The organism is Neisseria canis (assembly GCF_900636765.1).
Lineage (GTDB): Bacteria > Pseudomonadota > Gammaproteobacteria > Burkholderiales > Neisseriaceae > Neisseria > Neisseria canis.
Map to the genome: position 1 here is coordinate 2,009,396 of NZ_LR134313.1, position 115,343 is coordinate 2,124,738.

Annotated in this window: 106 protein-coding genes, 4 tRNA genes, 1 other RNA gene and 3 pseudogenes (1 of these 114 cut by a window edge); 64 read left to right on the forward strand and 50 right to left on the reverse strand. The window is 49.8% G+C overall.

The window, feature by feature from the left end:
* Positions 1-3 precede the first annotated feature (3 nt).
* Positions 4-693 (forward strand): energy-coupling factor ABC transporter permease, encoded by a 690-nt coding sequence (locus EL143_RS09570; protein ID WP_085416151.1) that lies wholly within the window; start codon positions 4-6, stop codon positions 691-693.
* A gap of 62 nt (positions 694-755) precedes the next feature.
* Here the strand turns inward: EL143_RS09570 and plsY are convergent, their stop codons facing one another.
* Entirely contained in the window at positions 756-1,364 is a 609-nt protein-coding gene (gene plsY / locus EL143_RS09575) for a glycerol-3-phosphate 1-O-acyltransferase PlsY (RefSeq protein WP_372338574.1), read from the reverse strand.
* 60 nt (positions 1,365-1,424) lie between these two features.
* Here plsY and EL143_RS09580 point away from each other — a divergent pair, with 60 nt between their 5' ends.
* The 4 genes from EL143_RS09580 (at position 1,425) to EL143_RS09595 (ending at position 5,328) form a co-directional block, all read left to right on the forward strand.
* Positions 1,425-1,775, forward strand: coding sequence for a dihydroneopterin aldolase (locus EL143_RS09580; RefSeq protein ID WP_085416150.1), 351 nt, complete (start codon positions 1,425-1,427; stop codon positions 1,773-1,775).
* A 509-nt stretch (positions 1,776-2,284) separates the two neighbouring features.
* On the forward strand, positions 2,285-4,456 hold the full coding sequence (locus EL143_RS09585) for an ATP-binding protein (protein ID WP_085416149.1): 2,172 nt from the start codon (positions 2,285-2,287) through the stop codon (positions 4,454-4,456).
* A 32-nt stretch (positions 4,457-4,488) separates the two neighbouring features.
* Positions 4,489-4,854: a response regulator gene (locus tag EL143_RS09590; RefSeq protein WP_085416148.1), complete on the forward strand. Its 366-nt coding sequence runs from the start codon at positions 4,489-4,491 to the stop codon at positions 4,852-4,854.
* Positions 4,855-4,869: 15 nt separating this feature from the next.
* Complete coding sequence (locus EL143_RS09595; RefSeq protein ID WP_085416147.1) at positions 4,870-5,328, forward strand: chemotaxis protein CheX; 459 nt, start codon at positions 4,870-4,872, stop codon at positions 5,326-5,328.
* Positions 5,329-5,570: 242 nt separating this feature from the next.
* On the opposite strand, the gene EL143_RS09600 is transcribed toward EL143_RS09595, so the two are convergent.
* Entirely contained in the window at positions 5,571-6,548 is a 978-nt protein-coding gene (locus tag EL143_RS09600) for an IS30 family transposase (RefSeq protein WP_085416146.1), read from the reverse strand.
* A 93-nt stretch (positions 6,549-6,641) separates the two neighbouring features.
* The gene (locus EL143_RS09605; RefSeq protein ID WP_085416145.1) at positions 6,642-7,553 is read right to left on the reverse strand and encodes a Dyp-type peroxidase; all 912 of its coding nucleotides are present in this window, start codon (positions 7,551-7,553) and stop codon (positions 6,642-6,644) included.
* Between the two features lie 164 nt (positions 7,554-7,717).
* Here EL143_RS09605 and EL143_RS09610 point away from each other — a divergent pair, with 164 nt between their 5' ends.
* Positions 7,718-8,809, forward strand: a complete 1,092-nt coding sequence (locus EL143_RS09610) for a metallophosphoesterase (RefSeq protein ID WP_232001279.1) — start codon at positions 7,718-7,720, stop codon at positions 8,807-8,809.
* Positions 8,810-8,870: 61 nt separating this feature from the next.
* Here the strand turns inward: EL143_RS09610 and EL143_RS09615 are convergent, their stop codons facing one another.
* On the reverse strand, positions 8,871-9,092 hold the full coding sequence (locus EL143_RS09615) for a YdcH family protein (RefSeq protein WP_085416204.1): 222 nt from the start codon (positions 9,090-9,092) through the stop codon (positions 8,871-8,873).
* A gap of 193 nt (positions 9,093-9,285) precedes the next feature.
* On the opposite strand from EL143_RS09615, the gene EL143_RS09620 reads away from it, so the two are divergent.
* From EL143_RS09620 to iscX, 8 genes are all read left to right on the forward strand, one after another.
* Positions 9,286-10,032: a nitroreductase family protein gene (locus EL143_RS09620; RefSeq protein WP_085416203.1), complete on the forward strand. Its 747-nt coding sequence runs from the start codon at positions 9,286-9,288 to the stop codon at positions 10,030-10,032.
* A gap of 73 nt (positions 10,033-10,105) precedes the next feature.
* Complete coding sequence (locus tag EL143_RS09625) at positions 10,106-10,459, forward strand: hypothetical protein (RefSeq protein ID WP_085416143.1); 354 nt, start codon at positions 10,106-10,108, stop codon at positions 10,457-10,459.
* A gap of 30 nt (positions 10,460-10,489) precedes the next feature.
* Positions 10,490-11,716 carry a multifunctional CCA addition/repair protein gene (locus EL143_RS09630; protein ID WP_085416142.1) on the forward strand — a complete coding sequence of 409 codons (1,227 nt, stop codon included), beginning with the start codon at positions 10,490-10,492 and terminating at the stop codon, positions 11,714-11,716.
* A 79-nt stretch (positions 11,717-11,795) separates the two neighbouring features.
* The gene (gene hscB, locus EL143_RS09635; protein WP_085416141.1) at positions 11,796-12,296 is read left to right on the forward strand and encodes a Fe-S protein assembly co-chaperone HscB; all 501 of its coding nucleotides are present in this window, start codon (positions 11,796-11,798) and stop codon (positions 12,294-12,296) included.
* Between the two features lie 125 nt (positions 12,297-12,421).
* Complete coding sequence (locus tag EL143_RS09640) at positions 12,422-13,054, forward strand: DUF6973 domain-containing protein (RefSeq protein WP_085416140.1); 633 nt, start codon at positions 12,422-12,424, stop codon at positions 13,052-13,054.
* A gap of 140 nt (positions 13,055-13,194) precedes the next feature.
* Entirely contained in the window at positions 13,195-15,060 is a 1,866-nt protein-coding gene (hscA, locus tag EL143_RS09645; protein WP_085416139.1) for a Fe-S protein assembly chaperone HscA, read from the forward strand.
* 80 nt (positions 15,061-15,140) lie between these two features.
* Positions 15,141-15,482, forward strand: coding sequence for an ISC system 2Fe-2S type ferredoxin (fdx, locus tag EL143_RS09650; RefSeq protein WP_009116708.1), 342 nt, complete (start codon positions 15,141-15,143; stop codon positions 15,480-15,482).
* Between the two features lie 38 nt (positions 15,483-15,520).
* Positions 15,521-15,715, forward strand: coding sequence for a Fe-S cluster assembly protein IscX (iscX, locus tag EL143_RS09655; RefSeq protein WP_085416138.1), 195 nt, complete (start codon positions 15,521-15,523; stop codon positions 15,713-15,715).
* A 77-nt stretch (positions 15,716-15,792) separates the two neighbouring features.
* Here iscX and EL143_RS09660 read toward each other — a convergent pair whose 3' ends face one another.
* Positions 15,793-16,293 (reverse strand): DUF1841 family protein, encoded by a 501-nt coding sequence (locus tag EL143_RS09660; RefSeq protein WP_085416137.1) that lies wholly within the window; start codon positions 16,291-16,293, stop codon positions 15,793-15,795.
* A 98-nt stretch (positions 16,294-16,391) separates the two neighbouring features.
* Between EL143_RS09660 and ssrA the strand changes: the two genes are divergently transcribed.
* Positions 16,392-16,753, forward strand: a transfer-messenger RNA (tmRNA) gene (ssrA, locus tag EL143_RS09665).
* A gap of 294 nt (positions 16,754-17,047) precedes the next feature.
* Here ssrA and EL143_RS09670 read toward each other — a convergent pair.
* The 3 genes from EL143_RS09670 to EL143_RS09680 all read right to left on the reverse strand — a co-directional run bounded on the left by EL143_RS09670 (position 17,048) and on the right by EL143_RS09680 (position 17,443).
* Positions 17,048-17,138: transfer RNA gene (locus EL143_RS09670), tRNA-Ser, on the reverse strand.
* 97 nt (positions 17,139-17,235) lie between these two features.
* Positions 17,236-17,322: transfer RNA gene (locus tag EL143_RS09675), tRNA-Leu, on the reverse strand.
* Between the two features lie 34 nt (positions 17,323-17,356).
* Positions 17,357-17,443, reverse strand: a tRNA-Leu gene (locus tag EL143_RS09680).
* A gap of 101 nt (positions 17,444-17,544) precedes the next feature.
* Here EL143_RS09680 and rnr point away from each other — a divergent pair.
* Positions 17,545-19,980 (forward strand): ribonuclease R, encoded by a 2,436-nt coding sequence (gene rnr / locus EL143_RS09685; RefSeq protein ID WP_085416136.1) that lies wholly within the window; start codon positions 17,545-17,547, stop codon positions 19,978-19,980.
* Between the two features lie 64 nt (positions 19,981-20,044).
* Here rnr and EL143_RS09690 read toward each other — a convergent pair whose 3' ends face one another.
* Positions 20,045-20,917 (reverse strand): DMT family transporter, encoded by an 873-nt coding sequence (locus EL143_RS09690; RefSeq protein ID WP_232001281.1) that lies wholly within the window; start codon positions 20,915-20,917, stop codon positions 20,045-20,047.
* A 90-nt stretch (positions 20,918-21,007) separates the two neighbouring features.
* Here EL143_RS09690 and EL143_RS09695 point away from each other — a divergent pair, with 90 nt between their 5' ends.
* Positions 21,008-21,754 carry an ArsR/SmtB family transcription factor gene (locus EL143_RS09695; protein ID WP_232001282.1) on the forward strand — a complete coding sequence of 249 codons (747 nt, stop codon included), beginning with the start codon at positions 21,008-21,010 and terminating at the stop codon, positions 21,752-21,754.
* Positions 21,755-21,916: 162 nt separating this feature from the next.
* Here the strand turns inward: EL143_RS09695 and EL143_RS09700 are convergent, their stop codons facing one another.
* Positions 21,917-22,246, reverse strand: coding sequence for a DMT family transporter (locus tag EL143_RS09700; protein ID WP_085416135.1), 330 nt, complete (start codon positions 22,244-22,246; stop codon positions 21,917-21,919).
* Positions 22,247-22,502: 256 nt separating this feature from the next.
* Between EL143_RS09700 and EL143_RS09705 the strand changes: the two genes are divergently transcribed.
* From EL143_RS09705 to ribBA, 5 genes are all read left to right on the forward strand, one after another.
* Complete coding sequence (locus EL143_RS09705; protein WP_085416134.1) at positions 22,503-22,937, forward strand: META domain-containing protein; 435 nt, start codon at positions 22,503-22,505, stop codon at positions 22,935-22,937.
* A gap of 46 nt (positions 22,938-22,983) precedes the next feature.
* On the forward strand, positions 22,984-24,480 hold the full coding sequence (locus EL143_RS09710; protein ID WP_085416133.1) for a TolC family protein: 1,497 nt from the start codon (positions 22,984-22,986) through the stop codon (positions 24,478-24,480).
* 64 nt (positions 24,481-24,544) lie between these two features.
* Positions 24,545-25,540, forward strand: coding sequence for an HlyD family secretion protein (locus EL143_RS09715; protein ID WP_085416132.1), 996 nt, complete (start codon positions 24,545-24,547; stop codon positions 25,538-25,540).
* Between the two features lie 88 nt (positions 25,541-25,628).
* The gene (locus tag EL143_RS09720) at positions 25,629-26,168 is read left to right on the forward strand and encodes a lipocalin family protein (protein WP_085416131.1); all 540 of its coding nucleotides are present in this window, start codon (positions 25,629-25,631) and stop codon (positions 26,166-26,168) included.
* 210 nt (positions 26,169-26,378) lie between these two features.
* A complete protein-coding gene (gene ribBA / locus EL143_RS09725; RefSeq protein WP_085416130.1) occupies positions 26,379-27,734 on the forward strand; it encodes a bifunctional 3,4-dihydroxy-2-butanone-4-phosphate synthase/GTP cyclohydrolase II in 1,356 nt (451 codons plus the stop codon).
* An 82-nt stretch (positions 27,735-27,816) separates the two neighbouring features.
* Here ribBA and EL143_RS09730 read toward each other — a convergent pair whose 3' ends face one another.
* The 3 genes from EL143_RS09730 to EL143_RS09740 are packed head-to-tail and all read right to left on the reverse strand — an operon-like array spanning position 27,817 to position 29,638.
* Complete coding sequence (locus tag EL143_RS09730) at positions 27,817-29,124, reverse strand: MFS transporter (RefSeq protein ID WP_085416129.1); 1,308 nt, start codon at positions 29,122-29,124, stop codon at positions 27,817-27,819.
* Positions 29,105-29,320, reverse strand: coding sequence for a cbb3-type cytochrome oxidase assembly protein CcoS (gene ccoS, locus EL143_RS09735; RefSeq protein ID WP_085416128.1), 216 nt, complete (start codon positions 29,318-29,320; stop codon positions 29,105-29,107). Before ccoS ends, EL143_RS09730 begins: the two co-directional genes overlap by 20 nt.
* Before the next feature lie 3 nt (positions 29,321-29,323).
* On the reverse strand, positions 29,324-29,638 hold the full coding sequence (locus EL143_RS09740) for an HLGFF motif protein (protein ID WP_085416127.1): 315 nt from the start codon (positions 29,636-29,638) through the stop codon (positions 29,324-29,326).
* Between the two features lie 152 nt (positions 29,639-29,790).
* Here EL143_RS09740 and EL143_RS09745 point away from each other — a divergent pair, with 152 nt between their 5' ends.
* The 6 genes from EL143_RS09745 (at position 29,791) to mpl (ending at position 37,107) form a co-directional block, all read left to right on the forward strand.
* Positions 29,791-30,657, forward strand: coding sequence for a hypothetical protein (locus EL143_RS09745; protein WP_085416126.1), 867 nt, complete (start codon positions 29,791-29,793; stop codon positions 30,655-30,657).
* A 67-nt stretch (positions 30,658-30,724) separates the two neighbouring features.
* On the forward strand, positions 30,725-32,566 hold the full coding sequence (locus EL143_RS09750; protein ID WP_085416125.1) for a WG repeat-containing protein: 1,842 nt from the start codon (positions 30,725-30,727) through the stop codon (positions 32,564-32,566).
* Between the two features lie 409 nt (positions 32,567-32,975).
* Positions 32,976-33,374 (forward strand): DUF2846 domain-containing protein, encoded by a 399-nt coding sequence (locus EL143_RS09755; RefSeq protein ID WP_085416124.1) that lies wholly within the window; start codon positions 32,976-32,978, stop codon positions 33,372-33,374.
* Positions 33,375-33,513: 139 nt separating this feature from the next.
* Positions 33,514-34,485, forward strand: a complete 972-nt coding sequence (gene pip, locus EL143_RS09760) for a prolyl aminopeptidase (protein WP_085416123.1) — start codon at positions 33,514-33,516, stop codon at positions 34,483-34,485.
* Between the two features lie 113 nt (positions 34,486-34,598).
* On the forward strand, positions 34,599-35,609 hold the full coding sequence (trpS, locus tag EL143_RS09765; RefSeq protein ID WP_085416122.1) for a tryptophan--tRNA ligase: 1,011 nt from the start codon (positions 34,599-34,601) through the stop codon (positions 35,607-35,609).
* 121 nt (positions 35,610-35,730) lie between these two features.
* Positions 35,731-37,107 (forward strand): UDP-N-acetylmuramate:L-alanyl-gamma-D-glutamyl-meso-diaminopimelate ligase, encoded by a 1,377-nt coding sequence (gene mpl / locus EL143_RS09770; RefSeq protein ID WP_085416121.1) that lies wholly within the window; start codon positions 35,731-35,733, stop codon positions 37,105-37,107.
* Between the two features lie 452 nt (positions 37,108-37,559).
* Here mpl and EL143_RS12505 read toward each other — a convergent pair whose 3' ends face one another.
* On the reverse strand, positions 37,560-38,174 hold the full coding sequence (locus tag EL143_RS12505) for a DUF4124 domain-containing protein (RefSeq protein WP_197719591.1): 615 nt from the start codon (positions 38,172-38,174) through the stop codon (positions 37,560-37,562).
* Between the two features lie 63 nt (positions 38,175-38,237).
* Between EL143_RS12505 and EL143_RS09780 the strand changes: the two genes are divergently transcribed.
* The 6 genes and pseudogenes from EL143_RS09780 to EL143_RS09805 all read left to right on the forward strand — a co-directional run.
* Positions 38,238-39,866 (forward strand): ABC-F family ATPase, encoded by a 1,629-nt coding sequence (locus tag EL143_RS09780; protein WP_085416120.1) that lies wholly within the window; start codon positions 38,238-38,240, stop codon positions 39,864-39,866.
* A 160-nt stretch (positions 39,867-40,026) separates the two neighbouring features.
* Complete coding sequence (locus EL143_RS09785; protein WP_085416119.1) at positions 40,027-40,503, forward strand: LPS-assembly lipoprotein LptE; 477 nt, start codon at positions 40,027-40,029, stop codon at positions 40,501-40,503.
* A complete protein-coding gene (gene holA, locus EL143_RS09790; RefSeq protein WP_085416118.1) occupies positions 40,503-41,510 on the forward strand; it encodes a DNA polymerase III subunit delta in 1,008 nt (335 codons plus the stop codon). Before EL143_RS09785 ends, holA begins: the two co-directional genes overlap by 1 nt.
* Before the next feature lie 98 nt (positions 41,511-41,608).
* Positions 41,609-42,061: a hypothetical protein gene (locus EL143_RS09795; protein ID WP_085416117.1), complete on the forward strand. Its 453-nt coding sequence runs from the start codon at positions 41,609-41,611 to the stop codon at positions 42,059-42,061.
* 99 nt (positions 42,062-42,160) lie between these two features.
* Entirely contained in the window at positions 42,161-43,138 is a 978-nt protein-coding gene (locus tag EL143_RS09800; protein ID WP_126326550.1) for an IS30 family transposase, read from the forward strand.
* Between the two features lie 191 nt (positions 43,139-43,329).
* Positions 43,330-43,629 (forward strand): annotated as a pseudogene (locus EL143_RS09805) (IS5/IS1182 family transposase); the annotation flags it as partial.
* 16 nt (positions 43,630-43,645) lie between these two features.
* Here the strand turns inward: EL143_RS09805 and EL143_RS13015 are convergent.
* Positions 43,646-44,439 (reverse strand): annotated as a pseudogene (locus tag EL143_RS13015) (integrase core domain-containing protein).
* A gap of 54 nt (positions 44,440-44,493) precedes the next feature.
* The gene (locus EL143_RS09815) at positions 44,494-47,586 is read right to left on the reverse strand and encodes a TonB-dependent receptor domain-containing protein (RefSeq protein WP_085416286.1); all 3,093 of its coding nucleotides are present in this window, start codon (positions 47,584-47,586) and stop codon (positions 44,494-44,496) included.
* A 336-nt stretch (positions 47,587-47,922) separates the two neighbouring features.
* On the opposite strand from EL143_RS09815, the gene EL143_RS09820 reads away from it, so the two are divergent.
* From EL143_RS09820 to rbsK, 5 genes are all read left to right on the forward strand, one after another.
* Complete coding sequence (locus EL143_RS09820; RefSeq protein ID WP_085416287.1) at positions 47,923-48,669, forward strand: Slam-dependent surface lipoprotein; 747 nt, start codon at positions 47,923-47,925, stop codon at positions 48,667-48,669.
* 83 nt (positions 48,670-48,752) lie between these two features.
* The gene (locus EL143_RS09825) at positions 48,753-50,183 is read left to right on the forward strand and encodes a porin family protein (protein WP_085416351.1); all 1,431 of its coding nucleotides are present in this window, start codon (positions 48,753-48,755) and stop codon (positions 50,181-50,183) included.
* Positions 50,184-50,298: 115 nt separating this feature from the next.
* On the forward strand, positions 50,299-52,287 hold the full coding sequence (locus EL143_RS09830; RefSeq protein ID WP_085416288.1) for a DNA topoisomerase IV subunit B: 1,989 nt from the start codon (positions 50,299-50,301) through the stop codon (positions 52,285-52,287).
* Between the two features lie 145 nt (positions 52,288-52,432).
* The gene (locus EL143_RS09835) at positions 52,433-52,690 is read left to right on the forward strand and encodes a GNAT family N-acetyltransferase (protein WP_085416289.1); all 258 of its coding nucleotides are present in this window, start codon (positions 52,433-52,435) and stop codon (positions 52,688-52,690) included.
* Between the two features lie 44 nt (positions 52,691-52,734).
* Positions 52,735-53,637: a ribokinase gene (gene rbsK, locus EL143_RS09840; protein WP_085416290.1), complete on the forward strand. Its 903-nt coding sequence runs from the start codon at positions 52,735-52,737 to the stop codon at positions 53,635-53,637.
* Positions 53,638-53,720: 83 nt separating this feature from the next.
* Here rbsK and serS read toward each other — a convergent pair whose 3' ends face one another.
* From serS to EL143_RS09855, 3 genes are all read right to left on the reverse strand, one after another.
* Positions 53,721-55,028 carry a serine--tRNA ligase gene (gene serS, locus EL143_RS09845; protein ID WP_085416291.1) on the reverse strand — a complete coding sequence of 436 codons (1,308 nt, stop codon included), beginning with the start codon at positions 55,026-55,028 and terminating at the stop codon, positions 53,721-53,723.
* Positions 55,029-55,166: 138 nt separating this feature from the next.
* The gene (locus EL143_RS09850; protein WP_232001284.1) at positions 55,167-56,126 is read right to left on the reverse strand and encodes an FKBP-type peptidyl-prolyl cis-trans isomerase; all 960 of its coding nucleotides are present in this window, start codon (positions 56,124-56,126) and stop codon (positions 55,167-55,169) included.
* Between the two features lie 144 nt (positions 56,127-56,270).
* Positions 56,271-56,477: a (2Fe-2S)-binding protein gene (locus tag EL143_RS09855; RefSeq protein WP_085416292.1), complete on the reverse strand. Its 207-nt coding sequence runs from the start codon at positions 56,475-56,477 to the stop codon at positions 56,271-56,273.
* A 248-nt stretch (positions 56,478-56,725) separates the two neighbouring features.
* On the opposite strand from EL143_RS09855, the gene EL143_RS09860 reads away from it, so the two are divergent.
* Together EL143_RS09860 and EL143_RS09865 are read left to right on the forward strand one after the other, a co-directional pair.
* Positions 56,726-58,069: an aldehyde dehydrogenase family protein gene (locus EL143_RS09860; protein ID WP_085416293.1), complete on the forward strand. Its 1,344-nt coding sequence runs from the start codon at positions 56,726-56,728 to the stop codon at positions 58,067-58,069.
* A 5-nt stretch (positions 58,070-58,074) separates the two neighbouring features.
* Complete coding sequence (locus tag EL143_RS09865) at positions 58,075-58,812, forward strand: toxin-antitoxin system YwqK family antitoxin (RefSeq protein ID WP_085416294.1); 738 nt, start codon at positions 58,075-58,077, stop codon at positions 58,810-58,812.
* Positions 58,813-58,921: 109 nt separating this feature from the next.
* Here EL143_RS09865 and EL143_RS09870 read toward each other — a convergent pair whose 3' ends face one another.
* The 8 genes from EL143_RS09870 to iscR all read right to left on the reverse strand — a co-directional run bounded on the left by EL143_RS09870 (position 58,922) and on the right by iscR (position 65,400).
* The gene (locus EL143_RS09870; protein ID WP_232001285.1) at positions 58,922-60,724 is read right to left on the reverse strand and encodes a peptidyl-prolyl cis-trans isomerase; all 1,803 of its coding nucleotides are present in this window, start codon (positions 60,722-60,724) and stop codon (positions 58,922-58,924) included.
* 247 nt (positions 60,725-60,971) lie between these two features.
* On the reverse strand, positions 60,972-61,436 hold the full coding sequence (locus tag EL143_RS09875; RefSeq protein WP_085416296.1) for a ProQ/FINO family protein: 465 nt from the start codon (positions 61,434-61,436) through the stop codon (positions 60,972-60,974).
* A 308-nt stretch (positions 61,437-61,744) separates the two neighbouring features.
* Positions 61,745-62,065, reverse strand: a complete 321-nt coding sequence (gene iscA, locus EL143_RS09880) for an iron-sulfur cluster assembly protein IscA (protein WP_085416297.1) — start codon at positions 62,063-62,065, stop codon at positions 61,745-61,747.
* A gap of 54 nt (positions 62,066-62,119) precedes the next feature.
* Positions 62,120-62,374, reverse strand: coding sequence for a recombinase RecA (locus EL143_RS09885; protein ID WP_085416298.1), 255 nt, complete (start codon positions 62,372-62,374; stop codon positions 62,120-62,122).
* Between the two features lie 45 nt (positions 62,375-62,419).
* A complete protein-coding gene (iscU, locus tag EL143_RS09890) occupies positions 62,420-62,803 on the reverse strand; it encodes a Fe-S cluster assembly scaffold IscU (RefSeq protein ID WP_085416299.1) in 384 nt (127 codons plus the stop codon).
* A 47-nt stretch (positions 62,804-62,850) separates the two neighbouring features.
* The gene (locus EL143_RS09895; RefSeq protein ID WP_085416300.1) at positions 62,851-63,612 is read right to left on the reverse strand and encodes a DUF695 domain-containing protein; all 762 of its coding nucleotides are present in this window, start codon (positions 63,610-63,612) and stop codon (positions 62,851-62,853) included.
* Positions 63,613-63,670: 58 nt separating this feature from the next.
* The gene (locus EL143_RS09900) at positions 63,671-64,885 is read right to left on the reverse strand and encodes an IscS subfamily cysteine desulfurase (protein ID WP_085416301.1); all 1,215 of its coding nucleotides are present in this window, start codon (positions 64,883-64,885) and stop codon (positions 63,671-63,673) included.
* Between the two features lie 62 nt (positions 64,886-64,947).
* Entirely contained in the window at positions 64,948-65,400 is a 453-nt protein-coding gene (gene iscR, locus EL143_RS09905; protein ID WP_085416302.1) for a Fe-S cluster assembly transcriptional regulator IscR, read from the reverse strand.
* Positions 65,401-65,721: 321 nt separating this feature from the next.
* Here iscR and EL143_RS09910 point away from each other — a divergent pair, with 321 nt between their 5' ends.
* The 11 genes from EL143_RS09910 to trpD all read left to right on the forward strand — a co-directional run bounded on the left by EL143_RS09910 (position 65,722) and on the right by trpD (position 76,196).
* Entirely contained in the window at positions 65,722-66,894 is a 1,173-nt protein-coding gene (locus tag EL143_RS09910; protein WP_085416303.1) for an alpha-hydroxy acid oxidase, read from the forward strand.
* 213 nt (positions 66,895-67,107) lie between these two features.
* Positions 67,108-68,244 carry an ATP phosphoribosyltransferase regulatory subunit gene (locus EL143_RS09915; protein WP_085416304.1) on the forward strand — a complete coding sequence of 379 codons (1,137 nt, stop codon included), beginning with the start codon at positions 67,108-67,110 and terminating at the stop codon, positions 68,242-68,244.
* A 33-nt stretch (positions 68,245-68,277) separates the two neighbouring features.
* Positions 68,278-69,579 (forward strand): adenylosuccinate synthase, encoded by a 1,302-nt coding sequence (locus EL143_RS09920; RefSeq protein ID WP_085416305.1) that lies wholly within the window; start codon positions 68,278-68,280, stop codon positions 69,577-69,579.
* 131 nt (positions 69,580-69,710) lie between these two features.
* Entirely contained in the window at positions 69,711-70,475 is a 765-nt protein-coding gene (locus EL143_RS09925) for a TatD family hydrolase (protein WP_085416306.1), read from the forward strand.
* Positions 70,476-70,538: 63 nt separating this feature from the next.
* Positions 70,539-71,225, forward strand: coding sequence for an MFS transporter (locus EL143_RS09930; RefSeq protein ID WP_308021724.1), 687 nt, complete (start codon positions 70,539-70,541; stop codon positions 71,223-71,225).
* A gap of 95 nt (positions 71,226-71,320) precedes the next feature.
* Positions 71,321-72,784: a mechanosensitive ion channel family protein gene (locus EL143_RS09935; RefSeq protein ID WP_232001286.1), complete on the forward strand. Its 1,464-nt coding sequence runs from the start codon at positions 71,321-71,323 to the stop codon at positions 72,782-72,784.
* Positions 72,781-73,221 carry a dihydroneopterin triphosphate diphosphatase gene (gene nudB, locus EL143_RS09940; protein WP_085416308.1) on the forward strand — a complete coding sequence of 147 codons (441 nt, stop codon included), beginning with the start codon at positions 72,781-72,783 and terminating at the stop codon, positions 73,219-73,221. Before EL143_RS09935 ends, nudB begins: the two co-directional genes overlap by 4 nt.
* 92 nt (positions 73,222-73,313) lie before the next feature.
* Positions 73,314-74,075 carry an endonuclease/exonuclease/phosphatase family protein gene (locus tag EL143_RS09945; protein WP_085416309.1) on the forward strand — a complete coding sequence of 254 codons (762 nt, stop codon included), beginning with the start codon at positions 73,314-73,316 and terminating at the stop codon, positions 74,073-74,075.
* Positions 74,076-74,110: 35 nt separating this feature from the next.
* Positions 74,111-74,485, forward strand: coding sequence for a hypothetical protein (locus tag EL143_RS09950; protein WP_232001288.1), 375 nt, complete (start codon positions 74,111-74,113; stop codon positions 74,483-74,485).
* 53 nt (positions 74,486-74,538) lie between these two features.
* Positions 74,539-75,123, forward strand: a complete 585-nt coding sequence (locus EL143_RS09955) for an aminodeoxychorismate/anthranilate synthase component II (protein ID WP_085416311.1) — start codon at positions 74,539-74,541, stop codon at positions 75,121-75,123.
* 29 nt (positions 75,124-75,152) lie between these two features.
* On the forward strand, positions 75,153-76,196 hold the full coding sequence (gene trpD / locus EL143_RS09960; protein WP_085416312.1) for an anthranilate phosphoribosyltransferase: 1,044 nt from the start codon (positions 75,153-75,155) through the stop codon (positions 76,194-76,196).
* Positions 76,197-76,386: 190 nt separating this feature from the next.
* On the opposite strand, the gene purF is transcribed toward trpD, so the two are convergent.
* The 8 genes from purF to EL143_RS10000 all read right to left on the reverse strand — a co-directional run bounded on the left by purF (position 76,387) and on the right by EL143_RS10000 (position 84,288).
* Positions 76,387-77,943, reverse strand: a complete 1,557-nt coding sequence (gene purF / locus EL143_RS09965) for an amidophosphoribosyltransferase (RefSeq protein WP_085416313.1) — start codon at positions 77,941-77,943, stop codon at positions 76,387-76,389.
* A 21-nt stretch (positions 77,944-77,964) separates the two neighbouring features.
* Positions 77,965-78,462 (reverse strand): CvpA family protein, encoded by a 498-nt coding sequence (locus EL143_RS09970; RefSeq protein WP_085416314.1) that lies wholly within the window; start codon positions 78,460-78,462, stop codon positions 77,965-77,967.
* A 3-nt stretch (positions 78,463-78,465) separates the two neighbouring features.
* The gene (locus EL143_RS09975) at positions 78,466-79,959 is read right to left on the reverse strand and encodes an SPOR domain-containing protein (protein ID WP_085416315.1); all 1,494 of its coding nucleotides are present in this window, start codon (positions 79,957-79,959) and stop codon (positions 78,466-78,468) included.
* A 20-nt stretch (positions 79,960-79,979) separates the two neighbouring features.
* Entirely contained in the window at positions 79,980-81,263 is a 1,284-nt protein-coding gene (folC, locus tag EL143_RS09980) for a bifunctional tetrahydrofolate synthase/dihydrofolate synthase (RefSeq protein WP_085416316.1), read from the reverse strand.
* 65 nt (positions 81,264-81,328) lie between these two features.
* Positions 81,329-81,760 carry a protein YgfX gene (locus EL143_RS09985; protein ID WP_126326731.1) on the reverse strand — a complete coding sequence of 144 codons (432 nt, stop codon included), beginning with the start codon at positions 81,758-81,760 and terminating at the stop codon, positions 81,329-81,331.
* A gap of 5 nt (positions 81,761-81,765) precedes the next feature.
* Positions 81,766-82,125 (reverse strand): hypothetical protein, encoded by a 360-nt coding sequence (locus EL143_RS09990; protein ID WP_085416318.1) that lies wholly within the window; start codon positions 82,123-82,125, stop codon positions 81,766-81,768.
* A 157-nt stretch (positions 82,126-82,282) separates the two neighbouring features.
* Positions 82,283-83,971, reverse strand: coding sequence for a cation acetate symporter (locus tag EL143_RS09995; RefSeq protein ID WP_085416319.1), 1,689 nt, complete (start codon positions 83,969-83,971; stop codon positions 82,283-82,285).
* On the reverse strand, positions 83,968-84,288 hold the full coding sequence (locus EL143_RS10000; RefSeq protein WP_085416320.1) for a DUF485 domain-containing protein: 321 nt from the start codon (positions 84,286-84,288) through the stop codon (positions 83,968-83,970). The genes EL143_RS09995 and EL143_RS10000 overlap by 4 nt, the downstream gene beginning before the upstream one ends.
* 376 nt (positions 84,289-84,664) lie before the next feature.
* On the opposite strand from EL143_RS10000, the gene EL143_RS10005 reads away from it, so the two are divergent.
* From EL143_RS10005 to EL143_RS10015, 3 genes are all read left to right on the forward strand, one after another.
* Positions 84,665-85,561 carry a LysR family transcriptional regulator gene (locus EL143_RS10005; RefSeq protein ID WP_085416321.1) on the forward strand — a complete coding sequence of 299 codons (897 nt, stop codon included), beginning with the start codon at positions 84,665-84,667 and terminating at the stop codon, positions 85,559-85,561.
* Between the two features lie 137 nt (positions 85,562-85,698).
* Positions 85,699-87,744, forward strand: a complete 2,046-nt coding sequence (gene dnaX, locus EL143_RS10010; RefSeq protein ID WP_085416322.1) for a DNA polymerase III subunit gamma/tau — start codon at positions 85,699-85,701, stop codon at positions 87,742-87,744.
* A gap of 149 nt (positions 87,745-87,893) precedes the next feature.
* On the forward strand, positions 87,894-88,229 hold the full coding sequence (locus tag EL143_RS10015; protein WP_085416323.1) for a YbaB/EbfC family nucleoid-associated protein: 336 nt from the start codon (positions 87,894-87,896) through the stop codon (positions 88,227-88,229).
* A gap of 277 nt (positions 88,230-88,506) precedes the next feature.
* Here EL143_RS10015 and EL143_RS10020 read toward each other — a convergent pair whose 3' ends face one another.
* The 3 genes from EL143_RS10020 to EL143_RS10030 form a co-directional block, all read right to left on the reverse strand.
* A complete protein-coding gene (locus tag EL143_RS10020) occupies positions 88,507-90,366 on the reverse strand; it encodes a lytic transglycosylase domain-containing protein (protein ID WP_085416324.1) in 1,860 nt (619 codons plus the stop codon).
* Positions 90,367-90,690: 324 nt separating this feature from the next.
* Positions 90,691-91,719, reverse strand: coding sequence for an ABC transporter ATP-binding protein (locus EL143_RS10025; protein ID WP_085416325.1), 1,029 nt, complete (start codon positions 91,717-91,719; stop codon positions 90,691-90,693).
* Positions 91,716-93,335, reverse strand: a complete 1,620-nt coding sequence (locus EL143_RS10030) for an ABC transporter permease (RefSeq protein WP_197719592.1) — start codon at positions 93,333-93,335, stop codon at positions 91,716-91,718. The genes EL143_RS10025 and EL143_RS10030 overlap by 4 nt, the downstream gene beginning before the upstream one ends.
* Positions 93,336-93,742: 407 nt before the next feature.
* Between EL143_RS10030 and EL143_RS10035 the strand changes: the two genes are divergently transcribed.
* A complete protein-coding gene (locus EL143_RS10035; protein ID WP_085416327.1) occupies positions 93,743-94,735 on the forward strand; it encodes an extracellular solute-binding protein in 993 nt (330 codons plus the stop codon).
* A gap of 157 nt (positions 94,736-94,892) precedes the next feature.
* Here EL143_RS10035 and ppsR read toward each other — a convergent pair whose 3' ends face one another.
* A complete protein-coding gene (ppsR, locus tag EL143_RS10040; protein WP_085416328.1) occupies positions 94,893-95,711 on the reverse strand; it encodes a posphoenolpyruvate synthetase regulatory kinase/phosphorylase PpsR in 819 nt (272 codons plus the stop codon).
* A gap of 433 nt (positions 95,712-96,144) precedes the next feature.
* Between ppsR and ppsA the strand changes: the two genes are divergently transcribed.
* The 4 genes from ppsA to EL143_RS10060 all read left to right on the forward strand — a co-directional run bounded on the left by ppsA (position 96,145) and on the right by EL143_RS10060 (position 101,023).
* Positions 96,145-98,532 carry a phosphoenolpyruvate synthase gene (gene ppsA / locus EL143_RS10045; RefSeq protein WP_085416329.1) on the forward strand — a complete coding sequence of 796 codons (2,388 nt, stop codon included), beginning with the start codon at positions 96,145-96,147 and terminating at the stop codon, positions 98,530-98,532.
* Positions 98,533-98,923: 391 nt separating this feature from the next.
* Positions 98,924-99,514, forward strand: a complete 591-nt coding sequence (locus tag EL143_RS10050; RefSeq protein WP_085416330.1) for a LemA family protein — start codon at positions 98,924-98,926, stop codon at positions 99,512-99,514.
* A 91-nt stretch (positions 99,515-99,605) separates the two neighbouring features.
* On the forward strand, positions 99,606-100,514 hold the full coding sequence (locus tag EL143_RS10055) for a TPM domain-containing protein (protein WP_085416331.1): 909 nt from the start codon (positions 99,606-99,608) through the stop codon (positions 100,512-100,514).
* Positions 100,514-101,023, forward strand: coding sequence for a TPM domain-containing protein (locus tag EL143_RS10060; RefSeq protein WP_085416332.1), 510 nt, complete (start codon positions 100,514-100,516; stop codon positions 101,021-101,023). Before EL143_RS10055 ends, EL143_RS10060 begins: the two co-directional genes overlap by 1 nt.
* Before the next feature lie 85 nt (positions 101,024-101,108).
* On the opposite strand, the gene EL143_RS10065 is transcribed toward EL143_RS10060, so the two are convergent.
* Genes EL143_RS10065 through EL143_RS10080 form a run of 4 tightly spaced genes read right to left on the reverse strand, consistent with a single transcriptional unit; the run spans position 101,109 to position 104,746 of the window.
* Entirely contained in the window at positions 101,109-102,305 is a 1,197-nt protein-coding gene (locus tag EL143_RS10065; RefSeq protein ID WP_085416333.1) for an acetylornithine transaminase, read from the reverse strand.
* A gap of 54 nt (positions 102,306-102,359) precedes the next feature.
* On the reverse strand, positions 102,360-103,517 hold the full coding sequence (locus EL143_RS10070) for a glycerate kinase (RefSeq protein ID WP_085416334.1): 1,158 nt from the start codon (positions 103,515-103,517) through the stop codon (positions 102,360-102,362).
* A gap of 36 nt (positions 103,518-103,553) precedes the next feature.
* The gene (locus tag EL143_RS10075) at positions 103,554-103,775 is read right to left on the reverse strand and encodes a hypothetical protein (RefSeq protein WP_085416335.1); all 222 of its coding nucleotides are present in this window, start codon (positions 103,773-103,775) and stop codon (positions 103,554-103,556) included.
* 26 nt (positions 103,776-103,801) lie between these two features.
* Positions 103,802-104,746, reverse strand: coding sequence for a class I SAM-dependent methyltransferase (locus tag EL143_RS10080; protein WP_085416336.1), 945 nt, complete (start codon positions 104,744-104,746; stop codon positions 103,802-103,804).
* Positions 104,747-104,909: 163 nt separating this feature from the next.
* On the opposite strand from EL143_RS10080, the gene EL143_RS10085 reads away from it, so the two are divergent.
* Positions 104,910-106,040: a M14 family metallopeptidase gene (locus EL143_RS10085; protein ID WP_085416337.1), complete on the forward strand. Its 1,131-nt coding sequence runs from the start codon at positions 104,910-104,912 to the stop codon at positions 106,038-106,040.
* Between the two features lie 60 nt (positions 106,041-106,100).
* Here EL143_RS10085 and EL143_RS10090 read toward each other — a convergent pair whose 3' ends face one another.
* A complete protein-coding gene (locus EL143_RS10090) occupies positions 106,101-106,508 on the reverse strand; it encodes a hypothetical protein (RefSeq protein ID WP_085416338.1) in 408 nt (135 codons plus the stop codon).
* 156 nt (positions 106,509-106,664) lie between these two features.
* Positions 106,665-110,270 (reverse strand): exodeoxyribonuclease V subunit beta, encoded by a 3,606-nt coding sequence (gene recB, locus EL143_RS10095; protein ID WP_085416339.1) that lies wholly within the window; start codon positions 110,268-110,270, stop codon positions 106,665-106,667.
* A gap of 144 nt (positions 110,271-110,414) precedes the next feature.
* On the opposite strand from recB, the pseudogene EL143_RS10100 reads away from it, so the two are divergent.
* Positions 110,415-110,897 (forward strand): annotated as a pseudogene (locus EL143_RS10100) (IS1595 family transposase); the annotation flags it as partial.
* Positions 110,898-111,063: 166 nt separating this feature from the next.
* Here EL143_RS10100 and copM read toward each other — a convergent pair.
* Positions 111,064-111,825: a CopM family metallochaperone gene (gene copM, locus EL143_RS12850; RefSeq protein ID WP_085416340.1), complete on the reverse strand. Its 762-nt coding sequence runs from the start codon at positions 111,823-111,825 to the stop codon at positions 111,064-111,066.
* A gap of 407 nt (positions 111,826-112,232) precedes the next feature.
* Between copM and cueR the strand changes: the two genes are divergently transcribed.
* Positions 112,233-112,622 (forward strand): Cu(I)-responsive transcriptional regulator, encoded by a 390-nt coding sequence (gene cueR, locus EL143_RS10110; RefSeq protein WP_009116472.1) that lies wholly within the window; start codon positions 112,233-112,235, stop codon positions 112,620-112,622.
* 48 nt (positions 112,623-112,670) lie between these two features.
* Complete coding sequence (locus tag EL143_RS10115; protein WP_009116471.1) at positions 112,671-113,027, forward strand: arsenic resistance protein; 357 nt, start codon at positions 112,671-112,673, stop codon at positions 113,025-113,027.
* A 70-nt stretch (positions 113,028-113,097) separates the two neighbouring features.
* Here the strand turns inward: EL143_RS10115 and EL143_RS10120 are convergent.
* The 4 genes from EL143_RS10120 to pheT form a co-directional block, all read right to left on the reverse strand.
* A tRNA-Pro gene (locus EL143_RS10120) sits at positions 113,098-113,174 on the reverse strand.
* 32 nt (positions 113,175-113,206) lie between these two features.
* The gene (locus tag EL143_RS10125; protein WP_009116470.1) at positions 113,207-113,536 is read right to left on the reverse strand and encodes a hypothetical protein; all 330 of its coding nucleotides are present in this window, start codon (positions 113,534-113,536) and stop codon (positions 113,207-113,209) included.
* On the reverse strand, positions 113,520-113,822 hold the full coding sequence (locus tag EL143_RS10130; protein WP_040666975.1) for an integration host factor subunit alpha: 303 nt from the start codon (positions 113,820-113,822) through the stop codon (positions 113,520-113,522). Before EL143_RS10130 ends, EL143_RS10125 begins: the two co-directional genes overlap by 17 nt.
* A 74-nt stretch (positions 113,823-113,896) precedes the next feature.
* Positions 113,897-115,343 carry the 3' portion of a phenylalanine--tRNA ligase subunit beta gene (gene pheT / locus EL143_RS10135; protein ID WP_085416341.1) on the reverse strand. Its footprint extends 914 nt past the window's final position, so 1,447 of the gene's 2,361 nt are visible here — the last part of the coding sequence; its start codon lies beyond the right edge, outside the window; the stop codon is at positions 113,897-113,899.

The following is a 115,343-nucleotide window of genomic DNA, read 5'->3' on the forward strand; positions in this document are numbered from 1 at the left end:
ATTATGAATTTTTCTGCCGAGTGGTTTGAACCTGCGTGGCTTTATGCCGCCGGATGCACGCTTTTTTTGGTGTTGGCGGCAACGGCGAAAAAAGCATGGGCCGTGCTGCAATACCGTCCGCGTGTGGCTGCCGTGGCGCTGATATGGCTGGCTTTGCTGTGGATTCTGCGCGCCGGTATAGACAGCGGACAATTGAGCGGTATGAATTATCATTTGCTCGGCATGAGCTTAGTTACATTGATGCTCGGCGCTCCTGCTGCGCTTTGGCTGGGGGCGCTGCTTTTTCTGCCCTATTTGATTATTACCGGCGGTTTTTCAACTTCGGGCGTGTTTGCACTTAACGCCTTGCTGCTTCTGCTGCCTCCTGTGTTGATATGCAGGCTGCTGCTCAGCTTGGTGCAGCGTTATCTGCCGCCGAATCTGTTTATTTATATCTTTGTGAACGGATTTATTGCCGCTGCCGTCGGTATGCTGTTTACCGGCGCACTGGTCGTAGCTGCATTGGAACATTCACTCGCTTTTCCGGGCGTGTCGCTTTGGGATGCTTCATTCAAAGTGTTTTTTCTGATTGCTTGGGGAGAAGCTTTTCTGAGCGGTATTCTGGCCGCCATTTTCGTTGCACTCGCCCCATCTATGCTGGCGACATTCGACGATACCCGCTATTTGCGTAGAAAAGCAGACATTTGGAAATAAAACAATGCCTGTCTGAACGGTTTTCAGACAGGCATTGCTTTGTCACGATACTCAATCTAACTTTAATCGGTTTTATCACCGATTTTGCTTTCTTCGCCTTTAAGCAGTTTCTCGATATTGCTTTTGTGTCTGAACAAAACCAGCAAAGCGATAATCAGCGTTGCCCGTTTCCATGAGCCGTAAGGCATCAAAAAATACGCGGCAATCGGGCTGAGCAGCGTTGCGGCCAGTGCCGCTAACGAAGATACTTTAAAACCAAAAGCCATCACGAGCCACACGGCAGCGCATACCAAAGCAGTAGGCCAAGACAACGCCAATAACACGCCTAACGCAGTGGCCACGCCTTTTCCGCCCTTAAAACCGAAAAACACCGGCCACATATGCCCCACCAACGCCGCCACAGCCACCGCAGCAATGGTTGCATCGCTCAAACCCAAGCTGTCTTGCAGCGCCAAAGCCAACCACACGGCAACCAGCCCCTTCAAGGCATCGCCCAAAAGCGTGAGAGCCGCCGCTTTTTTCTTACCGCTGCGCAATACGTTGGTTGCGCCCGGATTACCCGAACCGTAAGTTCTCGGATCGTCCATGCCGTATATTTTCGACACAATCACCGCAAAAGAAAGCGACCCGATCAGATAAGCCGCGACCACGGCCAGTAAATTTGCCAACATAATGGTGGTTTGCTTTAGAATAAGACCGCATCATTCTAACTGAAACGGTTGAAAAACAAAATGGATAAAATCTTTTTGCACGGTATGAAAGCTGAAACGCTCATCGGCGTGTACGCTTGGGAGCGCGAGCAAAAACAAACTCTGCTGCTGGACATAGACATCGGCGTGCCGCCGCAATCCGCAGCTTCCGACGATATAGCCGACACCATACATTATGCCGACGTATGCCAAGCCATCCGCCAAAGTTTGGGCCATCAGAATTTCATGCTGCTCGAAGCTTTAGCTGAACATGTGGCGGAGCTGGTTTTGCAAGATTTCGGCGCATTATGGGTGCGCGTCCGTGTCGTTAAGCCCGGCATATTGGAAGGAGTAAGGGAAACCGGTGTAGAAATAGAACGCTCGGCCTTATAACCGGAAAACTGTACTTTCAAGCCTGTCAAACCCGCATCCGTTCCGCACAGAATCAATCACGGCAATGCCTGTCTGAAATACCGTTCAAGCAGTTTTCAGACAGGCATATCAAAACAATCGGCAATAATTTTTAACAAACGGTATGTTTTAATACAACAATGTCGTAAACGGGTCTGTTTTTTTATATCTTTGATTTTGTTAAAAATGATGTTTCTGCTTTTTATTCACATCAGAATTATTTCAATCCAAATATTGTAACAATCAAAATTATTTTGGTATATTCCATTCCAAACAGAAGCCGAAGCGCACGGGGAAAATATGCGGTTCAAAACGCTTTACTTCTGAAACCACCAATTGATTAAAGTGCTTCTCTGAATGAAAGTACTGCCTGTCATTAAGTATGAATTATCTATAAACGATTCCTGACAGGTTTGGGTTGGCATCAGCCGTAAGTTTGGCCAGCCTTCGATTTCAGCTATTTGGCTTTATTTATAAGGGATATCAAAAATATGGTTAAAGCACGCAATGTGTCCGGTCTTGAAAAGCTCAATCAATCACCTTTCAAACGCTACCGCAAAGTAACCATATCCGTTGCACTGTTGCTGGCGCTGGTATCAGGCGTGATGTTTACGGGCAACAGGATTTCAGAACAAATCAAAATTAACCAAGCCCAGATTGATGCAGCAGGTACGCTAAGCGACAGCGCCTACAACATTCTCTCATCCACCCAAGTATTGCAAATCTTATCTCTTGAAAAACATGATGCGCAAAAACACCGTCATGAAAAATCTGATGATAAGCACCATGCCGATCTTAAAACAAATCAAGAAGAAAGCATAAAAGAACGGGAAAGTCTGAAAGAGTCTTCCCAAACTTTCCAAAATATCGTCAAAGTACTTGATAAAGGCGGCAACTATGATTTTGTTGCCAACCAAGATTCTCTCAAACCGTTAACAACAAATGAAACCCGCAAAGAACTGCAAAAAATCCAAGCCCTTTGGGATGAATACTTCCCGCTGATTAATGCGGCTCTACGATACGATGTAAACCATCAAAACAACCCCGATTTTGCACACGAAGTTTCTGAGTTTGCCCGTGAGCATCATGAAGAACTCTACGAAAATATTGATAACATCATCGTTGCCCTCAACAATGACATGAACAAAAAAGCGGAATTACTGCAAAATATCCAAATTGCAGGCATTACCGCTTCATTAATCTACTTCTTTGTTTTTGTAGGATTCTTTATGCGCCGTTTGGGCAAATCCGACCAAGCGGCAGCGGCGGCACGAAACGAAACCAAAGAAATTCTCCAAACAGTCGGCAGCGGCCTATTTCTGCTTGACAGAGAAATGAACATTGGCTCCCAATATTCAACAGAGTTGGAACGCCTCTTAGGCAAAACAGACTTAGGTGGTAAAAACTTATTAGAAATTTTAGCCGATATAGCAGAGAATCCCAGAGATTTGGATACTGCCGCCAGCTTTGTGCAACAACTCTATAATCCGCGCACCAAAGAGCGTTTGATTGCAGGGCTCAACCCCCTGATCCGCTGCCCGATGAACATTGTGAACCAATCCGGCAAAAAAGAAACGCGCTACTTCGACTTTAAATTCAACCGTGTATATCATGCGGGAGAAATCGTCAGAGTGTTGGTTAACGTAAACGATGTTACCGATGCCGTATTGCTTGAAAATAAAATCGAAACAGAACGCGAACAAAATGATTTGCGCATGGAGATGCTCAATACCATTTTGAAAACAGATCCGCAGCTTCTTTCCGATTTTATCCAGCAAACCAAAAAGCGTAACGAGAGCATTAATGAAATCCTTAAAAAGCCGGGTCAACGCCAAACGGACTTCGAGGAAAAAATCCGCTCCATTTTCCGTCAAGTGCACAGTTTGAAAGGAGATGCCAGCTCCCTCGGCCTTCATGGTTTTATTTCTCTTGCCGAAGTATTGGAAACTTCATTAAAAGAGCTGCAACGTAAAATCGCTTTAGTAGGTGAAGATTTCCTGCCTCTTACCGTATCTTTGGAAGAATTATTCAGCCTTACTGATATTATCGAAGACTTGAGCAACAGGATTGCCGGTAACAACTCGGCTGCTCAAGCGGTATTCCACGCCGAGCCTGTTAAAGAACAGCTGTCCAAATTTGTAGCAGAACTGGCGGAACGCAACCATAAAGAAGTCGATTTCAGCTGCATAGGTATGGATAACATTCCTTTAAACGTGCATCTGAAAAGCCACTTAAACGAATTAGCCGTTCAAATGCTCAGAAATGCGGTTGTACACGGCATTGAAACACCTGAAAACCGATTGAATATGCATAAATTGGCGGCCGGCCATATGCGTTTGGTTTTGGAGGAAGCCGGAGATACCATCAAATTAAGCATTCAAGACGATGGAGCCGGTATCGACCATGAAAAAATCCGCAATAAACTGATTCAGAATGGCACCTATTCTCATGAGGAAGCATCAAAACTAAGTGTGAACGAATTGATTCAGCAAATCTTCATACACGGCTTTTCAACTGCCGAATATAGTAGTGAAGACGCAGGGTGCGGCGTAGGCATGGATATTATTAAAGAGAAAGTCCGACAATTAGGCGGCAAAATATCGCTCGCTACCAAAGCAGGTGCCTATACCCGGATAGTGTTAACTATTCCAAAAAAACTCTAACAACAGATTCAAACATATGAAAGGGAGCTGGTATGCCGACAATCATGATTGTTGACGACTCCAATGTCATCCGTAACCGTATTACCCGAAATTCGGAAAACACCGGCTTTGAAGTAGTCGCTACCGCCTCAAACGGAGAAGATGCCGTCGGGCTCTATGAAATATTAAGTCCGGATTTAGTTACGATGGATTTAACCATGCCCAAAGCAGACGGCCTGACCTGTATCCAGCGCATGATCGAGCTGGATAATGATGCAAATATCTTGGTTATTTCCGCGCTTGCCGATAAAGCCACCGGTATTAAAGCATTGGAATATGGCGCGAAAGGCTTTCTTTATAAACCGTTTTCAGACGAAGAGCTTTTCGATGCATTAAAAGAAATGACTGAAGATTTGTGAGCCTAGAGATTTAAAATGAAAGAGTCGCAATTACAAGTATTTTTGGAAGGTGTTCAACAATACTTCCAACATGTAGCAAATGAAGAAATTTTAATCGGAACACCTTATCTGGTTGAAAACAGTATGCCGGCAGCTCAACAATATTCTGGCGTTATCGCCATTTCCGGTTACGCCAACGGAATTGTTTATTTTACTTCCCCTGAAGAGCTGGCCCAGCGCTTGTTGGTACTGATGGACGAATATGATACTTCAGAAGAAAATGTTATGGACATTATCGGCGAAGTAGCCAACACCATTGCAGGCAATGCCCGCAGAATATTCGGAGAAACGCTGCAAATTTCAGTCCCTATTGTGATTCGCGGCGCACCCGATGAAATTATGCTACCGAGAAAAGACCGCTCATTTGTTATTCCTATTAAATGGAAACTCCATGAAGCAGCCATCGTAGTGGCTCTGCAAAAGCCGCTAAAATAAAAGGAGGCTGTCGCTGATAACTAGGTTATTCAAAAAAACATTTTAAAACTAGGGACTGACGTAGATTAGTCCCAAACTATATTCATGGTAAGAGACAATTTGGTAGTTATCTAAGGCAGCCTCTATATCAGATATCTAAAGTGCAAGCAGACTGAATTATGCTGCATGGCAGATAAAATGCCTGTCTGAAAACTTTTTCAGATAGGCATTTTTAAGCTTTCACAGGTCCTTAGATTCGAATTTCAAGTGCAACACTCAGGCAGTAGAGGTTGGAACAGATTCAAGAATAAAACACTTGGCGTTTCATAGCCAAGTGTTTTTCTTGGCCTATGGTTCAGTTCATCCTGAACCCTGCGTATTTCCCGCTCACTAATGTTGCGGAAATCGGTTTGTTTGGGGAAATATTGGCGGATGAGTCCGTTGGTATTTTCATTCAGCCCTTTTTCCCAAGAATGGTAGGGGCGGCAAAAATAGGTTTCCGCCTCCAATGCTTGGGCTATTCGGATGTGTCGGTAGAATTCTTTGCCGTTATCCATGGTAATGGTATGGACTCTGGCTTTATGCGCCTTCAATACCTTGATGACGGCGTTGGCAGTGTCTTTGGCTTTGAAGTTCTTCAACTTGCAGATGATGGTGTAGCGGGTAACCCGCTCGACCAAGGTCAGTAATGCGCTTTTCTGATCTTTGCCTACGACGGTGTCGGCTTCCCAGTCGCCGATGCGGGATTTTTGGTCGACGATGGCGGGTCGGTTTTCAATGCCGACGCGGTCGGGTACTTTGCCTCTGCTCCATGTACTGCCGTAGCGTTTACGGTAGGATTTGCCGGCTATTCCGAGATGCTGCCGCAAAGTGCCGCCGTTGCTTTTGTCTTGACGCAGATAGCGGTAAATGGTGCTGTGGTGGAGTGTGATTTGGTGGTGCTTGTACAGATAGGCGCACACTTGCTCGGGGCTGAGTTTGCGGCGGATGAGGGTAGCGATGTGTTGGATCAGCTGCGAATGGAGCTTATAGGGCTTTCTTTTGCGCTGCTTGGTAAGCCGGCTTTGCTGTTGGGCTTTTTCGGCACTGTATTGCTGCCCTTGTGGGCAGTGCCGTTTGATTTCGCGGCTGATGGTGCTTTTATGGCGGTTAAGCCGTTTGGCGATTTCGCTGATGCTGTGGTGGCGGGATAGGTATTGGATGTGGTATCGTTCGTCTTGGGTCAGTTGTGTGTAGCTCATGGCAATCTTTCTTGCAGGAAAGGCCGTATGCTACCGCATACCGGCCTTTTTCTGTTATGGAAAGTTGCACTTCAAATCCGAATCCGCCCTCGATTAAAGATTGGCTAGCCGCCCGGCGCTCGGCGCGAAATAATATCCGCCCGATATTGCTTGAGTAAACCGCTCCAGCATCAAATCGGTTTGTCCGTCTGCCGATTCGCCGAACATGCTCAACAACTGGGCTTCAAAGTTATGCAGTTTGTTGCAATAGCAGATAAATGCCAAACCGTGTTCTCCGGTAACCGTGCCGTAAGGGAGGCTGCGGCGCACGATTTTCAGGCCTACGCCGTTTTCTTTTAAATTGGAGCGGGCAATGTGGGCGCGAGGATGCAGGCGTTCGCCTTCGAATTCTTCGTTGTCTTCTTTGCTCCGGCCTATGGTTTCTTCCTGCTCGTCCAGGCTGAAAGTACGCCATTTGTTTAAATCATGGCGGTATTTCTGATACAGCACATAGCTGCCGCCTGCGTCGGGTTTGTCTTGCTCGATAATGGCCACTCCGGCTACTGCTTCGTTACCCTGCGGGTTTTCCGTGCCGTCCACAAAGCCTTCCACTCCGCGTTCCTGTATCAGGCGAAAGCCGTGGGTTTCGTCTTTTATATCGATGATTTTATTGAATAAGCCAACAAGTTTTTGGGTGAGCAGGAAATTCACATCATGGCGCATGGATTGGATATGAAACAAGATATCGTGTTGCGTCGCCGGTGCCAGCCCGTTGCCTAAAGCTCGGAACGGCTTGATTTCCTGCCCTTCCTGTTGGTGTCCGAGGCTTTTCCAGAAATCGGAGCCGAATGCGATGGTCAGGCCTAAATGGGCATCCGGATATTGGCTTTGCAGCTGCTGCACGGTTTCCAGCGCGGTTTTGCAGGCTTGTTTCACCGCTTCGGCTTGCCCGGAAATTACGTCTGCCTGAATAAAGATGCCGGCTTTGCAATGATCCGGAATAATTGCAGTTTGTGGAGTGGTCATATTTGTTCCCTTAATTCAGATTCAGCTTGATATTATAGCTGAATTTACACTACGTGCAGCATTCTGCCTGCCTTTTCCGCTTGCTTTTTTTTACTTTTTCAGACAAGCGTTGCGTATGAAGTGCCATGCTAAAATCTGCCTCTTTATATTTTCGGAATGGATTTATGTTTTTTGCATTTATCTTTTGTGTATTGCAGGTTTTCACGTTTTGCTTTGCCAAATTCTGGCAATGGTTTCTGAAAACCGAAAAAGGCACGTCCGCCCATCGCCTGATTTTGATCGGCGCATTCGTATTCAGCAACGGCCTGCTTGTGTTGACGCTTTTACGCTATTGGCGGTTTATGTTCCGTGTGAGCGCGGGCTGGATGGTGCTGATGCTGTTTACTGTCTTTACTTCGGCAGCGGTGTTTTTAGTGTGGCTTGCTTTGAGAAAACGCGTGGCGCAACACACTTTGGCTATGGGTTTGCGCGCGTTTAGCGTGCTGTTTTTCTGCAGTGTCACGGCTTATGCGGTGTACAGCGCTTATGTGCCGGTGGTAAAGCGTATGACCGTAACCATAGACAAACCGCTTGAAAAAACCGTCCGCATCGGCATGGCAAGCGACCTGCATTTAGGTTATTTATTCCGCGGCAAACAGCTGGATGATTTGGCAGCGATTATGAGCCGTGAAAAAGCGGACATTGTTTTGCTGCCCGGCGATATTATGGATGATGACACCGAAGCCTACCGCGAATTAGACATGAAGCCCAGCCTGATGAAGCTGCGTGCGCCGCTTGGCGTGTATGCCACCATGGGCAATCACGATTTGTTCGGACACGAACGTGAAATTCACGAAGCGCTCACCGAAGCCGGCGTAACCGTGCTGCATGACGATGTAGTGCAGATAGACAACCGCTTCTGGCTGATCGGCCGCCCCGACGACAATGCCAAAAACCGCATGCCAACCGAAGAGCTGCTGCTGAAAACCGATCCGAGACAGCCCGTTTTCCTGCTCGATCACCGCCCGACCGAAATCCATAAACATGAAAAACTGCCGATTGACGTGCAGGTTTCCGGCCATGTGCACAACGGTCAGGTGTTTCCGGCTAATTTCGTGGTGAAATTCCTCAACCGTGTGTCCTACGGATATGCGCAACTGGGCATGGGGCATTATTTTGTTACCTCCGGCTACGGTTTTTGGGGCGTGCCTTTCCGCCTCGGTTCGCAATCGGAGGTGTGGATTATTGACGTGCAGTCGCGTAATTCTAAAAAATAAAATAAGGGTTCAAAAAATGCCTGTCTGAAAACTTTCAGACAGGCATTTCGTTTATTCAAACTTAAGCAGAAGCTTTTTTCAGAATTTCGTACAATTCGTCTTTCAAAGCCAGCTTTTTCACTTTCAGGCTTTCGATTTCCTCTGCTGCAGAAACCGCAGTTACTTCATTGTTTTCCAAGCCGGTAATTTTATCGTCCAACTCATTGTGCTCGTCAAACAAACGGGCAAAGTGTGCATCTTCTTGTTTTAATTTTGAAATCAAATCGCGATATTCAGGAAACATATTCATTAATCCTCTTGGTTGAACAATCAAAGCAAAAAACCTTATCTCCTAAGCTTCCTTGCCAATTTCAACTTGATTATAACAAACGCAACCTTCTCCCGCACGAGATTTTTCATCATGGTTGACCTACCGCAAACTGCCAAAGCAGCATAAAATCAGGCGCATCAACGGCATAAACATTAAAGGAGAAAATATGAATTCCACCATCTCATTGTTAAAAAACCACCGCACCTACCGCAGCTTTAAAACCGGAGAAATCCTGCCGCAAGAGCATTTGCAGGCCATAATCGATTGTGCCCGCCAAGCGCCCTCATGGATGAACGGCCAGCACTACACCATCATCAACATCACTTCCCCAGAGTTGCGCCAACACATCACCGAGCAGCTCCCGGCCAATCCGCAAATCGGACAATGCGCCATTTATTTTATTTTCCTGGCCGACCTGCACAAAGCCGACTTGTGCCGCCAAGCTTATGAAGGCACGTTTGCCGCCGCAGGCACTCCAGATGCCTTTATGACTGCCGTGACCGATGCCGTGCTTGCCGCACAAAACGCGGCAACCGCAGCCGAAAGCTTGGGTTATGCCGTCTGCTATACAGGCGGTATCCGCCTGATTGCGCCGCAATTGGCCGAAATGCTCAAGCTGCCGCCGCACACTTTCCCCGTTGTCGGTCTCTGCATCGGCACGCCTAATGTAGAAATGCGCGTCAAACCGCGTTTGCCCCAAGCGGCCGCCTATGCGGAAAACCAATATCCGTCGGACCAATGCCCGTCTGAAAACCTCGCCGCCTACGAGCAAACCATGACCGAATTCGGCGAAGCGCGCGAAAAATTCCCCTACCGCGAAAAATTCGCCCGTTTTTACAGCCAACCCTACGGGCCGGCCAACATCGAATTTATGCAAAGCATCGGCTGGTTAAACTGGTATCAAACAAAGTGAAACCTTTGCAAAACAATTTAACCCTATATAATGCCTGTCTGAACGCCCGGCTTTTTCAGACAGGCATCCGCATATGAAAAAATACATTTCACAAAAATACCGCCACATTTACGGTATCGGCAATCAATTCATCAAGCCGCAGGGACGCAGCCAATGGTATCCGATAAACGAAGACCGCTGGGACGCACCGCCCCAAAGCGAGCCGTTTATCTTCAGCGACGAAGCCCTCTATATGCTCGACAGCCACAACATCAAGCTCAACGTACAGATGAAGCTCAGCCCGGAAAACGCGGAAATGCGTATGCAGCAAGCATTGCGCGAAGAAGCCCTGCGTGAAATCGCGCGCGACCTGAAAGCCAGCCTCGATGAAGAAAAACTCGCCCAAGCCATCGACTTTTTCAGCCGCCACGACGAATTGTTCAAATAACCCGCACCTTTCAGACAGGCATCACTCACTATGCAAACCTATCTTGTCGGCGGCGCCGTGCGCGACGCCCTGCTCGGAATCGACACCCAAGACCGCGACTGGGTCGTGGTCGGCGCCGACGCGCAAACCATGCTCGACTTGGGCTACCGCGCAGTCGGCAAAGATTTTCCCGTATTCCTCCACCCCGAAAACCATGAAGAATACGCGCTGGCGCGCACCGAGCGGAAAACCGCCAAAGGCTACACCGGCTTTGCCTTTCACGCCGACAAAAGCGTTACCCTCGAGCAAGACCTGATGCGGCGCGACCTTACCATCAACGCCATCGCGCAAGACAGCGAAGGCAACATCATCGACCCTTACGGCGGCCAAGCCGACCTGCAAAACCGGATCCTGCGCCACGTTTCCCCCGCATTTGCCGAAGACCCCGTCCGCATCCTGCGCACCGCCCGCTTCGCCGCCCGCTACGGCTTCAGCATTGCGCCCGAAACCATGCAGTTGATGCGGCAAATGGTTGCAAGCGGCGAAGCCGACGCTTTGGTGGCCGAACGCGTTTGGCAGGAGCTCGCCCGCGGCCTGATGGAGCAACATCCCGCCCGCATGATTGAAACCTTGCGCGAATGCGGCGCATTGAGCGTGATTCTGCCTGAAGTCGACGCCTTATTCGGCGTACCGCAACGCGCCGACTACCACCCCGAAATCGACAGCGGCATCCACACCCTGATGGTGTTGCAGCGTGCCGCCGACCTCAACCTGAGCCTGCCCGAACGCTATGCCGCCCTGCTCCACGACTTGGGCAAAGCGCTCACACCCGCCGACATCCTGCCCAAACACCACGGCCACGATTTGGCCGGCATAGAACCCGTGCGCGCCGTCAACACCCGCTGGCGCGTGCCCAAAGCGTGCAGCGAACTGGCCGAACTGGTTTGCCGCTGGCATATCCAGCTCCACAGCGTCGCCCGGCTCAAACCGCAAACCGTGTTGAAAACCCTCAAGCAAACCGATGCCTTCCGCCGCAGCGAACGTTTCAAGCAGGCACTTAACGTCTGCCAAGCCGACCATCAAGGCAGGCTGGGGCAGGAAAACACGCCCTACCTCCAGCGCGAACGCTGGCTTGCGCTGCTGGCCGCCGCACAAAGCGTCAACACCGCCGCCATCGCGGCCGAACACGCCGGCGAACCGCACAAAACCGCCGAAGCCATCGGCCGCGCCCGCCTGGAGCAAATCCGCCCGCTGCAAAACGTTTTCAGACAGGCATAAACCGCTATGGCACAAGCCTCTTGCTTCCGAAAAACAACCGTCCTACACTAATGCCTGTCTGAAAACCGCTCTTACCGATATGCAATATTTCGAACTTTTCAACCTACCGCCCACATTCGACATCGACGAAACGGCAATCGAACAAATCTACCGCCGCCTAGCCGCCCAGTTCCATCCCGACAAATACGCCGCCGCATCCTCGTTTGAGCAGCGACAAGCCATGATGATGGCATCCACCGTTAACGAAGCCTACCGCACGCTCAAATCCCCCACCGACCGCGCGGCCTACCTGCTGCAAGCGCAGGGAATAGATGCCGACGCGCCCGAGCACACCGCGTTTGCCCCCGAATTTCTGATGCAGCAAATGGAATGGCGCGAAACTTTGGAAAGCGCCCGCGCAGAGCACGATGAATCCGCGCTCGGCGCACTTGATGAGGAAATCGCCGGCGAACAAAGCGGATTGTTCCGGCAACTGAGCGCCGCCTTTGCCGAAAACCAAACCGAAACCGCCGCCGCACTTGTTCGGCAGAGCCGCTTTCTCGACAAACTGCGCAAAGAAATCCAAAGCGCCCTACCATAAAATGTAAATGCCTGTCTGAAAACCGTAAAACCGCTTTCAGATAGGCATCGGCAAGTTCAAAATGCACAAATATTGAGCAGCCGCCCCAAACACAGCAAACCCCACATCCAACCAACATATTCAAAATGAAAAAAACACTGTTGCTTACCCTGATTTCCGCGCTCGCACTCAGCGCATGCAGCCCGCCCACCAACGCAGGGCGCAAAGAAAAAGCCTTGCGCTTCGTGGTCAAACATCCGATTGCCGCCTACCAAATCGGCATGAAAGCAGACCGCGCGCGCAACATCACCACCAATTCCGTGCGCTTTTCCATCCGCCTCGGTTTGGACGACTTAGCCAACCCAAACAACCGCGGCACGCAGGTCAACGCCGTGCGCCACACCTTATGGCAGGCCGCCATCACCTCCCGTTTCAGCGCAGAATTGGCCAAAGAAGCCGGCGATGCCTATGAAAAAGACAACACGCCGCCCGACCCGAACAAAACCGAATTCAACAAGCTCTACGATGCCGACGAAAGCGTTGATTTGCGCAACAATGCCATCGGCCGCAGCATAGGCGAAGCACATAAAGGCGCCGAAATGAAAACGCTCGTGCGCGCCATTCTCGACCGCTACCACCGAGAAGGCCTGTGGCAGATTTTCCCGGTTGAACAGGAAGGCAAAACCGTCTACCAAATCCGCCTTACCAAACTTGGCGAAGAAGACTACCAAAAAGCCCTTGCCGAGCTTGCCCAGCTCAACCAATACGGCGCAAAATAAACCGCCCGAACCATGCCTGTCTGAAAGCTGCCCAATCCGCTTTCAGACAGGCATGTTTTATTTCCGACTGATTTACTCAACTATCCCAAATCTGTTAGAATACGCGCCAGCTAAAAATAACCCTCAAAGGCACACACAACATGGCACTTCTGCAAATCGCCGAACCCGGCATGTCTGCCGCTCCGCACCAACACCGCTTGGCCGTCGGCATCGACTTGGGCACCACCAACAGCCTCGTCGCCTCCGTTAAAAGCGGCAGCGCAGTTTGCCTGCCCGACGAAAAAGGCCGCGTTACCTTGCCTTCGGTTGTGCGCTATTGCGGCCGAGACGATATCGAAGTCGGTTACGACGCACTCAAGGCTCAGAAAATCGACCCCGTGAACACCATCAGCTCCGCCAAACGTTTGATCGGGCGCACTTTGGAAGATGTTCAGCAAGGAGCCCGCTATCTGCCTTACCGCTTCGGTAGCAACGAACGCATTATCGAGTTGCACACCCGTGCGGGCGACAAAACGCCGATTGACGTGTCTGCCGAAATCCTCCGCACTTTGAAACAGCGTGCCGAAGAAAACCTCGGCGGCGAGCTTGTCGGTGCCGTGATTACCGTACCTGCCTATTTCGACGATGCCCAACGCCAAGCCACCAAAGATGCCGCGCGTTTGGCCGGATTAAACGTTTTGCGCCTGCTCAACGAACCGACCGCCGCCGCGATTGCCTACGGTTTGGACAACCGCTCGGAAGGCACGTTTGTGGTGTACGACCTCGGCGGCGGCACGTTCGACGTATCCGTATTGCAGCTCACCAAAGGGCTGTTTGAAGTGAAAGCCACCAACGGCAACAGCGCACTCGGCGGAGACGACTTCGACCACCGCCTGTTCTGCTGGTTGCTCGAACAAAACGGTTTGTCCCAACTCAACGAGCAAGACAGCCAACTGCTGCTCAGCCTTGCCCGTGCCGCCAAAGAAACCTTGACTACCGACACCAGCGCCACCGTGCGCACCGTGCTTTCAGACGACCGCCAAGTCGATACCACCGTTACCCGCCAAGGATTCCACACGCTTACGCAACATCTGGTTGCCAAAACCATCGAGCCGGTGAAGCAAGCCTTGAAAGATGCCGGTGTGGGCAAAGCCGATGTAAAAGGCGTGATTATGGTGGGCGGCTCCACTCGCATGCTGCACGTTCAGCAAGCCGTGGCTACCTTTTTCGGCCAAACGCCGCTCAACAACCTCAACCCCGACCAAGTGGTCGCACTCGGCGCGGCGATGCAGGCCAATGTGCTGGCAGGCAATAAAAACGAAGACGAATGGCTGCTGCTCGACGTTACCCCGTTGTCGCTCGGCCTCGAAACCTACGGCGGGCTGGCAGAAAAAATCATCCCGCGCAACAGCACTCTGCCCACCGCCCGCGCCCAAGAGTTCACCACCTTTAAAGACGGCCAAACCGCAATGACTATTCATGTGGTGCAGGGCGAACGCGAACTTGTGTCCGACTGCCGCAGCCTCGCCAAATTCACCTTGCGCGGCATTCCACCGATGGTGGCCGGCGCCGCCCGCATCCGTGTTACCTTCCAAGTGGATGCAGACGGCCTGCTTTCCGTATCCGCCCGCGAACAATCCACCGGCGTGCAGGCGCAAATCGAAGTGAAACCTTCCTACGGTCTCGACGACGAAACCATCACCAACATGCTGAAAGAGAGCATGTCGAACGCCTCCGACGACATGGCCGCCCGCGCCCGCGCCGAAGCCGTTGTAGAAGCCGAAGGCTTGATTGCAGCCGTAGCAGCCGCATTGGAAATGGACGGCGATTTGCTCAACGAAACCGAACTTACCGCCATCCGCGACAGCATCGCCGCTTTGCAGAATCTCGTTCAGACAGGCAATGCCGACGAAATCCGCAACGCCGTATCCGCGTTAGGACATGCTACCGATGATTTCGCCGCTAAACGTATGGATAGAAATATCAAGCGTGCTTTGACGGGGCAGAGGGTGGAAGAGATTTCGTGATCAAAGTTAAATAATCTTTTAATTCTCTTTATTTAAATCTTTCTAATAATTTTTAATTTGCCTTTAAACATAGACACAACATGCCAAAAGTAACCATACTCCCACACGCCGAACTCTGTCCTGAGGGTAAAGTCATTGAAAATGCGCCCGAAGGCCAAACCATTTGCGATTTGCTGCTCGACAACGACATCGAAATCGATCACGCCTGCGAAAAATCCTGCGCCTGTACCACCTGCCACGTGATCGTGCGGCAGGGTTTCGACAGCTTGGAAGAGCCGTCTGAAATCGAAGAAGACCTGCTCGATCAGGCATGGGGGTTGGAGGCCGATTCACGCCTGAGCTGCCAAGCCAAAGTGGCTGATGAAGATTTGGTAGTGGAAATCCCCAAATACACCATCAACCACGCGCGCGAACACCATTAATCAAAAAAGCTTGTCCGAACACCATAAAGGAACACGCCATGAAATGGACCGACACCCAACGCATCGCCGAAGAGCTATACGACACCCACGGCGATATCGACCCGAAAACCATCCGCTTTACCCGTTTACGAGAGCTGATTCTCGCCCTACCCGATTTCGACGATGACCCTGCCCATTGCGGCGAACGCATCCTGGAAGCCGTGCAGCAGGCTTGGATTGAAGAAGCGGAATAACAAACAATGCCTGTCTGAAAGCCAAATCCGTTAAAAGTAAGCTTTCAGATAGGCATTTAATATATGGCTCAAGCCGTTTAGCGGCCGCTGATTTTATCCGACGCACCCACCTCGTGCGGATTGATGCGGGCATTATCTTCCTGCCCCAATCCGACCAGCTTGCGCAAACGGGTCATATAAGCATTCACATCCAAACCCCGCCCGAAGCGTTGCGCTTCCCAAATGGTTTCCGCCAGCGCATCCATCATATCGTGTTCAGCCTTAACCCAATTACCGCTGTGTTTGGCACACAATTGTTCGTGAATCGCGCGTATGCCCGGCGGCTGATCAATCGCCACCTGCTCCTGTATCGACAAGTGTAGCGACATATGCAGAAAAGGATTGGTTTCTCCTTCTTCCGGAGTCCAACTTTTATCCAAATAGTTTTCAATATTTTCCAAATACCGGCCGTATTCGGGGTGCGCCTCAATAATGCGCAAAGCTTTTTGCTGCAAAGCATCCAATTGGAGCGGCATCAATCTATTCTGCCAAACATGCGCAAAAAAACGGCGCACATCATGCGTATTCACATCATACATAATCATTGCCCTTACCGAGTTTTCAGACAGGCATTATACCTTCAAACGCCAAGCTGGTAATTCATAAGCTCTTCGCGTATAATAACCCGTTCCTATCTGGGGGCGATCTTGGTTTCGACGGGGGTTGCGAAGCAGATGCGGGCATACCGGGGTCTCAGATTCCCGTAAAACACTGAACGAAAATAGTCGCAAACGACGAAACTTACGCTTTAGCCGCTTAAGGCTAGCCGTTGCAACAGTTGGTCGATGGGCTGTGTAGCGCAAGCTACGGCAACGTCATTTTACATTGACTGGTTTTCTGTCGGGTTACTTGGCAGAAAATAAGATTTAAGGTAACTGGCTTCCAAACAGCCTGTCTGTCGGCGGAATGGGAGCAAGATTCCAAGTAGGCAAGACTAAGTATGTAGAACGCTTTGTAGAGGACTTTCGGACGGGGGTTCAATTCCCCCCGCCTCCACCAATCATTAGTCTGTTTTTTGATTTTTAAAAACAGACTTCCAGCAATCTTCTAAAAGGAATGCCTTCGTGTTTGGGAGTCAATAAAAAATTCACAACCGAAAGCACAACAAAAGCAATAGAGAGTTTAAGGTAATATCCTTATTAAATTCGTATTGAATCAATGCCATGTTTATATAACATGACCGTTAGTTCTATCGAAAGTTTCTAATTTAAAGATAAAAAATAAGACCAAGTATTATACTTGGTCTTATTTTTTGTTTTTTGCAATTTAAACAATTTGTTTAAACATAAAATCTGGCAGAGAGGAAGGGATTCGAACCCTCGATACGCTATTCACGTATACACGCTTTCCAGGCGTGCGACTTCAACCACTCATCCACCTCTCTGTGGAAATCAAATTGTATTGTTTTTTCAAGTGTTTGGCAAGAATGCCTGTCTGAAAAACAAACAATCCAACCCTATCCAGTTAGGCCGCTTTCAATCTGGTGCCCAGGAGAAGACTCGAACTTCCACACCCGTGAAGATACTAGCACCTGAAGCTAGCGCGTCTACCAATTCCGCCACCTGGGCTTGAAATTAAATTATAATCAAAGCAAATTTTGGCTGGTGCCCAGGAGAAGACTCGAACTTCCACACCCGTGAAGATACTAGCACCTGAAGCTAGCGCGTCTACCAATTCCGCCACCTGGGCTTTGCTTTAATATGTAATTTACGTTAAAGTGCTTACACTTGAAACGAAGCACATGATTATAAAACCTTCAAAAAAAATGTCAATCAGAAAAACGAACAAAAATGAAGAAAAATATTAAACCTTTAAATTTAAGAGAAAAAGACCCTTATTTGGAGCGTGAAAAACAACGCTATGAGCATCCTTTGCCGAGCAGGGAATGGGTAATCGACCTGCTGGAGCAGGAAGGTGTGCCGCTGAAAATTGCCACATTGGCTGAGAAATTATCTATCTCTGCCGATGAATATGAATTTTTCGAACGTAGAATCAAAGCCATGGCGCGTGACGGGCAGGTTTTGATCAACCGCCGGGGTGCCGTGTGTGTGGCCGATAAGCTGGCTTTGGTGAAATGCCGGATTGATGCGCATAAAGACGGTTTCGGCTTTGCCGTGCCTTTGGTAAACAACAAACAGGGCGACTTTGTTTTATATGAAAAACAGATGCGCGGGCTGATGCATGGCGACATTGTGATGGTGCGCCCGGGCGGTGTTGACCGCCGCGGGAGGCGCGAAGGGCAGGTTTTGGAAATATTGGAGCGTGCCAATAAAGATGTGGTAGGCCGTTTCTATTTGGAACGCGGTGTCGGCGTGCTGGTGCCGGAAGATAAGCGGCTCAACCAAACGATTCTGCTTGAGCCGGAGTCTGTGGCTTCGTTCAAGCCGGAATCCGGCCAAGTGGTTATGGCTGCAATTGAAAGTTACCCCGAAGGGCTTCATCCTGCGGTGGGCCGGCTAACTGAAATTTTGGGCGATTATGCAGACAGCGGCATGGAAATCGAAATTGCCGTGCGCAAACACCATTTGCCGCACCAATTTAGCGATGCCTGTCTGAAAGCTGCCGAAAAGATTCCTTCCAACGTGTCTCAAAAAGATATAGAAGGCCGTGTGGATTTGCGCGATTTGCCTTTGGTAACGATAGACGGCGAAACTGCGAGGGATTTTGATGATGCCGTGTATGCAGAAAAGCAGGGGCGCAATTACCGGTTGGTGGTGGCGATTGCCGATGTGAGCCACTATGTCACGCCCGGCGATGATTTGGATAAGGATGCTTACGAGCGCGGCACAAGCGTTTATTTTCCGCGCCGCGTGATTCCGATGCTGCCGGAAAAGCTTTCTAACGGTATTTGTTCACTAAACCCGGATGTTGACCGTTTATGCATGGTATGCGACATGCAGATTTCCTATTTGGGCAATGTGAAAGAATATAAGTTTTACCCTGCCGTGATGCGCTCCCACGCCCGTTTGACTTACACTCAAGTTTGGCAGTGGCTGGAAAGCGGTGAAAACAATCCGCATAAAAAAGAGCTTGATACCTTATACAAGCTATTCGGCATCCTGCAAAAGAAACGCCATCAACGCGGCGCGATGGAATTTGAAAGCATTGAAACGCAAATGCTTTTTGATGATAACGGCAAAATCGAGCGGATTGTGCCCGTGGTGCGCAACGATGCACACAAGCTGATTGAAGAGTGCATGCTGGCCGCCAATGTATGCGCGGCAGATTTTCTGTTGAAAAACCAACACGGCGCATTGTTCCGCAACCATTTGGGGCCGACGCCTGAAAAACTGGCCGCGTTGCGGGAGCAACTTGCTTTGCTCGGCTTGAGCTTGGGCGGCGGAGACAAACCTGCGCCGAAAGACTACGCCAAACTGGCAGAGCAGTTTTCAGACAGGCCTGATCAGGAGCTGCTGCAAGTGATGCTGCTGCGTTCCATGCAGCAGGCAGTGTATGAACACAATAACGAAGGCCATTTCGGCCTGGCTTACGAGCATTATGCCCATTTCACTTCGCCTATCCGCCGTTATCCCGATTTAACCGTGCACCGTGCCATCAAAGCCGTATTGCAAGGCGAATCCTACAAGCCCAAGCAGCCGTGGCAGGCTATGGGCGTGCACACCTCGTTTACCGAACGCCGGGCCGACGACGCCAGCCGCGATGTGGAAAATTGGCTCAAAACCTATTACATGCGGGATAAAGTGGGCGAAGTGTTTAAAGGCAAAGTTTCCGGCATGGCCAACTTCGGCGTATTTGTTACTTTAGACGATATTCATATCGAAGGCCTAATCCACATCAGCGATTTGGGTGAAGATTATTTCAACTACCGCCCCGAAATCATGGCGATAGAAGGAGAACGCAGCGGCGTGCGTTTCTCGATGGGCGACCGGGTTACCGTAAAAGTGGCGCGCGCCGATTTGGATACCAGCAGGATTGATTTAACCCTAATCCGTGGCGGTGAAAAAAGCAAAAAACGGAGCAGGAAAACCGCCGCCAAAAACACGGAAAAACCAGCAGCCAAAACGGTAAAATCCCGCCGCGCCGATAAAACCGCTAAAGAAAAAACCGGCTCCCGCGCTTCGGGTAAATCCGGCAAGTCCGGCAAAACGCTGAAGCTTGTCGACGGCAAAATCACGCTGGTTGCCCAACAGCCTGCAAAAGCCAAAACGAAAGCAGCCAAAGCCGAAAGCGGCAGCAAGCACAAGAAAAGCCGCAGCCGCAAATAAACCGAGCGGTTTTAAACGAAAAATGCCTGTCTGAAAAAATTTTCAGACAGGCATGCTTTTTCAATCATCCCACCTTGCGCCTGATCCGGTTGAGCATACCCAAAGCCAGCACCACCAACACCGTGCCCGCAGCATCGGCCATACCCAAATCCGAACCGAAAAACCACCAAGCCAACACAGAGGCAAAAATAGGGTTGAGCAAATGAAAAGCCGAAGCATTGTCCGAGCCGAACCAGCGCACCAGCTGAAACCACATTACCATCGCCACACCGGACACCACAACCACCTGATACCAAAGCGACAACGCAAACACCGGCTCTGCCATAGCGGCAGGCCATTGCAGCGGATTGGAAAAAGGCAGCAAAATCAGCCCGCCGAACAGATTCTGAATGCCAGTAAGCGGCAAGGCCTGATGGAGGGAAGCTGTGAACTGGTAAAACAGCGTGCCGCCGGCCAACGCCAACATGCCGAGCACAACCCACACAATACCGATGCTCCAGCCCGTTTCCGGCATTCTTACCGACAACACAATATACACGCCCAAAAATCCCAAGCTGATCGCCAACCACTGCAACCAAGACCATTTACGCTTCACGCAAGACACCGCAAGCGTGGTTACAAAAGGCATGGTCGAAACCAAAAGCACCACCAGCTCGGGCGGTACCGTTTGAAGCCCGGTGTAGGAAAAGCCGAGGTACAGCACATAATTCAACATGCCCAAAGCCATACCGTGCAGCCACAAGTGCTTATCCGCCCAACCGCTGCCGCCCCGCCCGCTGCGTTTTACCCACCAACAAAGCGCAAAAAGCAGCGCGGCCGCCAGCAAAAAACGCAAGCTCAACACATCCAGCGGCGGCAGATATTCCAAACAGTATTTACCGGCAATAAAGGCAGACGACCACAACAAACTAAACACAATGCCGAAGACCAATCGCATAACATTGCCCCTTATCATGAAACGGTCAGAGCAAATTAGCATAAGCCGCCCTGCCCTCATTTCGTTGCTTAACGAAATAAGCGCCGGAAAATGCGTTTAAGATTAAACCTGCCTGCGCCGCACCACGCCGTCAGAAAACCTTATAATGCCTGTCTGAAAAAAGGGAACCTCATGTCACTCGCCCATCATTTCACCCACACTGCCCACCTAATCGGCCACCCCAGTCGTGCTTTGATGCTCGACGCTTTAATCGGCCGCGAAGAATTAAGCGCAACCGAATTGGCAGCCGCCGCCGGCATTACCGCGCAAACCGCCAGCGTACATTTAAGCAAGCTGCTCCACGGCGGGCTGATCAGCATGAAGCAGCAAGGCAGAAGCCGCCTATACCGAATCAGCAACTCGGGCATCATGGCTGCCTTGCAGCAGCTTGCCATGCTCGTGCCGCAAGAGCAGCGTTCGGCACCGCACCACAGCCACACCCTGCGCGTATGCTACGGCCATATGGCAGGCAGAATCGCCATAGAAATCAGCCGCGCACTCAGCAATGCCGGATTAATCGAACTGGATGAGAAAAACGACCGCTTCAACCTTACCGATAAAGGGTTAAACTGGCTGACCGGTTTGGATATCGACATCCGCGAATATCCGCCCTACACGGCCGCCTGCATGGATTGGACGGAAAAATCCCCCCATTTGGCAGGCTGGCTGGGACATGAACTGCTCGCTGCATTTGTGGCCAGAGGCTATGTTTACCAGCCGTCGCACGAAACACGTTTTCTGCAACTAACCGAATCCGGGCAGCGTTATGTGAACCAACTTAAAAACCGGGCGGATTAAAAAGCTTCCGGCGCCATGCGGTTTTTATCGTTTACCAACTTAAAATATTACATTTGTCATACTCGGGCTTGACCAGAATATCTTAAACTCCGGTAATGCAGCGAGTATGACATTAATGCCTGTCTGAAACCGCTTTCAGACAGGCATCATCTGCCAAATCTTTTAATGTCCGTTCATACGAGAAAGCGTGTTCAAAACCAATACGCCCGCCAAAATCAACCCGATACCGACGATTCCGGGCGCATCCACTTTCTGCCCGAAAAACACCACGCTTACCAAACAAGTCAGCACCAGCCCCACACCTGCCCAAATGGCATAAGCCATACCCAAAGGGATGGCCCTCAAAGCCAGCGAAAGCGCATAAAACGACAGGGCAAATCCCAAGCCCATACCTATGGTCGGCCATAACTTCGTGAATCCGTTACTCATCTTCAACATTGAGGAGCCGAACACCTCACTCACGATGGCCAGTGCAAGAAAAAGCCAATGCATACCGATTTCTTCTCAGTTAATTTAGAAAAAACATATTGTCAAACCACAGCCCAAATACGGCAAGCGCGTGATTTTTTTTAATGAATTAACTATACATTGTAATAATGGATGGAAAGTTTGTATATCATAAGGCTGAAATACTTGGCTCCTTTCTATAATGCCTGTCTGAAAGCCGGCAACTTTTCAAACAGGCATCTTTCGAGGCTGAATCCGTGTACAATCACTTCTACATTTCCCACGCATAAGGTAAAAAACAATGAACAAGCTTCCCCTAATTGCTTCCGCCGCCCTTCTTCTTGCAGCCTGCACCACACCGCAAGCGACCAAGCAGGTTTCCGACAATCCGGCTCAAATCAAACGCGTGTGGATGCTGGTTGAAATGGAAGGCTTCAGCCGCGACCAGCTTACTGCCGCCAAAGCCAAAATGGACTGGACAAAATTACCTCGAATACATGCCTACATGGGCTGCAATCAATTGATGTTCAGCGCGGAAACAATGGACGATACAGGCCGAATCGGTTTCAGCAGCGCAGCGGCCACCCGAATGTATTGCGGGCCGGCCATGCAGCTGGAGCAAACCTTTTTAAACAAACTCGACAGCATCAACAGCTACACCGTACAAGGGCACGAATTGATTTTAAACAGCCCGCAAGGCAAACCCATGCGCTTCATTGCAGAGGATTGGGATTGATGCCTGTCTGAAAACTTACGCAGAAACACTAACCAAACCACAAACCATGAGAAACACCGTTTTACCTTTACTTTGCCTGCCTTTTCTCGCACCGCTCCCGCTCTATGCAGCGCCGCTGGCTGAAGAGCTGCCCGTTATCCCACACACAGAGCAGGAAAACAACGAACCAAGCCGTTCAAGCGCATTGAGCTTTCAAGAAGCTCGGTCGGAATTAATGGCACAATCGCCCAAACTTGCCGCCGCCCAAGCTTTTGAATCAGCACGCCTGCTGCAAAGCGAAGCAGCCAAAGGATTGGGCGGCCCCAGCTTGGTATTGGACGCATCAGCCTCCAGATACCGCGTGCGCGGAGACGTGGATGTGGACGACATCAAACAGCACGCCCTAGACCGTGGCGGCAACAGCGCATCTTTAAGCGGTATAGACCCTTCCATTTCCTCTTTGCTGAACAACACGGCAAACCGCATTTCCTCAGGGATACCCGACGAAATCGTCTACGATAAACGGGGCAGCAGCAGCAATGCTTCGCTCATCGCCATTTGGCCCGTCTACAACGGCGGCTCCACCAAAGCCGTGAAAAATCTTCTGAAAGCCCGTGCCGACGAAGCAGTTGCCGACACCTCGCTTACCGCCAACGAATTAAGCAGCACATTAACCGAACGCTATTTCGGCACCCAGCTTGCGCGCATGGCCGCCGGCCTGCACGACCAGTCCGTGCGCACCATTGCCCGTTACGACCACACCGCCAAACGGGCTTTCGAGGAAGGCTTGATTGCCAAAGTCGAGCGCTTGGAAGCACAAGCTGCGTTTGAAAATGCCAAACGCGATGCCGAAAAAGCGCATAACGATGCCATATTGGCCGAAACCGCCTTGCGCCGCCTGCTCAAACGCAATGCCCCCGTCCGACAAACCACCCCGATTTTCATCCTCACCAAGCCCATAGAGCCGGTCGAATATTTTCAAGATTTGGCTTCAACCAACCATCCCGGCTTTAAAAAAGTCAATGCCAAAAAGCATCAGGCCGAAGCCGTCCATAAGGCCGGCCAGGCACGCTATATGCCCAATGTCAATTTGTTCGGCGCTTATCAAACGCGCGAAAAAGGCAGTTGGGTAGCCGGCGTCAATATGAGCTGGACACTCTACAGCCAAATCGACCGCCGCAAAATGAGCAGTGCGTCAATGCAGCAGATTATCCAGGCCGAGCAAAGCGATGAAGAATTGCGCGAAAACATCATGTTGCTGGTGGAAAAACATTGGCGCAATGTGGAAAACGCCCGCAACGACTACATCCGCCGCGGCAGCAACGTCAACCTCGCCAAAGAAGTACTCCGTTTGAAAAAAGCCGGGCTGCGGGAAGGCGTTAACACCGTAGCCGATTTAATGAAAGCCGAAACCGAGTTTGCCAAAGCGGAAACCGAACGCGCAAAAGCCGCCAACGACTATGTGCAGTCGCTGGCCAAACTGCTCGAAAGCAGCGGCGTGCCCGAACGGCTTACCGATTACGAGCGCAAAGCCGACGTAAAATTATTGATGAAACCCAAGTGATTGAACAAAACATGCTTTCAGACAGGCATTCCTTTGATGCCTGTCTGAAAAAGAAAGATAAACCATGACAAAAAGTGAAAACAAAACCCACTCTACCGCCCTGGTTATCGTATTGGTGATTTTGGTGTGCATCATCGCCTACGGCGTGTGGCTGGCTGCCAAGCCCGAACCGGTTGTGTTACAAGGCCAGATGGATGCGCAAGAAACCGATATTGCCGCCAAAGTACCCGGCCGGATCAGCAGGATTTTGGTAAAAGAAGGAGAAAACATCGAAGCCGGCACACAGCTGATTGAAATGGACAGCCCCGAAATCACAGCCAAAATCAAACAAGCCAAAGCCGCGCAGGAAGCCGCCGAAGCAGTGGCACGCAAAGCCGAACACGGCGCACGCCCGCAGGAAATCGAAATGGCTCGCGCCCAATGGAAACGCGCACAAGCCGCTGCCGATCTTGCCGAAACCTCTTACCGCCGCGTGCAGAACCTGGCCGATGAAGGCTTGATGTCGCGCCAAAAACGCGACGAAGCCTACACCAACTTCGTTGCCAGCCGCGAACAGGCCGCCGCCGCCAAAGCACAATACGATATGGCAAAAACAGGCGCACGCACCGAAGATAAGGAAGCCGCCGAAGCACAAGCCAAACAGGTAGCCGCCAAAGTGGAAGAAGCCGAAGTGGCGCAAAACGAAGCCAACTTAAAAAGCCCGATTAAAGGCCAAGTGGCAGATGTGATGGTAGAAGAAGGCACCATCGTACCCCAAGGCGTACCAGTGGTAACGCTGGTCGATTTAAAAGACCAGTGGGTGGTATTGAACGTACGCGAAGATTATTTGGCAGCTTTCTCTTTGGGCAAAGAATTCGAAGGCACCATTCCCGCACTCGGCGACAATCCGGTGCGTTTCAAAGTGTTCGCCAGCAAAGTGCTGGCCGACTACGCTACATGGCGTGCCACACGAAACAACGACGGCTTTGATATGCGCACTTTCGAAATCAAAGCCCGCCCTGTCCAACCGCAAAACAATATCCGCCCCGGCATGAGCGTGTTAGTACCTCTGACGCAATAAGGTTGGGGTAAGCTTAAAAATCCTACACCCGTCATAGCCGACGGTTGGCTATACGACAAAAATATGGGTTACTAAACAGGAGTGAAAGATGAAATTTAAGTTGTCCGTTTTTCTGGGATTGGCATTAACAGCCATGATTGCGCGTGGCTCAGAGTCTTCCGATTTGCAAACTGTCGAACGGGTAGATGTGGCAAGATACATGGGCACATGGTATGAAATTGCACGCCTACCGATGCCTTTTCAAAAACAATGTGCCGCTGATGTAACAGCCACTTATACTTTGAATGCAGATACAACCATTAAAGTTGTTAATCGCTGCAGGCAGGCGGATGGGAGTTGGTCGGAAGCAGAAGGGCTTGCCCGTGCGCAAAATGAATCCAACAGCAAGCTGAAGGTTTCTTTCCTGCCCAAAGTCCTACGCTGGTTGCCCGTTGGTAAAGCCCCTTATTGGATTATGGCCTTGGATGAGGAATATGAAAACGTAATGGTTGGTCAGCCGGACAGAAAATATTTATGGCTCCTCTCCCGCCAACCGCATATGGATGAAGAAACTTACCAATCTTATCTAACCCAAGCTAAATCGCAAGGCTATGATTTGTCAAATTTAATACGCACCCGGCATCATTGAAATCATTGTAGTTATATTGCTTCTTAAAATACTGATTGATTGTTTTTTAAATTATCGCCCAGAGAGATGCCTGTCTGAAAACTATTTTTCAGACAGGCATTGATCTTCAGTCAAAATTTACTTTAAAGTAAAATCTACAAAACCATCTAAAACTTTACTTTCATTCCCGGCAAGCGTAATATCCGCTTTTCGATTTACAAGATTACCAGCATGAATCTCGCCGACTTACGCCGCAAAAACCTGCGTTTATGGATAGACCGCCTGCATCAAGGGCGGCAATCTCTTTTCGCTGCTGAAACCGGCATAAATCAAGGCGAACTTTCTACACTCTTGAAAAACAAGCCTTTCGGTGAACGAAAAGCCCGAAAAATCGAACAATCTGCCGGCATGCCCGAGATGTGGCTCGACGGTAACCATTCCGAGCCTGCTCCGGCTGCAAATCCGCAACCTCTCAACACTCAAACAACAAGCTCCGATACTATGCAAATTTCCCCGATTCCCGAAATTCTGGCCGACATCAAGGCCGGGAAAATGGTCATCATCACCGATGCGGAAGACCGTGAAAACGAAGGCGACCTCGTTATGGCCGCCCAATTCGTTACCCCCCAAGCCATCAACTTCATGATCAAACATGCCCGCGGCTTGGTGTGCCTGCCGATGAACGATGCCATGGTCGACCGCCTCAACCTACCGCAAATGACCCAAAAAAACGGCGCACAATACGGTACCAACTTTACCGTTTCCATCGAAGCGGCACACGGCATTTCCACAGGCATCTCGGCTGCCGACCGCGCGCTTACCATTCAAACCGCCGTATCGCCGAACGTCAAACCCGAAGACATCGTACAACCCGGCCATATCTTCCCGTTGCGCTCCCAAAAAGGCGGTGTATTGGTGCGTGCCGGCCATACCGAAGCAGCTGTTGATTTAGCCGAAATGAACGGCCTTTCTCCTGCCGGCGTTATCTGCGAAATCCTCAACGACGACGGCACCATGGCGCGTATGCCCGAGTTACTGAAGTTCGCCGAAGAACACAACCTCAAAATCGGCACCATCGCCGACCTAATCGAATACCGCAGCCGCACCGAAAGCCTGCTTGAAGAAATGGGCGATACCACCGTGCACACGCCATGGGGCACTTTCCAGCAGCATGTTTACGTGGACAAACTCTCCGGAGAAACCCATTTGGCTTTAGTGAAAGGCGAGCTCTCGCCCGAAACGGAAACACTTGTGCGCGTGCACGAACCTTTCAGCGTGATGGATTTCCTGCAAGCCGATCCCAATCATTCATGGCCGCTGCCCAAAGCGCTCGAGCATATCCAAAACGCGCCCAGCGGCGTGATTATCCTGCTGCACCGCACAGAAGACGGTGATGCCTTACTCGACCGCACGCTGCCGAAAAACACTTTCCAAGTCAAAAAATGGGACAGAAAAACCTACGGCATCGGTGCCCAAATTCTTGTGGGCTTAAACGTAAAAAAAATGCGCGTGATGGGCAAACCCTCTTCTATGAACGGCCTGACCGGCTTCGGTTTGGAAGTAACCGGCTTTAAAGCAGCGCCTTAAACCATCCGATATAAAGCACAATGCCTGTCTGAAAACGAGCAACGCAAATTTCTGCGAAGCTAAAATTTTCAGACAGGCATTGTTATTTCATGCCCAAATAAGATTTCAAATCCTTCCCTATTTCCGGCTCCAGTTTCACAAGATAGTAAAGCATACCGAGGTTGCCCAATGCTGCCAAACAGTAAAGCAGACTGATGCTTTCGAACAAAAACAAAAGCAAGGCGCTGGCCAGTGCGGCGGCAACCATAAACAAACCGTTCACGATATTGTTGGCGGCAACAGCGTGGGCGCGGAAATTGTCGCTGCTGGCAGTTTGCAGCCAAGTATAAAGCGGCACAGAGAAAAAGCCGCCGAAAAATCCGATGGTAATCATGCAGGCCATAATCGGAAAAGAGCGCGACTGTGAAAGAAAATGCCACACGCCGTTCAACTCGACATAACGCGTGCCGTATGTGAGCCACACCAATAAAACGCCGGACAAAGTCAAGCCCAAAGTGCCGACGGCAACCAAGCCTAAACGGAGCCGTTCGTGGCTGAGTTTGGCACACAAAACCGAACCTGCGGCAATGCCGATGGAAAACAAGGCCAGCATCAGGTTGAACACATTGTCGTTACCGCCCAAATGGATTTTGGTAAAGGTGGGCAATTGGGTGGTATAAACCGCACCAATCAGCCAAAACCACGAAATGCCGATAATCGCGGTATAAAGTTCTCGCTGGGCGAATGTGGCTTTCAGCAGGCTCCAAGTGCTGCGTGCGATATTCGGATCAATCCGCACATCAGGCTGCTTGGCTGCCACCGACGGCATAAATGCGCTGGTTATAAACCCTATCAATGCGGTTAAAACAACCAAAGCCGCTACCACATAATGATTTAAGCCGGCGACAAACGTGCCCAAAATCTGACCGAACAAAATCGCCAAAAATGTGCCCGACTCAATCAAACTGTTGCCCATAATCAGCTCTTTATCGTTCAGATAATCGGGCAAAATGGCATATTTCAGCGGTCCGAAGAGAGTGGATTGCGCCCCCATCAAAAACAGGCAAGCCAACAACAAAGGGGCGGACTGAATCAAAAAGCCGTAACCAGCCGCCAACATTATCAGGATTTCCAATATTTTGATGATGTTGGCAAGTTTCGCTTTGTCGAATTTAGTGCTCAGCTCGCCGGAAATCGACGAAAACAGAAAATAGGGCAAAATAAACAGCAACGCCCCCAAATTGAGCATTTGGCTGGGCGGCAGCCAAGCATTATCGCCCAAACCGTAAAAGCTAATAGATACAAACAGCGCAGTTTTAAACAAATTATCATTGAATGCGCCGAGAAATTGGGTGCCGAAAAGCGGCGCAAAACGGCGGCTGACAGCGAAATTAAGATTGTCTTTGATCATACTTCTCTTCCGCCGCAGAATCAGTCGGCTTGGCTTCAGACGTTTCCGGATGGTATTCGTCGTCATCCATAATAATCCGGTGCGCCGGGCCTTCCAAATCGTCAAACTGCCCGTTTTTGCCTGACCACCAGAAAAAATAGCCGATTAAAAATGCCAAGATGATACTCAACGGTATCAGAATATAAATGCTTTCCATGGTTTACATCATTCCTGTCATATCGCCCAATATCAACGATTGCGTGCCGATTTTCAAAAACTCATTGCGCAAACTGCCGACTTTTTCCGATGCTTTATAAAGGTTGACCTGATCTTTTTCCACCCGCCAGCAAAACGGCTGGGTTAAGTCGCCAAACACTTCCAGCTCACTCACGGCAAGCCGGTCTTGCGGCTGCGTTTCACTTTGCAGCTTCACAATAAAACGCCCGCTTTGCGGTTTTTCGCTTTCATCATCGGGCAGCATAATAAAAAAGCCCAAGTGCTCGCCCGCTTGGTTATGGATACTGAAATAATGCATACGGCTTACAAATGCCTGTCTGAAAAATCGTGAAGAACAAGAATGTAAACCCCTTTAAGCCAAGCCGCAAGGGCAAATGAGCTTATGCTTGTACGGATTGTTTTATTTTGTTAAGATGTTTTCAAAATCTAACAATATGATTATTCCAACTTATGAACACTCAGATTAAAACGTTTTTCTTTGCTTCCATTATCATCTCATCCCTCAGCGCCTGCCAAAGCCTTTCCCAACCCAACGGTTACGCCGATTACGAAAACCTTCCCCGCAGCGAAGCCGAATTTTTAAAGCGCACGGCAGATATTCAGAAAGCAGCCTCCGGCCTTAAACCACAGCGCATAATCTATTTCGACAAAGATTGGGCAGAAACAGAAGCACCAGATACCAAAGGCTATTTCCGCAAGTCATACGGCCTTCAAGACAACGGCCTGTATCTGCTGCAAGACTTTTTCCATGGCGGCAAAAAACAAACCAGTTTGTTTTACGGCAATTCGGAAAACGATGGATACACCAGCAATACCCAAGGTTATATTGCACTCTACAACGAACACGGCCAGCCGGATTCCATCGAATACATCATCAACTCGGAAACCCGTAACAGCCATGTTTTCTGCTCTGCCAAACTCTGCGCGCAACACAAACCCGAATTTTTTGCCGTTTTTAAAAACAACAGAAAAATATTAGAACGCCAATGGAACATCGGCCAAGACGGCAATGTTACCGAACAAACCGTTTGGTATGAAAACGGTAAAAAAGCCGCTTACCGCCAAGAAAAGCAAGCAGACGAAAACGGCTCTTCCCAACTCCTGCAAAACCGCTACTGGTTGGAAGACGGAAGCGAAAGCAGCACCCAACCCGACACCCAAACCTATCACGCCCTGATCGGCTACATTAAGCAAATAGAGAGGGCTAAATTCGGAGAATCGGAAGACAACGATTCGCAAGAATACGTTGGGGAACACGCCGGCCAAGCTGATCAAAAAACCGCGAAAACAGCGGCTGAAGCGGCATCAGAACGATAATACGATTTTTTCAGACAGGCATTTTCGCAACACAATGCCTGTCTGAAAAACAAACAGGAAAACGCACATGAAAAAAACTTTAGCCCTCCTTATCCCGCTTTTGCTCGCAGCCTGCACGACAGAGCGCCGGCCGCAAACATTCACTTCAAACACACCCGTTAAAAAAGCGGAAAAATCACAAGATCAATATTTTGTTTTTCCCAAAAGCCGGCATCCCGAATGCGTGTTTGACGCAGAAATCAAGCTCGGCCTGGTGGATGCACAAGGCAACTGGACCGCCCAACCGGAATTCAGTTTTATTAAAAAAGTCAGTGATTTAATCCCCGATCATTTGATCAATGGCGCACAAGCCCACGACCTGTTCATTGCCACCAAAACCCCATTGTCTTACAAGAAAAAACATTATGAAAAAGGCAGCAAACACTGCCTCGATCCCAAAACCCTGTTATTCGGCAAAACACTCGACAATCTCAGCTACGGCCTTATCAACCACAAAGGCAAATGGCTGCTTGCGCCTTCAACATTCAACATTAATTCCATAACAGACAGTACCGCCCTACTGACAACCCTGAACCGGCATTTTCCGGGCCGATTCAAACTGAGCGGACTGGAAGAAGGCAGAATCAAAGCCATCCGAGAAAAGCTGCTCAGCCAATCGGATAACGCTTCTAAAAGCGAAATCAGGGATTTCGAAATATTGCAAGAACACAACCTGATCAGGGTATCCATCGTCAATAAAACCGCTTCCGATTATTCACATTCCTTCGGTTTGGCGGATTTCAACGGCAACTGGATTCTTTCTCCTCAGGAAACCAAACAACGCGGCTATGTGGATATTTCATCCCATCATCCGTTCAATGACACAAACAGATGGATCACATACAGCAAACGAAACCACAATCAAATATGTTCGGGCTTTTTAGATAATCAAGGCAAAGAGCTTAGCGAAGCGCGATTCATACAAAGCGTGTATTGGGATTCGGTAACAAACCACAAATATCCGTTTGTCCATATGACAAGCTGCGACGGAAAAAAGCACGGTCTGATTAACCAGCAAAAACAATGGGTATTCACTATGCCGCCCCAATACGCGCATTTGCGTATCACCGACTTAGTAAGTGAATCGTCTTTCCTTGTTGTCGGGAAAAACGGTCTGCACGGCATAATGAATTTAAAAGGCGAACTGGAAATTCCCGTCCGCTTTACCTGGCTGGCTCCATTTGATGCCCGAGGCTATGCTCAGGCTCATTCCGAAGACGGCACCAAAGGCTTTATCGACCGCAAAGGCAATTGGGTATTCCAAACAGAAAATACCCAACAACACGCAGACTTACTCCCCAACAGTGATATTGTAGAAATCAATCAGTATTCGGAAAAAGAGGGGCGCCACATCTATAGCTATAAAAATCTGCAAGGCCGGTCAATCCCCGAGCCTTTTATCGACAAAGGCATACAATTGGTATACGGTTTTGATGAAAAAGGTTATGGTTTTGCAAGGAAAATTTTATCAAATAAAAAACAGATGCTTAATCATGAAGGATTTGTTAACGCCAAAGGCGAATGGCTGATTCAGCCGGAATTCGCTTTTACCCGGGCAGCAATTTCCAGCTACCCACACGATGAATCTGAATCCATTCAATATAATCAGGAGCTAATGCTGAACCAGCCGGCCAGTAAGTATTCCACATCTTTCCCCCTCGCAAAATTCATCGAACCGCACGGTTTGATTGTTGCCTCACACAGAGACAAACAAAACAAAAAAGGTGTGCTCAACCGGCAGGGCAAATGGGTACTAGAACCTGAATTCAATGAAATTTACCTCTCTGAAGATGAACCTTTCATTGTAGTAAAAAACGCCCGTGGCTGGAGCGCTTACGATTTCAATGGAAAACAAATCATCCTGCCGTAAACATTTATTCATAAACATTTATTTTCAGACAGGCTTCTTTTGGCAATGCCTGTCTGAAAATTTTTTTATCTCAATAGATTCAAGATATTAAACACAGAAACAAGCAATTTTCATTCAATAGAAAAACCTATTGAAGCCCCAAACCGCCCAAGACATTTGCATACCATTAATCTTGAAACGATTTTCAAAAAGCATAAAACGTTTACAATGTCTAACCAAACACAAACAAACTATCTTAAAACAATAATCATGTCGGTTATCTTAAATAACCAACCCAAACACACGCCAACTCAATCCCAATCATTGGGATTTAAGTTTGAATTGAGAAAATATATAAACGTATATATTATTACAAAAGTTATCACATAAAAACAATCAACTCACAATACAACGGAAAAGGATTTGCATTATGAAAAAATATCTGTTTGCTTGCATATTGTTTCCCCTTGCGCTTACTGCCTGCCAATCTGACTCGCCGAGGTTTATCCACTTAGAGCAGCCCGACTATAACAAAGGCAAGCTTTATATCTACCGCCCCCACAACTCGAAAAATTCCAAAATCGTTTACGACGTATATGCCGGCGATATAAAAATAGGTAATATCCGCAACGGCCAACACATACATCAAGACCTTCCTTTCGGCGTTCACAAAGTATATTTGAAAAACACGCAAACATCGGTTAACGTGCCTTTGCGTGTTGACGAGATTAAATGCTTGCGTATCGGCGTCAATGCGCAACGACAGCCTGTTTTACAAAAGATGCATTATGAGCAATGCAAGGTGGACATTCTTTCCACAAAACCATAATATGCAGGCCATCTACATAAATCATGCTGAATTCATTACCATGAAATACGGTTTCACCACAAAAAGTGAAACTTTTTAATAACGCGGAAATCCGTGCTACCCGTTTTCAGACAGGCATTGCATTATAAAAGGGAAAACCATGTATTTCGTCCCCCTGCCCAACCGAAGCGGCATGCTTCAAGTATCAAACCTCCACCAAATCTATTGGGAAGAATCAGGCAACCCCAAAGGCATTCCCGTGATCTTCCTGCACGGCGGGCCGGGTGCCGGCGCATCGCCTTCGTGCCGGGGATTTTTCGACCCCACAGCCTACCGCATCATTATTATTGACCAGCGCGGCTGCGGCCGCTCCCTGCCTTTTGCAGAAACCCGAGAAAACACCACTTGGGATTTGGTAGAGGATATTGAAAGAATCCGCGAAATACTCGGCATCAACAAATGGCTGGTATTCGGCGGCTCTTGGGGCAGCACGCTCTCCCTGGCCTATGCCGAAACCTATCCCGACCGCGTGCTCGGCCTGATTTTGCGCGGTATTTTCCTGTGCCGCCAAAGCGAAATCGACTGGATCAACGAAGCCGGCGGCGTAAGCCGGATTTATCCTCAGCAATGGCAGGAATACATTGCCCCTGTGCCGAAAGAAAAACGCGGCAAGCTCGTTCATGCTTACCACGAAATGCTGTTTTCCAACGACCGTGCCATCGCCCTCGGCGCAGCCAAAGCCTGGGCAGACTGGGAAAGCTGGCTGATCCAGTTCGAGCCGCGAGCCGTAGATGAAGACGCAGAGCAATCCCTCGCCATAGCCCGCATCGAAAACCATTATTTTATGCATTTGGGCTGGCTGGAAGGGGAACGCGCCATTCTGCGCAATATCCGCAAAATCCGCCACATTCCCACCATCATCGTGCAAGGCCGTTATGACATGTGCACACCCATGCAAAGTGCCTGGGAATTAAAACAAGCCTTCCCCGAAGCAGATTTGCGCATCGTCCAAGCAGGCCATGCCGCTTTCGACAAACCCTTGTCCGCCGCCCTAATCAAAGCCTGTGATGAATTCGCCGCCCGCCTGCAACGTAAAGAAGGTTTGGATTATGCAGACGAGGCCGGATTCTGATAAGATTCGGCCATCTTAAAACCGTTCAGCAACACACTTTCAGACAGGCATTTGCAAGGCTCTCCCGCTCGCAATGCCTGTCTGAAAACATCCCAGCAGAAAGCAACCCCATTATGACCAAAAAACGCGTGCTTACCGGCGTTACCACCACCGGCATTCCACATCTGGGCAACTATGTCGGCGCCATCCGCCCCGCCATCCGCGCCAGCCAAAGCGAAAACACAGAATCCTTTCTTTTCCTGGCCGATTATCACGGCATCATCAAATGCCACGACCCGGAAACCATCCACCAATCCACCCAAGCCGTAGCCGCCACCTGGCTGGCCTGCGGCCTCGATCCCGAACGCACCACGTTCTACCGCCAAAGCGATATTCCCGAAATCCTCGAATTAAACTGGATTCTCACCTGCATCACCGCCAAAGGCCTGATGAACCGCGCCCATGCCTACAAAGCAGCCGTGCAGGACAATCTCGACAAAGGCCAGGAAGACCAAGACCATCAAATCGAAATGGGCTTATACAGCTATCCCATCCTGATGAGCGCCGACATCCTCATGTTCAACGCCCACGACGTACCCGTAGGCCGCGACCAAATCCAACACGTTGAAATGGCGCGCGACATCGCAGGCCGCTTCAACCACCGTTTCAAAGAGCTGTTTGTATTGCCGGAAGCCAAAATCGAAGAAAACGTAGAAACCCTCGTCGGCTTGGACGGGCGCAAAATGAGCAAAAGCTACGGCAACACCATTCCCCTGTTCGAAACCGAGAAAAAGCTGCAAAAATCAGTCAACAAAATCATCACCAACCTGAAAGAGCCGGGCGAACCCAAAGAGCCGGATGAAAGCCCGCTGTTTGAAATCTACAAAGCCTTCGCCACCGAACAGGAAACCCAAGCATTCACCCGCATGCTGGCCGAAGGTTTGGCGTGGGGCGAAGCCAAAAAAATCCTCGGCGCCAAGCTCAATGAAGAATTGGCGCCCAAACGCGAACGCTACCACGAGCTCACCGCCAACCCCGCGCAAATCGAAGACATCCTGCAAGCCGGCGCCGCCCGCGCACGCAAAGAAGCACGCGTTTTACTGGAAAAAGTGCGCGATGCAGTAGGCATCCGCGCGCTGAAATAACACGGCCGCCACACACCAATGCCTGTCTGAACACTTTTTCAGACAGGCATTGCATATTAGAAAATATCAACTTTCACAGCTATAATACACATTTTTCATTGTTTTCAGCGAAACCCACACCATGAAACACATCCACATTATCGGCATAGGCGGCACCTTTATGGGCGGCTTGGCGGCAGTTGCCAAAGAAGCAGGCTTCAAAGTTACCGGCTGCGATGCCAAAATGTACCCGCCTATGAGCACCCAGCTCGAAGCTTTAGGCATAGGCGTGCACGAAGGATTCGATGCCGCGCAGTTGGACACCTTTCAAGCCGACGTATATGTAATCGGCAATGTGGCCAAGCGCGGCATGGACGTGGTCGAAGCCATTTTAAACAGCGGCCTGCCTTATATTTCCGGCCCGCAATGGCTGTCTGAAAACGTATTGCAAGGGCGTTGGGTGCTCGGCGTAGCGGGCACCCACGGCAAAACCACCACCGCTTCCATGCTGGCTTGGGTGTTGGAATACGCCGGTTTGGCGCCCGGCTTCCTGATCGGCGGCGTGCCGCAGAATTTCAGCGTGTCCGCCCGCCTGCCGCAAGCGCCGCGCCAAGATGCCGATTCCGTTTCACCGTTTTTTGTGATTGAAGCCGACGAATACGACACCGCATTTTTCGACAAACGCTCCAAATTCGTCCACTACCGCCCGCGCACCGCCATTCTGAATAATCTGGAATTCGACCATGCCGACATTTTCGCCGATTTGGCCGCCATTCAAACCCAGTTCCACCACTTGGTACGCACCGTTCCCGCGCAGGGTCTGATTGTCTGCAACGGCACAGAGCAAAATCTGCGCGACACGCTCGATAAAGGCTGCTGGACGCCTGTTGAATTTTTCGGCGTCAAAGAAGGCTGGCAGGTCGGCGCAGTGGACGCAAACGGCGCGTTTGACGTGTTGTTCAACGGGGAAAAAGCCGGCCATGTGGCTTGGGACATTATCGGCGAGCACAACCGCATGAACGCGCTGGCCGTGATTGCAGCCGCCCGCCATGCCGGCGTGGACGTGAAAACCGCCTGCGAAGCCTTGAGCCGATTCAAAAACGTGAAGCGCCGCATGGAAACCAAAGGCGAAGTTAACGGCATTACCGTTTATGACGATTTCGCCCACCATCCCACCGCCATTGCCACCACCGTTGCGGGTTTGCGCCAAAAAGTCGGCAGCGCGCGCATTCTGGCCGTATTGGAGCCGCGTTCCAACACCATGAAATTGGGCACTATGAAAGCCGCCCTGCCGGCAAGCCTGAGTGAAGCCGACCAAGTATTCTGCTATTCCGGCGGCGTGGATTGGGATGTGGCCGAAGCCCTGTCGTCACTCGGCAGCAAACTGCATGCCGGCAGCGATTTCGATGCCTTTGTTGCCGAAATCGCCAAACAGGCGCAAAGCGGCGACCATATCCTGATTATGAGCAACGGCGGCTTCGGCGGCATTCACGACAAGCTGCTCGCTCAATTGAAGTGATTTGAAAACTCTGCCAAAACAGGAACTATAGTGATCAACTTAAAAATAGTACGTTCGTCATACTCGGGCTTGACCCGAGTATCTCCTAAAGTTAGCGGAACTCAAGATACTCGGGCCAAGCCCGAGTATGACGGAAATGCCACTAAAATTAAGTGTTTTAACTATAGTCTGCTTTTTCATACCCCATACCAATAATGCCTGTCTGAATGTTTTCAGACAGGCATTATTGGTCATAACCGGACTGATGCTTAACCTAAACGTGTCGGAATTTAAAATAACCTTAAACTTACCTTATAGTTAATCAAATTAATTTTTAATACAAGGCAGCAAGCCGAAGACAGTACAGATAGTACGGGACTAATTTTGTTGCTGCTTCAGCAGCTTACAAAATCGTTCTCTTTGAGCTAAGGCACAGCAACACCGTAGTAAAAGTTAAGTTGATTAACTATAATCTACCTCGGAGCTGCATTTCCCTCCGAAACCGCACTGCCAACCGAAAGCCCGTTCAACTTATCCTGCGCCTTTTTCACTTCGGCTTCCAAACCCGCAATGCGTTCGAGGTAGCGCGCATAATTGCGTTCGTTACCGTAGCGCACTTTTTTCCCTTCTTCCAAAGCGCGCTGCGCATCTTTCACTTTTTTCTCCGCAGCCTGATAAGCCGGATCGGGAGCAGGCTCGGGTGCAGGAGCCGGCGGCGTATAGTGTACCGGCTTGGCCGGTTCTGCCGAATAAATGCTCGGGCGGCCTATATCGGCTTTTTTGCAATTCGCCGAACCTGCATTCTGCGTATACACTTTATTGCCGTAGCGGTCGGTGCAGGTAAACACTTCTGCGTGCGCAAAAGGCAGCGCAACCCAATACAGCAAAGACAAAATCAGAGCTTTTTTCATACGTTTTTCCATGTAAATTATTTTTTGATTATAGCCGAATCCGCCTCCCAACGGTTCGCGGCCCGTTTCACGCCCTGCACAAGTTGTGTAAAAAGGCGGCATATTCGGTAAATGCCTGTCTGAAAGCTTTTTCAGACAGGCATTTATCTTCAACAAATCCCAAATGTAAAGCCGCATACAAGCCGCCGGTATGGTAGAATATTGCCCATTTTTGACAACAACTTTTTAGGGTATCTCAACATGATTTCTACCAACGGCATAACCATGCAGTTCGGCGCCAAGCCGCTGTTTGAAAACGTATCCGTCAAATTCGGCGAAGGCAACCGCTACGGCTTGATTGGTGCCAACGGTTCGGGCAAATCCACCTTCATGAAAATTCTCGGCGGCGATTTGGAGCCGACCAGCGGCGAAGTGGCCATTGAAAACGGCGTGCGTTTGGGCAAGCTGCGTCAAGACCAGTTCGCTTACGAAGATATGCGCGTGCTGGATGTGGTGATGATGGGGCACACCGAAATGTGGGCGGCGATGACCGAGCGTGATGCCATTTACGCCAATTTGGAAGCCACAGAAGACGATTACATGAAAGCGGCTGAGCTGGAAGCCAAGTTTGCCGAATACGACGGTTACACCGCCGAAGCGCGCGCGGCCGAGCTTTTGAGCGGCGTAGGCATAGAAGAATCCCTGCACAACGCGCAAATGAGCGAAGTCGCCCCCGGCTTCAAACTGCGCGTATTGTTAGCGCAAGCCTTGTTTTCCAAACCCGACGTATTGCTGCTCGACGAGCCGACCAACAACTTGGACATCAACACCATCCGCTGGCTCGAAGGTGTGTTGAACCAATACGATTCGACCATGATCATCATTTCGCACGACCGCCACTTTTTGAACGAAGTGTGCACCCATATGGCCGACGTGGATTACAACAGCATCACCATCTACCCCGGCAACTACGATGACTACATGCTGGCTTCCGCGCAATCCCGCGAACGCGCCCTGAAAGACAACGCCAAAGCCAAAGAAAAGCTGCAAGAGCTGCAAGAATTCGTGGCACGCTTCTCGGCCAACAAATCCAAAGCCCGCCAAGCCACCAGCCGCTTGAAACAGGCCGACAAAATTAAAGCCGAAATGGTGGAAGTGAAACCCTCCACCCGCCAAAACCCCTATATCCGATTTGAAACCGACGAAAAAGCCAAGCTGCACCGCCAGGCAGTGGAAGTGGAAGGTTTGGCAAAATCTTTTGAAAACACCTTGTTCAAGAACCTCAATTTCATGCTGGAAGCAGGCGAGCGCTTGGCTGTTATCGGCCCGAACGGCGCAGGTAAATCCACCTTGCTGAAACTGTTGGCCGGCGCATTCAATCCCGAATACAGCGAAGGTATCCAGCCCGATGCCGGCACCATCAAATGGGCGGAAAAAGCCAATGTCGGCTACTATCCGCAAGACCATGAAAACGATTTCGATGTGGATATGAACCTCACCGAATGGATGCGTCAGTGGGGTCAGGAAGGCGACGACGAACAGGTTATCCGCGGCACGCTCGGCCGTTTGCTGTTCGGCAGCAACGACGTGGTCAAACAGGTACAGGTGCTTTCGGGCGGAGAGAAAGGCCGTATGCTTTACGGCAAGCTGATTCTGCTTAAACCGAACGTGCTGATTATGGACGAACCGACCAACCACATGGATATGGAAAGCATCGAATCCTTAAACATGGCTTTGGAAAAATATAAAGGCACCTTGATTTTCGTATCGCACGACCGCCAGTTTGTATCTTCATTGGCCACCCAAGTCATCGAGCTGGACGGCAAAGGCGGCTACGAACACTATCTAGGCGATTACGAAAGCTATCTGGAGAAAAAAGGCTTGGTGTAACCCGCATCAGCATCAGCATCAATCATGCCTGTCTGAAACGGCTTTCAGACAGGCATTTTATAAAAACCAACCGCAACGTCGGCTCTGCATTCCTACGCCCCGTATTGGTGGTTGAACCTGTTTGGCTATATAATAAACAGCCCTGCAAAAAGGAAATCTCATGCGAAAAATCCTGCTTGCCGCAGCCATACTTGCCGTATCGGCATGCGGTTTTCATCTGAAAGGCACACAGCCTTACGACAAACTGCCTTACACCGCATGGCGTGTCGACGGCGGCGCTTTGCAGCAAGTGTTGGAAAACGCATTACGCCGTGCAGACGGCAAGCCCGTTGACGCTTCTCAGGCTCAGGCAGTCATCGCCGTAAGCCATATCGAAGCCCACAAAGATGTACTCACCATCACGCGTGCCGCCACCATCAACGAATATCTGCTGATTTTGCGCGTTCACGCACAAGCCAGCAGCAATGGCGAAAACCTGGGTGAGCCTATAATCGTAGAAGTACGCCGCAGCATGGATTATGCCGATGGAAAAGTACTCGGTAAGCAGGAAGAAGAAGCAACCGTTTGGCAAGAAATGCGCCGCGATGCCGCCGAGCAGATTGTGCGCCGCTTGGCATTTTTGAAAGCCGCCCGATAATGAGCCTGTTGCCGATAGAAGATTTAGGCAACCATTTGGCGGGCAACCTCAGCCCGCTTTATGTGATTCACGGCGAAGAAGACTTGCTGCGCGTGGAAGCTCTGGATACCTTGCGTGCGGCAGCCAAACAAAAAGGCTATTTAAACCGCGAAGTCTATACCGCCGACACCCATTTCGATTGGAACGAAATGCTCGCCTCGGCCAACAGCATGGGGCTGTTTGCCGATTTAAAGCTGATGGAAATCCATATTCCCAACGGCAAGCCGGGCAAAAACGGCGGCGATTCGTTACAAAGCCTGTCTGAAAACCTGCCCGAAGATACCGTGGTTGTCATTATGATGCCCAAGCTGGAACGTGCGCAGACCCAAGCCAAATGGTTCGGCTCCCTCTCCAAACATGGTACGGTTTTGGAAGCCAAAGCCGTAGGCGCTCAGGCGTTGCCGCAATGGATTAACCGCCGCCTGCAACAACACGGCTTGGAAATCGAAGCTGATGCGCTCGCTTTGTTTGCCGAGCGGGTGGAAGGCAATCTTTTAGCCGCCAAACAGGAAATCGACAAGCTCGCCCTGCTCTACCCGGCAGGCCATTTGGTTAACTTGGAAGACGCACAAAACGCTGTTGCCAACGTGGCGCGCTTCGATGTGTTCCAACTGTCCTCGGCTTGGATGGGCGGCGATACCGCCCGCGTTGTCCGCTTGATGGACGGCTTGGAAGAAGAAGGCGAAGAGCCGGTATTGCTGCTTTGGGCTTTGGCCGAAGACATCCGCACCCTAATCCGCCTGACCGCAGCCTTGAAGCAAGGGCAAACCGTTGCCAATGTACGCAACAGCCTGCGCCTTTGGGGCGACAAACAAGTATTGGCGCCCAAAGCCGTAAAACGCATACCTGCCGGTCGCCTGATTGCAGCTTTACAGGAATGCGCGCGAATCGACCGCATCATCAAAGGTGCGGAAGACGGTAAAGCGTGGCCGGCGTTCAAGCAATTGGTTACCGGTTTGGCCGCATAAAACCGCCTGCCTGCTTTACACTTTCAGACAGACATTCTATCCAATAGATTTATCACAAACCATTTGATTTCAAATACATTAAATAAAGAAAGAAAAACATGGATCCGAAAATGTTTATCAAACCCGCCATCAGGATTTCGATTTTCGCCGCAGCAGTGGTAGCCATTCTGATTTTATTCGGCGTAACCTGGTGGATTGCCCTGCTTTCCGTACTCGGCGTGATTGCCGTAATCGCCTTGATTGCCTACATCGTTATCCGCCGCCAGCGTAAAAAGTTTACCGACACACTCAAAGCATTCAATATCGACCCGCAATCCGGCCGCGTAAACCCCGCGGATTTAAAACGCATGTACAACAGCGGCGGAGATGCGCAAAAACAAGCCGTAATGATTTACCGCATGGCAAACAACAACTGCCCTGAAGCCGACGCGCATAAGTTCTTCAAAAGCATGTCGATTTTCAACCGTGCCGAGCAAATGCAGGAAATCCAAAAAATGCAGGCACAGCAGCGCAAAGGCAAGGGCAAAGGAAAAGGCAATATGTTCCGTTAACATACGCCGACGGCGGATTCGGATTTGAAGTGCAACTTTCCATAACAGAAAAAGGCCGGTATGCGGTAGCATACGGCCTTTCCTGCAAGAAAGATTGCCATGAGCTACACACAACTGACCCAAGACGAACGATACCACATCCAATACCTGTCCCGCCACCATAGCATCAGCGAAATCGCCAAACGGCTTAACCGCTATAAAAGCACCATCAGCCGCGAAATCAAACGGCACTGCCCACAAGGGCAGCAATACAGTGCCGAAAAAGCCCAACAGCAAAGCCGGCTTACCAAGCAGCGCAAAAGAAAACCCTATAAGCTCCATTCCCGGCTGATTCAACACATCGACACCCTCATCCGACTCAAACTCAGTCCCGAACAAGTGTGCGCCTATTTGCACAAACACCACCAAATCACACTCCACCACAGCACCGTCTATAACTACCTGCGCGACGACAAAAGCAACGGCGGCACTTTGCGGCAGCATCTCAGAATAGCCGGCAAATCCTACCGTAAACGCTACGGCAGTACATGGAGCAGAGGCAAAGTACCCGACCGCGTCGGCATTGAAAACCGACCCGCCATCGTCGACCAAAAATCCCGCATCGGCGATTGGGAAGCCGACACCGTCGTCGGCAAAGATCAGAAAAGCGCATTACTGACCTTGGTCGAGCGGGTTACCCGCTACACCATCATCTGCAAGTTAAAGAACTTCAAAGCCAAAGACACTGCCAACGCCGTCATCAAGGTATTGAAGGCGCATAAAAACAGGGTACATACCATTACCATGGATAACGGCAAAGAATTCTGCCGACACATCCGAATAGCCCAAGCATTGGAGGCAGAAACCTATTTTTGCCGCCCCTACCGTTCTTGGGAGAAAGGGCTGAATGAAAATACCAACGGACTCATCCGCCAATATTTCCCCAAACAAACCGATTTCCGCAACATCAGCCATCGGGAGATACGCAGGGTTCAGGATGAACTGAACCATAGGCCAAGAAAAACACTTGGCTATGAAACGCCAAGTGTTTTATTCTTGAATCTGTTCCAACCTCTACTGCCTGAGTGTTGCACTTGAAATTCGAATCTAAGTTACTGATAGAAGCTGAAAAGCAACGTTCCCTGCCCAATCTGCCATTTAGAAATCGCAGTAAACTAAAACATGTATTGCAATCTTATCTATAGCCGAATGAAACCATGCCTGAGACCTTTATAAAATTCCCCCTCACCCTTAAATTCCCTACCAAAAGACATTTAGGGGGATTTTTTATGAGCACCTTCTTTCAGCAAAACGCACAAGCCATGATTTCCAACACATCGACCGCTTCCCCCTATTGAAACTTGAGCAGGTGATTGATTGGCAACCGATCGAGCATACCTGAATCATCAAAGATCCCGCTACCTTCGAGACCTCCGCAGCCGTCCCGCCCATCCCTTGTTATCCATGTTCAAAGTCGTTCTCCTCAACCAATGACACAGCCTTTCCGACCCCGAACTCGATCCAGAACCTTATGCCGTTACCGCAACTGGTTGGCACAAGACAACACTTTGGCCGAACTACTGGTGTTAGAAATCGTCGTGTTGTTTACACAACAGGTTGAGAAAAATAAGCCTGCAATACCTCGAAAGGTGTCTCTCCTTTCAAACCGCTATATGATTTGACTGTATTGTAGTAATTTACAAATCGGCACAACTCCTTGCGCCGGTGTTCCGAATCTTTAAATTGCCCTTTGTCGTGCCACATCTCCATCAGCGTGCGTATTACCCGCTCCGCTTTACCGTTGGTTTGTGGTCGGGCGACGCGGGTAACAATTGGCCGATATGGTTCTCATAGCATGCGACGCTAAACGGATGATTGGCGGCGCTGCCCTTGTATTCCATGCCGTTATCGGAATAAACACACTCTATAGTATAAGGACAGCAGTCGATCACATCTCGCACTAGGAATTTGGCCGCGCTGGTCGAAGTACGGTCAGGCAAGATGGCCGCATACAGCTTCCGAGAGAAATCATCAATAGCAACAAACAGATAATCCCTCTGTTCGGTTGCTTTTTGATGGCGCAGTAGCGGCAATCGTTTGGTATCGACATGAACCATCTCGCCAGGATAAGATTTATTGTAGCGTTTGGCTTTTTTCTTTAATTTCTCTTCAATTTCCCGTTCGACCTTAGCCAGACGTTTCATACCGTATTTAGCCTGTTTTACTCTTCTGGGAGGTCAGCAATTGCAGCCGGGCGGCTTTCAATATGCGGTAAATGGTTACTCTGCTGACGTTGTACTGCCTAGCCAAAGAGGTAACGGTGGTTTTGTCTTGGGTATAAGCACACTATATGGCTTGACGGCTATGTGGGTTAAGCGGGTGTTTTTATGGATGTTCATACAGAATTGTCTTTCAAATACTGTAAACAACGCTAGGATTTTCTACAGCATTCCTTAAAACTTTTTGCTCAAAGAAAAACGGAACGCCCTACCCGGTGCCGGCATATTCGACCGGGTAATCGGGTCGAAATAATAGCGGTTGGTCAGGTTGGTGCCCGAAAACTCCACACTTAAGTCGTTTTTAAAGTTGTATTTCACATAGGCATCCACAATAGCGGCAGCATGCCATGGAATTGAGCCGTTCAGCCCTGTCACATTGGTATCAGAATTGCGGTAATATTTTTGGGCGTACTCTTTCGCTTCCGCCGAACGCTTGTAGCCGGTATGGTAGGTCAGGCGGCCGCCCGCTTCCAGCTTGCGGTCGAAGAAACGGCCGCCCACCAGCAAATTGAAATTGTATTTCGGCAATTCCATGTTATACATATAGCCCAATGGGAACCCGCCGTCTATGCATTTCGGCGATTGGCCGAAATAAACATCCGTCCGCGCCGCCTGATTTTCATCACACACGCGGTTGCTCAACAGATAATTGGCGCCCAATTCGGCAAAAAACTTGCCGTTATCATAGCGGGAAGAGAGCTCCAAGCCCGAAGTGGCCCATTTGTCGCGCTGTATAAAAGTGAGTTCATCGCCCCGGTCTATCGGGTTCCGGATGGTGTTTTTATACCATGCCAGCTTAATATCGGCATTTTCAGGATTGCCCGGCAAGATGTCCCGCAAATTATGCACATAGCCGATTTCCAGATTGGTACCGCGCTCGGGCTTCATTTTGTAGGAACGGCGGCTTGCGCTAAAGCCGGAAATATCTTCGAAGCTGCTCGGCATCCTTGTGGTTTGCGCCCATCTGCCGTAAAGCCTGCCATTGTCGGCCAATCGGTAAGATAAGGAAAAAGTAGGCGACCAGGCATGTGCTTTTCTTTTAATCAGCTTCTCCTTCCAACCCGAGTTTTCCAAAGCTGCCATTTGCGCCCTGAGTGTCCGGGCCTTAGCTTCCAATTCAGGCCTGCGCTCAGGTTCGAAGTTTTTTTCCAAATTATCTTCAATCAAGCTCAAATCCCTTCCCAGCGATTGATATCTTGCAAGCACGCCGTCGGATTCGCCGCCGGTATCTATATTCTGTATCTGCTTACCGTTCTGTCCCGACAATTGCGGCACCCGCCAACCGTTTTTCTCCGCTTGTCCGTTTAAGAAAGGATTGTCTGCGCGCGATATTTTTCCGTATTCATCACGCGGAATCATATAAGTATTGCTCTGCCAAGCTAGCTGATCAGCTTCCTGTTCAGTCATACCGGTTTCAATATAGCTCTGCTTAAGTGCTTGGTCCTGCTCTTCATAATGGATAATATAGCCAAGCTCGCCGGATAATATATTTTTCAGTTTGCTGTAATCCTCTTCCGTCATAGTATATTCCGGCGATGCACCATTGCGGCTTAAATTATCCTTGGATAGGTGATTTTGCCGCTCATTCCACTCTATTCTCTCGTTTTCCATAAATAAATCGTGCAATGAACGGGTTTTGGCCAGCAATTCATTTGCCCAAGTATCTTCAGAGCTGTAATGGTTGTAGCGCGCGCCCGCATTTACCGAAATCCGGTCGGTAGGCTGCCAGTCGAAATTAAAATAAAGCTTGTATTCATCCCGTTTGCCTTGCCTGGGCGTACTCACCCAAGATACATCTTGCTCCGCCAACTTCCTCCAAGTATCGTCAGGCGTACCAAGCTTTTCATATTGATAGCTGCCGCCCAAGGTTAAGTTTAAAGAATCGTGCAGCTTCATTTTATTGGTCAGGTAAACGCCCCAACGGTTATTGGTGTTCTTATTCAGCGAGCCGTGAAGAATGGTGGTTCTCTGCAGGCTATTCAAGCTAGGGTTACGCGAATTTTTATAGTTGCCCAAATCATAAACCATGCCGCCGCTGTTTTGCAGCGCCATATCCGCTTTGTTCAACCAAATACCGCTTTCCAAATCAAGCCAGCGGTTTTCCAGCTTCCAGCGGTAATCCAGCGTGTAGGTATCCATTTTGATTTTGCTTAAAGGCCATTGCGGCAGCAGGGCACCGTCTTTCGTTGCAATGCCGTAAATCCTCGAAGGCATAATTTCGCCGTAGCGGCTGTCCAAGCGGCGGTAGCCAAGCTGGATAGCCTGTTTATCAGTGGGTTTGAACGTACCTTTCAGCAAAAAAGAGCGGTTGTTGAGCGAAGTATTAAATACTTCGCTTCGCCCTTCAAACATATTCTCCGAAATATTTTCTGAAGCAATACCGGGAATGTTCACTCCCCCTGCATGATAAATCTGCTCATAGCGGTGCTTGCCGCCCTTACCCGCATAATGGTTGCCGTGATAGCGGTAGGCATAAGCGGCCACCAGCTCCGTGCGGTCGGTTTTGGCCGCCAAGGCAACCCGCGCAGCCTGGTCATGCCCGAATGTTTTGGCATCGCCTCCTGCTTTTTTAGGCAACTTGTGAAAATGGTTGGCCAAATCTTGATAGCTGCCGCGCAGCTGCGTACCCACCAGATTGAGGTCGGGAACACGTTCGCCCGCCATATTATTCGCCGCTTCCACCCGGATATCGGCGCCGAATTTGCGGTCGGGCTTTAAAATATCGTCGGCTTCCAGTGTTTTAATCGCAATGCCGCCTCCTACCGAGCTTTCAAACCCGCGGGTAAGCGAAGCACCTTTTTCAACCCTGATGCTGCTGATCAACATCGGGTCGATATAAGTGCGGTTGTTGGCTCCGTTATATCCCCGCCACACCGTAACGCCGTTTTCGGCGCCGTCAATGGTTACCGGCACCCTGCCCTGACCTTGGATTCCTCGGATATTCGGATCAATGCCGCCGCTGTTGCGCGCATCGCCGATGCCCACGCCTATCATGCCTTTAAACAAATCTGCCGATGCCGTGCCACGAAACAGATCTATCTGGTCTTTATCTCGATAAAGGCTGGAAATGTCTTCTTCATACACCTTATCATGCCCTGCCTGATGGCGGTTATAACGCCCGCGCACAGTTACCGTGTCCACTTCGGTAACATTTTCTTCAGCTTCGCCATTGCCTGCAGGGTTCACTTCATCGGCACCGGCTGCGGACGCAGCCATATACGCCATTGCGATACTCAGAGCTAAATAATTGTATTTGATGTTTGCCACGGCACATGTTCTCCTACATAAATCTTAAAATCAAAAAACAATTGCTTAATAATAGATGAATGATATTAATTTTTATTTAATTAATTTATATTCGGCTTGCATAGCCTAACGAACGGTCATCAATCGACCCTTAGCTTAAAACCACAGTTTCAAACAAAACTATCCCAAACAAAATCAAACTTATAAAAATAATTTCACATAAGTTTATAAATTTTAATATTATGAAATTAAAAATAATAATACTAATTTTTATTTACTTAGTTATAATATGCAAACTTGGTAACTATAACTAGCCAAGTTTGTTTAACCGCACAACTTTCTCAAAGGAAATAAACAATGAAAAAACATCAATTGATTTTATTGGCCGGCGCTGCTTTGTCTCTAGCACCTACCGCTTTCGCGGTAACAGCCGAAGGCTTGAGTGATACCACCCACATTACGGTCGGCGCTGCTGCTCCTGATAATCAAGGAACCCACCAAGCAGGCGGAGGGGAACCGGGCATCGGTGCAAAAGGTTTTCATGGTGGGAAAAGAGTTTCTTTCTTTAACTTAGCATCCCTCACTCGAAACAACAGAGGCGGCACAATGGATAAGCACGGCGTATCCCGTATTCCCGCCTCAACAGCCAACCACCGTCCAAACCTCGGTGCATTCAACTTCCAGCAAGTTATCGGCCATGAAGCTTACTATGGTGAATGGACCCAAGCCGGTGACACAAAAGGCGACACACGCACGGTTTATTATTCAGGCAGGCATAAAGCCACCAACGTACCGACCGCCGGTACAGCCATCTATCATGTTAAGGGCATCAACCGCTACAACGGTGCCAACTTGATGGCAGGTACTCTGCGTGCAGACTTCGGCAAAAAAACTTTGCACGGCGCTTTAAACAACTCGTCTTTCACGCTGGGTATCAATGCCAAAATCGATCCGGCTAAGGCTTCGTTTGTCGGCACCGCCACTGCCCCAGGCCAACGCGGCGTAACCAGCGGCCACTTTTACGGCAACCGCGCTACCGGCGTTGCGGGCATCGCAAAATTCCAAAACCGCGCTTACGATACAGCTTTCGGCGGCAAACGCTAAGCAGTTCGTTGCTTAACCGAAACAACCGATACGGCAACCGCCGTATCGGTTTCATCATTATTCCTTTTTTCAGACAGGCTTTTATGTTGAAAAAATCAGTTTACCTCTGCTTGGCCTTTTCCCTTCCCGCCTTTGCAGACGACAACACGGCTCAACGGCTTTGGCAAAGCACCCGTCAAGCAGTAGAAAACCAAGACCGTAAAGCATTAAAAGAAGAAACATTTTTTCAGACAGGCATGGAAGCCGACACACCCGATCAAGAGCATACGCAGCAAGACAAAGGCGAAGCTTTATTCTCGGCAATCGGGCGCAACGATTGGCACACGGTGCGCAGCCTGCTTGACGAATACCGCCGTCAGCCGCAACGCGATCCGGACATCGCCCTGTTTGCCGAAGCCGCCCTCGCCCGCTCAGACGGCAAACTAAACGAAGCCCGCAAGCATTATGAACTGCTGCTGCAACGCCAACCCGATTTCATACGCGGGCGGCTGGACTTGGCGCGTTTATTGTTTGAAGACCAATTAAATAAAGAATCGGCGGAAGAGTTTGCCAAAATTCCCGCCGATCAAGTGCCCGAAGCAGTAAACGACAATATCCGCCTGTTTCAATCTGCTTTGGAAAATCGACAAAAATGGCAAGGCTCTGTTTCTACAGGTTTAATCTGGAGCAGCAATATAAATGAAGGCTCAGACGGCTCTGAATGTCTGCATATCGAAGAATTAGGCGACATTTGGGAGCATTGTCAAAACGGCGAATCATCAGAAGAAGCATTTGGCATCAATTATGAAACCGCAGCTTCCCGCCGCTTTCAAATTAACGGGCATCACGGCTTGAACACCCGCATACTGGCATACGGCAAAACCTACCGAAACCATCAAAAATACAATGAACACACGCTCAATTTAAGCGCAGGCTACCAATTTGCCAACGCCAAGCGCACAGTCACTTTGGCGCCGTTGTGGGAATGGGGCAGCAGCGGCCAACATGCACAACACCGCGCTTACGGCGCCCGCACAGAATGGAACGAAACCCGCAGCCGCTGGTCATGGAACACCGAGGCCGAATGGAAAAAGCAGATTTATTTCAACAACGATATGAAACACAATAACCACCGCCTGTTTTCCGTGTTCAACACCTTATCATACGGCTTGCGGGATGATGTTGTTATCTTCGGCGGTTTGGATTGGCAGCAGCGCTTTTCCGAAGAACCGACCGAAAGCTACCGCCAACCTGCCATCCGGCTTGGCGCGGCAAAACAATTTGCCGGCGGCTTCGACGCCTCGTTCTACACCCTGCTCCGCCACCGTTCCTACAAACAAGAAAATGAATTCTTAGGCAAACGGCGCAGGGATAACGAACAAATCCACACCTTAAGCCTCGGCGCCGACCGCTGGAAAATGGCCGGTATCAAACCCGTTCTTACACTCAAACACCGCCGTGTCAACAGCAATATCAAATGGCTGAACAGCTTCAAGCAAAATGAAATCGGCATCTCATTGATGAAACACTTTTAACACCCGCAATGCCTGTCTGAAAGTTTCAGACAGGCATTAGTTACATGCCCGCGCGGCCCAGTTTTAGAGCTGTTGTGTTAAAATCCGAATCTATTTTTCATTCAAACACATTTTTATGTCGAACCCAGCAAAGCAATACAGCGAATCCAGTATCACCGTTCTCAAAGGCTTGGAGCCGGTAAAAGAACGGCCGGGCATGTACACCCGCACCGACAGCCCCACCCACATCTGCCAAGAAGTGATCGACAACGCCGCCGACGAAGCGCTCGGCGGTTTTGCCGATGAAATTAAAGTGGAAATCCACGAAGACGGCTCGCTTTCCGTGCGCGACAACGGGCGCGGCATTCCGGTGGGGTTGCATCCGGTGGAGGGCTTGCCGGTAGTGGAGCTGGTGTTCACGCAGCTTCATGCTGGCGGCAAGTTCAACAAGAAAGACGGCGGCAGCGCGTATGCCTTTTCAGGCGGCCTGCACGGGGTGGGCGTGTCGGTAACCAACGCGCTTTCCAAACGCCTCGAAGTGACCGTGAAGCGCGAAGGCAAAATCCACCGCATCGTGTTTGCGGGCGGAGCGGTGGTGGAGCCGCTGGCCGAAGTCGGCAAATGCGCGGTGAAAGACAGCGGCACCGAAGTGCGCGTGTGGCCGGACGGCAAATATTTTGAAAGCCCGCAATACAGCATCGCCGAACTCGAACGCCTGTTGCGCGCCAAAGCGGTGCTGCTGCCGGGCGTTACCGTGTCGCTCACCCGTCCCGTCAAAGGCCAGCCCGATCCGCACGTGCAGACGTGGCATTATCCCAACGGCCTCAAAAGCTATCTGCTCGACTTAATCAGCGAGGCGCAGGAAGCCGTGCCGGTGTTCGCTTCGGAAAACTATCTTTCAGACGGCCACGACAGCGATTTCAGCGCGGGCGAAGGTGCGGCGTTTGCGCTCACTTGGCTGGAAGAAGGCTCGTGCAACAGCGAAAGCTATGTGAACCTGATTCCCACCCCGCTCGGCGGCACGCACGAAGCCGGTTTGAAACAGGCCGTGTTCCAAGCGGTCAACAACTTCATCAACCATCACAATCTGCTGCCGCGCGGCGTGAAAGTGCAGAGCGACGACGTGTTCAGCCGCGTGGCATTCGTGTTGTCCGCCCGCGTGCTCGACCCGCAATTCCAAGGCCAAACCAAAGATAAGCTCACCAACCGCGACGCGCTCAAGCTCGTCGCCGCCGTGTCGGGCGACCCGCTGGAATTATGGCTCAACCAAAACGTCGAAGCCGGTAAAAAAATCGCCGAACTCGCCATCAAGCAGGCGCAGGCGCGGATGCGTTCGGTGAAAAAAATCGAGAAGAAAAAAGGCAGCGGCGTGGCCGTGCTGCCCGGCAAGCTCACCGATTGCGAAAGCGAAGACATCCGCGAAAACGAACTCTTCTTAGTGGAGGGCGACTCGGCGGGCGGTTCGGCCAAACTCGCGCGCGACAAAGCCACCCAAGCCATTTTGCCCTTGCGCGGCAAAGTGTTGAACAGTTTTGAAGTGCATCAAGACCAACTGTTCGGCAATGCCGAAATCCACGACATCGCCGTCGCCATCGGCGTTGACCCGCACGGCGCGAACGACAACCCCGATTTAAGCGGCCTGCGCTACGGCAAAATCGCCATCCTTTCCGATGCCGACGTGGACGGCTCGCACATCCAAGTACTGCTGCTTACCCTGTTTTACCGCCACTTCCCCAAACTGGTTTCAGACGGCCATATCTATGTAGCCCAGCCGCCGCTGTTCCGCGTGGATGTCAACGCGCAAGGCAAAAGCAAACCCGCGCGCAAATTCTACGCGCTCGATCAGGGCGAGTTGGACGGCATTTTGGAGCGGCTGCAAAAAGAAGGCGTGAAAGAAACCGCCTATTCCATCAGCCGCTTCAAAGGCTTGGGCGAGATGAACCCCGACCAGCTCAAAGACACCACCATGCACCCCGACACCCGCCGCCTGTTACGCGTCAGCATTCCCGAAGGTGCGGGAAAAGAAACGCATGATATTTTTGTCAAACTGATGGGCAAAGGCGAAGCCGCCAGCCGCCGCGCATGGATGGAAGCCGAGGGCGATAAAGCGGAAGTGGATATTTAATCAACGGCTTATTCAAACCCTGCCGCAAACAATGCCTGTCTGAAAACCTTTTTCAGACAGGCATTGCCACTTGCAGCCGAACCACTTAAGATGCAATATCAATACATGAGTGAACGAATATAAAGTCAAATTACAGGAGGCCGCAATGCATACCGTCACTTACCACCCCGAGCAGCAAAAATTTACCGCCCGCCACAACGGCAGCGAGTCGGGTTTCCTCACCTACCAAATCCGCGGCGACAATACTTGGAATATCGACCATACCGTTGTACACCCCGAGTTTCGCGGGCAAGGGCTGGCCAAAGTTTTGGTGGATGCCGCCATCGCCGAAGCGGAAACCAAACAAATCAAACTCACCGCCACATGCAGCTATGCGGATAAAATCCTACAAAGAAAAAAATAACCCCGAATCGATTGAATTGATACAGTTTAGCCCCGGAGTTTCATATGAATGCCCCAAAAATCGTTGTAATCGGCAGCATCAACATGGATTTAGTGACTTCGTCCCCCCGTTTTCCCCAACCGGGCGAAACCTTGCTGGGCACGGGTTTTAACCAATATATGGGCGGCAAAGGCGCCAATCAGGCCGTGGCCGCTGCGCGGCTGGGCGCGCATGTTTCGCTCATCGGCGCGGTGGGCGCGGATCATTTCGGGCAGGTTTTGCTCGACAATCTGAAAAAAGAACGGGTCAACACCGATGCCGTACGCATTATTCAAGACCAACCCAGCGGGCTGGCCAATATCACAGTAGCGGAAGGCGACAACCACATCGTGGTGGTTTCGGGCGCCAATTTCTCGCTCACGCCCTCAGACGTGGAGCAGGAAGAACAGCGGATTGCCTCCGCAGATGTGGTTATGGCGCAGCTGGAAACCCCTTTGGATACCGTGATTGCCAGTGCCAAATTGGCGAAAAAACACGGCAAGCCCTTTATCCTCAACCCTGCACCTGCGCAAAAGCTGCCGCAGGAACTGGTTGCCCTAACCGGCCTGCTCACACCCAATGCTTATGAACTCGCCATCAGCTTAGGCCTGTCTGAAAACCTGACACCTGAAGAAATGCTGCAACAATCGCCCTGCCAAGTGGTGATGACATTAGGCTCGAAAGGCGCTCTGTTTACCGATGAATCGGGCGCGCAACACCGGCAGCCGAGCTTTAAAGTCACCCCTGTCGATACCACCGGCGCAGGCGATACCTTCAACGGCGCACTGGCCGTATTCCTCAATCAAGGTCTGCACGAAGCCGTGAAAAAAGCCTGCGCCGCCGCGGCTCTTTCAGTAACCCGCCCGGGCGCACAAAGCGGTATGCCGGTTTATAAAGAATTGGCCGCTTTCTTAAAGCAAGCCGTTTGAATAAACGAAATGCCTGTCTGAACGTTTTCAGACAGGCATTAACTTTTCAGGCAATCACACCCGAAACCGTGTTCAAACCAAGCTCAACTTTCCGCTTTGGCCGCTTCCAATTTACTCAAACCGCCCAAATAAGGCTGCAATGCCGCCGGGATATTGATTGAACCGTCTGCATTTTGATGATTCTCCAACACCGCCACCAATGTTCTGCCTACCGCAAGCCCGGAGCCGTTTAAAGTGTGGAGCAGGCGGTTTTTGCCGTTTTCGTCTTTAAAACGCGCTTTCATACGGCGGGCTTGGAAGTCTTCGCAATTGGAGCAGCTGGAAATTTCGCGGTAAGTATTTTGCGCCGGCACCCACACTTCCAAATCATATGTTTTGGCCGCACCAAAGCCCATATCGCCGGTGCACAATACGATAACGCGGTAAGGCAGCTCCAGCAATTGGAGGATTTTTTCTGCATGGCCGACCATTTCTTCCAAAGCATCGTAAGATTGGTCGGGATGAACGATTTGCACCATTTCCACTTTGTCGAACTGATGCTGGCGGATCAAACCGCGCACATCCTTACCGTAAGCGCCCGCTTCGCTGCGGAAACAGGGCGAATGGGCGGTTAGTTTTACCGGCAATTCGCTTTCGGCCAAAATGCTATCCGCCACAGTATTGGTAAGAGTCACTTCTGCGGTGGGAATCAGATATTGCGTCGTTTTACTCTCATCGCCGCCGCGGGTTACATGGAATAAATCTTCGCCGAATTTCGGCAGCTGGCCGGTGCCGAACAGCGTGGCGTCGTTCACAATATAGGGTGTGTAGCATTCGGTATAGCCGTGGTTTTGCGTATGGGTATCCAGCATAAACTGCGCCAACGCTCGGTGCAGGCGGGCGATTTGGTTTTTCATCACCGTGAAGCGCGCACCGGAAAGCTTGGCGCCGGTTTCAAAATCCAAACCCAGCGGCGCACCCAAATCAACATGGTCTTTCACTTCAAAATCAAACGCACGCGGCGCGCCTACTTTTCGCACTTCCACATTCTGCGTTTCATCCTCACCCTGCGGTACGCTTTCGTGCGGCAGATTGGGAATGGTTGCCAGCCAAGCGTCCAGCTCGTTTTGCACGGCTTCGTAATCAACGGCGGTTTGCTCCAAATCGGTTTTAATCTGCGCCACTTTCGCCATTGCCTGTCCGGCTTCTTCGTGTTTGCCCTGACCTTTCAATGCGCCGATTTTTTTAGATTCGCTGTTGCGCACCGCTTGCAGTTCTTCGGTTTTTACTTGCAATTGTTTGCGTTTGTTTTCAAGCGCTTCAAAGCGGGCGGTATCGAATTCGTAACCGCGGGCGGCCAAGCGCCCGGCAACGGCTGCTGTGTTATTACGGAGCTGTTGAATGTCTAGCATGGAGAATCCTTAAAGTGGGATTGAAATAAATGCGTATTTTAAACCATAGGCGGCAAACTTCAACACCAGAGCCCGAAACTAAAATGCCTGTCTGAAAGGTTTTCAGACAGGCATATATGGAATTGATGCTGCGCTTGATTACTTGCCTACTTTTTCCAGCTTCACATCAAACACCAAAACAGAGTTGGGCATAATATTGCTACCCGGCGGCGGGTTTTTGCCGTAGGCCAGCTCGGCCGGAATGTAGAAAGTGGCTTCGCTGCCTTCTTTAAGCAGCTGCAAACCTTCCTGCCAACCTTTAATCACACCGCTCAACGGAAAAGTTACGGCTTTGCCCTGGCTGTTGTCAAACTCGGTGCCGTCGATTAATTTACCCACATACACCACGCTTACTTCGTCGCCTGCTTTAGGCAGCTTGCCGCCGCCTTGTTTGGTGATTTTATACTGCAAGCCGCTGGCCGTGGTTTTCACACCTTCTTTGCCGGCGTTTTCTTTCAAAAATGCCTGCCCTTTTTCCAGCTCTTTTTTCGAGAAATTGTCTTCAACCGCTTGCAGGGTTTGGCCGGCCTGCTCCAGCGACATCTGCGTTTTCTTGCTTTCCAATGTGTCGGAAACCGCTTTGGCAAAACTGTCGAAATCCACATTAACGCCGGCTTCTTTTGCGTTTAAAAAGCCGCTGCCGATTTGCGCACCCAGCAAACCGCTGAGGTTTTTCAGCTGTTCTGCGCTGAATTTAGGTGCCGTACCTGAAGATGCCTGCTGCATGATTGCCGGCACTTCCGTTGACAGTTTGGCAAAGGTTTCTTTGCTGAATAAAGGCTCTTTTCCTTGCGCCACGGCTTTCATGTTTTCCAGCAGATAGGCATTGTCGAATGCTACGCCGCGCTGCTTGTAGGCAGATGTAACGAAATCGGTCATTTGCAGGCCGAGGGCATAGCCCACGGTAGTGGGTTCAATGCCGGCTGCGCTTGTGCCGGAAGCGGCCGTTTGATTTGAGGGGGATGAAGCCGTTTGCCCGGCAGTGCCGCCTGGTTTGCAGGCTGCAAGCGATAACGCGGCTGCGATGGCTATGGCGCTGAATTTAAGTGTTGGTTTCATATTCTGCTTTCAAAGTTGAAATAAGGGAAATTAACAGGCTGGCATTCTATAAGAGAATTGGTTTAAGTTTCGTTATATCGTTAAAGAACGTGAAAATGCCTGTCTGAAGCGCTTTCAGACAGGCATTGTAAAATCAGCACGGAATTAAACGGATACTGTGATACCGGCGGTTACGGTGTTTTGGCTTTGCGCACCGTGTGCCGACAGGAAAGAAGAAGCCAAATCGCTGCAACAGCCGCAACAGGTAGCCACGCCCAGCTGAGCCTGCAAATCGCTCAAGGTCGTTGCACCCGCAGCAACGGTTTCTTTGATTTGGTGGTCGGTAATGGCATTGCAGATACATACAAACATAATGGATTCTCCGCGGATGGTTTGTCGTGTTATTGCTTGTAGTTGTTAATGAGATTTAGTCTTGTTGCTAAATATAAATGCAAACTGTTTTTATTGCAAGCATTGGGATTGTAAATTGTGCCGATAGTTTCCGCATAAACCCACAATGCCTGTCTGAAAGCCTCAATTAATGCGAAAAAGCCATGTAGAAAAGGTATAAATAGGATATGATTCAACATCATAATAGGCAAACAAATACCGGAGCACCAGTGTTTCTCAGCAAGCATGCTATCTCGCAGGAAGTGTTATTCGAGCGCGCGGCGGAGCCTTATTCCGAATTCGCCGAAAAACTGGCTTTGTTAAAACAACGGCAGCAAATATTTGCTGCTTTGCCGGTAACCAAGCGGGCCGCTTTACTGTCGGAATTCGGCAGCCGCCTGAAAGCAAAGCGGGCCGAACTTGCACGCATGGTTTGCGAAGAAGTCGGCCGCTGCCTGAGGGAATGTGAAGCAGAGTTGGATAAGTCGGTCGAGCTGATTCATTATTACAGCCACCTTTCCCCTGAATTGCTTGCGCATAAAACCATTGCAACACAGGCCAGTTTAAGCCAGGTTAGGTTTGAGCCTTTGGGCGTAGTGCTGGCGGTGATGCCGTGGAATTATCCGGTGTGGCAGATTTTGCGCTTTGCCGTCTCTGCTTTGTGCGCGGGAAATGCTTGTGCCGTCAAACCCGCCCCCAGCGTGGCAAGGGTAACCGCCGCCCTGTTTGATTTGGTGGGCGACGATTTACCTTTTATCCCCGCCTGGCTTGCACACGAAGATTTGGAACATGCCATTGCCGATGCAGATGCCTTAGCCTTTACCGGCTCGGTGGAAACCGGCCGCATTTTGGCCGGATATGCAGGCAGGCATTTGAAGAAAACCGTATTGGAACTTGGCGGAAGTAATGCTTTTATCGTGTTACCGGATGCCGATTTGGCTCAAGCGGCCAAAGATGCCTGCTATTCCCGCTTCCGTGATGCCGGGCAGTCTTGCAATGCGGCCAAACGCATTATCGTTACCGAAGCTGTGGCAGAAGAATTTACCGGCTTGTTTCTGAAAGAATGTGCCTGTCTGAAAACAGGCAATCCGATGTTGCCGGAAACAACATTGGCTCCGCTCCACAGTGAAGACTTACGCAACCAGATACACGGGCAAGTGCAGGATGCCGTGGCAAACGGTGCGGAAATTTTATGCGGCGGCTTTTTACCCGAAAGCAAAGGTTGGTTTTATCCGGCCACGGTTTTGGCAGATGTAAACCCCGATTGCCGCGTATATCACGAAGAAGTGTTCGGCCCCGTAGCCGTTTTACTGCGTGCCCGCGACGCTGAAGATGCCGTTCGCCTCGCCAACGACAATCCTTTTGGATTGGGCGCCAGCATTTATACCGGCAACGAAGAAGCAGCATGGCAATATGCACAAAAGCTGCAAACCGGTGCGGTATATATCAACCGTCATACCAGCAGCGATTTAAGGTTGCCTTTCGGCGGCGTGAAAGCATCGGGTTTCGGAAGGGAATTATCAGAGTTTGGCTTATATGAATTCGTAAACGTAAAAACTTACTGGCAGAAATAAAAATAATGAATACACTATGGAAACACGCTTATCTGGCCGCATTAGCCACTTTCCCGCTAATGCTGTATGCATCTGACTTACAAAAAACATATTTTAACGAACGCGGGCAACATATAGACGATGCCGCGCATGCTGCTTATGAGCGCCAATATGAAACTGACGGCACTCTGGCAAAAGCACGTGACTTCTACTATCCCTCAATGAAAAAATATTCTGATCCTTATGAAATTCCCCTATCGGAAATCAAAAAATTTGTGCCCAATCTGCAAAACGGTACACTGACACTTTGGCATTTCAACGGTACAAAAAAAATGACCGGTTCATACCGCTATGGCAAGCCCCACGGCACTTGGATCAATTGGCACGCCAACGGCCAAAAATCCGCCGTGATACCCTATATAAACGGCAAAGCCGAAGGTCTGGGTGAAAGGTTTTACCGTAACGGCAATAAAGAAAGCGAAATCCGTTTCCGCAATAACAAGGCCAACGGGCTGCATAAACAATGGTATCTGAGCGGAAAACCCAAAAGCGAAAGCATCATCCACAATGATGAAGTCACCACATTGGTTACTTGGGATGAAGAAGGCCGCTTAACTTCCGAATTAAGCATTGCCAACGGCAAACGCAGCGGCATCGTTTTAGATTGGTATCCCGGCGGAGAAAAAAAATCAGAGTCCGCATACCACGATGACATATTAGTAGATCGAAAGGTTTGGGACGAAGATGGCAACATCTTAGAATAAGCTTTTTGAAGAATATAATCACACGGAATATACTTCTCTGAAAACCAATTTAAAATGCCTGTCTGAAAGCTTTTCAGACAGGCATTTTTCGGATTATACCCTTCGGCTTTTATGAAGCTTCATTTTCAGAAGCAAGTTTTTGCGAACCGTTTTCCTGCTTAATTTCACGTTGCAGATAGCGCAGGAACGCATCATAGAAATTGATGTTCATGCTGTGTACCAGAGCAGCACGGGTGTTCGGGATTTGCGCCTCAATATTTTCCGGTTCTTCGATACTCTGCACTTCTATCAATACCGGCTGAGGCAGGTTTTCCGCCAACACATAAACCGGTTTGTCTTTTTGCGGTTTGGCTTTCAAAAGCTGACTCACTTCTTCAGGCCCCAAAACACGGCCTGCATCGGCTCTAGTCAGTTTTTGGACAGGAGACCACTGCACATCCACTTTTTCGCCTGTTTTCAAATCCGCTAAAGTCTGCTTAGCCTGATCAAGCGCCAGTTTGCGGGCTTGCGAAGCCAAATAGGCCGATTTTACTTTTTCTTTGGCCGCTTCAAACGGCTCTGTTGTTTCTTGGCGCACATCCGTTACGCGCACGACCGTAACCACACCGTTGCCTAAAGAAATCGGCTCCGAATTATGCTTGGTCTTCAAAGATTCTTCACTAAACAGCGCCTTGGCCATTTCAGGAGAACCCATCTTTTCTGTTTCGCGTTCCGCTTCGGCTTTGCTTACCCATTGGTCAATCGTGTTCAGCTTCACACCCATTTTTTCAGCAACTTTGGCCAAATCAGTAGGATGGTCAAAAGCCGCATTTTCCAATTCTTCGCGCGCTTTGGTCATCGCCTGCTGGGCTTTTTTCAACTTGATTTCTTCGGCCAGCCAAGCACGGTCTTGTTCAAAGTTCGGCTTATCGCGAATTTCATTCAGCTTGATAATATGATAGCCATATTCCGTTTGAACAGGCTCGCTAACCTTGCCTTGCTCCATTGCAAAAACGGCATCTTCAAAAGCTTTGCCGAGTTTACCGCCCTGCTGTACAAAACCCAAATGACCGCCATTTGCAGCAGTGGCTGCATCAACAGAATATTTTTTCGCCAGTTCTCCAAACGATGCAGGCTTGGCTTTTGCCTCTGCCACAATTGCCGCAGCCAGTTTTTTATTCGCTTCTTTTTCTTCGTCTGTGTTGCCCAAAGGAACAAGAATGTGCTGAACGGAACGGCGCGCCTTACCCTCGTTGGCAGACTGCTCATACGCAGCTTTAATTTCAGCCTCGCTAACCGTCTGCTTGCCGATTAAATCATCCGGTGTCAATGCAATGTATTGAAATTTTACGGCTTGAGGCAAAACATAGTTTTGCTTATTGGCTTCGTAATAGCTTTTCAATGTTGCATCATCCAAGCTGACTTTGCCTACAAATGCTTCAGGATTGATTGAAACCATCCGCACGACACGCGGTGCATTTAAAATACTCACAATCTGTTTGGCTTGAGCGTCGCTTACAATCGCGCCGTCTCTCGACAGGTTTTCCAAAGTTTCCAAAGCCATGGTGTCGCGCTCTTGCTCAACCAATTGATCTTCAGAAATCCCGATTTGCTTCAGATATTCATTAAATTTGGCTTGGCTGAATTTGCCGTTTTCTTGAAATATGGGCGCATTGGCAATTTTCTTTTTCAGCGTTTCCATTGACACACCGATACCCATCAAACGTGCACCTTCTGTCAGGTAAGCATGCTGCAATAAGCTTTGGTAAACACTTGCGGGCGGTACGTTGGCATTACCACTGTTTTGCAGATTTCTCAAAGCTTGATTGATTTGCTCCTGGCTGATTTTTTGGTCGCCTACTTTTGTGATGTAATCCGATCCGCCGGATGCAACCGTATTAACACCGAAACCGACAAATGTTAAAGCTATCAACCCCATAACGACCTTTGCCAAGCCGTTGTATTTTTCTATGGTAGAAAACATAGTAATGAATAGAATATAAAAATGGGCATTGTAACGTATTTTAGTTTTTTACGCACAAAAGCCCGAATTTAATCAATTTGTATTTTTCAATAGCAATGCAGAGCATTAATTAATAGCCGCTCGGTAAAAATCAGCATTGATACAGCAATCAAGCATAAAAATACCTATTTTACGGCTGCGTTCAGACAATCATCTGTTATTCTGAAGCTTCCGAGCCATTATCAGCGGCTGCGGCAATATCTTGCTCAAGCTGCATCGCTTCTTTAGCCTGTACCTTTTCTGCTGCTTCCGCTTTTTTTGCAGCCAAGCGCTCCAACGATTCTTTTACCGCGGGGTTCTGCGCAGCAATCTGCTGTTCTTCCGGCGTAACTTCGCCTTTAAAGCGATTATTCAAATCAAAACGCTTACCACCCTTTGCCAAGGCTTTAAGATAACGGGGGCGGCGGCAATGATTGGCCAAAACCCGCGCAATTAAGGCGGGATCATATTGTGGCATAACTGCGATTAAATCTTGGTCGATGCCGACGGCCAACGGCTTAAATTTTTTAAATACATCATATTTGCCATAGATGTGGTCGGCAATCATATCGGTTTGCTTTTTTTTGCTCATGGTTTGCACGGCAGTTTTCAATGCTGCGCCCAAAGCGGTTTCTTGCGTCATTTTCGTTTCCTGTTTTAGGGTAACCAATATTTTTATGGGTTTGCCGGCAAGAATGAAAGTGCCGGAAGTTATTTAAATCTATCCACAAAACCAAATTGCATTTATTCCCGTTAAACCGAATAATGATTTGGCTTCTCATCACAAAATCTGGCGGCATTGTAGCCGAAAAGCACAGTTTTCGCCAATTCAATTAATTTTTAGTCAATATCCAAGAAAGTAATGACAATGCCTGTCTGAAAGCGAGAGGAAATTTTCCTATTTTTCAGACAGGCATTGTTAAACAATCAGCCCGGACGGGTTATCAGCATTCACACATGGAAGCTCTCGCCGCAACCGCATTCATCCTTAACATTGGGGTTTTGAAATTTAAAACCTTCCTGCAAACCTTCTTTTGTGTAGTCCAGCTCCGTTCCGTCAAGATAAACATGGCTTTTCGGATCCACAAAAACTTTTACTCCGAACCCTTCAAACACCAAGTCTTCCGGCTGGATATCGTCAACAAATTCCAAAGTGTAAGCCATACCGGAACAGCCGCTTGTTTTGACGCCCAAGCGGATGCCTTCACCCTTTCCGCGTTTGGTGAGGAAATTTTGAATATGGTTTGCGGCTTTCTCTGTAAGGGTAATCATATGATTCGATCCTTATTCAATCAATCTTGCAGCTTGGTTCAAAACAAATAACAACTAGGCTTTTCCTGCTGTTTCAGAATGTTTTTTTGCCCACTCTATCGCTGTTTTTACAGCATTTTTAGCTTGCGGGCTATTTTTCCAACAAGTGGAACCGGTCAATGCTGCACCTTGTTGCAAAATATCTTGCATATCGGCAGCAGCCAGCTTGGCAACATCATCCAAACCCATTTGTTTCAAACGCTGCAATACGGTCGGACCAATGCCTTTCTGTGCCAATAAAGATTGGGTTTCTGTTTCGGTAAAAGGCATCGTGTTCTCTCTTCTGTCTTTATTAGAATGCCTGTCTGAAAAAACTCAGGCACCTTTTTTCTTTTTGTAGTCGGAAACAGCGGCTTTAATCGCATCTTCAGCCAAAATCGAACAGTGTACTTTTACCGGCGGCAATTCCAATTCTTCGGCAATTTCACTGTTTTTAATTGCCAAGGCTTCATCAAGGCTCTTGCCCTTCACCCATTCGGTAATCAACGAAGAAGAAGCAATAGCAGAGCCGCAACCATAAGTTTTAAATTTGGCATCTTCAATCACGCCTTCATCATTCACTTTAATTTGCAGCTTCATCACATCTCCGCAGGCAGGCGCGCCTACCATACCTGTGCCTACTGATTCATCGTTTTTATCAAACGAACCAACATTACGGGGGTTTTCGTAATGATCAATTACTTTATTGCTGTATGCCATGGTTTTATTCCTTCATGATAATGTTGTGTTTATTCTGATTAGTGGTTTTACTGTTTTACCAGCAAAGCCTCCCAATCGTCGTATTCTCCATTGTATTGTTCGGCAAGAGCCTCCAGTGTGGCGGCTATTTTCGCCATACGCTCTCCATCGATAGAATCAACATGGGTAAGCGTTACCCTATACACTTCTGTATTGTCACTCGAACGGTTTATGTCGTTCAAATATTTACCCAAACCTTCCGCTGCGTGGGCAAATGCTTCCGCATCCGCCAATGTATCGAAATAAGCATAATGATGAATCGGACGCAGCTGGGAAAGATTGTCACCGTAATTTCGTAGTGCTTCTATCATGGAAGCGTTCCGCTCATAAGCCTGCGCTTCCCTGCTGGGCAATAGAGTATTACGGTAGAGCTGCCAATCCGGGTCTTCTTCGGCATTGCCGCCCAAAACAAACGGAATTTCAGACAGGCCATTTAAATATGCAGCATTGGTTTTATGAAAAAAATCTGCATTATCCGAATAGAAAAAAACGATACGTTGCCCTTGCGCAGTAATTGAGCCTACCCAGATGCCGCTTTGCTTCATCTCGGCATGCTCTATTATGCCTTCTATAAAAGTTTGCAATTGTGCTGCCTGCCGATCTGTAGGCAAGCCGTTCGCTTCACCTTTATAACCTAGAGCAATATTGCACAATATGGGCTTGCCGGCTAACGGGGCTTTATCAGCCAAGTCGGTACGAACCCTAATAATACAAGGGCTTCCATCCGGAAAACTTGCTGCATAGCAATGACATTTGATTAGGCCTACCATAATACATCTTTCCGTTTCTCCACGTTGCAATCTTTTTATTATATAACTATTACACTGTTTAGTGTTCAGCCCATTCTACGGTACTTAAATCAATGCCTTCTTTAAACATCTCCCATAAAGGAGACAGTTCTCTTAATTTATCAATTTTTGATTTAATCAGCTCTGCTGCAAAAGCCACTTCTTCTTCCGTCGTCATACGTCCGAAAGTAATACGCAACGAGCTGTGCGCCAATTCATCATTGCGCCCTAACGCACGCAGCACATAAGATGGTTCCAAGCTGGCAGAAGTACAAGCAGAACCGCTGGACACGGCCAATTCTTTAACGGCCATAATCAAGCTTTCACCTTCGACAAAGTTAAAGCTGACATTCAGATTAGTAGGCACCCTATGCTCTAAATCGCCGTTAATATACACTTCTTCGATACCTTCGATTCCTTTTAAGAAAATATCGCGAAGTTTCACAGCATGAGCGCGGTCTTGATCCAACTCCTCCCGTGCCAAACGGAATGCTTCTCCCATACCGACAATTTGGTGCGTTGGCAAAGTACCCGAACGGAAACCTCTCTCATGGCCGCCTCCATGAATTTGCGCTTCCAAGCGCACGCGCGGTTTACGGCGCACATAAAGCGCTCCAATACCTTTGGGGCCATAAATTTTATGCGCGGAAAGACTTAACAAATCAACTTTGGTCGTTTCAACATCAATCGGCGTTTTACCGGCGGCCTGAGCAGCATCAACATGGAAAATAATTTTATTTTCTCTGCAAATTTCACCGATGGCCGGAATATCTTGGATCACACCGATTTCATTATTTACCCACATCACAGAAATCAGAATCGTATCAGGGCGGATTGCTGATTTCAATTCCTCCAAATCTAGCAAACCATTTTCTTGCACGCCCAGATAAGTCACCTCAAAGCCCTGACGCTCCAATTCCCTCATCGTATCAAGAACAGCTTTATGCTCGGTTTTAACCGTAATTAAATGCTTGCCTTTGGTTTTATAAAAATTGGCCGCGCCCTTAATCGCAAGGTTGTTGGATTCAGTAGCCCCACTGGTAAACACTATTTCTTTAGCATCCGCATTGATGAGTTTCGCAATTTCCATGCGCGCATTTTCAACAGCTTCTTCAGCTTCCCAACCAAAGCTATGGCTATTGGAAGCAGGGTTTCCATAATGCTCGGTAAGGTAAGGAATCATTTTCTCAGCCACACGGGAATCAACGGGAGTAGTGGCTGCATAGTCAAGGTAAATAGGTGTTTTAATGGTCATGGTATTTGTTCTTTCTAACTAATTTTTTAATTCTGTATTTCGTTTTCTAAATTTAGATCAGATTAACGCACATAGGGAAATTTAATGGTTTGTATATACTGATTGTTTTCGGCAGCATACTGCTCCAATACATTTTGCAAGGTTACATTACATAAATATTCATCAATTTTTTGATTCAACGTTTCCCACAGATGATGGGTAAGGCAGGGTGCGCCTTTATGACAATTAGCCTTACCGCTGCATTGTGTGGCATCCAAGCTATCTTCGGCTGCTGCAATAATTTGAGCTATATTAATCTCATCAGCACCGGCTGATAACACATAACCCCCACCCGGCCCTCTTATACTCTCAACCAAGCGAGCCCGCCTTAACTTGCTGAACAGTTGTTCCAGATACGATAAAGATATATTTTGCCTCTCACTAATGGCATTTAGCTTTACTGCACCATCACTGGAATGCATAGCCAAATCCAGCATAGCCGTTACAGCAAATCTTCCTTTTGTAGTCAATCGCATAAACTATTACTCTGTGAATTAAGCAAAATTGGAGACATTCCTACACTAAAAACTTCCAGCACAAACACTTTGAGAAAGAATTTTCCAATATCCGAGTATTTCAGTCAAGTATTAACCATTCAATTTTGGACTGAAAAAACGTCTGCTTTACCTCTCAGCTGAAAAGAATTGGAATATTTTTTTTCTTAGTATAGAATGAGGCGAATTTTATTTGTACAAATACGCGTGTATTAAGCATAAACAAGTAAACCCTGTAAAACAGCGCTATTTTGTAGATACCCCATTTAAATAAAACACCCCTTACATATAGGTAACAAAAAAATGAAACGAGATTTAAGCAAAATGACCTGCATTGAAGACCTGCGCAGGGTAGCTCAACGTAAAGTGCCTAAAATGTTTTACGATTATGCTGATTCAGGCTCTTGGTCTGAAGCAACGTATCGTGAAAATACAACCGACTTTAAAGACATCAAATTCAATCAACGCGTATTGGTCAACATGGAAGGCCGCAGCTTGGCCACCAAAATGATCGGCCACGATGTAAAAATGCCGGTAGCAATTGCCCCTACCGGCTTTACCGGCATGCAGCATGCCGATGGCGAAATCTTGGCTGCACGCGCAGCGGAAAAATTCGGCATCCCGTTTTCTCTCTCTACCATGTCGATTTGCTCGATCGAAGACGTTGCCGAAAATACCAGCGCGCCTTTCTGGTTCCAACTGTATGTGATGCGCGACCGTGAATTTATGGAAAACCTGATTAAGCGTGCGCAAGCAGCAAAATGCTCTGCATTGATTTTAACTGCGGACTTACAGGTTTTAGGCCAACGCCATAAAGACATCAAAAACGGCCTTTCCGCACCACCCAAACCTACACTTGCCAATTTGATTAACTTGGCTACCAAACCCGAGTGGTGCATGAAAATGCTCAACACCGAACGCCGCACGTTCCGCAATATTGTTGGCCATGCTAAAAACGTGGGTGACTTATCTTCATTATCTTCTTGGACTTCAGAACAATTTGACCCGCGCTTAAGCTGGGATGATGTTGCGCGCATTAAAGATTTATGGGGCGGCAAGCTGATTATTAAAGGTATCATGATGCCTGAAGATGCCGAACTTGCCGTTAAGAGCGGAGCGGATGCGCTGGTTGTTTCCAACCACGGCGGCCGCCAGCTTGACGACACCATTTCAAGCATTAAAGCTTTACCTGATATTGTCAGCGCGGTAGGCAGCGATATCGAAGTTTGGCTGGATAGCGGCATCCGCAGCGGTCAAGATATTCTGAAAGCTTGGGCTTTGGGCGCCCGCGGCACCATGATCGGCCGCGCTTTCCTCTATGGCCTCGGTGCTTACGGAGAAGAAGGTGTGACCCGTGCGCTGGAGATTCTCTACAAAGAAATGGATATTTCTATGGCGTTTACCGGCCATCGCGATATTCATGATGTAGATCAGCAGATTTTGGTACCCGGCACATACCCCACTCCTACCAAATAATTAAAAACGTAAAGGTAAGCATAATGCCTGTCTGAAAATCCTTTCAGACAGGCATTGTCTTGATATAAAGTTTCGCTTACAGATTCAGCTGTAATTCATATCAAGGCTGCAAAAATAATCTGTTTTGTGTTAAAGTTTGGTTTTAATAACTTCATTTGGACGCAAGCGGCCTAACCCGCTTTTTTCTTGCGTCTGGAGAAAGATATTCCGAATATGCAGTCTTGGCAGCTCCCCGAACACATTGCCGACATTCTGCCTGACCGCGCACGGCATTTGGAAAGCGCGAAAGAAAGATTATTGGCTCTTTTCCGTTCTTACGGATACGAACTTGTGCACCCTCCCCTTATGGAATACAGCGCTTCGCTGCTTACCCATATTGATGCCGGCCTATCCCTCAAAACCATACGCGTTGTTGATCAAATCAGTGGCCGTCAATTGGGTATCCGTGCCGATATTACACCGCAAGTTGCCCGCATTGACGCGCATCTTTTGTCAGCCAACAACGGCATCAACCGTTTGTGCTATTCCGGTTCCGTGCTACATGCAAAACCCGAAGGGTTTCTGACAACCCGCGAACCTTTTCAGACAGGGGCAGAATTATACGGCTATGAGGGCGTAGAAGCAGATATTGAGATTATCGAACTTATGCTAAAAAGCCTGCAAATAGGCAATATCAACAATATATTACTTTCCCTCGGCCATATCGGCGTTTTCCGCTCCCTTTCCGGCGCTGCAGAATTAAGCGAAAACCAATCCCAGCAATTATTGGCATTGATGCAGAATAAAGATACGGACGCAATCAAAAAATTGGTTAGCGAATGGGCGCTTGACGGCATGTGGGCCAAAGCATTCTCACTGCTACCGTCTTTATATGGCGGCCGTGAAGTAATTGACGAAGCCCGCCAACGCCTACCTGATTTATTCAATGTCAACCATGCATTAAGCCAGCTTGAAGCAGTATGTAACGCCTTTCCCGAGCAAACTGTACACATAGACCTATCTGAATTGCGTGTTGACAATTATCACACCGGTCTGCTCTATGCCGCATACGGCCAACAAAGTCATGATGCCATAGCCAGAGGCGGACGCTACGACGGGCTCGGCAAGCACTTCGGCCGCAGCCGCCCTGCCACCGGCTTCAGCTTTGACTTACGCCGCTTAACCGGCAGTTTTACCGAGCAACGCAAACCTGCCATCAGCGTTGCTTATCAGGATTTGGAAGCAGCCCGCGATAAAATTGATCATCTGCGGGTCAATGGCGAGCGTGTCATTATCGACTATGGCGTCGAATGCAACGACAACTCTTCCCGCCGGTTAATTTTCGAAAACGGCAAATGGGAAATTCAATAATTCCACAATTTATTCATACAGGTATTATTCAACATGGCTAAAAATGTAGTAGTAATCGGTTCCCAATGGGGCGATGAAGGTAAAGGTAAAATAGTAGACTGGCTGGCTGAGCAGGCTACCGGCGTAGTGCGCTTTCAGGGCGGTCATAATGCAGGCCACACATTGGTTGTGGGTGGAAAAAAAACAATTCTGCGCCTGATTCCGAGCGGCATTCTGCATGAAAACCTTAACTGCTTTATCGGCTCAGGTGTCGTGGTCAGCCCGGAAGCCCTGTTAGCCGAAATTGATGAATTGAATGCAGCCGGAGTGAAAAACGTAGAAGGCCGCTTAAAAATTGCTCCGACCTGCCCGTTGATCCTGCCTTACCACATTGCATTGGACCAAGCACGGGAAGCCTCTCGCGGCGCAGGAAAAATAGGCACAACCGGCAGAGGCATCGGCCCTGCCTATGAAGATAAAGTGGCCCGCCGCTCAATCCGCATTGGTGATTTGTTCGGCATTGAAAAAGTGGCCGAAAAAATCAAAGCCAATGTTGAGCTTTATAATGTTCAACTGAAATACCTTCACAATGCAGAACCGGTAAGCTATGAAAAAATCATGGAAACTATCGAAGGTTTCAAAGACCGTATTCTGCCCATGATTTCCGATGTATCCCGCACCCTGCATGAAAAAGGACAAAAAGGCGAATGCCTGCTGTTTGAAGGCGCGCAAGGTACTTTGCTCGACATTGATTACGGCACTTATCCGTTTGTAACTTCATCCAACTGCTCGGCAGGTGCCGCAGCACCGGGAGCAGGCGTACCTCCGCATATGCTGGATTATGTTTTGGGCATCGTCAAAGCTTATACCACACGCGTGGGTTCCGGCCCTTTCCCGACCGAATTGTTTGATGAAGTGGGCAAAGGCTTGGCAGAACGCGGCCATGAGTTCGGATCGGTAACCGGTCGTGCGCGCCGTTGCGGCTGGTTTGATGCCGCTGCGTTAAAACGCTCCATCCAAATCAACGGCATCACAGGCATGTGCATTACCAAACTGGACGTGATGGATGGCATTAAAGAAATCAAGCTTTGCGTAGGCTACACTTTGCCCGACGGCAGCACAACCGATATTCTTCCGTTCGGTGCGGATGCCGTTGCTGCTTGTGAGCCGATTTATGAAACTTTACCCGGCTGGGATGAAACGACTTTCGGTATTAAAGAATATGACAAACTGCCTGAAAATGCGAAAAAATACCTGAAGCGTATTGAAGAAGTTTGCGGTGCATCGATTGCGATTATTTCTACCGGCCCGGATCGCGACGAAACAATTTTGTTGCAACACCCGTTTGCCAATTAATTTGGCTTTGCATACACTCTAAGGCGGCTGGCATGGCCGCCTTATTTCTTTATAATCAACCAACTGGCATTTACTACTATATCTAATCAAATCACAAAGCAACCATACAGCCACTTCGCCTTATTACCCTCATGAAATTTACCGATACCCACACGCACCTTGCCGATACCCTACTGCACACCCGCCTTGATGAAATTCTCCGGCAGGCAAACGATGCCGGCGTTCGGCGGTTTATTGTTCCTGCCGCATCAATCAATGATTGGAACAAGATAGCTCTGCTGCAATCATCATCTATTTATGGGGCATTTGGTATTCATCCGTGGTATGCCGAAAAAACCGACCAAGATTTTTTAAGCAGGCTTGACGAGCTTTTACGGCTGCACCCGCAAACCCTTATTGGAGAAATCGGCTTGGACTATGCCGATAAAAACCAACCGCCTGAATGGATCAAGCGGCAGAAAAACACGTTCCGGCAGCAGCTTGCTCTCGCCATGCAGCATAACCGCCCTGTTATTCTGCACAATGTGCGCGCGGGTAATGATCTTATCCGGATAATCAAAGAAAGCAGTTTCACACAAGGCGGCTTTGCGCATGCTTTTTCAGGCAGCATTGAAGAAGCGAAAGAATTCATCAAACTGGGGTTTAAAATCGGTATCGGCTCTTTGCTGCTGAATCCTGCAGCAAAGAAAGCCCGCAAGGCTGCCGCCGAGCTGCCTTTAGAGAGCATAGTTTTGGAAACCGACAGCCCGTTTATGCTGAAAAACAACGCTAATGTGCCTGCCAATGTGTACCGCATCGCCGAGATCGTGGCAGAACTGCGTGGCATTCCTTTGCAGGTTTTATCAGAGCAAACCGAAAACAATGTGGATGCCGTATTGAACATTAACCGTCTATAGCATCAACCGCACATTGCTTTCAGACAGGCATTCATTTCTAATCTTCTATCGGTTTATTCGGTATTGCCTCTTTCTTGGCTTTACCTGCAACATGCCAAACATGAAAGAAAGGCGCTGTATCCGCTCAATTTAATCCAAGTCAGAACATTCCGTTTGGGCATTGCCGGAAATCTGGCCTGCCGCTTGGGCATGGCTTCCGTACCTTTTCTGCTTCCACTCTTACTGCAACTGGCTTTCGGCCGCAGCCCCAGCGAATCGGGTTGGATTTTGGCACCGGTTGCCTTTGCCGCGTTAATCACCAAACCGCTCATCAAAACCGTTATCAAGCGCACGGGCTACCGCAAGGTATTGATTTGGAACACCCGGCTTATCGGCATCCTCATTATCCTGCTATCCCTGCCTACGGCAGCCACACCTTTATGGTTGCTCATAACCTTATTATTCGTTTTAGGCATGTGCAACTCGCTGCAATATTCAGCCATGAACACACTGACCATCGCCGACTTGCGCCCGATTCAGACAGGCAGCGGCAACAGCCTGATGGCAGAAAACCAGCAGCTTTCCGTGAGCCTCGGCATTGCCTTGGGCGCCCTGCTGCTCAACCGTTTCAGCGTACCCGAAATCAGCGGCGGCAATCTGCACGACGCTTTCCGCTACACATTCCGGGCCATCGACATCCTTACCTTTGCCTTCACCCAAGTATTCTCCCGCCTGCACCGACCGGACGGTTCAAACCTAACCGGCGGCTGAACCCTTTTTCAGACAGGCATTCAGCCTAAATTTTTCAAGCCGCTGCAACTTCTTTATAATTACGGTTCAATTGATCACACACACGCAAAAAATTCATGCTGACTTTATTTTCAAATCTAACCCACTTTGTTCCCCACATTACCGGCCAATCAGGCGCAACCCTGCTTGAGCACACCAGCGAAGGGTTTAAAAGCTTCGTCTTATCCCTGTTCGCCCGAGACGAATTTGCCTCGCAGTTTTTACAAACCAGCTTCAGCCACTTTTCCGGCTGGCTCGATATCGCCGTGGCCGCCGTCATTATGGGCCTGGCCTACTGGCTGTCTTCCGTGTGGATACGCAAAAAACCGATTGATTATTCTGCCCGCTTCGCCTTTCTGCGCCACTTGGGGCAGCGGATTCTTTGGCCCGTATTGATATTGGTGCTGACCTTTATCGCGCTGATTGTCTGGAACGCCATCGGCTTGCGTCCCCTTTGGCTGAGGCTGTTACTTTTGGCCGCACAATGGATGATTCTCATCCGCGCCGCACTGGCTATCGTCCACGCCGCCATGCCTGCCAACAAATTCAGCAATTGGCTGGAAAACACCATTGCCAGCACACTTTGGGGCTACTTCCTGCTTTGGGTTTCCGGCATTGACGACATCATCATCAATTGGATGAAAAACCTAACCTTTTCAGTAGGTTCTAGCACATTAAGCTTGTATACCATACTGACCGGCCTGTTATGGGTGGGCGTGGTTATGATGCTGGCCTTATGGTTATCGAAAGTCATTCAAGGCAAATTGATGAGCAGCAGCCATCTCGACATCAACTTGCGGATTATGCTCTCCAATATTGTCAAAACCGTTCTGGTTATCTTATCCGTGTTGATTGCGCTGCCTTTGGTCGGCATCAACCTTACCGTATTGTCTGTATTCGGCGGCGCATTGGGTGTGGGTATCGGTTTTGCCTTGCAGAAAATCGCCAGCAACTATATTTCCGGCTTCATTATTCTCGGCGACCGCTCCATCCGCCCCGGCGACCGGCTTACCGTTGACAACTTCACAGGCTACGTTACCAAAATCACTTCCCGCTTCGTGGTATTGCGCAGCACCACGGGTTCAGAAGCATTAGTCCCGAACGAAACGTTTATTACCTCAATGGTGATAAACGAATCCTACACCGGCAAATCTTTATCTCAAGCGTTGGATGTCCAAGTTTCTTACAGCTCGGATATTGTCCGCGCGATGGAGATCATGCGGGCAGCTGCGGCTGCGCAAGAACGCGTCGAAACCTCTCCCGAACCGAATGCCTTTTTGATCGGTTTCGCCGACAACGGCATTGATTTACGCATTACTTTCTGGGTAAAAGACCCGGAAAACGGCTTTCTCGGCCTCTTTTCCGCCATATTGCTGGATATTTGGAAACGCTTTAACGAAGAAAATATCGAATTTCCGTTCCCCCAACGCGAAGTGCGTATCCTCAATGAAGCCGCAGAGCCCAGCGATATGGCCATGCTGCGTGCTGGCCTTAAAGCCCGCGGCGACACCGAATCAATAGACCACGACGGCAACGAATGAGCCAGCCCAAGCCTTTAAAACAACCGGTCTCCGTGCTGGTCGTGCTCCACGACGGCGCGGGGCAGGTTTTATTGCTGGAACGTGCCGACAACGCAGGCTTCTGGCAGTCTGTAACCGGCAGCATAGAAACCGGCGAAAGCCTGTCTGAAACCGCCCTCCGCGAAGTTTGGGAAGAAACCGGCATCCGCCTGAGAGCCGAAGACTTAAACGACTGGCAGGAAAGTACCGTTTATGAAATCTACCCGCACTGGCGCTGGCGCTACCCCGAAGGCGTGACGCACAATACCGAACACATTTTTTCCGCCGTCATCTCCAAAGCAAGCAGCATCACATTGGCAGAGCACGTTTCCTATCAATGGCTGCCCGTAGAAGAAGCCGCAGAAAAGGTATTCTCACCGTCAAACCGCAGCGCCATTTTAAGTTTGGCTAAACATTGAAAATGCCTGTCTGAAAAGATTGAATATCCTTTCAGACAGGCATATATTTAGTTATATAACTTCAACAAACCGATACGGAAAACAACACAACCATGTCTGTCGAACCCATCATTATCACCACCTACAACATGCACAAAGGCATGTCGCCGCTCAACCGTTTCGTACAAGTCGACAGTATGGCAGAAGCCATTCAAAGTCTGCGCTCCGACATCTTATTCCTGCAAGAAGTACAAGGCGAAAACCTGCGCCGGCAGCTCAAGCTGCCCGCATTTCCCAAAGCTCCGCATTACGACATCCTAAGCGACCGCCTCGACTATTATTCAAGCTATGGCAAAAACGCCATCTACAAAGAAAAACACCACGGCAACGCCATTCTGAGCCATTTGCCTATCCACACCCACCACAACCTCAACATCACCGTCAACAAGCTTGAGCGACGCGGTGTGTTGCATTGCGAAATCCAACCCGAAGGCTGGCCTTTCCCCATTGTTTGTCTATGCGCCCACCTCAACCTGCTGGAAGTCGACCGTGTGAAGCAATACACCGCCATCTTCGAATACGTTACCACCTATGTACCGCCGCAAAGCCCGCTGATTCTCGCCGGCGACTTCAACGACTGGCGCCACAAATCCTGTATGAACATCGGCCGCTCCCTTGGCTTGAAAGAGGTATTTATCGACTACTTCGGCTCACGCCCCAAAACCTTTCCCGCCCGCATGCCTTTTTTGAGCCTCGACCGCATCTACACGCGCAACCTCGATATTCTCGATGCCAAACTGCACAACGGCACACCGTGGCAAAACCTATCCGACCACCTCCCACTCAGCGCAACACTGGTGCCCACATCCTTTTAACCGGCTTTTTTGTGCTTTGAGGAAGAAAGCTTTTCATGCGCCGCAATTCACGGTATAGTGTAAAAACAAGTAATCAACACATACCTACGCCGATGGATTACCTGAGAAAAATGCCTTTCACCATCGTGTTTATCGATAAAAAAGGCCATTCCTATGATGACAGCAGCCGCGACCTGAATGCCTACATTCAGCGCCACCCCCTGATTATTCCGCGCCTGCACCAGCCCTGCTTTTCCGCCAAAATACTTGAAATTGCCGCCCATCAATGCGGCATGCGGGTTGTCCGCCGCCCTGCCGACAGCCGCGTCCGGCGCAACCTGACCTACGTTATCCGAAAAAATCTTTTTAAAAACGATGAAGAGCTATGGAACTTCATCAACAAGCCTGAAAACCTCAACACCGTAAAATAAGCTCCGTACCGAACCGTGCGGGCTTTTTTCAGACAGGCATCAGAAAGACAAAAATGCTTTTAATGATCGACAACTACGACAGTTTCACATACAACATCGTCCAATATTTTTCAGAGCTGGGCCAAGAAGTAACCGTGCGGCGCAACGACGACATCACTCTGCAGGAAATCGAGCACCTTAACCCGCAATATCTCATTATCGGCCCCGGCCCCTGTTCACCCAAAGAAGCCGGCATCTCTGTGGCAGCCATGCAGCATTTTGCAGGCAAGCTGCCCATTATGGGCATCTGCCTCGGCCACCAAACCATAGGCGAAGCATTCGGCGGTAACATCGTCCGCGCAAAAACCCTGATGCACGGCAAAGTTTCACCGGTCAAACACATCGGCGAAGGCATGTTCCACAAGCTGCCCAATCCCGTAACCTGCACACGCTACCACAGCCTTGTTATCGACCGCGACACCCTGCCCGACTGCCTCGAAATCACCGCATGGACGGACGACGGAGAAATCATGGGCGTGCGCCATAAAACCCTGCCCATCGAAGGCGTGCAATTCCATCCCGAAGGCCTGCTTACCGAACACGGCCATGATATGCTGAATAACTTTTTAGAAGCCTTCAAACACTTCAAGTTTGTCTGAAAATCAATCCCAACCTCAAAGAAGAATTTATGATTACCCCACAGCAAGCAATCGCCCGCCTCATTGACAACAATGAGCTTTTTTATGACGAAATGACCGACTTAATGCGCCAAATTATGAGCGGCCAAGTCGCTTCAGAACAAATCGCCGCTATTTTGGTGGGATTGCGGATAAAAGTCGAAACCGTGTCCGAAATCAGCGCCGCCGCAGCCGTGATGCGCGAGTTTGCCATTCCCGTGCCTGTCAGCAACCGCGAAAACTTAGTCGATATAGTCGGCACAGGCGGAGACGGCGCCAAAACATTCAATATCTCCACCACCACCATGTTTGTTGCCGCAGCCGCCGGCGTACACATCGCCAAACACGGCAACCGCTCGGTATCCTCTTCCAGCGGCGCGGCAGATGTGATGGAACAAATGGGCGTATCGCTTACCCTCTCGCCCGAACAAGTGGGTCGCTGTATAGACGAAACCGGCATGGGCTTTATGTTTGCCCCCAACCACCACAACGCCATGCGCTATGTTGCTCCGGTACGCCGCTCACTCGGCATCCGAACCATATTCAACATCTTAGGCCCGCTCACCAATCCTGCCGGTGCGCCCAACCAGCTGCTCGGCGTATTCCATATCGATTTATGCGGCATCTTATCGCGCGTTTTGCAGCAGCTCGGCTCCAAACACGTTTTGGTTATCTGCGGCAAAGACGGGCTGGACGAAATCACCCTTACCGGCACCACCCGCATCGCCGAACTCAAAGACAATAAAATCAGCGAATACGATATTTCCCCCGAACAATTCGGCATTCCTCTGCGCGAAAACCTCAATGAAATCCGCGTAGACAACAGCCAACAATCGCTCGGCATGATGAACAGCGTATTAGCCGGCCAACCCGGTGCCGCACGCGACATCGTATTGCTCAACTCGGCCGCCGCCATCTACACCGGCGGCAAAGCAAATTCTTTGGCCGAAGGTTTTGAAGCTGCCAAAGAAGCCTTGGATTCCGGCAAAGCCAAAGCCAAACAGCAGGAGCTGGTTGCTTACACGCAGCAACTGGCACAAGGGCAAAACATCTAAGCCTATATCCGCAACATCCCGCCGCAAAACAATGCCTGTCTGAAAGCAAACACCCGCCGAAGAATCCGGCGGGTGTTTTGTATGGTTAAACTTGGACTTGTATCCGTGAATAATGAATGCCTGTCTGAAAATACAGTTAATCAACTTAAAAATCTTCAGACAGGCATTTATACCAATTCACACAACACAATTATGCATCATGATCATCGGCATCCGAACCCGCATCTACGCGCACGCTGTGGTCAATCAAGCTGGGTTGGACAAAAGCGGCCGAGCCCGTGGATTCGCCTTCAGACAGGCGTTTCAGATAAGCCTCGTCAATATCCCCCGTAGGGTAGCAGCCGCTGAAGCAAGAATCCTCAAAACCTTCTATTTCAGGGTTGAGCTCGCGCACCACATTTTCCAACTCTTCCAAACCTTGGAACACACAAGCATCGGCGCCGATTTCCCGGGCAACTTCCTCGGCAGAACGGCCATTGGCAATCAACTCTTCACGGGTCGGCATGTCGATTCCGTAAACATTGGGGTAGCGCACTTCCGGTGCCGCCGAAGCAAAATAAACTTTACGCGCGCCGGCATCGCGCACCATCTCCACAATTTCCCGGCTGGTGGTGCCGCGCACAATCGAATCGTCCACCAGCAAAACATTTTTCCCTTCAAACTCGGAAGCCATCGGGCTGAGCTTCTGGCGCACCGATTTTTTGCGGGTCGCCTGGCCGGGCATAATGAATGTCCGGCCGATATAACGGTTTTTAATCAGGCCCTCCCTGTAAGGCTTACCCAAATGATGCGCCAACTCCATCGCACTCGGGCGGCTGGTATCGGGAATCGGCATCACCACATCAATATCTTCAACCGGCAAATACTGTTTCACCTTCTCCGCCAGCGCCACACCCATATTGAGCCGCGACTGATAAACCGACACACCGTCAATCACCGAATCAGGCCTGGCAAAATAAACATATTCAAACAAACAGGGCGCAAGCTTGGTATTTTCGGCACATTGGCGCGAATAAAACTGGCCGTCGAATGTGATGAACACCGCTTCACCCGGCGCAATATCCCGCTCTAAATCAAAGGCCAGGCTGTTGAATGCAACCGATTCCGAAGCCACGGCATAAGCGGTTTTGCCCGTTTGCCCATCGGTTTGTGCACCCAAAACCAAAGGCCGGATACCATAAGGATCGCGGAACGCCACCAAACCGTAGCCTGCAATCAGCGCAACCACACCATAAGCACCGCGCACACGAAGATGAAGCTGGGAAACAGCGTTGAAAATATTATCGACACTCAAATGCGTATCACCGGAAGAAGTAACTTCCTTGCGCAGCTCATGGGCAAATACGTTTAACAACACTTCAGAATCGGAACGCGTGTTGATATGGCGCAAGTGCTTGTTGCACACGTTTTCATACAGCTCGTCGGTATTGGTCAGGTTCCCGTTATGCGCAAGCACAATGCCGAAAGGCGAGCTTACATAAAAAGGCTGAGCTTCGGCACCGCTGCCCGCGCTGCCCGCTGTAGGATAGCGCACATGTGCGATGCCGGCATTGCCTCGCAAATCACGCATATTGCGGGTGCGGAACACATCACGCACCATGCCTTTGCCTTTGTGCATATGAAACATATTGCCCTGAACGGTTACAATGCCCGCGGCATCCTGACCCCGGTGCTGCAACATTTGCAAGCCGTCATACAGCGACTGGTTCACCGGCTCGTGCGCCACCAACCCAAACACACCACACATTTTGTTTTATCTCCAAAACAATTAAATCATCGGATTTTTCAAGTTTTCCGTCATATACTCTGAAAGCGCCGGCAATGCTGCGGAGGCCAGCGATTCAAAATAAGGCGCACTGATTGAATTTTTCCAACCATCGGTTTTCGGCAAATCGGTAAACGAACACACCACCACCACAAAAGTAACAATCAAAACACCTTTTAACGCGCCGAATACTCCGCCCAATAAGCGGTTTACACCGCCCAAACCCAGCGTTCCCACTATTGCAGTCAACAAAGAGCGCAGCAGATACATTACCAACCATGCCGCCGCAAATACCAAAATAAAACCAACCGCCACGCTCAAAACATGGGGTTGGACTGATGAGAGAAAAGCTTCTGCAAAATCCTGGCCAAACATACGGGCTGCAACAAATGCCACAATCCACGTTACCAGAGACGCAACTTCAGCAATCACGCCGCGCATCATCGAGATGATGACACACACAAACACCACAAGCGCTGCAAGAATGTCGAATATCTCCATAAATTATTTGCCCTGACTGACTACCGAACCGTTTACACCCTTGCTTCTTAAGCGGTTCAAAGCATTGTCTGCCGCTTCCTTATTGGCAAAAGTGCCGCTGCGCACACGGTAAACCGTGCCTTTGCTGGTTTCCACTTTGCTGATAGAGCCGCTCATACCGGATTGCCGCAATGCTTGCAGCGTTTTCTGCGCGGCGGCTTCATCCCTAAATGCGCCTGCCTGAATCACCGCCTTGCCGGAACCGCTTTTTTTGGCTTCCGCAGCTTTTTTCGCTTCTGCTTCTTTCTTTTGCTGAGCCGCTTTTTTAGCATCTTCAGCTCTCTTCGCTTCAGCTGCTTTCTTGGCATCAGCCTCTTTCTTCAACTGAGCGGCTTTTCTTTCTTCAGCCGCTTTTTTGGCTTCCGCTTCTTTTTTCTGCTGTGCCGCTTTTCTTTCTTCTGCAGCTTTCTTCGCTTCTGTTTCTTTCTTCAATTGCGCATCGCGCTTTTCATCCGCGGCTTTTTTTGCCTCCGCTTCTTTTTTCAGCCGCTCGGCACGTTTCTCTTCGGCTGCTTTTTTCGCTTCAGCTTCTTTTTTCTGTTGGGCTGCTTTTCTTTCTTCAGCCGCTTTCTTGGCCTCTTCTTTTTTCAGCCGGTCGGCACGCTTTTCTTCAGCCGCTTTTTTGGCTTCCGCTTCTTTTTTCTGTTGGACGGCTTTCCGTTCCTCGGCAGCCTTCTTGGCTTCCGCTTCTTTCTTCAACTGAGTGGCGCGTTTTTCATCGGCAAGTTTTTTCTCTTCCGCGGCTTTCTTCTCCGCAGCTTTTTTCGTTTCTGCGGCTTTTCTTTCTTCTTCCGCTTTTTTGGCTTCGGCCTCTTTCTTCAGCTGGGCTGCCTTTTTGGCGGCGTCCGCAGCTTTGCGTTCCCGCTCTTTGGCTGCTGCTTCTTTGTTGGTATTTTTAATGGTAACTACGGGAATCGGGGCAAACTCTTCCGGTTTGGGATCCATTTTTTCCGCCGGAGGGGCTTTTTTAGTTACGGTACGCGAATGCCCGTCTTCATCGGAAACTTCTACGCTTTCCTGATTTTCGGCCAATTCGTAAATGAGATTGTCTTTTGATTTCGGCTTGGCTTGAACTTCTTCTTTGGGAGGCGGATTAGTGTCATCCGGGCTGAGAAATACAACGCGCTGCTTGTTTTCCTTTTCGGAAGATAAAGCTTGCGCTGCCTTTTCGGCTTTTTTGGCGTTTTCTTCTGATTCTCGTTCTTTGGCCGCTTCGGCCGACTCTTCTTTCGATTCTTCTTGCTGGGGCTCTTGTTCCGGTTTGGAAACTTTCTTGGATTGTGCAACAACAGGGGCAGATGCGGCGGCTTGCCCTGTTTCTGCTTCGTCTTTACCTGAAGTTTTGGCGAATATTAAACCTGCCACCACCACCATAGCGGACGCGCCGGCTAAACGGCGGCGGTTTTTGCGCTTGAGGTTTTCGTATTCTTCCAATGATTCCAAGTGCTTAGGCAGCATTGCTTAATCCTGTAAGTGTATTATAGTGTTCCCATAACTTCGGCAACCGTATGGAAGGAGCCGAACACGACAATTCTATCATTTTCCGAAGCCGCCGCAAAAGCCGCATCATAAGCTTTTGCTATATTTTCAAACTGTTTTACATTGCTTATATCGTGAGCAGCCAGTTTTTCGGCAAGCTGCTCGGAAGCCATGCCGCGCGGCAGATGCAGAGGCGCGATATGCCATTCGTCAAACTGGTCTTTCAGGATTGCCAAAACCGAATCGATGTCTTTATCGTTCAACATGCTGAACACGGCCGTACGGTTTTGAGCAAAGGGCAAGGCCATCAGCCCCTGACGCAGCGCACGGGCTGCGTGCGGATTATGGCCCACATCCAAAACGGTCAGCGGCCTGCCGGGTAAAACTTGGAAACGGCCCGGATTATGCACCATCAACAAACCGCGCTTGATAGCGCCTATGTCTATCGGCAATTGTTGGTTGAGGCATTCGATAACGGTCAGCGCACAGGCGGCATTGTTGATTTGGTATGCGCCGCGCAAGGCGGGAATCGGCAGAGCGTTGCGGTTGCGCGTATGCCTGTCTGAAAACTGCGGATTAGGATGAAAACGGTATGACCATTGCTGGTTTTCCAGCTTGGTATAGCTGAAATCTTCTCCGATCAGCAATAAATCCGCGCCTATGGCTTCAGCATGTTTTCTCAGCGATTCGGGCGGCGGATTCTGGCCGCAAATAGCGGGTTTGCCGCTGCGGAACACACCGGCTTTTTCGTAGCCCACCTGCTCGATGGTGTCGCCAAGGAAAGATTGGTGGTCTAAATCAATGCTGGTTACCACGGATACATCGGCGTCAAATATGTTTACAGCATCCAAACGGCCGCCCAGCCCGACTTCCAATATCATCACATCCACTTGGCTCCGCATGAAAATATCCACGGCGGCCAGCGTGTTGAACTCAAAATAAGTGAGGGAAATATCGCCACGCGCGGCTTCAATGCGCTCAAACGCGGCCACGATTTCTTCATCTGACACAGGCTGTGTGTTGACACAAATACGCTCGTTGAATTTCAACAGATGCGGGCTGGTCAGCGTGCCGGTTTTGAAGCCGGCTTCTTTATATATCTGCGATAAAAATGCACACACCGAACCTTTGCCGTTGGTGCCCGCCACAACGATTACCGGGCATTGCGGGTTCAGGTGCATGGTGTTTTTCACTTCGCCCACACGGGATAGACCCATATCAATCAAACCCGCGCTGTGGGCGGTTTCTAAATGGGAGAGCCAGTCGTTCAGATTTTTTTTCATGGTTTTGATGATATTGGCTGAATGCCTGTCTAAAAACTTTCAGACAGGCATAAGTGGGTTAATGCTTAATCTTCTTTATCTTCTTTGCTTCTGCCGAACTTCGCCCACACAATCAGGCGGCGGTAGCTTTCGGCATCGGTCATATCGGGCAACACGGTGTGCGATATGCGCTTACCCTCAAGCTGCCATTGCAGAAAACAGCCTCTTCTGTGTATCAAGCTGCTTTCAGACAGGCTTGCATGGCGCAGCACGGCATCCGATTGCGAAAGCGAGGCGCGGCCCGAAGTATCGATATGGATGGCGGATACACTCTGCTTGCCTTTCAGGCTTTGCACCCGCCATGCCCAAACCAAGCTTGCTGCCAATGCCGCGACACCCAACCAGCGCATCCAGCCGTAAAATGCGGTAAAACACAACACAAAAGCATAAATATGCAATGCCGCCGCCAGCAGCATACCGCGCTTCGACGGTTTGAGTTTGACTTGAAACGCCTGCATCGGGTTTACATCATATTGTCAAACACGGGGCTGACGCTGATGTCTGAATCATCCATGTCCAACACCATATCGTGAATTTCTACTTCGAAAAACTCCCAAAAGGCTTGCAGGCTCATATCTTGCGGCCATTTGCTTCTTTCAATGTCCCAGCCGGAAATTTCGGCTTCAAAAATTTCCTGATAGCGCTCGTCGAAATAAGAAACCACGGCTTCCGGCTCGTCAAACTGGGGAACCAGATAAACCGAACAGTTGGTGCGGATTTGCGCCAAGGTCAAGTCGGGCATATCCTGATCGGAAGATTTCAGCCAGCTTAAAAATTTTTCAGTAGGCTTCAACACTACGGCCGTTCGGTCGACAAAATACATGCTTGATTATCCTTTGATTCGGTTTGAGCGAAGCGGGATTGTACTTCAAACTATGCCTGTCTGAAAGTATGCAGCCTCAGCTACGTCTGCCCCGCAATGCCTGTCTGAAAAAAAAACCATCCGCAACCGGGCGGATGGTTTTTTATAGCAAGTCCGATTAGTGATCCGAAGCGTCGGCTGCGCCGATACCCGTCATCGAACGCACATATTGTGCTTCAAAGCCTTCTTTGTCTTTTCTAGCCTGCTCGGATTTATCCATCAGCGACACCAACCAGCCCACAATAAACGCAGCAGGAATACTGAAGAGCGCAGGATTCGCATACGGGAAAATAGCCGATTCATTGTGCAGCACGCTCACCCATACGGTCGGTCCCAACACAATCAGCACCAAAGCCAAAATCAAGCCGGTAAAGCCGCCGGCTACCGCGCCTTTAGTGGTCAAGCCTTTCCAGAACATAGAAAGCATCAATACGGGGAAGTTGGCCGATGCGGCAATGGCAAACGCCAAGCCCACCATGAATGCCACGTTTTGTTTCTCAAACATCACGCCGAACACAATCGCCAATACGCCGAGCGTAAGTGTGGTCAGTTTGGACACGCGCATTTCCTCTTCTTGAGTGGCTTGTCCTTTGCGCACAACCGAAGCATAAATATCGTGGCTCACGGCCGAAGCGCCGGATAAAGCCAAACCGGCCACCACCGCCAAGATCGTGGCAAACGCCACCGCAGAAATAAAGCCCAAGAACAAATTACCACCCAAAGCCTCGGCAAGGTGGATCGCCGCCATATTCGTGCCGCCCACCATCTCATACACTGTTTTGCCTTCTTTCAAAACGGCGGTAAAGAAGTGCGGATTTTCTTTAGACACAAAAATAATCGCACCGAAGCCGATGATGAAAGTGAGCAGGTAGAAATAGCCGATAAAACCGGTTGCCACAAACACGGATTTGCGCGCTTCCTTCGCATCAGGCACTGTGAAAAAGCGCATCAGAATATGCGGCAGACCGGCCGTACCAAACATCAAAGCCAAGCCGAGCGACAAAGCATCCACCGGATTTTTCACCAAACCGCCCGGGCCTAAAATATCCGTACCTTTTTCGTGAATGGCAGTAGCCTGCTGGAACATGGTTTCAAAGCTGAAACCGGCGTGCTTCAAAATCATAAACGACATAAACGTCGCACCTGAAAGCAGCAGCACAGCCTTAATGATCTGCACCCATGTCGTAGCCAGCATACCGCCGAACAACACATAGCAAACCATCAACACACCCACCAAAATCACGGCGTAAATATAATCCATGCCAAAGAGGAGCTGAATCAGCTTACCCGCCCCCACCATTTGGGCAATCAGGTAAAAAATCACCACAAGGATGGAGCCGGAAGCCGCAAACAGGCGTACGGGCGTTTGTGCCAAGCGGTAAGCCGCCACATCGGAAAAGGTAAACTTCCCCAGATTACGCAAACGCTCTGCCACCAAAAATAACACAATCGGCCAACCCACCAAAAAGCCGGTCGAATAAATCAGGCCGTCGTAGCCGCTGGTGAACACCATTGCGGAAATACCGAGAAACGATGCTGCCGACATATAGTCGCCCGCAATCGCCAAGCCGTTTTTAAAGCCTGAAATGCCGCCGCCGGCGGTGTAATAATCTTTTGTAGATTTATTCTGCATCGACGCCCAAACCGTGATGCCCAAAGTCATGCCTACAAAAATCAAAAACATAATAATTGCCGGCATATTTAAGGGCTGCTTTTCCACCTCTCCAGAGATGGCATCGGCAAACGCACCCGAACATGCCAGCATCGACAAAGCTGAAAACCACAGAGTCTTGCCTGAAAATTTCATGCTTGATCCTCCATCACATTATCCACCACCTGCTTGGTCATTTTTTCGAATTTACCGTTGGCGATCGCCACATAAATACCGGTCGTAACAAACGAAAACACAATCACGAAAATGCCGACATAAATGCCCCAAGTGGTAATACCGTTTGCAGACACAGGTGTTTTCAGCAAGCCCGGGTTGCTGCCGATTACCCATATGTAAGCCAGATACATGAATAAAATGATTGCTGAAAAACTCCAACCCAACAAAGCCTTTTGCCGGGCCATTTTTTGAAATTCGGGATTTTCCAGCACTCTTCGTGCTGTTTGTTTCTCCATCTTTAACTTTCTCCTTTTAAAATTTCAGTTTCAGAACCAACTCAAAAATATGCACAAATCTTCGGCCTGTCCCGGCATTTGATTAATCGAATTATGATTTATATTTCCAACATACAGCAGCCGGACACCCAAATAAAATAACCGAATAATGCATAAATTTACCGACAATAGCAATCTTAAACAACAGAATTAAGATTATTTTATTTTCTGATACAGGCCTTTTGTTTTTATTATGATTGGATAATAATTTTTTGTTTTTAAAACAATTCCCAAACTTATCTCCAATCGGTTAATATATTAAAAAAGCAATATCTGAATAATAAAACGGTTGGAATATCAAAACTCCAACCCATTGTTCTAAAATGAGAAATACGATATGGACATCAACCATCTGAAATCATTTGTCGCAGTTGCCTACCATTGCAACCTCACACAAGCTGCTGAACGCCTGTTTCTTTCCCAGCCTGCCGTATCCGCCCAAATCAAAGCCATAGAAACCTATTTGGGTACGCCTCTGTTTAACCGGACCAGCAACGGCATGAGCCTGACCCGCGCCGGAGAAATTTTCCTGCCGGAAGCCGAATCCCTCCTCCAACACAAACACCGGCTCGACAATTTTGCCAAAACGCTGGCCGAACATTACACGCAAGACGCACAAATCGGCCTGATACACCCCATCAGCGGCAAACGCGTATCGAAACTGACCCGCCTGCTGAACGATTCGGCACCCGACATCCAGCTGCACATCCAATACGGCATGAGCGGCGAAATTTTGGAGCGCATATTATCCAAGCAGCTGCACGGCGGCTTTTTTCTCGGCCCGGTCAATACCCGCAGCGTACGCAGCATCTTTCTGGAAAACATTCAATATTCCCTTATCTGCCCCAGCTCAGAGGCCGAAAACATCAAAAGCAACCTGCCCAAAAACCTCGAACACTATATCTGGATAGAAATGTCGGGCGTATCGGCCAGCAACAAACATTTGCAACAGTTTTGGCGGGTTAACCGGCTCTCGCCCAAGCGGCAAATTATTTGCGACTACCCGCAAACCATCATCGACTTGGTGGGAGACGGCATCGGCGTGGCCATGGTGCCCAGCCACAAAGCGCAGGATGCCGCCAACACCGGCAAACCCATTACCGTTATCGAAGAATTCCGCCAAAGCCTGCCGCTCAATTTCATCTACCTCGACGAATACGAACACGACCCCGCACTCAGCCTGATTAAGCGGAGCATAGAAGAAGTGTGGGAGCTTCAAAAACAAGCATCTTGATTGATGATTAAGTTGTCCGGCCATATCTGCTAAAATAGCGCAGATTTGTTTTTTCAGACAGGCATTCATATAACACAATGCCTGTCTGAAAACATCTGCATTCATCTTCCCAACCGCATGTTCACCCAAGAAAGCTTATGGCCTATCAAGTTCTTGCCCGAAAATGGCGCCCGAAAACCTTTGCCGATTTAGTCGGCCAAGAGCACGTTGTCAAAGCCCTGCAAAATGCGCTCGATAAAGGCCGCCTGCATCACGCCTATCTGCTCACCGGCACCCGCGGCGTCGGCAAAACCACCATTGCACGCATTCTTGCCAAAAGCCTGAACTGCGAAAACCCGAGCAACGGCGAACCTTGCGGCCAATGCCAAAGCTGCACGCAAATCGACTCCGGCCGCTTTGTCGATTTATTGGAAATCGACGCCGCATCCAACACCGGCATCGACAACATCCGCGAAGTGCTCGAAAACGCCCAATACGCGCCCACTTCCGGCAAATACAAAGTGTATATCATCGACGAAGTGCACATGCTTTCCAAATCGGCTTTCAACGCCATGCTCAAAACATTGGAAGAGCCGCCCGAGCATGTGAAATTCATTCTCGCCACCACCGATCCGCACAAAGTGCCCGTTACCGTATTGAGCCGCTGCCTGCAATTCGTGTTGCGCAATATGACGCCCCAGCAAGTGGCCGGACACCTCAGCCACGTTCTGCAAGTGGAAAACATCCCTTCCGAACCTGCCGCGCTCCAATTATTGGGCCGCGCCGCCGCCGGTTCCATGCGTGACGCCCTGAGCCTGCTTGACCAAGCCATCGCAATGGGTTCCGGCAAAGTCAGCGAAGAAGACGTGCGCCACATGATAGGCGCAGTCGACAAACGCTACCTTTACGAACTGCTGCAAAGCATTGCTGCGCAAAACGGGGAAGCCCTGCTGCAAAAAGCGCAGGAAATGGCGGCACGCGCCATCGGATTCGACAGCGCCTTGAGCGAACTGGCCGTATTACTGCAACGCATCGCCTTGTTCCAAACCGTACCCTCGGCCATCCCTCAAGACGATCCCGAGCGCGAAACCCTGAAAGTGCTGGCGGATCACTTAAGCGGCGAACAAATCCAGCTTTACTACCAATGCGCCATCCACGGCAAGCGCGACCTCAGCCTCGCGCCCGACGAATACGCAGGCTTCGTAATGACCTTGCTACGCATGCTCGCGTTCGCCCCGCTTGCCGCCGCAGGTAACCCGACCAACGGTCAAATCAGCGGCACCGAGCTGCACACCCCTTTTGCCGAAAAGGAAACCGAACCAAAAAAGCCCTTAGTCCTGCCTGATTATCCCGAGCAGCCTCCTGCTGCTGTCGAGCCGCCCGCAACACACATTGCAGAAACCGCGTCGGAATCCGGCACAGCGGAGTACACCGCAGAACACACCGAATCAGAGCAGGCAGAAACACCCCCCGTTGAAAGCATTACAGAGGCTTCGTCTTTTGCAGAAGCCGTGCCGGCCGATGCCATTTTTGAACATGCCGTAGCGGTTACTGCAAGCCAAGCCGAAGAATACAGCCCGCAGTGGGAAGAAATTCCGCCGGAACACGAAACTTCGGCAGGCGAACCCTATCCGGATTATCCGACCGATTACCCAGCCTATGATGACGAAAGCATGAATTATTTCCCCATGCACGAACCATCTCAGCCTGAGCAACCGAATCACAACGAAGAAGACGAAACCGGCGCGGAAGCGGAAGAAGCCGCTTTCGTACCCATGCCCGAATTTGCGGCAGAAAACTGGGCACAAATTTCATTCCGTCTTTCCCGCAAGCTCGGTGCAGCCCAAATGCTGACCAATCATGCCGCGTGGGTAGATTTTGATGCGGAAAACAGCGTGCTCACGCTCTCACTCACTGCGAATGCCGCCAAAGAAGCCAAAAGCAAAGGCTTTTTCGACAAAATCCGCAACGCATTGGCGGAAGCCTACGATATACCCGAACTCAAGCTGCAAACCTGTGCTTGGGAAGAAAACCGCAACTGGGAAACCCCCGCCATGCGGAAAAACAGGCTCCAAATTGAAGGCCGCCAACGCGCACAACAAATTCTAGAAAGCGACCCCGCCTGCCAGAAATTGATGAATCTGCTCGATTGCCACGAGTGGAAAGCCGAAACGATAGAGCTGGCGGAAAATATCGAAGAATAAACATGCCTGTCTGAAAGCAGGCAAGTCGGGTTTGAATAAATGTTTTGGCTTCGCAGAAACCGCGTTGCCCGTTTTCAGACGGGCATTACGTTTCAAAACTGGTTTAACAATCAGAAATATTAATTTTTACCTAATAGGAGTATCCCGCAATGTTCGGAAAAGCAGGTCTGGGCGGCTTGATGCAGCAAGCCCAAAAAATGCAGGAAAATATGAAAAAAGCCCAAGCTAAACTGGCCGTTACAGAAGTAACCGGTGAAGCAGGCAACGGTTTGGTAAAAGTGGTGATGACATGCAACCACGTTGTAAAAAGCATAGACATCAACCCCGACTTAATCGCCGAGGCCGCGGACGACAAAGAGATGCTGGAAGACTTGGTTCTAGCTGCGGTTAACGCAGCAGGCGATCAGGCTGAAGAATTAACCAGCAAAACCATGGGCGCATTCACACAAGGCCTGCCGCCCGGTTTCGGCGATTTCTTTAAATAAGCTTCGGCTAAACTGACAATGCCTGTCTGAAAAAGGTTTTCAGACAGGCATTGTGTCGTATGGCAAATATAGCAAACCAACTAAAAACAATACATCCGCCCTACCCGCGGCTTAAACCGGCCACCTTGAATTACGGTCATTTTAGGAGCAGTCCGGGTCAACCCGTAGCATAGCGAAACCATGACAAAACAAGTTTAAGCCACAATAACAAAGCCCATCACAATCAAAATGATGGGCTTTGTTATCTAATTGCAATGCCTGTCTGAAACACTCAATCTCAACGACCGGGCACTGTACCCATGCGCTGTTTCAGCGATGTTTGCGGCTCGTTAAACAGAGTGGCGTAGTAAGTTGCATTGGTCATCACTTTTTTCACATAGTCGCGGGTCTCGTTAAACGGAATGGTTTCCGCATAAATCGCGCCTTCCAGCGGCGTAGCCGCCTGCCAGTTGCGTGCCCGGCCCGGCCCGGCGTTATAGCCGGCTGTGGCCATCACTTCATTGTTCTGCAAGCGGCGTTTGGCATCCGCCATATACCAAGTACCCATGCGGATATTGCCGTCCATAGTATATAGCTCACTGCTGTCCATACCGATTTTGCCGGCAATTTCACGCGCGGTTGCAGGCATAACCTGCATCAAACCTTGTGCGCCCACGCTGGATTGCGCACCCAGCATAAACCTGCTCTCTTGTCGGATAAGGCCGTATACCCAAGCCGGATCAATACCTACCTGATTTGCATAACGCACGGTAATGTCTTTAAACGGCGAAATATAGCGGAGCGTATAATTCAGCTTCTGCTGGGTGCTGTCGGCCGTATTCACGGCCATTTCGTAAAAGCCTTTGTCGAAAGCCAGTTGTGCCGCAGCCAATAGCGTGTCTTCATTAAAGCCGCGGATAGCAAAACGCCACTCCGCCTGAGCCTGGCGGCGCATTTTCCATTCACCCGATGTTTGGCTGGCTTGGAAAAGGTTCAGCGCGCGGTCAATCGCTCCGTCTTGCGCCAGTTTTTTCACATCTTTTTTCGAAGCATCCGACACATTATTTTTAGCGCTTACCCGTTGGCCCAATTCCTCCATCGACATCACGGCATAGAAATTGCGGCCCGATTGGGCGGCTTGGCCGTATAAACTTTTCGCGCGGCTGCTGTCGCCTTGGGCTGCCAAACTGCGCGCCAGCCAATATTGCCAGTCCGGTTTCTTTTTCAAATGCTCCGGCATACTTTCGATGATGTTTGCCAAATCGCTCCAGCGCGAAAAGCGCAAGGCCGAGCGTGCGTACCATTCAAACTGGTCATCCGACAATTGTTTTCTGTCGGCACGGTTGTAATAGTTCAAAGCGGTAGAAAAGTTTTGCTTTTTTGCTTCCGCATAGCCCAACACGCCCCAGGCAAAACCGCTCTGCTCACGGGTAAGCATACCCTCCAAACCGCTCAACCTGCCGGCCGCCGAGCCGCTTTTCTGTGCGGGCGGACTGATCACGTTTACCAGCAATTGCTCTTGTGCGCCCTGACCTTCCAAACCATCCAGCGGGCTGCCTAAAGCAGCGGCCAGATTACGCGCATCCGTGATTTGATTATTGCTGATCAGCCCCCTTACGCGGCGCCAGGATTTTTGCGTATCCAACTGGCCCCGTCTTGCCGACTCTTCCACCAATAAAGTACAGCCTGTCGCCTGTCTGCCTAATTCGTTAACGATTTTCTGAGCCAACTCGCTACTTTTGCCCTTCATCAACCCATTGTATTCGGCATAGCAGGAAACTTCCTGCGCACGGCCTGCTTTATCCAGCTTGGCAAACTGCTGTTCAAACTGCGCCCATTGGCCGCGCTTACCCAAGCTTTTCAACCATTCGTTACGGACGTTTTCTGCCATCGCGCTATTGCCGGCATGGCTGAGAAACTGCGAAGGCAGCATATCGTCGTCAAGCTTGATGGCATCCAATACGCTTTGATATGTTTGGTAGTCAGACAAAATCTTATTGGGTGATTCGGTTGCCCTTACTGTGGGCAAATGCACCCCGCCGGCAGTTTCGGCGACACGGTTTACCGGCTCTACCCGCTGCTCGGGAGACGAGCAGGAAGCCAGAGCCGAAATGGCCACAGCAGCAAAAGTAAGCTTGAAAGTACGGTTTTGGATCATCTTAAAACTATTCTTCTGTAATAATATTATTTAGGTTCGGCCGCCAAGCCGTGTCTATGGTCTTGGTTTAACAGCCTGTATTGTGTGCGATTTGTCGGTGTTGTGAAATCGGATTTCAAATTCTAAGCGATTTAGGTAAGCAACTCCCGCAATAAACAAATCTTTACAATTTGCAAACCTGCGTTTGTATCAATAATCGGAAGAGCAGTCAACGGCTGCTTGCTTGAACATTCAGAATGGTTTTTGGAAAAACGGCTCTAATTTTCATAGCTATATGGATGCCTGTCTGAAACGTTTTCAGACAGGCATCAAACCGACTTTGCATCAAGCAAACACAGCCAGCTTTTCGGCTTCAAGCCGGATACCCACCCGGCTGCCTACTGCCAAGCCTTCTTCTACATCGGCCTCTGCCAACATGGTTTCTCCGCTCTCCAATTTCAGAGTGAGAATCAAGCATCGGCCTTGAAAATCACATTCCAGCACTTCGGCCGAAGCGCCGCCTTCAACACCTACCAACACATTCTGCGGGCGCACAAACACTTGAACCTTGCCGCCCTCAACATCTTGCTCCGGTACACGCGGCAATGCGCCGGCTGCCGTTTTTACCAAACCGTGCTCGACCGTGCCGCGCAGCAAAACGCCTTTGCCGGTAAAACGCGCCACTTCGGCATCCGCGGGATGATGATACAGATTGTGCGGCGTATCCCACTGTTTCAAACGGCCTTCAGCCATAATGCCGATTTTATCGGCCATGGCAAATGCTTCGTGCCTGTCGTGCGTTACCATCAACGCACTGGTATTTTCCTGCTTAAGCAGGCGGCGAACCTCTTTGGAAAGCCGCATCCTCAAAGCGGAATCAAGATTGGAAAACGGCTCGTCCAGCAAAACCAACTCCGGCTTAGGCGCCAATGCGCGTGCCAGCGCCACTCTTTGCTGTTGACCGCCGGAGAGCTGGTGCGGATAACGGCCGCCATATTCGGGCATACCGATGAGCTCCAACAAGCTTTCAATTCTTTTTTTGCGCTCGGCGGCAGGCTGCTTGGCAATGCCAAATGCAATATTTTCTTTTACGCTGAGATGCGGAAACAAAGCATAATCCTGAAACACCATGCCGATCTTGCGCAGATGGGGCGGCATAAAAGAATGCCTGTCTGAAAGCGTGCGGCCGCTCAGCGTGATGGTGCCCGAATCAGGCTGTTCAAAGCCTGCCACTGCCCTGAGCGCCGTGGTTTTTCCGCAGCCCGAATGGCCGAGCAAACAGGCTATTTCACCTTCCTGCAACGCAAAACCGAAATCTTGCAGCACGGGTTTACGGTCGAAGGAAAGATTAAGTTGCGATACTTCCAGAATCATGGTTTTTGCTCCGTGCGCGAAAACAGAATCACCGGCACCAAGCCGGTTAACACAATCAACAAAGCCGGCAGGGCGGCATTGGCAAACTGGCCTTCTATTGTGAAAGCATAAACACGCACCGCCAGCGTATCCCAATCATAAGGGCGGGTCATCAGCGTGATCGGCATTTCTTTCATCATATCGACAAAAGCCATCAGCATCCCCGTGCCCAAAGTACCCTTGAGCAACGGCAGATAAATCCGCCGCAACACGCCCGCGCCGTTACAGCCCAAAGAGCGCGCCGCTTCTGCTTGCGACGGGCTGATGCGCTCCAAACCGGCCTCCACCGAAGCAAACGACACGGCCAAAAAACGGATCACATAAGCTGCCAACATCACGGCCAAAGTGCCTTTGAATATTCCGGTCACTTCTTCCGACAGCTTCAACCAATCAATCAACACATTGTCCAACCAAGCCACAGGCACAAACACACCCACCGCCAACACCGTGCCCGGAATGGCATAACCCAAAGTGGCCGCGCGTGCGGAAAACGCGGCAAACCGGCTTTTATCTACCCGCTTAGACAGTGCCAACAGCAAAGCCGCCACAGCAGCCAGAAAAGCAGCGGCCATACTTGCCGCAAACGAATGCCAAGCATTTTTCCATAGTGAAGTATTGAAACCGTCGTTAAAAGTTTCATAAGCCCAAATCAAGAGCTGCACCACAGGAATCACAAAAGCAAATGTCAGGAGCGTGGCGCAATAAGCAAATGCCAGCCATCCCGAAAGTGTCGGCAGCGCCCGGCGTTTACGGTGATGCGCTCTGCCCGATTGGCTGTAGCGCCGCCCGCCCCTGCTCAACTGCTCCAACACCAGCAATATAAAAACCGCCGTAATCAACAGCGCGGCCAGCTGTTTGGCGGTTTCCAAAGAATAAAAATCAAACCACGCCTGATAAATGGCCGTGGTGAACGTGTCGTAGCCGAACACGGAAACCGTACCGAAATCAGACAACACTTCCATCAACACCAACACCGTACCGCCTGCAATCCAAGGGCGCGCCATCGGCAAAGCCACACGGAAAAAAGAGCGTGTAGGCGAAAGCCCTAATGAAGCGCCGGCCTCCAGCGCACGCTGGCCCATGCTGCCGAACGCATTGCGTGCCAATAAATAAACATAAGGATAAAAAGTAAGGCTCATCACAACTGCCAAGCCGAAACCGTTGCGGATTTCAGGCAGGCCTTGTTCAAACCCACGGCTTTCCCGAAGCCAAGTGCTGATCGGGCCGGTATAGTCAAACAATCCCAATTGGGTAAACGCTAACACATACGCAGGCACGGCCAACGGAAGCATCATCGCCCAAAAAAAGAAACGCCGCATCGGAAAGTCATACATGGCCGTCAACCAAGCGCATGAAGTGCCCAACACCGCCGTGCCGAAGCCCACGCCCAACACCAGCCAAACCGTATTTTTTACCAGCAAAGGCAATTGAAACTCAAGCAGAAACGTCCAAATTTCAGCATCAAATGTGCCGAAAGAAGCAACGATCACACCCAGCGGCACAGCGATAGAGCATACGCAAAGCAGCAGCCACAATCGCGGCAGCAGCAACTTACGGAACGCAGGTTTCATAAGCATCCATTAAACACAAACAATAAATAAAGTAACCTTAGAAACCGGCTTCTAAACCGGCCGGATTGAGAACCTAGTAAGTCAATCAACACATCAACAACAAAGCAACAACGCCGCCATATTGAAATTAAATTGACCGACCAATAAAGACGATGTCATAAACCAATCGCTTAAATTACGAAACAACCCGATAAACACACCTGTTATCGGGCAAATCCATAATAAAGCGCGCTATTATCATCAATTTAAAAACATGATGCAATAAAATACATCTTACTTCAATAAAAACGATAATTTATATTGTTTGCAAAAACTACTTAACCTATAATGCAAAGCGTTTTAACATCGGTTTTTCAAACCGCCCCATGTGTTTCCACACAATCAACTTTAAATTAATACAGAGGAATCAAAACATGATGAAAAAAGCAATTGCCCTTGCAACTGCCGCAATCATTGCCACCCCCGTATCTGCTGCCGAGCTGGTGGTTTACTCTTCACGCGCCGACAATCTGCTCAAACCGATTGCCGAAGCCTATCAAAAGAAAACCGGCACCACAGTCAAACTGGTTAACGACAAAGCCGGCCCTCTGATGGCTAAATTGAAAGCTGAAGGCAGCAACACCCCGGCTGACGTGTTCATCACTGTAGACGGCGGCAACTTATGGCAAGCCACCCAAATGGGCTTGCTGCGCCCCATCGATTCGGCCACACTGAAAGCCAACATCCCTTCCCACTTGCGCGACCCGAAAAACCAATGGTACGGCCTGTCTGTCCGCGCACGCACCATTTTCTACAACACACAAAAAGTGAAGCCTGCCGAGCTTTCCACTTATGCCGCGCTGGCCGACCCGAAATGGAAAGGCCGCCTCTGCCTGCGCACTTCCGACAACGTGTATAACCAATCCCTCGTAGGCACAATGCTTGCCAACCAAGGCGCACAAAAAACCGCCCAAACCGTTAAAGGCTGGGTGAGCAACTTGGCTGCCGAACCGTTTGCCAACGACACCGCCATGCTTGAAGCCATCGGTGCCGGCCGCTGCGACGTGGGTATCGCCAATACTTACTACTACGGCCGTTTGATGGACAAACAACCCAACCTGCCGATCGGCATCTTCTTCGCCGACCAGCAAGGTAAAGGCACGCATGTCAACGTATCCGGTGCAGGCGTAGTGAAACACAGCAAAAAAGCAGCCGAAGCCCAAAAATTTATCGAATGGCTCAGCAGCAGCGATGCACAAAACCTTTTCGCCGACCTGAATCACGAATATCCGGCCAATCCTAAAGTAAGCCCTGATCCTAAAGTGGCTAAATGGGGTAAATTCAAACAAGACGTGATTAACGTATCCGTTGCCGGCAGTAACCAGAAAAAAGCTGTTATGCTGATGAAGCAAGCAGGTTACAAATAACCGCTTTCAGCAAAAGCAAACACAATGCCTGTCTGAAACTTTTTCAGACAGGCATTTATCATGATCCGACCAAACAACTTACATATTCCATATTCGGTAACAACAAGCTGCAAGCTTTTCCAAACCGGCCCGATACACCCTTCCTTCAACGCATCTCCTAGAAACGGCGCTTCAAATTACATGCCTGCATAATACTTACCGCCAGCTCCTCTACAGACTTATGCGTGGTATTGGTATACGCAATATTATGGCGGCGGAACATCGCCTGCGCATCATTCACCTCGCTCTTACAAGTGTTGATATTGGAATACTTGGAATCAGGGCGGCGCTCCTGGCGGATTTCCTGCAAACGCTCCGGCTGGATGGTCAAACCGAACAATTTATTTTTAAACGGCTTAACCATACGCGGCAAATCCGTAGTCTCCAAATCATCAGGCGTGAGCGGATAATTGGCGGCACGGATACCGTATTGCAGGGCAAGATACAGACAAGTCGGCGTTTTACCGCTGCGTGACACGCCCATCAAAATCACATCGGCCGTTTCCAAATCTTTCGCACTAATGCCATCATCATGATTCAAAGAAAAGTTGACCGCCTCCATGCGCGCATCGTAACGGTCAGTATCGGTAATACTGTGGAGTTTTCCGATTGAATTGCGCGCTTTCACGCCCAGCTCTTTTTCCAAAAGATGCAGGAAAGCATCAAAAAAGCTCAAATTCAAACCCACGCTGCTTTGCACGATTTTGCGAATATCCGGATCAATAATACTGGTAAACACCAGCGGGCGTTGCACTTCCTGCTCCGCCGAATTATTGATAATCTGCACCATCGCATGTGCTTTTTCCACCGTATCGACAAACGGATAAGTCACTCTCTTAAACTGCACTCCTTCAAATTGGTCAAGCAATGCTTCACCCATACTTTCAGAAGTCAAACCGGTTCTATCGGATATAAAAAATGCTCGGCGGCGCGACATACTTTTCTCTCTTTGAAATAACTGGTTAATCAAACTTTATAAAGCAGAAATCATAGCAACCCCGAGCATTTATTGGAAGCACATTTAACCATGCTACATCAAATTACAACGCTTCATTTCCCACCGTAAAATAAAAACAAAATTTCAAAAATAAAAAAAAATTAAAACAATAAACCAATAACCTTGCTTTTCAAATCACCAAAAACAGCTGTTAATTTATTCATAAGCGCCTATTTTACAAAGAATTACATGCATTGTAACAAAAGATATTATTAAGTTTCATGCGTTTATCCAAAGCATTTTCCGCAATATTGCAATGCCGGCAAAAACCGCCGCTCATTTAAAAAAACATGACACAATCCGATGGACTGGTTAGAATGGCGCGGCAAAAGATTTAATTTCTCTTTTAACCCCTGCAATTGGATTAGAAACAATGTCTTCAAATTACGTTATCTGGTTTGAAAACCTGCGTATGACCGACGTGGAAAGCGTCGGCGGTAAAAATGCTTCTTTGGGCGAAATGATCAGTCAGCTCACTGAAAAAGGCGTCCGCGTACCCGGCGGTTTCGCCACAACTGCCGATGCTTATCGCGCCTTCTTGGCACACAACGGTTTGAACGAACGCATTTCTGCCGCTTTGGCTACTTTGGATGTAGAAGATGTAACCGAATTGGCACGGGTAGGTAAAGATATCCGCCAATGGATTTTGGATACACCTTTCCCCGAGCAATTGGATCAAGAAATTGAAACAGCATGGAACAAAATGGTAGCCGATGCCGGCACCGACCAAATTTCCGTAGCCGTTCGCTCTTCTGCCACTGCAGAAGACTTGCCTGACGCATCCTTTGCCGGTCAACAAGAAACATTCTTGAATATCAACGGCTTGGAAAACGTGAAAGAAGCAATGCATCATGTATTCGCCTCTCTTTACAATGACCGCGCCATTTCTTACCGTGTGCACAAAGGTTTTGCACATGACATCGTTGCGTTATCCGCCGGTGTTCAACGCATGGTTCGTTCAGACAGCGGTGCAGCCGGTGTGATGTTCTCTATCGACACAGAATCCGGTTTTGAAGACGTTGTATTCGTTACTTCATCATACGGCTTGGGCGAAACCGTAGTACAAGGTGCGGTAAACCCCGACGAATTCTACGTTCACAAGCCTACTCTGAAAGCCGGCAAACCCGCTATCCTGCGCAAAACCATGGGCTCCAAGCTCATTAAAATGACATTTACCGACAGCGCGCAAGCCGGTAAATCGGTACAAACTGTCAACGTACCTGAAGCAGACCGCAAACAATTCTCGATTACCAACGACGAAATCACCGAATTGGCCAAATACGCTCTGATTATCGAAGAGCACTACGGCCGCCCGATGGATATCGAATGGGGTCGCGACGGTTTGGACGGCAAGCTGTACATTCTGCAAGCCCGCCCGGAAACCGTTAAATCCCAAGAAGCCGACAACCGCGTATTGCGCCGCTACAACATCAGCAATAAAGGCGAAGTGTTGTGCGAAGGCCGCGCAATCGGCCAAAAAGTAGGCCAAGGTAAAATACGCCTGGTGAAAGACGCTTCTCAAATGGATATCGTTCAAGCCGGCGATATTTTAGTTACCGATATGACCGACCCGGATTGGGAACCGGTTATGAAGCGCGCCGCAGCAATTGTTACCAACCGCGGCGGCCGTACTTGCCACGCTGCCATCATCGCGCGCGAATTGGGCATTCCGGCCGTTGTAGGTTGCGGCAACGCATCCGAAGTATTGAGCGAAGGCCAAGAAGTTACGGTATCTTGCGCCGAAGGCGATACAGGCGTGATCTATTCGGGCTTGGCCAATGTTGAAGTGAATGAAATTCCGCTCGACAACATGCCGGAATCGCCTACCAAAATCATGATGAACGTGGGCAACCCAGAATTGGCATTCTCTTTCTCCAACCTGCCTAGCGAAGGTATCGGCTTGGCGCGCATGGAATTCATCATCAACCGCCAAATCGGCATCCACCCGAAAGCCCTGTTGGAGTTCGACAGCCAAGATGCCGATATTAAAGAAGAAATCACCGAGCGCATTGCCGGCTATGCTTCTCCGGTTGACTTCTATGTAGATAAAATTGCAGAAGGCGTTGCCACACTGGCTGCTTCGGTTTATCCGCGCAAAGTTATTGTGCGCATGTCCGATTTCAAATCAAACGAATATGCAGGATTGGTTGGCGGCAACCGTTACGAGCCGCACGAAGAAAACCCGATGCTGGGCTTCCGCGGTGCTGCGCGTTATGTGTCTGATGATTTCAAAGAATGTTTTGCTTTGGAATGTAAGGCATTGAAATATGTGCGCGATGAAATGGGTCTGACCAATGTGGAAATCATGATTCCGTTTGTCCGCACTTTGGCAGAAGCCGAGCTGGTAATCAAGGCCTTGAAAGAAAACGGCTTGGAGCGCGGCAAAAACGGCTTGCGTTTGATCATGATGTGTGAAGTTCCGAGCAATGCCTTGCTGGCCGAACAATTCCTGCAATATTTCGACGGCTTCTCAATCGGTTCCAACGATATGACCCAATTGACTTTGGGTGTGGACCGCGACAGCGGCGGCCCGATTGCTGCCACTTTCGATGAGCGCAATGCTGCTGTGAAAGTGATGTTGCACTTGGCTATCTCTGCCTGCCGCAAACACAACAAATATGTGGGCATCTGCGGTCAAGGCCCTTCCGACCACAAAGATTTTGCCAAATGGTTAGTTGAAGAAGGCATCGGAAGCGTGTCGCTGAACCCCGATACCGTAATCGAAACTTGGCTGTATCTGGCAAACGAACTGAAGAAATAATGCCTGTCTGGAAAACGCTGCTTAAAATTAAGCAGCGTTTTTTTATTCCGTTTTTCAGACAAGCATTTATCTGACAAACCACCTTATTTTTAATACAAGGCAGCAAGCCGAAAACAGTACAGGTAGTACGGGACTGATTTTGTTACTGCTTCAGCAGCTTACAAAATCGTTCTCTTTGAGCTAAGGCGCAGCAACGCCATAGTAAAAGTTAAGTTGATTAACTATATTCCAACCATACCAACAACACCCAAACAAAACCGTTCAAACAACCCTCGGTTTTACAGCGGCGCTCTTTCCTATATACTGATTTCATTTTCAGGCCGCCAAAATTTCAAACGCTTTATGTCAAACGACTGCGACCTGAACCTTTTTAAGCTCACGGAGACATCACATGTTTAAAAAATGGCTGGCTACTTTAGCCCTCATCACCTCTATGTTTGCCCTAAGTGGCTGCGGCTATAACACCATGCAAACCCAAGACGAAGCAGCCAACGCGGCTTGGTCGGAAGTGTTAAACCAATACCAGCGCCGCGCCGATTTGATTCCCAATTTGGTAAACACCGTTAAAGGCTATGCCAAGCACGAAGAAGAAGTATTCACCCGCGTTACCGAAGCCCGTAGCAAAGTCGGCAGCATGCAGATGACTGAGGAAGATGCTACCGATCCGGAAAAAGTGAAGCAATATCAGCAAGCCCAAGGCGAATTGAGCAGCGCTTTATCGCGCCTTTTGGTGGTTTCCGAAAACTATCCGCAATTGAAAGCCGACCAAAACTTCCGCGATTTGCAAGCCCAGCTTGAAGGCACGGAAAACCGCATTTCCCTTGCTCGCAACAATTACATCAAATCGGTGCAAACCTATAACACCACCATCCGCCAGTTCCCGCAAAACCTTACGGCAAAAATCTTCGGCATGAAAACCCGTGCCAACTTTACCGTAGAAAACGAAGCAGCCGTATCAACTGCGCCTAAAGTACAGTTTTAATTCCTCAGGCAGAACAAGCAGCCGCTGTTCTGCCCTTATCTTTCCACCTTTTCAGACAGGCATCGTTTGAAAGCCAAGTAAAAGGAAAGCCATGTTGTCTCTAACGCACCGCTTGGGCGCATCGATAGCCATGCTGCTTTGCAGCATTTGGCTGTTTGCCGCCGAACTGGCAAGCGTTCCGCCGCTTACCGCACCGGTAATGGATACGGCTCAGATGATGGAGCCGAAAGCCCGCGAAGGGCTAAATCAGCATTTACTGCAATACAGCCGCGAAAAAGGCAGCCAGATCGTTATCCTTACCGTTCCGGCCATTGAGCCGGAAACGCCGTTTGACTATTCGGCGCGCGTGATGGAGCAATGGAAACTCGGCAGAGCAAACGTCAGCGACGGCGTGCTGCTGCTTCTGGTGAGGGATGAACGCAAAACGCATCTCGCCGTAGGCAGAGGTTTAGAAGGCGCGATTCCCGATGTGTATGCAAAAAGAATTTTGGAAGACGTTTTGCGGCCTTATTTGCGTAACGGGCAAGTTGACCAAGGCATTTTTGCAGCCACGGCACAGCTTGAAAAACTGATTGCCGGCGAAAAGCTGCCCGAAGCAGCACAGCCCGATGAAAACCGTGACGAGGGTTTTGGCGAAAGCTTTATTATTCTTTTGCTGATACCTTTCTTTGCCGGAGGATTTCTAAAAGCCATTTTCGGGCGCACGCTCGGCAGCCTGTTCACTGGCGGCGTGATGTTCGGCGCAACCATGCTGTTTGGTTGGAGCGTAGTTATTGCAATTATTGCCGCACTCGCAGGCACCCTTTTATCCTTCATTATCGGCTCGACTGCCTTCATTTCCGGCGGAGGGGGCGGTAGAGGCGGCTTCGGAGGCGGTTTTGGCGGTGGCGGTTGGAGTGGTGGCGGCGGCCTCGGAGGGGGCGGAAGCTTCGGTAGCGGAGGCGGTTTTAGCGGCGGTGGCGGCAGCTTCGGCGGCGGCGGCGCATCAGGAGGCTGGTAATGGAACAGAATAGATTCAAACGCTTATGGCAACACTGGCTGCACCCGCGCCAACGTGTGGAACGCTATTTTCCAACTCATGATTTAAAACGCATCAGCGAAGAGATAGGCCTGTCTGAAAAAAACCATCAAGGGCAGGTTCGGTTTGTGATTGAGTCGCGCTATCCGTCGGCTGCCGTTTTAAACGGCTTGGACACCCGCACCCGCGCCCGACAATGGTTCGGCGAATTGGATGTGTGGGATACCGAGCTGAACACCGGTGTGCTGGTTTACATTTCGTTCGCCGATCATATAGTGGAAATCGTGGCAGACCGCGGCATCTCGGCAAAAGTGCCTACCCGGCAATGGCAGGAAGTTTGCCAAAATATGCTCGAACATTTCAAACGCGATGAATTTGTGGCCGGTTTGGAGCGCGGCTTGAAGGAAGTAACCGCCGTGCTTACCGAACATTTCCCGCAAAATCCTCAAGAATCGGTAGACGAATTACCGAATGATGTGGTATTGAGATAAGCCTTGATTCACGATAATGCCTGTCTGAAAAGTATCTTTCAGACAGGCATTTTTTACAGCAGATAAATGCAGCAGGCGCGCTGTTTTACGCTTTGCTGCAAACCTGCAACCACTCCTGCAAAGCCGCGCGCAGCTTCGCCACGCCCGCTTCAATGTCTTCATCCGTTACCAGCAGGCTGGGCGCAAGGCGCAGCACATCGGTGCCCGCCACCAAAATCATCAGGCCGTGCGCCAAGGCCAACGCGTTAATCTCGCCCGCTTTCCCCGCGTATTGATCCGCCAACACGCAGCCTATCAGCAAACCTTCTCCGCGCACGGTTTGGAATACACCGGTTTCTTCTCCCAACCGCATCAATGCCTGTTTCAATTTCTCCCCTTGCTGCTTAACATGCGCGAGCGTTTGCGGCGTGTTGATGATGTCGAACGCTTTCGAGCCCACCGCGCAGGCAAGCGGGTTGCCGCCGAACGTTGTGCCGTGCGTGCCCGGGCCGAAACTGGCGGCGGTTTTTTCCGTGGTGAGCATAGCGCCTATGGGGAAACCGCAGCCCAAAGCTTTGGCAGAAGTCATAATATCGGGCGTTACACCGCTGTGTTGGTAGGCAAACAATTTGCCCGTGCGCCCCATGCCTGTCTGAACTTCGTCAAAAATCAGGCAGGCCTTGTGCCGGTCGCACAAACGGCGCGCGGCTTGCAGGTATTCCGCCGTGGCAGGCAACACACCGCTTTCACCTTGTATCGGCTCGATAATCACGGCGCAGGTTGTGTCGCTGATTGCAGCCTCGAGCGCGGCAATGTCATTAAACGGCACATGGGTAATGCCCGGCGGCAGCGGGGCAAAATCCCGGCTGTATTTCGGCTGCCCGCCCACGCTCACGGTAAAAAGCGTGCGCCCGTGAAACGCATTCACGCAGGCGATAATTTCGTTTTTTTCCGCGCCGTAATGATCGCGGGCGTATTTGCGCGCCAGCTTCAACGCTGCTTCGTTGGCTTCGGCACCGGAATTGCAGAAAAACACTTTGTCGGCAAACGTATGCTCCACCAGCTTCTGTGCCAGCTCCTGCGCGGCGCGTGTGGTGTAAAGATTGGAAACATGCCACATTTTCTGCGCCTGCCGCGTGAGCGCTTCCACCAGCTCGGGATGGCAGTGGCCGAGCGCATTCACGGCGATGCCCCCTGCCAAATCAATGTATTCTCGCCCTTCGGTATCCCAAACTCGGCTGCCCGAAGCGCGTTCGGGAATCACGGGAGCGAAAGAGAAATTAGGGGTAATATAGTTCTGCATTATTTTTCCTTTGATATTTTGATACAGTCGGTCAGGTTAGCAGCCGTGGTTGGTTTATGGTTTGCTATATCGGTTTGTGCCGGACACCGCCAAATAAAGCCTGCCGACATTTTCGGCGCTTGCAATCAAATTGGCGCGGGCTTGCCGCAAGGTTTCTTCCAAACTGCCTACGCTTCGGATAATGGGAAACACCGCATCAATGCCTGCATCGTAAACGGCTGCATAATCATCGCCCAAACTGCCCACGATGGCAATCACCGGTTTGCCGAAGCGTTTGGCGAGCTTGGCCACACCGGCAGGCGTTTTGCCGCGCACGCTTTGGCCGTCCATCCGCCCCTCTCCGGTAATCACCCAATCGGCATCCTTAATTTTTTCCGCCAACCCCACGGCTTCCATCACAATCTCAACACCGCTTTTCAGACAGGCATTGGGCAGCAAAAACAAACCGCCGCCCATACCGCCCGCCGCCCCGGCGCCCGGATGATGCGCAATCGAAATGCCCGAATCCCGCTCGACAATATGCGCAAACCGGTTCAGCGCCGCATCCAGTTCTGCAACCATTTGCGGCGTAGCACCTTTCTGCGTGCCGAACACGGCCGACGCGCCCTGTTCCCCGCACAAAGGATTATCCACATCACATGCCACTTCAACCGCAACCTCTTTCAGACAGGCATCCAACCCGCTCAGATCGATACGCGCCAAGCCCGCCAAAGCCGCGCCGCCCGGCGGCAATTCCGTGCCGTCGACATCCAGCAGGCGCGCGCCCAAAGCCTGCAACATACCCGCCCCGCCGTCATTGGTGGCACTGCCGCCTATGCCCAAAATGATTTTGCCGACACCCGCTTCAAGCGCCGCGCGAATCAGCTCGCCCGTGCCGTAGCTCGTGGTGATTAACGGATTGCGTTTTTCATGCGGCACCAAATGCAGGCCGGAAGCGGCGGCCATTTCGATAAATGCCGTTTTTCCGTCGCCCGACAAACCGAACGAAGCCGCCACTCTATCCCCCAACGGTGCACACACGTCAACCGTTTGCCGCCGCCCGCCCGTGGCATCCAGCAGCGACTGAACCGTGCCCTCGCCGCCGTCGGCCATCGGCACTTTCACATATTCCGCATCCGGCAGCGCTTTTTTTAAACCGCATTCCACCGCATCTGCCGCTTCCTGCGCGGTCAGGCTTTCTTTAAACGAATCGGGCGCAATAAGAATCTTCATTGCATATTTCTCTTAACAATGCCTGTCTGAAACAGATTAATAGCCATACGGACGGCGGCGCGGGCGCTCGATAATCACCGGCTGCGTGTCGTGATAAATCACCGTGGTACCCGGCGGCGCGTTAACGGTAACGGTTTTGTTGACGGTGGTTTCGCTCTGCACAGGCAAATCCAGCACGGCGCGGCGGCCGTAAGGCGTTTCCGAATAATAGCAGCCGCCCAAAAGCAGGCATCCGGCAAGCAAGGTTTTGATTTTCATCGTTTTCATCCTTTTCAGACTGGCATTTAACGGCGCCTGATTTCCCAACACTGATGAATTTTTTTGTTGCGGAAATCTTCCGGTACCGACTGGGCGGAAATGTCTTTTACCTGATAACGCTCAGTCAACACGTCATCCAGCTTAAAGCTGCGCAGATTATTGGAAAAATACAAAATGCCTTCAGGTGCCAAAAGCTTCACTGCATCGTCAATCAGCCGCACATGATCGCGCTGGATGTCGAGAATATCCAGCATTTTTTTGCTGTTGGAAAAGCTCGGCGGGTCCATCACAATCAGGTCGAACCGTTTGCCCTCCCGAATGCCTGTCTGAAGATATTGGAACACATCGGCTCGGATGATTTGATGCCGGGTTTCGTCTATGCCGTTCAATTCAAAATTGCGGCGCGCCCATTCCAGATAAGTGTTCGACAAATCAACGGTTTCGCTGCTCGCCGCGCCGCCCGTGGCCGCATAAACGGTGAAGCTGCCGGTGTAGGAAAACAGGTTTAAAAAGCACTTGCCTTGCGCAATGTCACCCACTTTTTTGCGCGTGTTGCGATGGTCGAGAAACAGGCCGGTGTCCAGATATTTTTCCAGATTCACCCAGAATTTGCGCCCGTTTTCGTGCACGATAAAATCCTCGCCCGCCTTACCGGTTTTCTCGTATTGCTGCGTACCTTTCTGCCGCTCGCGCCGCTTCAAGTGAATATGCGTTTCGGGAAATCCGGTTACAAAAGCCACCGCCTCCACCACTTCGGCCAGCCAGGCTTCATATTCTTCGGGCGGCATTTTCCAACCGGTATCGTATTCCTGCAGATGGATTCGTTCTCCGTACACATCAACCGCAAACGGGAATTGCGGAATATCGCGGTCATACATTCGCCACGCCTCAATGCCGTTACGCCGCGCCCATTTCAAATAATGCTTGATGTTTTTGCCCAAACGGTTGGAAAAAGATTGAATGTCGCTCATGAATCAAATGCCTGTCTGAAAATTCCGCTTATTCTACCCGATTGCGCCGCCGGCGGTGAAAACAGCATGCCCCGCGCTCCGCATTTGCAGCCATACCCTTTCACAATCGCCCGACGCGGCTTTATAATATCCCAATTTATTAATGCCGATACAGGAAAGCAGCATGTTGAAAATCAGCACCCGTTTTGATGCAGGCGCCGTGGTTGTGAAAGATTTGACCGACGCTTCAAACATCCGCCTCGAAATCCGCCCCGACAACGCATCCGACTTCGCCCAATGGTTTTATTTCCGTCTGCAAGGCGCGGCTTACACGCCCTGCACCATGCATTTTGAAAATGCGGCACAATGCGCTTACCCCGACGGCTGGATCGATTATCAAGCCTGCGCCTCCTACGACCGGCAAAACTGGTTCCGCGTGCCCACCCGCTATGAAAACGGCGTGCTTACCATCGAACACACACCGCTGGCCAACAGCATTTACTACGCCTATTTCGAGCCTTATTCCGGCGAACAACACCTCAACCTGCTCGGCGATGCGCAAGGCAGCGGGCTTTGCCAAATCGAAGATTTGGGCAGCACCGTCGAAGGCCGCGACATTAACCTGCTTACCGTCGGCAATCAGGTTGAAAGCGATTTGAAAGTGTGGATTATCGCGCGCCAGCACCCGGGCGAAACCATGGCCGAATGGTTTATCGAAGGCCTGCTCGCCCGCCTGCTCGACCCGCAAGACCCGACCGCCCGCGCCCTACTTGATCAAGCCACGTTCTACATCGTGCCGAATATGAACCCCGACGGCTCTGCTTTGGGCAACCTGCGCACCAACGCCGCCGGCGCCAACCTCAACCGCGAATGGCTTGAGCCGACGCCGGAAAAAAGCCCGGAAGTGTTTTATGTGCGCCAAAAAATGCATGAAACCGGCGTAGATTTATTCCTCGACATCCACGGCGACGAAGCCATTCCCTATGTTTTTGCTGCAGGCACAGAAGGCGTGCCCAACTACAACGCGCGCATCGCCGGCTTGGAAGACCGCTTCAAAACCGCGCTCAAAGCCGCCAGCCCGGATTTTCAGGATGAATTCGGCTACCCGAAAGACGAACCCGGCCAAGCCAATTTAACGCTCGCCGCCAATTATGTCGGCAACATGTTCAACTGCCTCTCCTACACTTTAGAAATGCCGTTTAAAGACAACAACAATATGCCCGACGACGACTTCGGCTGGAACGGCCAACGCTCCCTGCGCTTGGGCGAAGCGAGCTTATCGGCCGTTTTGGCCGTGTTGCCGCATGTGAGATAAACGTTTTGATAAAAAATGCCTGTCTGAAAAATTTTCAGACAGGCATTTTTCAATCCGGTATCAAGGGATGGTATTGATTTCCTTATGGGCAAACTTCCATCTCATGCCATAGCCCAACACCACGGGAATCACAGCCAAAATGCCTTTGAATGTCCAAGTGGCATACCACGGCTTGCCCACTACGATGGTTTCGTCTGACACACCCGCCGCGATTAAATCGCGTACGGCATACCAATCCAAATACGGCCACCAGCAAGCCACCAGCAAGCCTAAAAATACCGGCCAAATCCAGCTGGTCAAATGGCGCTGCCACAACATGAAAAACACGCCCGCCCAAATCAAGGTTAAGGCGGAAATCAGCAGCGCGGTTTGCGTGGGTGCGCCGAAATAGGAAACGAGAAAGAAAGTGAGCACCACCCAAAGGGCGGCAAGCACGGCCATGATAAGCTCTTCCGGGCGTTTGAACATTTGGAAAATCCTTTGTCGGTTGTCTGTTTGCGGTTTGTTTTTTCGGAATATACCTGAAATCGCAGGGTTTGGATATGCCTGTCTGAAGAGCGGAAGGCCGCGCCGATTAACCCGCCTTCCAAGCTGCCGCATCCTGTTTCAGACAGGCATTCTGATTCACAGCCATTCCTGCAAATCCGCCTTGTCGAGCTGCCAGCGCCATACGCCGCCATCTTCACTGCCCAAGCCGCGCAAAAATAAATAGCGCACGCAAATGGTGTCGAATTCTGCATTTTGCTGCTGCAAATAGCGGGCAACCGCCACGGCATAAATCATGGCTTGCAGATAATAATGGTGCGCCGCCATCGCTTCATCCATCGCTTCCTGCGTATAGGCTTGCTGACCTGCGCCGAGATAATTGGATTTATAGTCAATCACGCAGACATTGCCTTCGCCGTCGATACAGGTCATGTCGATAAAACCGCTGAGAAAACCTTTTACCGTGTCGAAATCCAAATGCTGCGCGGCGGCAATGCAGTCCGGCGGCAATGCGAGATTCGGGCGCGCAAACCATGCTTTCAGCCTGGCCGGGCTGAACTCTTCCACTTTGAGCATAAAATCCATTTCCGGCAAACGGTTGCGTGCGGGCAAATCCGCCAAGGCCAAACGGTTCAACAATTCGGCATGCGCCGCCTTATCCAGCATACCGCATACTGCATCCAGCCATTCCTCACCAAAACTGTAGCGCGCCAGCGTTTCTGCTATTTTCGGCCGCTGTCCGGATGCCGGGCTATTAAACTCGAAATGCTCCAAAAGCTCATGCAAACACACGCCCGCATGGGTTCCGCGCGGAAAATTGTGGATATCGTAAACATCATCTCCCACCATCCCGCTTTCAGACAGGCTTTCTGCCAAACCGCCCTGCGCCAAACCCGCTTCTGCCGCATCTACCGCAGGTTGCAGCTCTTCGCGCTCCGGCACGGCAGCGGCGGATAAATCACGCAGCAAGCCGGTAAAGCTGGTATGCCGGATGTGTTCAAACGTCCGTGCCGGCAGCGTCCAAGCTTGAAACCTGTTTTCAGAATACGCCTGACTTCGGCTGGCAGCGGTTTCTGGCGCGCCCTGCAACCAAGCAATATCGGTATCCTCAGGCGCATTGTCTATCAAACGCTGCCAATTTTGCAGCAGCATCTTTTTTTCTCCCTCCGCATTGTTGGCCTTTTTTTCTGCCGCATACTGAGCTTCTATTTCTGCCCTCGTTGCTTCTTCGCTGCCTGCCAAAAGATAAGAAAACGTGTTTCTGGCACTGCCGTTAAAGTAAGCTGCATAAACGGTAAGCTGCTCTTCGGCACGCGTCATCGCCACATAAAGCAGGCGCAGCCGCTCGCCCAATTCTTCATCAGCCAAAGCGTTTTTGTCTTCGTCGGTCAGATCGAGCGCAGACACCAATTCGCTGCCCGTTTCACGGCTGATAACCTGCCAATCTTGCGTTTTATAATCCGCTGCATCCCACACAAACGGGCAAACCACCACCGGATATTGCAAACCTTTCGAGGCATGAATGGTTACGATTTTCACCAAAGCCTCATCGCTTTCCAACCGCAAAGTTTTGTTTTCACCTGCCTCTTTACCGTTTTGCGCTTCGCTGATTTGCGCTTTCAGCCATTGGTGCAGCGACTCGGGCGATCGGCTCCGTTCGTCTTCTTCGGCCAACAACTCGACAATCTGATGATAATTGGTCAGGCTGCGCTCATTGCGCGCCGACAGCAGGCCGCCTTCCAAATCATAGCGGGCGGCAAACTGCTGCATAGCGGCATAAATGCCGTGTTTCTGCCAAGTAGCCAAAGCGGTTTGCGCGGCGTTTATGTAATCCAGCAGTTGATGCTCGTTTTGGTTCAGCGCATATAATTGCTCCGCCGTTTGGCCGAATAAAACGCTGCCCAACACAAAACGCAACGCCTCGGTTTCCTGAGGACGCAGCCAAAACGCCAACAAAGCCGCCACCGCGCGCGCCTCTTTCTCGGCAAACACGGAATGGCGTTGCAGCAGCACGCTCTGTATGCCGCGCGCTTTGAGAGCCGCGCCGACCATGCTGCCCTCGTTGCGCGTGCGCACCAACACGGCAATGTCGCCGGATTGCAAAGGGCGCGTTTTTAAGCTCAATCCACCCTCGGCCGCCCGATTCAACATGGCGGCAATTTCATCGGCACAATATTCGGCGGCACGGCTGCGCAACACTTCTTTATTCAGTGCCGCTTCATCATCTTCATTCAACCAGCGTACACGCAAGGCATGATCCAAAGGCTTCAGACAGGCATCGGCGCGCGCCGCCGACACATCGGTATAACCGATGCCTTTGAGTACAAAAGGGTGTTTTTTTTGCCGGAAAAACAGGCTGATACTTTTTATCAGCGAGTCGTGGCTGCGGTAGTTTTTCGTTAAAGTATAGTGATGGTCGGCATCTTTCGCCGCTTTCAGATAGGCATGAATGTCCGCCCCCCTAAAGCTGTAAATCGCCTGCTTGGGATCGCCCACCAAAAATAAAGGATTGCCGTGGCGAACAAATGTATTTTGGAAAATGCCGTATTGCAGCGGATCGGTATCTTGAAATTCATCAATCAGCGCTACCCGCCAGGTCTCGGCAACCATCTCGGCCAAAGCACCGCTGTGCGGGCTGTTTTCATCGAGTGCGGCATAAACATCCAGCAGCAAATCGTCATAACCCCGCTCCCGATGTGTTTGCTTGCGCAACGCAACAGCGTCTTTCATGTAGTTCAAAAACTCCAGCTGCAATGCGGCAATAGCAGCTTGCTCGGCAACTTGCCCGGCTTCGATAGCCCGACCTAAATCGGCCAAAAGGCTTAACTTATCAGCACTTTCGTCCAGCGTTTTGCCTTTGTTGACATTGCTTTTTAAAATTTCCAAATCAAATTTCGGCAAATGCTTTTTATACAGCTCTTTTTTTTCAGACAGGCATTGGTTTGCCGCATCCTGCTGCAAAGCTGCAAACAACTCTTGCATACTTTTCAGTGAATATGTTTTTTTATTGATTACAGAATAAACTTGCTCAAATATTGCTTCCAGCTCCGTTAATCCTGCGCACACTTTTGCCCATACTTTTGACAGTTCGGCTTCGCTTTCTGCCAAATCTACCCCGTTTGTCTCATACCGCAACATAGGCCTGCCGATATAAGTGCGCATTTTAGCAAGCACCGATTCTGGCGTGAGATTGTGTTCAAACACCAAACGCGCCATCTCAGAATCATGCGCCACCTGTTCGCGCCAAAAATCCTGTGCCGCCGTTAATAAACGCTCATCACCGTCGGTTTCCAGTTCCATATCAAACGGCACTTGGCAAAAAAATGCGTAATCGCGCAACAAACGCTGGCAAAACCCGTGTATGGTATATATCGCCGCATTATCAAACTGCGAAATCGCCGCTTTCAAGCGCAAAACCAACAGCGCTTTCTGCTCCCGACTTAATGCTTTGTCCAACAGCTCGCGGAGAAAATCGTCAATCAAAGGCTTCTGATCATCCGGCTTTTCCAGCCAGCGGAGCGCTTCATCCAAACGCGAACGCAAACGGGTTTTCAATTCCGCCGTAGCCGCTTTGGTAAACGTTACCACCAGAATACCCTCAACCGACATTTTCTCCAGCAAAACCAATCGGGTAAATAAAGCAGCTATACCAAAAGTTTTGCCTGTACCGGCAGAAGCTTCGATAAGGTTTGTACCTTGAATAGGAATGGCCAGCGGATCAAAAGCGGCGATATGGGATTGCATAAGAAATGAAAAGCAGCTGAATTTGAAAAATAAAATTATATAGTAAATAAACGTAACTTTTGCTAAGGTATTGCTGCGCTTTAGCTCAAAGAGAACGATTTTGCAAGCTGCTGAAGCTGTAACAAAATCAGTCCTGTACTACTGTTGTCCGGTATTGTCGAACTAGATGAATCTTACTTTGGCGCACGACGTATCAGAGGTAAGCGCGGTCGCGGGGCTTCAGGTAAAACCATCGTATTTGGCATACTGAAACGAAATGGCGTGGTCTATACGGAAATTGTTCCCAACGCTTCGAAAGCCTCACTAATCAAGGTCATACGTGGCCGCATATCTGCTGACAGTGAAATCAATACTGACGGCTGGAAAGCATATGACGGTCTTGTCGATATGGGCTATGAGAAGCATTACCGTGTCCATCACGGTTCCAATGAGTTTGCTCGAGGAAAGCAACATATCAATGGTATTGAATCTTTTTGGAGTTATGCTAAGGGGCGTTTGGCTAAATTTCATGGTATTTCCAAAGAAATGTTTTATCTGCATCTCAAAGAAACGGAGTTTAGGTTTAACCACCGGCATGAAGATTTAGGTAAAACATTAATGAAGATGCTTCGAAATAACCCAATTTAATATTTTTGCTTCCTAAGCCCCTAAAATTTTATAATTGGCAATGGAATGGCGTTTTTTTGGAAAGTTGGTTTTCATTTTTGGAAATATAAATTTTTCAGGCAGCCTGAAAGTTTTTTAAAGTAAAAAACACCGCTTTATCAAAAGCGGTGCTTTTGCTTTATTGCCCCTACTGTTTTAGCCAGTCTTGCATCAGCTTGATTTCAGGTTCTTGGGCTTTTATGATGTCTTGAGCGAGCTTTTTCATTTTTTCGTCTTTGCCGAACTGTAATTGCACTTTTGCCATCTCGACCGCCCCTTGATGATGCGGAATCATTGCTTTAGCAAAGGCAACATCAGGGTTTGGCTCATTGATTGCCGCCATCATCGCCTCGTGGTGCGCCTTGTCTGCGGCATAGGCCTTGGCGTGCGGGGCTTGCGGGTTTTGGGTTGCGGTGTCTTTACCCGCCAGCCAAGCGTTCATCAGGTCGATTTCACTTTGTTGCCCATCAATAATCACTTGGGCAAGTTTTCTCATTGTTTCGTCTTTGCCAAATTCAAGCTGTACTTTTGCCATCTCAACTGCTCCGATATGGTGCGGAATCATACCTTTGGCAAAAGCGGTATCAGCATCGGCAAGATTGCCCGCTTTGCTCATCTCATCGCCCATCTTGTTCATCATTGCAAGATAGGCTTGGGTATGGGGCGGAGCATTTTGAGTGTCCATCGCCATAGCAGAGTGGTTCATATGGGCGTGGTTCATATTAGCGTGGTTCACCGCTGCGTGCTCGTTTTGGTTATTTGGGCTGTCGTGGGTGGTTTGGGTGTGGTTATTGTCGCCCACCATCGAGTGCGTCGGCACTTCGTTTTTGCCGTCGGCACAAGCGGTTAAAGTCGCCAAAACAACAGCGGCAGCGACAAGATGTACGGCACGGTTTTTGATGAATGTCATTGGATTCTCCTTGTCAAAATGGGCATTGATAACATTGGGCAAATGACAGATTCGCCCAATGTCCATTTCACTATTTGGTTTTACGATTCACACGCACAGCCGTTGCAAGTGCAGTCATCACAAATGCAGGGCTTGCCGTTTTGGCATTGGCAGTCCGGACGGCAGTTTTGCCCCGTGCAAGACTGGCAGCCGCAATGGGCGTGTCGGTTTTGAACAAAATCAGCGTTCATAACAGTTTCTCCGAATGTTAAGTTAAAGTGGATTATCAAAACAAAGTGCTTTTAAGCGATTAAAAGCATTGCTTTTTTGTTTTGATGTGCGTATCATAAACCCTAACCTTGCGTTAGGGTCAAGGGTTATTTTTACTTGATAACATTTTTTTACACACCACTCAATAAGGAGCAACAATGAACATCGGACAAGCGTCTAAATCTACCCAACTTTCCGTCAAACAAATCCGTGATTATGAAAAAGCAGGCTTATTAATTAACCCATCACGCAGTGAAGCAGGTTATCGGATTTATAACTCCAATGACATCGCTCGGCTAAAATTCATCGCCAAAGCCCGCAGCGTCGGTTTTTCGCTTGCACAGATTGGCGAGCTTTTGGCACTGCAAGACAATCCACACCGCACAAGTGCTCAGGTCAAAACGCTCACCGCCAGTCATATTGATTTTTTATCCAATAAAATCAAAGAATTAAAATCAATGCAACACACCCTGCAAGCGTGGAGCGATGCCTGCGGGGGCGATGACAATCCCGACTGCCCCATCTTAAAAGGCTTGGGCAATTTTTAACCACCATCAAAGCAGATGAATGCCATAGCTTGATAACAGCCTTTTACGATGGCACTTGTGGGCTGGTTGTTTTTTCGGGTGTTTTTTGCAGGTTGGGTGGACGCACAGTCGGCACAAGAATACATTGCCGGCATGATTTTGCTGGGCGTGGCACCGTGTACGGCAATGGTGTTTGTGTGGTCGCAACTGGTCAAAGGCGACCCCAATTACACTTTGGTGCAGGTTTCGGTCAATGATTTGATTATGATTGTGGCGTATGCTCCGATTGCAGGCGTATTGCTCGGCGTAAGCGACATAGAGATTCCGTGGAATACCTTGATTTTAAGCACGGTTTTATATGTGCTGTTGCCCTTGCTGGCAGGCTGGCTTAACTATCTTCGGCTCGCTGCCTTGTATCAAAAATAAGCTTGCCTGCTTTATAGGCCGAAAAATGAAAAACCCAGCTTTTAATAAAGCTGGGTTTCAAATTTGATTTTGGTCGGAGTGAAAGGATTCGAACCTTCGACCCCTTGCACCCCATGCAAGTGCGCTACCAGACTGCGCCACACTCCGACTCAAGAAAGTCTGAAATTATATGGAAAACGCTATTGCTTGGCAAGGGCTTTTTCAACATTGCCCAACATCTGCTCCAACGCTTCCCTCACCTCTTGGGCATCCGCAGCGGGCTTGCCTTCGGCATCAAGTGCATTGTGGTTAAATTCGTCAATAAAAGGCGCAAAAGTGCCTTTAAGCTGACGAAGCTTCACCACATCTTGACGGGTATAAAATTCACCGCCATAACCAATGACAACACCGTTTGCATTCTGCCATTCGGCAAATTGCGCAGGGCTGATTTGCACCAGTTCGCATACTTCCATCAAAGTAAAATAACGCTTGGCGGGCAAAGGAGGCAATGTGTTAGTTTTGTTTGTCATAATAGTGTTCTACCATGCCTTTTAATTTTTGGCTTGCGTGGAACGTTACCACGCGGCGGGCAGAAATCGGCACTTCTTCGCCGGTTTTCGGATTGCGGCCGGGACGTTGAGGTTTGTCGCGTAATTGAAAATTGCCGAAGCCTGAGATTTTGATCTCTTCACCGCGCTCCAAAGTGGTGCGGATTTCTTCAAAGAAAAGCTCAACAATCTCTTTTGCATCGTTTTTGGATACGTTGCTTACTTTTTCCACCAAGATGTCGGCTAATTCGGCTTTCGTTAAAGTCATTTTATTACCTTCTTTTTGAAACAATAGAGAATTATCACTAATTTTTACTTAAAATTCAAGCGAATACTAAATATTTAAGCCCTCAAAACAGCGCCTGTCGTTTCCGCTGCTTTAACCAATTCCGCCATAACAGGTTCCACCTCCGCATCGGTCAGCGTGGTATCGAAACCTTGCAGAATCACTTTCACCGCAATGCTCTTCATTCCTTCAGGCAGGCCTGTACCGCGATATACGTCAAACACGCTAATTTCCTGAATCAGCGGGTTGTTCACTGTTTGCAAAGCTCGGATTAAATCATCGTGGCAAACGCTTTCAGGCATCACAAAAGCCAAATCGCGCCGCACCGGCTGGAATTTGGAAACCGGCCGGTAAACCGCTTTTTCCGTATTGCTTACGGCGGCCATGTCCAATTCAAATAGCAACGCGGCTTGCGGCAAATCATATTTTTGCAGCCATTGCGGATGCAGCTCGCCCATAAATCCGACGGTCTTGCCGTTAATCCGGATTTCTGCCGTTCTCCCCGGATGCAAAGCCGGATGCTCCGCTTTAATAAAATGTGCGTTTTTACCTGCCAAAAGGCTTTCCACATCTGCTTTGAGGTCATAAAAATCAACCGGTCTGTTTTTTTCCGCCCACTGCTCGGGCTTGGCCGAACCATACACCAAAGCCCCGATTCTTTCATTTTGCGAGAATCCGCCATCGGCAGTTTTATTGAAAACCCGGGCCACTTCAAATATGCGCACACGGTTTTGTTTGCGGTTCAGGTTGTTTTGAAGAATCTCAACCAGCCCGCCGATCAAGGTGGAACGCATCACGCTAAATTGTGCAGCCAGTGGGTTTTGCAGGCGGATCGGGGCAGCATTAGCGGCAAAATCCGCTTCCCATTGCTCGTTCACAAATGCATAACTCACCACTTCCTGATAACCGCGCGCAGCCATTTGACTGTAAATACCGAAACGTGATTTTTGCATTTCGGGCAAACACAACATTTTCAGGCGGCCAGACGTGTAATCATCGGGAATATTTTCGTAACCATATACACGGCCGATTTCTTCAATCAAATCTGCTTCGATTTCGATATCAAAGCGGAAGCTTGGTGCGGCAACCTGGAAACCATCAGATGTTGCAACCGGATTCAGCCCCAAATGCCTCAAGATGGTTTCGATTTTTTCAGCAGGTATATGAACGCCCAATATTTTCTCGACACGCGCCAAACGCAGACCGACGGTTTTTTGTGTAGGCAGCTCTCCCACCGCTTCCTGCATTTCTCCAACCTGCCCGCCGCAGATTTGCAGAACCAGTTCCGTAGCCCGCTCGACAGCATCGGCTTGCAATGTCCAATCCACACCTCTTTCAAAGCGGAAAGAAGAATCGGAACCGAAACCGTACTGGCGGGATTTTCCGGCAATGATCTCCGGCTTAAACCAAGCCGATTCCAATACAATATTTTGCGTGTCATCAGAAACGGCTGTCGACGCTCCGCCCATCAGACCTGCCATGCTTAATGCACCCTTCTCATCG

Excerpts from the sequence above, each read along its gene's own strand:
- EL143_RS09570 (WP_085416151.1), top strand. The coding sequence starts at position 4 with ATGAATTTTTCTGCCGAGTGGTTTGAACCTGCGTGGCTTTATGCCGCC.
- plsY (WP_372338574.1), bottom strand. The coding sequence starts at position 1,364 with ATGTTGGCAAATTTACTGGCCGTGGTCGCGGCTTATCTGATCGGGTCG.
- EL143_RS09580 (WP_085416150.1), top strand. The coding sequence starts at position 1,425 with ATGGATAAAATCTTTTTGCACGGTATGAAAGCTGAAACGCTCATCGGC.
- EL143_RS09585 (WP_085416149.1), top strand. The coding sequence starts at position 2,285 with ATGGTTAAAGCACGCAATGTGTCCGGTCTTGAAAAGCTCAATCAATCA.
- EL143_RS09590 (WP_085416148.1), top strand. The coding sequence starts at position 4,489 with ATGCCGACAATCATGATTGTTGACGACTCCAATGTCATCCGTAACCGT.
- EL143_RS09595 (WP_085416147.1), top strand. The coding sequence starts at position 4,870 with ATGAAAGAGTCGCAATTACAAGTATTTTTGGAAGGTGTTCAACAATAC.
- EL143_RS09600 (WP_085416146.1), bottom strand. The coding sequence starts at position 6,548 with ATGAGCTACACACAACTGACCCAAGACGAACGATACCACATCCAATAC.
- EL143_RS09605 (WP_085416145.1), bottom strand. The coding sequence starts at position 7,553 with ATGACCACTCCACAAACTGCAATTATTCCGGATCATTGCAAAGCCGGC.
- EL143_RS09610 (WP_232001279.1), top strand. The coding sequence starts at position 7,718 with ATGTTTTTTGCATTTATCTTTTGTGTATTGCAGGTTTTCACGTTTTGC.
- EL143_RS09615 (WP_085416204.1), bottom strand. The coding sequence starts at position 9,092 with ATGTTTCCTGAATATCGCGATTTGATTTCAAAATTAAAACAAGAAGAT.
- EL143_RS09620 (WP_085416203.1), top strand. The coding sequence starts at position 9,286 with ATGAATTCCACCATCTCATTGTTAAAAAACCACCGCACCTACCGCAGC.
- EL143_RS09625 (WP_085416143.1), top strand. The coding sequence starts at position 10,106 with ATGAAAAAATACATTTCACAAAAATACCGCCACATTTACGGTATCGGC.
- EL143_RS09630 (WP_085416142.1), top strand. The coding sequence starts at position 10,490 with ATGCAAACCTATCTTGTCGGCGGCGCCGTGCGCGACGCCCTGCTCGGA.
- hscB (WP_085416141.1), top strand. The coding sequence starts at position 11,796 with ATGCAATATTTCGAACTTTTCAACCTACCGCCCACATTCGACATCGAC.
- EL143_RS09640 (WP_085416140.1), top strand. The coding sequence starts at position 12,422 with ATGAAAAAAACACTGTTGCTTACCCTGATTTCCGCGCTCGCACTCAGC.
- hscA (WP_085416139.1), top strand. The coding sequence starts at position 13,195 with ATGGCACTTCTGCAAATCGCCGAACCCGGCATGTCTGCCGCTCCGCAC.
- fdx (WP_009116708.1), top strand. The coding sequence starts at position 15,141 with ATGCCAAAAGTAACCATACTCCCACACGCCGAACTCTGTCCTGAGGGT.
- iscX (WP_085416138.1), top strand. The coding sequence starts at position 15,521 with ATGAAATGGACCGACACCCAACGCATCGCCGAAGAGCTATACGACACC.
- EL143_RS09660 (WP_085416137.1), bottom strand. The coding sequence starts at position 16,293 with ATGTATGATGTGAATACGCATGATGTGCGCCGTTTTTTTGCGCATGTT.
- rnr (WP_085416136.1), top strand. The coding sequence starts at position 17,545 with ATGAAGAAAAATATTAAACCTTTAAATTTAAGAGAAAAAGACCCTTAT.
- EL143_RS09690 (WP_232001281.1), bottom strand. The coding sequence starts at position 20,917 with ATGCGATTGGTCTTCGGCATTGTGTTTAGTTTGTTGTGGTCGTCTGCC.
- EL143_RS09695 (WP_232001282.1), top strand. The coding sequence starts at position 21,008 with ATGCGTTTAAGATTAAACCTGCCTGCGCCGCACCACGCCGTCAGAAAA.
- EL143_RS09700 (WP_085416135.1), bottom strand. The coding sequence starts at position 22,246 with ATGCATTGGCTTTTTCTTGCACTGGCCATCGTGAGTGAGGTGTTCGGC.
- EL143_RS09705 (WP_085416134.1), top strand. The coding sequence starts at position 22,503 with ATGAACAAGCTTCCCCTAATTGCTTCCGCCGCCCTTCTTCTTGCAGCC.
- EL143_RS09710 (WP_085416133.1), top strand. The coding sequence starts at position 22,984 with ATGAGAAACACCGTTTTACCTTTACTTTGCCTGCCTTTTCTCGCACCG.
- EL143_RS09715 (WP_085416132.1), top strand. The coding sequence starts at position 24,545 with ATGACAAAAAGTGAAAACAAAACCCACTCTACCGCCCTGGTTATCGTA.
- EL143_RS09720 (WP_085416131.1), top strand. The coding sequence starts at position 25,629 with ATGAAATTTAAGTTGTCCGTTTTTCTGGGATTGGCATTAACAGCCATG.
- ribBA (WP_085416130.1), top strand. The coding sequence starts at position 26,379 with ATGAATCTCGCCGACTTACGCCGCAAAAACCTGCGTTTATGGATAGAC.
- EL143_RS09730 (WP_085416129.1), bottom strand. The coding sequence starts at position 29,124 with ATGATCAAAGACAATCTTAATTTCGCTGTCAGCCGCCGTTTTGCGCCG.
- ccoS (WP_085416128.1), bottom strand. The coding sequence starts at position 29,320 with ATGGAAAGCATTTATATTCTGATACCGTTGAGTATCATCTTGGCATTT.
- EL143_RS09740 (WP_085416127.1), bottom strand. The coding sequence starts at position 29,638 with ATGCATTATTTCAGTATCCATAACCAAGCGGGCGAGCACTTGGGCTTT.
- EL143_RS09745 (WP_085416126.1), top strand. The coding sequence starts at position 29,791 with ATGAACACTCAGATTAAAACGTTTTTCTTTGCTTCCATTATCATCTCA.
- EL143_RS09750 (WP_085416125.1), top strand. The coding sequence starts at position 30,725 with ATGAAAAAAACTTTAGCCCTCCTTATCCCGCTTTTGCTCGCAGCCTGC.
- EL143_RS09755 (WP_085416124.1), top strand. The coding sequence starts at position 32,976 with ATGAAAAAATATCTGTTTGCTTGCATATTGTTTCCCCTTGCGCTTACT.
- pip (WP_085416123.1), top strand. The coding sequence starts at position 33,514 with ATGTATTTCGTCCCCCTGCCCAACCGAAGCGGCATGCTTCAAGTATCA.
- trpS (WP_085416122.1), top strand. The coding sequence starts at position 34,599 with ATGACCAAAAAACGCGTGCTTACCGGCGTTACCACCACCGGCATTCCA.
- mpl (WP_085416121.1), top strand. The coding sequence starts at position 35,731 with ATGAAACACATCCACATTATCGGCATAGGCGGCACCTTTATGGGCGGC.
- EL143_RS12505 (WP_197719591.1), bottom strand. The coding sequence starts at position 38,174 with ATGCGGCTTTACATTTGGGATTTGTTGAAGATAAATGCCTGTCTGAAA.
- EL143_RS09780 (WP_085416120.1), top strand. The coding sequence starts at position 38,238 with ATGATTTCTACCAACGGCATAACCATGCAGTTCGGCGCCAAGCCGCTG.
- EL143_RS09785 (WP_085416119.1), top strand. The coding sequence starts at position 40,027 with ATGCGAAAAATCCTGCTTGCCGCAGCCATACTTGCCGTATCGGCATGC.
- holA (WP_085416118.1), top strand. The coding sequence starts at position 40,503 with ATGAGCCTGTTGCCGATAGAAGATTTAGGCAACCATTTGGCGGGCAAC.
- EL143_RS09795 (WP_085416117.1), top strand. The coding sequence starts at position 41,609 with ATGGATCCGAAAATGTTTATCAAACCCGCCATCAGGATTTCGATTTTC.
- EL143_RS09800 (WP_126326550.1), top strand. The coding sequence starts at position 42,161 with ATGAGCTACACACAACTGACCCAAGACGAACGATACCACATCCAATAC.
- EL143_RS09820 (WP_085416287.1), top strand. The coding sequence starts at position 47,923 with ATGAAAAAACATCAATTGATTTTATTGGCCGGCGCTGCTTTGTCTCTA.
- EL143_RS09825 (WP_085416351.1), top strand. The coding sequence starts at position 48,753 with ATGTTGAAAAAATCAGTTTACCTCTGCTTGGCCTTTTCCCTTCCCGCC.
- EL143_RS09830 (WP_085416288.1), top strand. The coding sequence starts at position 50,299 with ATGTCGAACCCAGCAAAGCAATACAGCGAATCCAGTATCACCGTTCTC.
- EL143_RS09835 (WP_085416289.1), top strand. The coding sequence starts at position 52,433 with ATGCATACCGTCACTTACCACCCCGAGCAGCAAAAATTTACCGCCCGC.
- rbsK (WP_085416290.1), top strand. The coding sequence starts at position 52,735 with ATGAATGCCCCAAAAATCGTTGTAATCGGCAGCATCAACATGGATTTA.
- serS (WP_085416291.1), bottom strand. The coding sequence starts at position 55,028 with ATGCTAGACATTCAACAGCTCCGTAATAACACAGCAGCCGTTGCCGGG.
- EL143_RS09850 (WP_232001284.1), bottom strand. The coding sequence starts at position 56,126 with ATGAAACCAACACTTAAATTCAGCGCCATAGCCATCGCAGCCGCGTTA.
- EL143_RS09855 (WP_085416292.1), bottom strand. The coding sequence starts at position 56,477 with ATGTTTGTATGTATCTGCAATGCCATTACCGACCACCAAATCAAAGAA.
- EL143_RS09865 (WP_085416294.1), top strand. The coding sequence starts at position 58,075 with ATGAATACACTATGGAAACACGCTTATCTGGCCGCATTAGCCACTTTC.
- EL143_RS09875 (WP_085416296.1), bottom strand. The coding sequence starts at position 61,436 with ATGACGCAAGAAACCGCTTTGGGCGCAGCATTGAAAACTGCCGTGCAA.
- iscA (WP_085416297.1), bottom strand. The coding sequence starts at position 62,065 with ATGATTACCCTTACAGAGAAAGCCGCAAACCATATTCAAAATTTCCTC.
- EL143_RS09885 (WP_085416298.1), bottom strand. The coding sequence starts at position 62,374 with ATGCCTTTTACCGAAACAGAAACCCAATCTTTATTGGCACAGAAAGGC.
- iscU (WP_085416299.1), bottom strand. The coding sequence starts at position 62,803 with ATGGCATACAGCAATAAAGTAATTGATCATTACGAAAACCCCCGTAAT.
- EL143_RS09895 (WP_085416300.1), bottom strand. The coding sequence starts at position 63,612 with ATGGTAGGCCTAATCAAATGTCATTGCTATGCAGCAAGTTTTCCGGAT.
- EL143_RS09900 (WP_085416301.1), bottom strand. The coding sequence starts at position 64,885 with ATGACCATTAAAACACCTATTTACCTTGACTATGCAGCCACTACTCCC.
- iscR (WP_085416302.1), bottom strand. The coding sequence starts at position 65,400 with ATGCGATTGACTACAAAAGGAAGATTTGCTGTAACGGCTATGCTGGAT.
- EL143_RS09910 (WP_085416303.1), top strand. The coding sequence starts at position 65,722 with ATGAAACGAGATTTAAGCAAAATGACCTGCATTGAAGACCTGCGCAGG.
- EL143_RS09915 (WP_085416304.1), top strand. The coding sequence starts at position 67,108 with ATGCAGTCTTGGCAGCTCCCCGAACACATTGCCGACATTCTGCCTGAC.
- EL143_RS09920 (WP_085416305.1), top strand. The coding sequence starts at position 68,278 with ATGGCTAAAAATGTAGTAGTAATCGGTTCCCAATGGGGCGATGAAGGT.
- EL143_RS09925 (WP_085416306.1), top strand. The coding sequence starts at position 69,711 with ATGAAATTTACCGATACCCACACGCACCTTGCCGATACCCTACTGCAC.
- EL143_RS09935 (WP_232001286.1), top strand. The coding sequence starts at position 71,321 with ATGCTGACTTTATTTTCAAATCTAACCCACTTTGTTCCCCACATTACC.
- nudB (WP_085416308.1), top strand. The coding sequence starts at position 72,781 with ATGAGCCAGCCCAAGCCTTTAAAACAACCGGTCTCCGTGCTGGTCGTG.
- EL143_RS09945 (WP_085416309.1), top strand. The coding sequence starts at position 73,314 with ATGTCTGTCGAACCCATCATTATCACCACCTACAACATGCACAAAGGC.
- EL143_RS09950 (WP_232001288.1), top strand. The coding sequence starts at position 74,111 with ATGCGCCGCAATTCACGGTATAGTGTAAAAACAAGTAATCAACACATA.
- EL143_RS09955 (WP_085416311.1), top strand. The coding sequence starts at position 74,539 with ATGCTTTTAATGATCGACAACTACGACAGTTTCACATACAACATCGTC.
- trpD (WP_085416312.1), top strand. The coding sequence starts at position 75,153 with ATGATTACCCCACAGCAAGCAATCGCCCGCCTCATTGACAACAATGAG.
- purF (WP_085416313.1), bottom strand. The coding sequence starts at position 77,943 with ATGTGTGGTGTGTTTGGGTTGGTGGCGCACGAGCCGGTGAACCAGTCG.
- EL143_RS09970 (WP_085416314.1), bottom strand. The coding sequence starts at position 78,462 with ATGGAGATATTCGACATTCTTGCAGCGCTTGTGGTGTTTGTGTGTGTC.
- EL143_RS09975 (WP_085416315.1), bottom strand. The coding sequence starts at position 79,959 with ATGCTGCCTAAGCACTTGGAATCATTGGAAGAATACGAAAACCTCAAG.
- folC (WP_085416316.1), bottom strand. The coding sequence starts at position 81,263 with ATGAAAAAAAATCTGAACGACTGGCTCTCCCATTTAGAAACCGCCCAC.
- EL143_RS09985 (WP_126326731.1), bottom strand. The coding sequence starts at position 81,760 with ATGCAGGCGTTTCAAGTCAAACTCAAACCGTCGAAGCGCGGTATGCTG.
- EL143_RS09990 (WP_085416318.1), bottom strand. The coding sequence starts at position 82,125 with ATGTATTTTGTCGACCGAACGGCCGTAGTGTTGAAGCCTACTGAAAAA.
- EL143_RS09995 (WP_085416319.1), bottom strand. The coding sequence starts at position 83,971 with ATGAAATTTTCAGGCAAGACTCTGTGGTTTTCAGCTTTGTCGATGCTG.
- EL143_RS10000 (WP_085416320.1), bottom strand. The coding sequence starts at position 84,288 with ATGGAGAAACAAACAGCACGAAGAGTGCTGGAAAATCCCGAATTTCAA.
- EL143_RS10005 (WP_085416321.1), top strand. The coding sequence starts at position 84,665 with ATGGACATCAACCATCTGAAATCATTTGTCGCAGTTGCCTACCATTGC.
- dnaX (WP_085416322.1), top strand. The coding sequence starts at position 85,699 with ATGGCCTATCAAGTTCTTGCCCGAAAATGGCGCCCGAAAACCTTTGCC.
- EL143_RS10015 (WP_085416323.1), top strand. The coding sequence starts at position 87,894 with ATGTTCGGAAAAGCAGGTCTGGGCGGCTTGATGCAGCAAGCCCAAAAA.
- EL143_RS10020 (WP_085416324.1), bottom strand. The coding sequence starts at position 90,366 with ATGATCCAAAACCGTACTTTCAAGCTTACTTTTGCTGCTGTGGCCATT.
- EL143_RS10025 (WP_085416325.1), bottom strand. The coding sequence starts at position 91,719 with ATGATTCTGGAAGTATCGCAACTTAATCTTTCCTTCGACCGTAAACCC.
- EL143_RS10030 (WP_197719592.1), bottom strand. The coding sequence starts at position 93,335 with ATGCTTATGAAACCTGCGTTCCGTAAGTTGCTGCTGCCGCGATTGTGG.
- EL143_RS10035 (WP_085416327.1), top strand. The coding sequence starts at position 93,743 with ATGATGAAAAAAGCAATTGCCCTTGCAACTGCCGCAATCATTGCCACC.
- ppsR (WP_085416328.1), bottom strand. The coding sequence starts at position 95,711 with ATGTCGCGCCGCCGAGCATTTTTTATATCCGATAGAACCGGTTTGACT.
- ppsA (WP_085416329.1), top strand. The coding sequence starts at position 96,145 with ATGTCTTCAAATTACGTTATCTGGTTTGAAAACCTGCGTATGACCGAC.
- EL143_RS10050 (WP_085416330.1), top strand. The coding sequence starts at position 98,924 with ATGTTTAAAAAATGGCTGGCTACTTTAGCCCTCATCACCTCTATGTTT.
- EL143_RS10055 (WP_085416331.1), top strand. The coding sequence starts at position 99,606 with ATGTTGTCTCTAACGCACCGCTTGGGCGCATCGATAGCCATGCTGCTT.
- EL143_RS10060 (WP_085416332.1), top strand. The coding sequence starts at position 100,514 with ATGGAACAGAATAGATTCAAACGCTTATGGCAACACTGGCTGCACCCG.
- EL143_RS10065 (WP_085416333.1), bottom strand. The coding sequence starts at position 102,305 with ATGCAGAACTATATTACCCCTAATTTCTCTTTCGCTCCCGTGATTCCC.
- EL143_RS10070 (WP_085416334.1), bottom strand. The coding sequence starts at position 103,517 with ATGAAGATTCTTATTGCGCCCGATTCGTTTAAAGAAAGCCTGACCGCG.
- EL143_RS10075 (WP_085416335.1), bottom strand. The coding sequence starts at position 103,775 with ATGAAAATCAAAACCTTGCTTGCCGGATGCCTGCTTTTGGGCGGCTGC.
- EL143_RS10080 (WP_085416336.1), bottom strand. The coding sequence starts at position 104,746 with ATGAGCGACATTCAATCTTTTTCCAACCGTTTGGGCAAAAACATCAAG.
- EL143_RS10085 (WP_085416337.1), top strand. The coding sequence starts at position 104,910 with ATGTTGAAAATCAGCACCCGTTTTGATGCAGGCGCCGTGGTTGTGAAA.
- EL143_RS10090 (WP_085416338.1), bottom strand. The coding sequence starts at position 106,508 with ATGTTCAAACGCCCGGAAGAGCTTATCATGGCCGTGCTTGCCGCCCTT.
- recB (WP_085416339.1), bottom strand. The coding sequence starts at position 110,270 with ATGCAATCCCATATCGCCGCTTTTGATCCGCTGGCCATTCCTATTCAA.
- copM (WP_085416340.1), bottom strand. The coding sequence starts at position 111,825 with ATGACATTCATCAAAAACCGTGCCGTACATCTTGTCGCTGCCGCTGTT.
- cueR (WP_009116472.1), top strand. The coding sequence starts at position 112,233 with ATGAACATCGGACAAGCGTCTAAATCTACCCAACTTTCCGTCAAACAA.
- EL143_RS10115 (WP_009116471.1), top strand. The coding sequence starts at position 112,671 with ATGGCACTTGTGGGCTGGTTGTTTTTTCGGGTGTTTTTTGCAGGTTGG.
- EL143_RS10125 (WP_009116470.1), bottom strand. The coding sequence starts at position 113,536 with ATGACAAACAAAACTAACACATTGCCTCCTTTGCCCGCCAAGCGTTAT.
- EL143_RS10130 (WP_040666975.1), bottom strand. The coding sequence starts at position 113,822 with ATGACTTTAACGAAAGCCGAATTAGCCGACATCTTGGTGGAAAAAGTA.